General features: G+C 28.7%; 79 protein-coding genes, 1 riboswitch and 1 other annotated feature (1 of these 81 only partly in view). Of the genes, 15 read left to right on the plus strand and 64 right to left on the minus strand.

Annotation, left to right across the window (positions count from 1 at the left end; all coding sequences use genetic code 11):
* Together KGF41_RS02055 and KGF41_RS02060 are read right to left on the minus strand one after the other, a co-directional pair.
* A protein-coding gene (locus KGF41_RS02055; RefSeq protein WP_255611291.1) for an amino acid permease crosses the window boundary here: on the minus strand, positions 1-478 show its start. 977 nt of this gene lie to the left of the window's left edge; only the first 478 of its 1,455 coding nucleotides appear in the window; the start codon lies at positions 476-478; the stop codon falls past the left edge of the window.
* 14 nt (positions 479-492) lie between these two features.
* Positions 493-1,632 (minus strand): M24 family metallopeptidase, encoded by a 1,140-nt coding sequence (locus KGF41_RS02060; protein ID WP_227839458.1) that lies wholly within the window; start codon positions 1,630-1,632, stop codon positions 493-495.
* Between the two features lie 318 nt (positions 1,633-1,950).
* Here KGF41_RS02060 and KGF41_RS02065 point away from each other — a divergent pair, with 318 nt between their 5' ends.
* On the plus strand, positions 1,951-2,601 hold the full coding sequence (locus KGF41_RS02065; RefSeq protein WP_227829161.1) for a TetR/AcrR family transcriptional regulator: 651 nt from the start codon (positions 1,951-1,953) through the stop codon (positions 2,599-2,601).
* A 74-nt stretch (positions 2,602-2,675) separates the two neighbouring features.
* Here the strand turns inward: KGF41_RS02065 and KGF41_RS02070 are convergent, their stop codons facing one another.
* The 33 genes from KGF41_RS02070 to yfmF form a co-directional block, all read right to left on the minus strand.
* Complete coding sequence (locus KGF41_RS02070) at positions 2,676-3,695, minus strand: NAD(P)H-dependent glycerol-3-phosphate dehydrogenase (RefSeq protein WP_227432432.1); 1,020 nt, start codon at positions 3,693-3,695, stop codon at positions 2,676-2,678.
* A gap of 30 nt (positions 3,696-3,725) precedes the next feature.
* The gene (gene plsY / locus KGF41_RS02075) at positions 3,726-4,340 is read right to left on the minus strand and encodes a glycerol-3-phosphate 1-O-acyltransferase PlsY (RefSeq protein WP_227829162.1); all 615 of its coding nucleotides are present in this window, start codon (positions 4,338-4,340) and stop codon (positions 3,726-3,728) included.
* 33 nt (positions 4,341-4,373) lie between these two features.
* Entirely contained in the window at positions 4,374-5,699 is a 1,326-nt protein-coding gene (der, locus tag KGF41_RS02080; protein WP_255287738.1) for a ribosome biogenesis GTPase Der, read from the minus strand.
* 27 nt (positions 5,700-5,726) lie between these two features.
* Positions 5,727-7,055, minus strand: coding sequence for a DUF512 domain-containing protein (locus KGF41_RS02085; protein ID WP_227842059.1), 1,329 nt, complete (start codon positions 7,053-7,055; stop codon positions 5,727-5,729).
* A gap of 236 nt (positions 7,056-7,291) precedes the next feature.
* On the minus strand, positions 7,292-7,492 hold the full coding sequence (locus KGF41_RS02090; protein ID WP_227432429.1) for a capping complex subunit for YIEGIA: 201 nt from the start codon (positions 7,490-7,492) through the stop codon (positions 7,292-7,294).
* Between the two features lies 1 nt (position 7,493).
* The gene (locus KGF41_RS02095; RefSeq protein WP_227842057.1) at positions 7,494-8,426 is read right to left on the minus strand and encodes a YIEGIA family protein; all 933 of its coding nucleotides are present in this window, start codon (positions 8,424-8,426) and stop codon (positions 7,494-7,496) included.
* A 45-nt stretch (positions 8,427-8,471) separates the two neighbouring features.
* Entirely contained in the window at positions 8,472-9,404 is a 933-nt protein-coding gene (locus KGF41_RS02100; RefSeq protein WP_227829165.1) for a YIEGIA family protein, read from the minus strand.
* Between the two features lie 54 nt (positions 9,405-9,458).
* Positions 9,459-10,712: a HAMP domain-containing sensor histidine kinase gene (locus KGF41_RS02105; protein WP_255287755.1), complete on the minus strand. Its 1,254-nt coding sequence runs from the start codon at positions 10,710-10,712 to the stop codon at positions 9,459-9,461.
* Positions 10,713-10,777: 65 nt separating this feature from the next.
* Positions 10,778-11,476, minus strand: a complete 699-nt coding sequence (locus KGF41_RS02110) for a winged helix-turn-helix domain-containing protein (protein ID WP_227829167.1) — start codon at positions 11,474-11,476, stop codon at positions 10,778-10,780.
* Positions 11,477-11,490: 14 nt separating this feature from the next.
* Entirely contained in the window at positions 11,491-12,252 is a 762-nt protein-coding gene (pgeF, locus tag KGF41_RS02115; RefSeq protein ID WP_413840107.1) for a peptidoglycan editing factor PgeF, read from the minus strand.
* Positions 12,249-12,710 (minus strand): transcriptional regulator NrdR, encoded by a 462-nt coding sequence (gene nrdR / locus KGF41_RS02120; RefSeq protein WP_227824212.1) that lies wholly within the window; start codon positions 12,708-12,710, stop codon positions 12,249-12,251. Before nrdR ends, pgeF begins: the two co-directional genes overlap by 4 nt.
* 21 nt (positions 12,711-12,731) lie before the next feature.
* On the minus strand, positions 12,732-12,995 hold the full coding sequence (locus KGF41_RS02125; RefSeq protein ID WP_227432422.1) for a YlmC/YmxH family sporulation protein: 264 nt from the start codon (positions 12,993-12,995) through the stop codon (positions 12,732-12,734).
* Between the two features lie 104 nt (positions 12,996-13,099).
* Positions 13,100-13,873, minus strand: a complete 774-nt coding sequence (sigG, locus tag KGF41_RS02130; protein WP_169468424.1) for an RNA polymerase sporulation sigma factor SigG — start codon at positions 13,871-13,873, stop codon at positions 13,100-13,102.
* Between the two features lie 91 nt (positions 13,874-13,964).
* The gene (gene sigE, locus KGF41_RS02135; RefSeq protein WP_227856299.1) at positions 13,965-14,687 is read right to left on the minus strand and encodes an RNA polymerase sporulation sigma factor SigE; all 723 of its coding nucleotides are present in this window, start codon (positions 14,685-14,687) and stop codon (positions 13,965-13,967) included.
* A gap of 24 nt (positions 14,688-14,711) precedes the next feature.
* A complete protein-coding gene (locus KGF41_RS02140; protein WP_227856300.1) occupies positions 14,712-15,557 on the minus strand; it encodes a sigma-E processing peptidase SpoIIGA in 846 nt (281 codons plus the stop codon).
* Positions 15,558-15,882: 325 nt separating this feature from the next.
* The gene (locus tag KGF41_RS02145) at positions 15,883-17,157 is read right to left on the minus strand and encodes an ABC transporter substrate-binding protein (protein WP_227829171.1); all 1,275 of its coding nucleotides are present in this window, start codon (positions 17,155-17,157) and stop codon (positions 15,883-15,885) included.
* A gap of 261 nt (positions 17,158-17,418) precedes the next feature.
* Complete coding sequence (gene ftsZ, locus KGF41_RS02150) at positions 17,419-18,579, minus strand: cell division protein FtsZ (protein ID WP_227432418.1); 1,161 nt, start codon at positions 18,577-18,579, stop codon at positions 17,419-17,421.
* A gap of 189 nt (positions 18,580-18,768) precedes the next feature.
* On the minus strand, positions 18,769-19,122 hold the full coding sequence (locus KGF41_RS02155; protein ID WP_227829172.1) for a small basic family protein: 354 nt from the start codon (positions 19,120-19,122) through the stop codon (positions 18,769-18,771).
* Positions 19,123-19,220: 98 nt separating this feature from the next.
* Entirely contained in the window at positions 19,221-19,895 is a 675-nt protein-coding gene (locus KGF41_RS02160) for a DUF881 domain-containing protein (RefSeq protein WP_227856301.1), read from the minus strand.
* A gap of 4 nt (positions 19,896-19,899) precedes the next feature.
* Entirely contained in the window at positions 19,900-20,598 is a 699-nt protein-coding gene (locus KGF41_RS02165) for a DUF881 domain-containing protein (protein WP_227856302.1), read from the minus strand.
* A gap of 22 nt (positions 20,599-20,620) precedes the next feature.
* Complete coding sequence (locus tag KGF41_RS02170; protein ID WP_227856303.1) at positions 20,621-21,361, minus strand: FtsQ-type POTRA domain-containing protein; 741 nt, start codon at positions 21,359-21,361, stop codon at positions 20,621-20,623.
* A 269-nt stretch (positions 21,362-21,630) separates the two neighbouring features.
* A complete protein-coding gene (gene murG / locus KGF41_RS02175) occupies positions 21,631-22,848 on the minus strand; it encodes an undecaprenyldiphospho-muramoylpentapeptide beta-N-acetylglucosaminyltransferase (RefSeq protein ID WP_227856304.1) in 1,218 nt (405 codons plus the stop codon).
* Positions 22,849-22,865: 17 nt separating this feature from the next.
* Positions 22,866-23,996, minus strand: coding sequence for a stage V sporulation protein E (gene spoVE, locus KGF41_RS02180; RefSeq protein WP_227432412.1), 1,131 nt, complete (start codon positions 23,994-23,996; stop codon positions 22,866-22,868).
* Between the two features lie 51 nt (positions 23,997-24,047).
* A complete protein-coding gene (murD, locus tag KGF41_RS02185) occupies positions 24,048-25,403 on the minus strand; it encodes a UDP-N-acetylmuramoyl-L-alanine--D-glutamate ligase (protein WP_227856305.1) in 1,356 nt (451 codons plus the stop codon).
* A gap of 18 nt (positions 25,404-25,421) precedes the next feature.
* Positions 25,422-26,390: a phospho-N-acetylmuramoyl-pentapeptide-transferase gene (gene mraY / locus KGF41_RS02190; RefSeq protein WP_227829178.1), complete on the minus strand. Its 969-nt coding sequence runs from the start codon at positions 26,388-26,390 to the stop codon at positions 25,422-25,424.
* Between the two features lie 40 nt (positions 26,391-26,430).
* Positions 26,431-27,804: a UDP-N-acetylmuramoyl-tripeptide--D-alanyl-D-alanine ligase gene (locus KGF41_RS02195; RefSeq protein ID WP_227856306.1), complete on the minus strand. Its 1,374-nt coding sequence runs from the start codon at positions 27,802-27,804 to the stop codon at positions 26,431-26,433.
* Between the two features lie 167 nt (positions 27,805-27,971).
* Positions 27,972-29,951 carry a stage V sporulation protein D gene (locus tag KGF41_RS02200; protein ID WP_227839471.1) on the minus strand — a complete coding sequence of 660 codons (1,980 nt, stop codon included), beginning with the start codon at positions 29,949-29,951 and terminating at the stop codon, positions 27,972-27,974.
* Positions 29,952-29,962: 11 nt separating this feature from the next.
* Positions 29,963-30,310, minus strand: a complete 348-nt coding sequence (locus KGF41_RS02205; RefSeq protein ID WP_227829181.1) for a hypothetical protein — start codon at positions 30,308-30,310, stop codon at positions 29,963-29,965.
* Between the two features lie 197 nt (positions 30,311-30,507).
* The gene (locus tag KGF41_RS02210) at positions 30,508-31,071 is read right to left on the minus strand and encodes a TVP38/TMEM64 family protein (protein WP_413840099.1); all 564 of its coding nucleotides are present in this window, start codon (positions 31,069-31,071) and stop codon (positions 30,508-30,510) included.
* 295 nt (positions 31,072-31,366) lie between these two features.
* Entirely contained in the window at positions 31,367-32,302 is a 936-nt protein-coding gene (rsmH, locus tag KGF41_RS02215; RefSeq protein WP_227839472.1) for a 16S rRNA (cytosine(1402)-N(4))-methyltransferase RsmH, read from the minus strand.
* Between the two features lie 29 nt (positions 32,303-32,331).
* Complete coding sequence (gene lgt / locus KGF41_RS02220; RefSeq protein ID WP_227839473.1) at positions 32,332-33,078, minus strand: prolipoprotein diacylglyceryl transferase; 747 nt, start codon at positions 33,076-33,078, stop codon at positions 32,332-32,334.
* A 368-nt stretch (positions 33,079-33,446) separates the two neighbouring features.
* Positions 33,447-34,733: an EF-P 5-aminopentanol modification-associated protein YfmH gene (yfmH, locus tag KGF41_RS02225; protein ID WP_227829184.1), complete on the minus strand. Its 1,287-nt coding sequence runs from the start codon at positions 34,731-34,733 to the stop codon at positions 33,447-33,449.
* 14 nt (positions 34,734-34,747) lie between these two features.
* The gene (gene yfmF / locus KGF41_RS02230; protein WP_227829185.1) at positions 34,748-36,013 is read right to left on the minus strand and encodes an EF-P 5-aminopentanol modification-associated protein YfmF; all 1,266 of its coding nucleotides are present in this window, start codon (positions 36,011-36,013) and stop codon (positions 34,748-34,750) included.
* A 303-nt stretch (positions 36,014-36,316) separates the two neighbouring features.
* On the opposite strand from yfmF, the gene ychF reads away from it, so the two are divergent.
* Positions 36,317-37,414 carry a redox-regulated ATPase YchF gene (ychF, locus tag KGF41_RS02235; protein WP_227829186.1) on the plus strand — a complete coding sequence of 366 codons (1,098 nt, stop codon included), beginning with the start codon at positions 36,317-36,319 and terminating at the stop codon, positions 37,412-37,414.
* Between the two features lie 276 nt (positions 37,415-37,690).
* Here the strand turns inward: ychF and KGF41_RS02240 are convergent, their stop codons facing one another.
* The 3 genes from KGF41_RS02240 to KGF41_RS02250 all read right to left on the minus strand — a co-directional run bounded on the left by KGF41_RS02240 (position 37,691) and on the right by KGF41_RS02250 (position 43,008).
* Positions 37,691-38,731: a GNAT family N-acetyltransferase gene (locus KGF41_RS02240; RefSeq protein ID WP_227829187.1), complete on the minus strand. Its 1,041-nt coding sequence runs from the start codon at positions 38,729-38,731 to the stop codon at positions 37,691-37,693.
* 258 nt (positions 38,732-38,989) lie between these two features.
* Entirely contained in the window at positions 38,990-41,257 is a 2,268-nt protein-coding gene (locus KGF41_RS02245) for an EAL domain-containing protein (RefSeq protein ID WP_227842052.1), read from the minus strand.
* A 296-nt stretch (positions 41,258-41,553) separates the two neighbouring features.
* On the minus strand, positions 41,554-43,008 hold the full coding sequence (locus tag KGF41_RS02250; protein WP_227856307.1) for a UDP-N-acetylmuramoyl-L-alanyl-D-glutamate--2,6-diaminopimelate ligase: 1,455 nt from the start codon (positions 43,006-43,008) through the stop codon (positions 41,554-41,556).
* A gap of 154 nt (positions 43,009-43,162) precedes the next feature.
* Between KGF41_RS02250 and KGF41_RS02255 the strand changes: the two genes are divergently transcribed.
* Positions 43,163-44,041 (plus strand): AraC family transcriptional regulator, encoded by an 879-nt coding sequence (locus KGF41_RS02255; protein ID WP_227856308.1) that lies wholly within the window; start codon positions 43,163-43,165, stop codon positions 44,039-44,041.
* Positions 44,042-44,241: 200 nt separating this feature from the next.
* Here KGF41_RS02255 and ptsG read toward each other — a convergent pair whose 3' ends face one another.
* The 4 genes from ptsG to KGF41_RS02270 all read right to left on the minus strand — a co-directional run bounded on the left by ptsG (position 44,242) and on the right by KGF41_RS02270 (position 48,892).
* On the minus strand, positions 44,242-46,323 hold the full coding sequence (ptsG, locus tag KGF41_RS02260) for a glucose-specific PTS transporter subunit IIBC (protein ID WP_227829191.1): 2,082 nt from the start codon (positions 46,321-46,323) through the stop codon (positions 44,242-44,244).
* A gap of 289 nt (positions 46,324-46,612) precedes the next feature.
* On the minus strand, positions 46,613-47,455 hold the full coding sequence (gene licT / locus KGF41_RS02265; protein ID WP_227842044.1) for a BglG family transcription antiterminator LicT: 843 nt from the start codon (positions 47,453-47,455) through the stop codon (positions 46,613-46,615).
* Between the two features lie 258 nt (positions 47,456-47,713).
* Positions 47,714-47,836, minus strand: a complete 123-nt coding sequence (locus KGF41_RS20805; protein WP_255287740.1) for a hypothetical protein — start codon at positions 47,834-47,836, stop codon at positions 47,714-47,716.
* A 153-nt stretch (positions 47,837-47,989) separates the two neighbouring features.
* Entirely contained in the window at positions 47,990-48,892 is a 903-nt protein-coding gene (locus KGF41_RS02270) for a LysR family transcriptional regulator (protein WP_227842027.1), read from the minus strand.
* 351 nt (positions 48,893-49,243) lie between these two features.
* Between KGF41_RS02270 and KGF41_RS02275 the strand changes: the two genes are divergently transcribed.
* The 6 genes from KGF41_RS02275 (at position 49,244) to KGF41_RS02300 (ending at position 55,315) form a co-directional block, all read left to right on the plus strand.
* A complete protein-coding gene (locus tag KGF41_RS02275; RefSeq protein WP_227829194.1) occupies positions 49,244-50,422 on the plus strand; it encodes an acetyl-CoA C-acetyltransferase in 1,179 nt (392 codons plus the stop codon).
* A gap of 8 nt (positions 50,423-50,430) precedes the next feature.
* The gene (locus tag KGF41_RS02280; RefSeq protein ID WP_227829195.1) at positions 50,431-51,087 is read left to right on the plus strand and encodes a CoA transferase subunit A; all 657 of its coding nucleotides are present in this window, start codon (positions 50,431-50,433) and stop codon (positions 51,085-51,087) included.
* A complete protein-coding gene (locus tag KGF41_RS02285) occupies positions 51,087-51,752 on the plus strand; it encodes a 3-oxoacid CoA-transferase subunit B (protein ID WP_227829196.1) in 666 nt (221 codons plus the stop codon). Before KGF41_RS02280 ends, KGF41_RS02285 begins: the two co-directional genes overlap by 1 nt.
* Before the next feature lie 97 nt (positions 51,753-51,849).
* On the plus strand, positions 51,850-52,626 hold the full coding sequence (locus KGF41_RS02290; protein WP_227829197.1) for a 3-hydroxybutyrate dehydrogenase: 777 nt from the start codon (positions 51,850-51,852) through the stop codon (positions 52,624-52,626).
* Positions 52,627-52,689: 63 nt separating this feature from the next.
* On the plus strand, positions 52,690-54,024 hold the full coding sequence (locus tag KGF41_RS02295) for a GntP family permease (protein ID WP_227829198.1): 1,335 nt from the start codon (positions 52,690-52,692) through the stop codon (positions 54,022-54,024).
* A gap of 409 nt (positions 54,025-54,433) precedes the next feature.
* Positions 54,434-55,315 carry a CAP domain-containing protein gene (locus KGF41_RS02300; RefSeq protein ID WP_227856309.1) on the plus strand — a complete coding sequence of 294 codons (882 nt, stop codon included), beginning with the start codon at positions 54,434-54,436 and terminating at the stop codon, positions 55,313-55,315.
* Between the two features lie 169 nt (positions 55,316-55,484).
* On the opposite strand, the gene KGF41_RS02305 is transcribed toward KGF41_RS02300, so the two are convergent.
* On the minus strand, positions 55,485-56,081 hold the full coding sequence (locus tag KGF41_RS02305; protein WP_227856310.1) for a TetR/AcrR family transcriptional regulator: 597 nt from the start codon (positions 56,079-56,081) through the stop codon (positions 55,485-55,487).
* A gap of 220 nt (positions 56,082-56,301) precedes the next feature.
* Here KGF41_RS02305 and KGF41_RS02310 point away from each other — a divergent pair, with 220 nt between their 5' ends.
* A complete protein-coding gene (locus tag KGF41_RS02310; protein WP_227829201.1) occupies positions 56,302-56,670 on the plus strand; it encodes a hypothetical protein in 369 nt (122 codons plus the stop codon).
* Between the two features lie 88 nt (positions 56,671-56,758).
* On the opposite strand, the gene nifJ is transcribed toward KGF41_RS02310, so the two are convergent.
* The 5 genes from nifJ to KGF41_RS02335 all read right to left on the minus strand — a co-directional run bounded on the left by nifJ (position 56,759) and on the right by KGF41_RS02335 (position 64,337).
* Complete coding sequence (nifJ, locus tag KGF41_RS02315) at positions 56,759-60,298, minus strand: pyruvate:ferredoxin (flavodoxin) oxidoreductase (RefSeq protein WP_227829202.1); 3,540 nt, start codon at positions 60,296-60,298, stop codon at positions 56,759-56,761.
* A gap of 513 nt (positions 60,299-60,811) precedes the next feature.
* Entirely contained in the window at positions 60,812-61,381 is a 570-nt protein-coding gene (gene pduL, locus KGF41_RS02320; protein WP_227829203.1) for a phosphate propanoyltransferase, read from the minus strand.
* A 72-nt stretch (positions 61,382-61,453) separates the two neighbouring features.
* Positions 61,454-62,062, minus strand: a complete 609-nt coding sequence (locus KGF41_RS02325) for a flavodoxin family protein (protein ID WP_227841459.1) — start codon at positions 62,060-62,062, stop codon at positions 61,454-61,456.
* Positions 62,063-62,069: 7 nt separating this feature from the next.
* The gene (locus tag KGF41_RS02330; protein ID WP_227841460.1) at positions 62,070-63,833 is read right to left on the minus strand and encodes a GAF domain-containing SpoIIE family protein phosphatase; all 1,764 of its coding nucleotides are present in this window, start codon (positions 63,831-63,833) and stop codon (positions 62,070-62,072) included.
* Between the two features lie 42 nt (positions 63,834-63,875).
* Positions 63,876-64,337 (minus strand): hypothetical protein, encoded by a 462-nt coding sequence (locus KGF41_RS02335; protein WP_227829206.1) that lies wholly within the window; start codon positions 64,335-64,337, stop codon positions 63,876-63,878.
* A gap of 191 nt (positions 64,338-64,528) precedes the next feature.
* On the opposite strand from KGF41_RS02335, the gene KGF41_RS02340 reads away from it, so the two are divergent.
* On the plus strand, positions 64,529-64,990 hold the full coding sequence (locus KGF41_RS02340) for a hypothetical protein (protein ID WP_227829207.1): 462 nt from the start codon (positions 64,529-64,531) through the stop codon (positions 64,988-64,990).
* A 97-nt stretch (positions 64,991-65,087) separates the two neighbouring features.
* On the opposite strand, the gene KGF41_RS02345 is transcribed toward KGF41_RS02340, so the two are convergent.
* The 5 genes from KGF41_RS02345 to hpt form a co-directional block, all read right to left on the minus strand.
* Positions 65,088-65,258 carry a hypothetical protein gene (locus KGF41_RS02345; RefSeq protein ID WP_227829208.1) on the minus strand — a complete coding sequence of 57 codons (171 nt, stop codon included), beginning with the start codon at positions 65,256-65,258 and terminating at the stop codon, positions 65,088-65,090.
* Positions 65,259-65,447: 189 nt separating this feature from the next.
* A complete protein-coding gene (locus tag KGF41_RS02350; protein ID WP_227432380.1) occupies positions 65,448-65,669 on the minus strand; it encodes an alpha/beta-type small acid-soluble spore protein in 222 nt (73 codons plus the stop codon).
* Positions 65,670-65,752: 83 nt separating this feature from the next.
* Positions 65,753-66,979 carry an NAD(P)/FAD-dependent oxidoreductase gene (locus tag KGF41_RS02355; RefSeq protein ID WP_227829209.1) on the minus strand — a complete coding sequence of 409 codons (1,227 nt, stop codon included), beginning with the start codon at positions 66,977-66,979 and terminating at the stop codon, positions 65,753-65,755.
* 69 nt (positions 66,980-67,048) lie between these two features.
* Positions 67,049-67,981: a phosphatase PAP2 family protein gene (locus KGF41_RS02360; RefSeq protein ID WP_227829210.1), complete on the minus strand. Its 933-nt coding sequence runs from the start codon at positions 67,979-67,981 to the stop codon at positions 67,049-67,051.
* Between the two features lie 88 nt (positions 67,982-68,069).
* Positions 68,070-68,597, minus strand: a complete 528-nt coding sequence (gene hpt / locus KGF41_RS02365) for a hypoxanthine phosphoribosyltransferase (protein WP_227432377.1) — start codon at positions 68,595-68,597, stop codon at positions 68,070-68,072.
* A gap of 228 nt (positions 68,598-68,825) precedes the next feature.
* Between hpt and KGF41_RS02370 the strand changes: the two genes are divergently transcribed.
* Positions 68,826-69,902, plus strand: a complete 1,077-nt coding sequence (locus tag KGF41_RS02370; RefSeq protein WP_227840533.1) for a pyridoxal phosphate-dependent aminotransferase — start codon at positions 68,826-68,828, stop codon at positions 69,900-69,902.
* Between the two features lie 125 nt (positions 69,903-70,027).
* Here KGF41_RS02370 and KGF41_RS02375 read toward each other — a convergent pair whose 3' ends face one another.
* The 7 genes from KGF41_RS02375 to KGF41_RS02405 form a co-directional block, all read right to left on the minus strand.
* On the minus strand, positions 70,028-71,230 hold the full coding sequence (locus KGF41_RS02375; RefSeq protein ID WP_227829212.1) for a dicarboxylate/amino acid:cation symporter: 1,203 nt from the start codon (positions 71,228-71,230) through the stop codon (positions 70,028-70,030).
* A gap of 161 nt (positions 71,231-71,391) precedes the next feature.
* Complete coding sequence (locus KGF41_RS02380; RefSeq protein ID WP_227829213.1) at positions 71,392-71,781, minus strand: YkvA family protein; 390 nt, start codon at positions 71,779-71,781, stop codon at positions 71,392-71,394.
* 191 nt (positions 71,782-71,972) lie between these two features.
* On the minus strand, positions 71,973-72,974 hold the full coding sequence (gene asnA / locus KGF41_RS02385; RefSeq protein WP_227829214.1) for an aspartate--ammonia ligase: 1,002 nt from the start codon (positions 72,972-72,974) through the stop codon (positions 71,973-71,975).
* A 58-nt stretch (positions 72,975-73,032) separates the two neighbouring features.
* Positions 73,033-73,288: a binding site (T-box leader), on the minus strand.
* A gap of 138 nt (positions 73,289-73,426) precedes the next feature.
* Positions 73,427-74,617, minus strand: coding sequence for a MalY/PatB family protein (locus KGF41_RS02390; protein ID WP_227829215.1), 1,191 nt, complete (start codon positions 74,615-74,617; stop codon positions 73,427-73,429).
* Between the two features lie 284 nt (positions 74,618-74,901).
* Positions 74,902-76,023, minus strand: coding sequence for a M20 peptidase aminoacylase family protein (locus KGF41_RS02395; protein WP_227856311.1), 1,122 nt, complete (start codon positions 76,021-76,023; stop codon positions 74,902-74,904).
* Positions 76,024-76,081: 58 nt separating this feature from the next.
* A complete protein-coding gene (locus KGF41_RS02400; RefSeq protein ID WP_227829217.1) occupies positions 76,082-76,567 on the minus strand; it encodes a YjiG family protein in 486 nt (161 codons plus the stop codon).
* A 1-nt stretch (position 76,568) separates the two neighbouring features.
* Positions 76,569-77,237, minus strand: coding sequence for a nucleoside recognition domain-containing protein (locus tag KGF41_RS02405; RefSeq protein WP_227432369.1), 669 nt, complete (start codon positions 77,235-77,237; stop codon positions 76,569-76,571).
* A gap of 387 nt (positions 77,238-77,624) precedes the next feature.
* Here KGF41_RS02405 and KGF41_RS02410 point away from each other — a divergent pair, with 387 nt between their 5' ends.
* A complete protein-coding gene (locus tag KGF41_RS02410) occupies positions 77,625-79,649 on the plus strand; it encodes a sigma 54-interacting transcriptional regulator (RefSeq protein ID WP_227856312.1) in 2,025 nt (674 codons plus the stop codon).
* Positions 79,650-79,801: 152 nt separating this feature from the next.
* Here KGF41_RS02410 and KGF41_RS02415 read toward each other — a convergent pair whose 3' ends face one another.
* The 3 genes from KGF41_RS02415 to KGF41_RS02425 form a co-directional block, all read right to left on the minus strand.
* Positions 79,802-80,989 (minus strand): DUF3798 domain-containing protein, encoded by a 1,188-nt coding sequence (locus tag KGF41_RS02415; RefSeq protein ID WP_227856313.1) that lies wholly within the window; start codon positions 80,987-80,989, stop codon positions 79,802-79,804.
* A 202-nt stretch (positions 80,990-81,191) separates the two neighbouring features.
* Positions 81,192-82,463: a branched-chain amino acid transport system II carrier protein gene (gene brnQ / locus KGF41_RS02420; RefSeq protein WP_227840535.1), complete on the minus strand. Its 1,272-nt coding sequence runs from the start codon at positions 82,461-82,463 to the stop codon at positions 81,192-81,194.
* A 140-nt stretch (positions 82,464-82,603) separates the two neighbouring features.
* Positions 82,604-83,257: a pentapeptide repeat-containing protein gene (locus KGF41_RS02425; protein ID WP_227856314.1), complete on the minus strand. Its 654-nt coding sequence runs from the start codon at positions 83,255-83,257 to the stop codon at positions 82,604-82,606.
* 332 nt (positions 83,258-83,589) lie between these two features.
* Positions 83,590-83,691, plus strand: a riboswitch (purine riboswitch).
* Between the two features lie 71 nt (positions 83,692-83,762).
* Here KGF41_RS02425 and KGF41_RS02430 point away from each other — a divergent pair.
* Together KGF41_RS02430 and KGF41_RS02435 are read left to right on the plus strand one after the other, a co-directional pair.
* The gene (locus KGF41_RS02430; RefSeq protein ID WP_227829221.1) at positions 83,763-85,106 is read left to right on the plus strand and encodes an NCS2 family permease; all 1,344 of its coding nucleotides are present in this window, start codon (positions 83,763-83,765) and stop codon (positions 85,104-85,106) included.
* 159 nt (positions 85,107-85,265) lie between these two features.
* A complete protein-coding gene (locus KGF41_RS02435; protein ID WP_227854494.1) occupies positions 85,266-86,630 on the plus strand; it encodes an amidohydrolase in 1,365 nt (454 codons plus the stop codon).
* Positions 86,631-86,762: 132 nt separating this feature from the next.
* Here the strand turns inward: KGF41_RS02435 and KGF41_RS02440 are convergent, their stop codons facing one another.
* Positions 86,763-89,189: a diguanylate cyclase domain-containing protein gene (locus KGF41_RS02440; protein ID WP_227850125.1), complete on the minus strand. Its 2,427-nt coding sequence runs from the start codon at positions 89,187-89,189 to the stop codon at positions 86,763-86,765.
* Positions 89,190-89,250: the final 61 nt, after the last annotated feature.

Below are 89,250 nucleotides of genomic sequence, written 5' to 3' on the forward strand. Positions count from 1 at the left end.
TTCCAAATGCCATTCCACGAGTACTTACTAGGGATAACATCCAGAATATTATAAGTGAAAGCACTAAAATAAACATCTTATTGTTTGATAGAGCAGGATTTCCAAGCATATAAGCAATATTTATAGCTAAAAATGTCAAGAAGGAAGAATACCAAAATATCTTTGATGTCCAATTTAACCATGACACCATAAATCCCCACTTCTCTCCATAAGCCTGTTTAACCCATTCTCCAAGTCCACCATCTTTTGGATATGTTGCAGCCAACTCTGCACATATAAGTGATGCTGGAACAAAGAATATAAAAGCAAACAACAACCAAACTGGTATCGAACCAAGACCCAACCCAAAACTAGAGGCAGTAGATTTAGCTATCCATCTAATCCCAAATAGTGCTGATATATTCATAAATACTAAATCCCAAAATCCAATCTTCTTTTTCACTGTAATTCCTCCAATTTTAAATTTACTTAAATTCATACATATGTACTAATTTAAATATCAAGTATAAGCTCTTCAACACTTCTTGGATAATTAGTTATAATTGTAGCACTATTTTTACCTACTATTGCTGTATCTGAGTGTCTAAATCCTCCAACTCCAGGTATATATATTCCTGGTTCCATAGAAAATACCATTCCTTCTTCTAGTATTAATTCATTGTCAAATCTTAAATATGGCTCTTCATGTTCTGATAAACCTAAACCATGACCAATTCTGTGATTTGAATATAACTCTAGACCATGCTTTGCAACAACAGCTCTTGCTGCTTCATCCACCATTCTTGCTGGTATTCCAGCTTTTATTGTATCTAATCCAGCTTGTTGAGCTTCTACTGCAATCTTAAATACTTCCTTTTGTCTTTCTGTTGGCTTACCTATAATAAAAGTTCTTTCATTTTCTGCTCTATAGTTTTCATACCAAACCTGTCTACTATGTATTACTATATCTCCTCTTTGAAGTATTCTAGTATTTGAGTCTAAATGTGGTTGTGCTGTTCTATCGATGCCTGAACAAGTCCAGTTTGCAAATCCTATATATGTATCAGGATAATTTTCAGATACATATTTTAGTAAAGCATTATCCCCTGCAACGTCAAATTCCAATTCACTCATCCCAACTCTAACATTTTCCAAAGAACCTTTTATTCCTATATCAGATAAGTAACCAGCTATCTTTAAAAATTCTATCTCTCTTGCGTCTTTTACATATCTCATTTCAAATATTTTACTTCCAACATCTTTAATAGCAAATGATTTCTCAGTTATATATTCTGAAAAGCTTGCAGATACTATATCTTTTTCTATCCCAACAGTTATCCCTTTAGGATATCTATTTAAAATTATATCTAAGTAATGTTTATGTGATATTCCATGTTCTTTCATTTCTGGTATTTCATAATATACATATACATTATCAACTTTTGCAACTTCTTTAGCATGTAGCTCCTCTAATCCAGGCACTATTAATTCTATTTTATCTTGAGTTACTACTGTTACAATTGGTCTAGAATAAGTTATTGCTTTAAATCCACTAATATAAAATTGGTTGTCTGGTTCAAATATTAGGGAAATTTCAATATTTTTTTCATTCATATACTTTCTTAATCTTTCTAGTCTCATGTTATTTGACATAGTACACCTCTTTCTCAATATTCAAATAATTTATTCAATACAACAAGTATGAATATATCATTTCAAAATTCTTAATATTTTTAGTACTTGTTGTATTCGTATGTAAATTAAATTTATTTGTGATTATTTTATCATAATCATGATTATTTTGTCAATCACGATTTAATTTTTAAATATTTTTTATATTCTGCTGATATTAAATTATCTAAAATATAACAAATATATATTATATTTTGGAATATTATTCTTGATTTATGATAAATTTAATGATAAAATCACGATTATATAAACTATATTGATTATTTGTAGGTGAATAAAATGACAAATAAAGAATTACAAAAGAAAAGGATATTGATGTATTTCATAGAAGCTGCTCAAAACATTATGGAAAATGAAGGAATAGAAAATATTACACTTCGTAAGGTTGCAGATATGGCTGGCTATAACAGTTCAACCCTATACAACTACTTTAAAAATTTAGACCATCTAATATCATTTGCATCTATAAAATATTTTAAAGATTATAACTTAAATATTTCAAGGTGTATAGAGAATGTAAATGATGAATATAAGAAATATATAATTATGTGGAAATTATTTTGTAAACATTCTTTTGACAATGCCCAAGCTTTTTATCAGGTATTTTTTAACTTGTCCAGTGATGAACTTAGTTATATAACAAAACAATATTATGATATGTTTCCAGAAGACTTAGGTATTCATGACAGTGATATATCTCTAATGATTACAGGAAAAAGTATAAAAGAAAGAAATAAAATACTATTGAACAATCTTGTAGATACTGGATATATACCATCTAAAGATTTAGACATAATCAATGATATAATTATTTCTTTTTATCAAAATCTATTATTCTTAAAAAAGAACACAGGAAAAAATTCTAATGATGATGAGTTAACTATGAAAATGATTTCTTCTATTGAATACATAATAAAACATGCTAAGTAATATTAAAATAGCCCTCTTTATAAAAAGAGGGCTAAAACACAGCTATTATTTTTTTATTTTATTGTGCAATAAGTTTATATATCATCACCTAAAACTACTTCTTCCATTTCGTGCTTTTTACTTCTCATCATTAGTTCTATTCCAACTTCTTTAGGATTTGCACCTTTAGTTATTACAGAGTATATAGCATTAGTTATTGGCATATCTATATTCAGCTTTTCAGCAACATCATGTGCTACTTCAGTAGCAGTTATTCCTTCTACAACCATCTTTACTTCTTTTAAGGTATCTTCTAAGCTCATCCCTTGACCTATAAGTATACCCGCTCTTCTATTTCTACTATGCATGCTTGTACAAGTAACTATTAAATCTCCAATGCCTGAAAGGCCTGCAAATGTAGACATATTAGCTCCCATAGCAGTACCAAGTCTACTCATTTCACTAATTCCTCTTGTCATAAGAGCTGCTTTTGCATTGTCACCATACCCTAATCCATCACATATACCAGCACCAAAAGCTATAATATTTTTCAATGCTCCTCCAAGTTCAACTCCAACTATATCTGGATTTGTATAAACTCTAAGTTTAGGACTCATAAATAAATCTTGTATACTCTGTGCTATTTTTAATTCTTTAGATGCTACTACTACTGTAGTAGGTATATTTCTTGCTACTTCTTCAGCATGAGATGGGCCAGATAGTATTACATATGGATTTTGTGGCAATTCTTCTTCACATACCTGAGACAATCTAAGTCCAGTGCCTTTTTCAAGACCTTTTGCTACATTAACAATAATTTGTCCAGCTTTTACAAAGGGTTTTATTTTTTCACAAGTACTTCTTACGGCTTGAGATGGAACTGCTAAAACTATTACTTTGCAATTTTCTATAGTTTTTTCTATATCAGTACTTATCGTTATATTATGTGGAAATAATACTCCTGGTAAATAGTCTGTATTTTCTTTAGTCCTGTTTATTTTTTTAGCTTGTTCTTCTTTTCGGGTCCACATGCTCACATCATTACCTTTATTTGCAAGACCTAAAGCTAATGCACTTCCCCAACTTCCAGTACCTAATACACATACTTTCTCCATATTTAACACCACCTGAGTATAATATATTTACTATTCTTTCTTTTGACCAATTTTTCTTTCTGTCCCATTTAATAATCGCTTTATATTTGCTCTGTGATTATATATTACTGATATGCTTAAAAACAAAGCTACAACTAGCCCAGCTTTATTTTTTGCTATAATCATAAATATTGGTGAACAACCTATCCCAACAACAGAACCTAATGAAACATATTTTGTTATAATTACCACCAATATAAATACGGCCAAACACATTAATGTTATTACTGGATTTACAGCAAGCATTGCACCTAATGAAGTTGCAACACCTTTACCCCCTCTAAATCCTAAAACTGCTGGCCAATTATGACCTGCTACAACACATATAACTGCTAGATATCCAGCTAAAAGAGTATCTATACCAACCAACTTTGCTGCAATTTCCGATATCAAAACAGCAATTACACCTTTAAAAACATCACCTAAAAAAGTCATTGCTCCTGCTTTTTTCCCAAGTGTTCTAAGTACATTTGTCGAGCCTGCATTACCCGAACCTTGAGTCCTTATATCAACCCCAGCAATTCGCTTTGCAACTATATACGAGGTTGATATATTGCCTAATAAATATGCAATTACAGCAATAATTATATAACTAAATATCTCCACTGAACTTACCTCCTTTAGTTATATTTTAGATATTTACTTTTTATTTTTTTGTCTATACTCAAATTTTATGGAAGTTCCTTCAAATCCAAAGTTTTCTCTTATCTTATTTTCAAGGTATCTTTGATATGAGAAGTGAGTTAAGTTCTTGTCATTTATAAATAAAGTAATTTTAGGAGGTCTAATGTCTGTTTGAGTTCCATAGTAAATTTTTAATCTTCTACCTTTATCAGATGGTGGCTGATTTAACATTACAGCTTCTCCAATTACTTCATTTAATGCTGAAGTTGATATTCTCTTAGAATGTTCATTTGATACATATTCAACTGTGTCTAATATTTTATTCATTCTTTGATTAGTCTTTGCAGAAACAAATACTATTGGAGCATACATCATAAATGGGAATTTTTCTTTTATATCTTTTGTGTAATTACTCATTGTCTTATTATCTTTTTCTATTAAGTCCCATTTATTGACTACAAATATACATCCCTTACCTTCATCATGTGCTATACCTGCAACTTTTGTATCCTGCTCTGTCACGCCTTCCAAAGCGTCTATAACTATCAACACTACATCTGCTCTATCTACAGCACTCATAGCTCTTATTACACTGTATTTTTCTATTGTCTCATATATTTTGCTTTTTCTTCTAAGCCCTGCTGTATCTATAAGAAGAAATTTCTGCCCATTTTTTTCAAAATAAGTATCTATTGCATCTCTAGTAGTTCCTGCAATTGGACTTACAATTACTCTTTCTTCTCCTAATATCTTATTAAGTATAGAACTCTTTCCTGCATTTGGCTTACCTGTTATAGCTACTCTTATTATATCTTCTTCATACTCTGTATCTAATCCTGCTGGAAAATTTTGAACTATCTCATCTAATAAATCTCCAAATCCCATACTATTGGCTCCTGACACTCCAAAAGGAGTTCCAAAACCTAATTCATAAAAATCGTATATATTGTCAAACTGACTTTGACTATCAATTTTATTAACCACTAGAATTACTGGTTTTTTTGTTTTTCTAAGTATCTGAGCAATTTCTTTATCAGCAGCTGTTATTCCAGCCTTACCATCAACTATAAAAAGTATTACATGTGACATGTCCATTGCAAGCATAGCTTGACTTCTCATTTGAGATAATATTATATCTTCGCTATCAGGTTCAATACCTCCTGTATCTACTAATGTAAAATATTTATCTAACCATTCTACTTCTGCAAATATTCTATCTCTTGTAACTCCTGGTGTATCTTCAACTATTGATATCCTTTTTCCTGCAAATTTATTAAATATTGTAGACTTACCAACATTTGGTCTCCCAACTACAGCTACAACTGGCCTACTTATACTCATGTTGTTTCTCCTTCCATCTTTTGTTTTCTATTTTAAAATTTTATCCACAAAATCTTTTCCTTCATTTAAGCATGGGATAATTTTTATTTTCATAAGTTCTTCTAACTGATTTAGTTCAATATTATCTAAGAAAATTTCTTCATCTGCTTTTAACATACTTCTTGTTATATAAAGAGCTTCTCCCAATTCCTTATGCTCAAGTTGCTCTTTTAAATCTTTCGCTGTTAAAAGGCCTGATACTGTTATTGTTTCTCCAAAAAACTTATTTTTTATTTCATAAACATCTATTTGAAGATTTTTAAACTTGTCCATCATAGCATCTGCCATACTTTGTATAAATTCATATGCAGAATGTCCAGTAGCTATTGATACCTTTTTGTCTCTTTTAAGACTATTCTCAGATAATGTTTTTAGATACTCTTCAATCTCTGTTTTTAACTTACGTATCATACCTACACCATCTTCAAACTGTAAAAATCCTTCATATTCTTCATATGCAGGCAATTCTCTACTAGATAATATATAAAATTCATCCGATAAAAATGCAAATCGAGTCCCTATTTTCTCAAGATATTTCTGTTGTATTTCATGAATTTGCTCTATAGTTTTACTTGCACCATTATTATTAAATATATTTAATTCTGCTAAATTTTCTCTATGCTTTGTAATTCCAACTGGAACTATAGCAACACTATTTACATATGGATAAAGTTGAGCTAATTCTTTTATTGTTCTATCCAATTCCTTTCCATCATTTATACCTGGACATAAAACAATTTGACAGTTCATTTCTATATGAGCATCTGCCAATCTCTTCATTATACCATATAATTTTCCTGCAAATTTATTGCTTATCATTTTTTGTCTTAATTCTGGATTAGTTGTATGCACAGATATATTTATAGGACTTATTCTGTATTTAATTATATTATTTATATCTTCTTCGCTCATATTTGTAAGTGTAACAAAATTTCCTTGTAAAAAAGACAATCTTGAGTCATCATCTTTAAAATAAAGAGTTTCTCTCATTCCTTCTGGCAACTGGTCTATAAAACAAAACATACATTTATTTCTACAACTTTTAGCTTGGTCAATTATTGGATTTGTAAATTCAACGCCCAAATCTTCATCATAGTCTTTTTCTATCTCATATATGTAGACTTCACCATCTTTTTTTTGTATTTCTACCTCTAAATACTCATCACTTAGTAAGAATCTATACTCTATTATATCATGTATTGGCTGTTCATTTACAGATATAAGTAAATCTCCTACTTCTATACCTATTTCTTCTGCAATACTATCTTTGTAAACTTTACTTATAATATTATTTATTTTTTTTACATTTACTTCCATTTTTTTCACCACTCTTTTATATTCATCAATATTTATTATAATATATTTTCATATACAGTTTATTACTTTATTATATTTTACAATAGCATTTTTAAACATTTCATGTCATAATAACACATTTTAATTCTAATAGTCAATATAAGTAAATAGCTATAAAAAGATTAAAACAAATAATATTCAAATTTAAATATTTTATAAATTTGAACATTATTTGCCCTTAAAAGTACCTTATAGTTTTAATGCTTTACTATTATTAATGTTCCATTAGTCATATCGTGAACCATTCCGCCTACACACTTTGACATGAGCATTGCCTTATTTTGCAAATCTTTTTCATCATTTGCATAAAATATCGGACAACCTCCACCATTTCTCATATTTTTATCTAGTGTAACTATTGCTAGGGTATATTCATTTAGACCTATATCCATTCCCATTTTATGCACTTCCTTTCTTTCCTGTTTTATAGTTTTTCAGTGATAAGTTTTTACCTTTAGAACTTGAAAGTATTGGACATGATTTTACAGCTTCCATTACCTTTTCAACATTCCTATCTATTGGTAAATAAGCAATCATTATACTTTCATCATCTTTATTTCGTCTAGGTAATGGTACAAATGCAGGTTCTCCATAATCTCCATATAAACCTAATCTCGAATATATATTGTATACTATCGCTTGTCTTTGACCCGAATCAAATAATATTCCTGCATTAGCATAATCTCTATCTTTAGGAATTATTTGTATCCCTACACCTCTATTAATATATACTTCTCTATCACTTTTTAGACCTATATTTGTTATCCCTTTTAAATCTCCCACCTTTAGTATAGATTCATTTACGAAGCTAATATCAGCAGGCATTACATCAGCTATATCTCCAATACTTTTTCTAGTAAGAAGTTTCTTAAGTATGAAAGCTAATAATAAACCACAAATTGAACTTATTATCAAACTCATGCCTTCACTTATTTTAGTTTCTTCAATAATTACATAATATAATCCTATTGTTAAAAAAGATGTAACTATGCACATATAATTTCTTACTTCATAAGTTCTAGCTATCTCTTCTATAAATGCAGCTCCTCTTTTTACAAGTTGAACTTCTTCTAAGTTTTGTAATGTATTCCTTCTATTTGCTCTTACTTGTCTAAACTGTTCTGCTGCCAAAGATAAAAATGTTATCGATGTATAAGAACGATTTATAAGAGCTGGAACTAGTAATGCTCCTAATGCCGAAGCAACAAAGGCTAATATAAGCTGAGATAGTAAAACATTTGGTTGTGTAGGGTACTGTTTTTGGTCTAAATTTAACATTATGACTCTTGATGTCATACCAATAATAACTGCAACAAAAAATACTCTATCCATTAAATCACTCCTAAAATATCTAATATAAAATGTTCACATATAAATCTACAAAGTCTTTCTAGAAAAATCACTCTGTTTTCCTTTTGATGTCTCTATGATAGGAGTGCTCTTTACTACATCTATCATTACATCTATATCCTTGATTATTGGTACATATGGTACAACCACAGTGCTTTTTTCTAAGTTAGTTTTAGATATAGCTACAATATCAACCTCATCTACATCCTTATCTATACCCATATGAATAAATAGATTATGTATTATAGCTTGTCTTTGCCCTATATCATTTACTATCCCAAATGCACCCAAATCTCTTGGTATAATCTCTATAGCTAGACATTCATTTTTATATTTTTCTCTTGTATTCTCTAAACCTATATTAGTTATTATTACACCATTTACTTTTAAAATAGGCCCTTCAAAGCTTACTTCAGCAGGAACTATATCTGCTATATCTGCTATACTATTTCGTCTTAGAAATCTTCTAAAAATTAAACCAACTAAAGCTCCTGCTATAACAGCTAGTATTGTACAATAAGCAAAACTAAGGTCATATCGTTTTGAAACAGTAATATAAACTATAGAAGATACTAGTGCAGAAAAAAGACTGATATAACTTCTAGATTCATACGTAGATGCTATTTCTTCTACATAAGCATCTCCTTTTGGTACTAATTCTTCATTGTCGATATTTTTTAATGTTATTCTTTCTTGCTCTGCAAGACCTTGAAATTGTTGTATTGCTACTGCAAAAAATGTTAATGCTGCAAACTCCTTATCTATAAGTGCAGGTAATGCTATAGCACCCAATGAAGCTGAAAGTCCTGATATTATTATTTGTTCTAAATAATCTTGTGGTCTCGATGGGTATTGCTTGTCTGTAACTCTTAAAACTAATCCTCTACACAATATTCCTATAATTACTGCTACTATAAAAGAGTGTCTAAATAAATTTGCACCTAATAAGCTTTCTTCCATTTTCTCAGCTCCTTCTATTATATAGTTTGTGCAAAAAACAAAAAAAATTTCCTTCTATTTAAGGAAATTTTTTTGTAGTATTGTAACAATAAATTCGCTACCAATACCAAGTTCACTTTTTACTTTTATACATCCATTTAATGATTTGACTATATGCTTCGTTATAGCCAATCCTAAGCCCGTTCCTCCTACATCTCTACTTCTTGCTTTATCCACTCTATAGAAGCGTTCAAAGATACGTTCTACATCTTCTTTTGGTATTCCAACGCCATTATCTATAACTTTGATTATTATTTTTTCTTCATCTTTTAAAACTACAACTTGTACAATACCATTATCTTGAGTGTATTTTATAGCATTATCAACTAAATTTAAAAACACTTGTTTGATATAATCTCTATTAGAAAGTATGTTTATTGATTTATCATCACATTTATATAAAACTTCTATATTTTTTTCACTAGCTGAACGTTGAGTTATTTCATATACTTCTCTAAATACATCATATATTACAACATCTTCCATTAGAAGAGTGTCTTTATTTTCTACAAATGATAATAATAATATGTCATCAATCAATCTTTTTAATCTGTCTGATTCACTTTCTATTATTTCCAAAAACCTATTTCTAGTATTTACATCTATATTTTCATTGGATTTTAACGTTTCAACAAATCCACTTATAGATGTAAGTGGTGTTTTAAGTTCATGACTTACATTAGCAACAAAATCACTTCTCATATTTTCAAGCTTCACCTTTTTAGTAATATCTTCTATGTTTACTATTGAGCCAATTATTACATTATTAGTATTTTGAAGATAAACTGGGTCCACTTTTATTTTGTATACTATATCATCTTTAATAGTAATCTTTGCAGTTTCATTTTCTTTAGAACCTATAAATTGAAGTATCTGCTTTAATATTTCTTCTTCTTTTATTACAGCATTGATATTATGACCTTCAACTAGTTTGTTGGGTTCGCTCTTTATCATTTCTTTAGCTTCATCATTTATCAATAATATGTTTCCATTTACATCTATAGCTAAAATTCCATGAGATATACTTTTTAATATAGACCTTAATTGTAAATGTTTATATTGTACTTCTTCTAATGTATCATCCATATTTTTTATCATATGATTAAAATTTCTGGCTAATTCTCCTAGTTCTCCTTTAGCTGATATATTCAGCCTAGCGTGAAACTCTTTGTTACTTACTTTTTTTGAAACGTATATAAACTCTTTTAAATATTTTCTTAGTGTTATTGTGTATCTTACAGACAATATCACAATGGCTATAGACAACATAACAATAAAAAAATATATGTTCTTTAATTCTTCCACAAGATAACACTCCTAAAATATAACTTTTTCTAATCTATTTTGTATCCTACACCTCTTATAGTTTCTATATATTTTTCTGATTTATCTTCATCTTCATCTTCTATTTTTTTTCTTAAATATCTTATATGGACATCTACTGTTCTAGTTTCTCCATAGTATTCATAGCCCCATATTTTATCTAAAAGATAGTTTCTTGAAAGTACCTTACCTTTATTCTGAATTAATAATTTTAACAGTTCAAACTCTTTAAGTGTTAACTCTATCTTTTCAGAACCTTTAGTAACTTCATGTTTTGATAAATCTAGTTTTAAATTACCTGTGGTAAGTATATTATTTTCTTCACCTGTACTAGTTAAGTTATATCTTCTCAAAACAGAGCTAACTCTAGCTAACAATTCTTTTATACTAAATGGCTTGGTTATATAATCATCAGCACCTACTTCAAGCCCTTCAACCTTGTCATTTTCCATATTTTTAGCAGTAAGCATTATAACAGGAATATTTTTCAAGTCTTTATCACTTCTTATTTTTCTAAGTACATCTATTCCACTTATATTTGGTAGCATCCAATCTAAAAGTATTAAATCTGGTTTAACTTCTTTAGCTTTTATAAATCCATCAAATCCATCATATGAATAACTAACTTCGTAGTTTGACACCTCCAAATTGAATTTTAATAGCTCAACTATATGCATTTCATCGTCTATAACAAGCACTTTAGTATTCATTAAAAAGCTCCTCTCTATTTTATCTGTAGTACCGTTCCTATTCGTTCTGATGCCTTATTATGTTTTCTATAAGAGTGGAATTCATCTGCTCTACAACTAGTGCATAGATTTAAATTTATTATATTTTCTTTTTTGACTCCACTACATCTCAGCATATACTCATTAATTTTCCATAAATCTAAATAGTAACTTCCCTCTTTTATTATATAGAACTTTTCATCATTATTTGTAAGAATTGTGTTAAATTTTTCTACCAAATCCTCAGACACTTCATAACAACAAGGTCCAATTGATGGTCCAATTATACATATCAAATCTTCAGGAACTGTTTTATAGGTCTCAGACATCAATTTTATTGTTTTGTGACCTATATTACTAAAAGTACCTTTCCAGCCCGCATGTGCTAGTCCTATGGCTTTATTTTTAGCATCTATAATTGATATAGGTACGCAATCTGCTGTAAACAATAAAAGTGGTACTTTCTCTAAGTTTGTTATAAGTGCATCGCCTTCTATTTTTTGTCCTATATTCTCTCTGTTAACTATGTTAACTATGTCTGAATGTATTTGAGAATTACTAGTTAAATTTTCAAACATTAAATCGCACTCCTTACAAACCCTTAACATGTCTTCTTTACTTTTTGCATCTATATTTTTGCAAGTTATAACTAGATTTATAGAATTTAATTTTTCATCAATTTCTTTACAGTTGCTACTTAAGTTAACATACTCTTTAATATCTTCTACACTTTTTAGATTTATATAATCTTTCATCATTTGTCTCCTTTTTCTATTAGTATACTTTTAAGTTCGTTTACAAAAGTATTTATATCTTTAAATTGTCTATACACAGAAGCAAATCTTACATAGGCGACTTCATCTAAATCTTTCAATTTATCCATTACCATTTCGCCAATTTTTTTGGTTTCGATTTCTTCTATAAAACATTTATTTATTTCATTTTCAATATGTACAACTATATTCTCAATATCTTCAACAGATACAGGTCTTTTTTCACATGCCTTTAATAGTCCGTATTTTATTTTTTCTCTATCAAAATATTCTCTACTATTATCTTTTTTAATAACCATTAAAGGAGTAGTTTCTATTTTTTCATAAGTAGTAAATCTCTTTTTACATAATTCACATTCACGTCTTCTTCTAATAGATTTTAAATCTGTATGTCTAGAATCTATTACCTTTGATTCTTTATAATTACAATAAGGACATTGCATCTGTATTCCTCCTTCGTTTAGCTATATATCAAATTCATCTAAGCTTAATTCTGAACCTATATTTACTATTATTGTATCACAACCTATTTTAAGTATATCATTCCAAAATATAACTTCTTCATCCCCTCCTCTTGAAAAAAAACTTCTACTTCCATCTCCAAAAATGGTAAATGAGACTACCTTTCCCTCATGGATATCCATATCTATGTCGATTATGAAACCCATCCTTTTTCCATTTTTTACATTTATAATTTCTTTTTCCATTATATCAGAAACTCTAATCATATTATACTCACCCTTTCTTTAAAAATAAATATGTATTTGGATAAAAAAAAATGACCTATATAGGTCATTTAAATTTAAAATTATGTTTACATTCCATGGATTACTTATACATACTTTCTCATATTTTTTAAAGCATTTTTTTCAATTCTTGATACTTGTGCTTGAGATATACCGATTTCATCAGCAACTTCTATCTGAGTTCTTCCTTTGTAAAATCTTAAATCTAATACCAACTTTTCTCTACTATTTAATTTTTTAATAGCTTCCTTAAGTGATATTTCTTGCAACCAGTTTTCATCAGTATCTTTTTTGTCTTGAACCTGATCCATTACAAATATCGCATCTCCATTATCTTGATATACTGGGTCAAATAAAGATATTGGGTCTTGTATAGCATCAAGTGCCATTACAACTGACTCTACTTCTAATTCTAATTCTTTTGCTATTTCTGATACTGTTGGTTCTTTTGAATTTGTTCTAATTAATCTTTCTCTGACTTGTAGTGCCTTATATGCTATATCTTTTAATGATCTACTTACTCTGATTGGATTATTATCTCTTAAGTATCTTCTAATTTCTCCTATAATCATAGGAACAGCATAAGTTGAAAATCTGACATTTTGACTTAAATCAAAATTATCTATAGCTTTTATAAGACCAATACAACCTATTTGAAATAAATCGTCTATATTTTCTCCTCTGTTGTTAAATTTTTTTATTACACTCAAGACTAACCTTAAATTTCCTCTTACAAATTGTTGTCTGGCTTCTTCATCACCACTTTTTATTTGTAATAAAAGTTCCTTCATTTGCTTATTTTTAAGAACTGGAAGTTCAGATGTATTAACACCACATATTTCAACCTTATTAACTTGCATACATTTCAGTCCTCTCTCAAAAAGTATTCATCTATTGAAATTATTTACATTTCCAATTTTTTTATACTTTTTAAGAAGAATTAATTTAGAATTATACAAATTTTTTCATTTCTTTTTGTAACCTTGAAATTATTTTCTTTTCAAGTCTAGATATGTAGGATTGAGATATTCCAAGCATTCCAGCAACTTCTTTTTGTGTTTTTTCAATACCTTTATCTATAAGTCCAAACCTTAATTCCATAATTTGCTTTTCTCTGTCACTTAATCTGTCAAGTGCCATAACTAATAAATCTCTATCTATCTCTTCTTCTATTATTTTATATATTTCATCATTTTCTGTACCTAAAACATCTGATAATAAAAGTTCGTTTCCATCTAAGTCTATATTTAAAGGTTCATCAAAAGACACCTCTGTTTTCTTTTTATTATTTTTTCTTAGATACATTAGTATTTCATTTTCTATACATCTTGAAGCATAAGTTGCTAATTTTATGTTTTTATTTAATTTAAAAGTATTGACTGCCTTTATCAAACCTATAGTTCCTATAGAAATTAAATCCTCTACATCTATACCTGTATTTTCAAATTTTCTTGATATGTAGACTACTAATCTCAAATTTCTTTCTATTAAAATTGATTTTACAGTTTCATCAGTTTCTAGTTTTTGCAAAAGTTCTATTTCTTCTTCTGGTTTTAGTGGAGGAGGAAGAATATTGGCCCCTCCCATATAGTATATTCCTTTTGGCTTTATTATTTTTAATTTAATACCTAACATCGTAATAAAGCTTATGATTCTTTCTTTTAATCGTAACATCCTTTGTCCCCCTTAAATTTTTAGCTAGAATCCAGGCAATATATTTGGATTCATTATTGCCCCATATTCTCTATCATTAAAATTTGAAATACCAAGTATTATATTTCCTATTTTTTGCTCATCTACCTCTACATAATCAGCTTTTAGACCAATTATTATGCTTGTCTTATTACTTCCAGCATGTTTATAAGGTATTATTCTAACTCTCCCTGAAGTTCTGTCATCTAAACTACATATGATTTCCTGAGCTTTTTTCATATCTATATCTTCATAGTCAATATTTAATAGATTTTCTGGAATCAATCCTTCTAACACACTTGATTTGACTATTATTACATCACTTTGACTTATTGGGTCTTTTAATAAATTTCCACTATCCACTAAAGCCTTACAGCAAAAGTTTTTTTCTAATAAGTTTATATTTATAGTCTTTGTAAGCTCTTTGATGTATTTAAGCATCTTCAAGTCTTTGTAAATGTACTTTAATAGTTCACAACTTACATAAGTACATGCAATTAAAAAAGATATTTTTAAATGGCTTATTCCTGTAAAGTAAATTACAAAATAAGTACTTCCAGAAATAAAAATATTTACTAAATAAAAAACTAATGCTACATGAGCATAATCTTTTTTACTCTTAGTCCTAAATGAAATTAAAGTTATAATACTCATGATTATTATTTTAAATGGCACTGTAAATAGTATATTCATTGACGGGTATAAATAAGCAACAGAGTAGGCTCCTCCTAAACTAGCCCCCAGCAACTTATTCTTTCTAGGATTATATTTTTTAATAAGAATAGAAGTACAACTTATAATAATATAATTTATTACTAGGTTTTCTATAACATAGTACTCAATATACACCATGTATCCCCCCTTAAAACCTTTAAACATATTATAAGATAGTATGTACAAAATTTTATGTCACTTTTGACAGTCGAATCCAAAACAAATTCTATTTAAAAATAACAATGATATATGTCTTATACTTTATGTCGTCAAAAGATATTTTTTTAGTATCAAACAAATAGGCTTTTTTGTAGAATCCAATATATCTAGGTAGAAGTTATTCAACCTCACTTTTGGAATATTTCCATAAAAAAAGACTATGCGACTTAATAATATAGCAAGTAAATCTTTTACTTGTATAAAATTAAGTTGCATAGTCTATAAATTCAAATATAAACTTAAACTATTGTGCTAATAATTCATTTGCATATTTTGCAGATTCATTTAGTGCTTGTTCTGGAGTTTTATCTCCAGCTATCATCATTTGAAGTTGTTTCCATAAGTGTTCATATATTTCTACTCCATGAGGTCCAACTGTTAATGGTCTGTACATATTTTTATCTTTTGTTACCATTTCTTCAAATCTTGGGTCTCCTTGATATTTTTCACCTTTAGCAACTGGTGCTCTTGGTATCTCTTTATGGAAAGCTTCCATTGAATCTTTACTTAACATATATTCAAGAAGTTTAAAGCCAAGTTCTTTGTTTTTACACGCTGACATTAAAGTTAAATCATCTACTGAAGCAAAACTACCAACTGTTTTATCTTCTAATGAAGTTACATATCCCCAGTTTAAGTCTGGGAATGATTTATCAAAAGTACTTGTAGCAGCAGAAGACAGCATTATAGTAAATGCAGCTTTTCCTGGTCCAAATACACTTTCAACCATTTCATTACTGTCTTTTGATAAAGCATTATCTGGTATATATTTTTTCATATCATTTATAAAGTTAGCAGCTTTTAATCCTTCTTCATTATTAAATTTAACTGATTTTAAATCATCATTATATATATCTCCACCAGCTTGCCATAGATATGGATACCAGTTCCAGTTTAAACTACCAAACACTTTAGAACCCCAACCTTGTGCAAGACCCCATTGGTCGATTTTTCCATCTCCATCAGTATCTTTTGTTGCTTTTTCACATATTCTTTTAAAATCTTCCCATGTTTTAGGAGGTTTTTCTCCCAATTTTTCTAGTATATCTTTATTATAGTATAATACACCTGGATTAGCAGCTTCTATAGGTAAACCGTAAATTCCACCCATCATTTTTGCATTATCTAAGTATAAATAATTGTCTGAAGTTCCTGATTTTTCTAAATAAGGAGTTAAATCTTCAACTGCTCCCATTTCTATAAATTGAGGAAACATTTCTGCATACATATATCCTATATCTGGCCCCTCACCTGCACTGATTGCAGTAGCATATTTTTCTGCATAATTATCCCATGGTACTATTTGAAATTCAATTTCACAGTTATTTTCCTTTTCAAATTTCTCAAGTATCGGTTTCCATGCATCTGCATCATGATCTGTTAATGGTGCAGACCATACAACTAATTTTTCTTTGCCATCTTTTCCTTTAGATTCTTCTTTTTTTGTACATCCAGCAAGAAGTGATGTTGACAAAACAGCAACCATGGCTAAAGAAAGAATTTTTTTTAGCTTAATCATACTTAATCCCCTTTCAGACTTTAATTTCTCTTTTTCCTCAAATTTTTACAATTCAATTCAGATTTAATATTACCAAATAAAAATATCATTGTCTAATTATAAAAAACTATAATCATTTATATAATTATCATTTTTTTCTATACTTGATAAAAAAACTTTACTTTTTTATATTTTTTTGATACTAGAATATATTTTAAGAAATAATAGATTAAAATACAAAAAATAAAAAGAAGTCTATTGACTTCTTTATAAATTTACATATTATCTTCTTCTTCTTAAGAATGTAGGTATTTCCATGCTCTCATCATCGTCTTCTTCTATTATACTCGCCTTTTTAGGAGCTTCTATCTTTTCTTCAACGACAATTTCTTCTTCTTCTATTTCTTTTACAACTTGTTTTACGGTTGTATTCAAAGAAGATCTTATACTTGATTTAGGCTTAGTATCCAAATCTAAAATCCCACCTTGTAAGCCTTCAAATCCTGTTGCGATTACTGTAATCATTATTTCATCACCTAAATCTTCTTTTATAGAAGCACCAAATATAACATTTGCTTCTGGGTCACAGGATTCCATAACTAAAGTAGATGCTTCATTAACTTCAAATAATCCTAAGTTAGGACCACCTGTAACATTAAGAAGTACTCCTTTTGCTCCTTGTATTGATGTTTCTAAAAGTGGAGATTGGATAGCTTGTCTAGCAGCATCTATAGCTCTAGTTTCTCCACTAGCACTACCTATACCCATATGAGCAAGACCTTTATCTTTCATTATAGTAGTAACATCTGCAAAGTCTAAGTTTATTAATCCTTCAACTGCTATAAGGTCAGAAATTGATTGTATACCTTGTTTTAACACATCATCTGCAACTGCAAAAGCATCCAACATAGAAGTATTCTTTTGTACTATTTGTAAAAGTCTATCATTTGGTATTGTTATAAGAGTATCTACCTTTGACTTAAGCTCAGCTATTCCACCTTCAGCATTTTTCATTCTTATTTTACCTTCAAATGCAAAAGGTTTTGTAACTACACCTACTGTAAGGATACCCATTTCTTTAGCTAAGCCTGCAACTACTGGGGCAGCTCCTGTACCAGTACCACCACCCATTCCAGCTGTAACAAATACCATATCAGCTCCTTGAAGTAGTTTTACTATTTCATCTTTACTTTCTTCAGCAGCTCTTTTTCCTACTTCTGGATTAGCTCCTGCACCAAGTCCTCTAGTTAATTTTTCTCCTATTTGAACTTTATATTCAGCCTTTGATGTATATAAAGCTTGTTTATCTGTATTTACTGATATAAATTCAACACCTTTAAGTTGAGCTTCTACCATTCTATTGACAGCATTGTTTCCACCGCCACCTACACCTATTACTTTAATTTGTGCACATTCTTCTAATTCTACGTCAAAGTTTAGCATCATAAACCCCCTTATCTCATGATTCAAAGTTATCGTATGTATTAATTATATCATTTTCTTCTTTTATTTTGTTAACCTTTAACTAACATATTCCACAAAAACGTAAATTTTCCTTTTTAATTTTCTTACTTATATTGTCAAATATTACTCTTTAAGTATAAAATATTTTATGTATATATCAAAAGCTCTTTAATTTTTATGTTTTTTATTCATAATATTGGCAATGATATAACGTCTAATTATGGATAAATTATTAAATAGTCTCATACCAAAAACTAATACTGCTACATAATAAAGTGAAATTCCTAACTTTTCTCCTATATAAGTCAATAATATAGCCAAGATAGCATTCCCTATGAAACCAGTAACAAAAATTACATTATCATAGTTATCTTCAAAACTGGATTTTATCGCTCCAAATATAGAATCCATTATTGCAAGAATAGCTACTGACATATATATCGAATAATCCATAGAATATGTAAATGGAATGTAGTAACCTACTACCACACCAAATGCCAATCCTCCTAACACCCATATCATAAATCCTCACCTCTTTATTTTACTTTGAAACACAACTATATTACAATCCTTTTTATTAATTTTTTTTATTTTTTCTTTATTTTTTTGTATTTTTCGTTTTATTTTGCAAATAAATCCACTTTATTTCCATTATTTTCCTGTATTTTTATATTAATTCCATATATATCCTTTAGAGATTTAGCATATGATTCTGGAGAATTTATAGCTGCACTCAATAAATCTATATCTCCTATAGCTTTTATTATAAATGGTTGTCCATATGTAGTATCGTTCACTGTAATAGTTGCTCCTGAACATTTTATCTTACTTGTTGACAATACTCTTTCTCCATTTATAGATATTGCTTTTGCACCTGCTTTTTTCAAATCATTTAAAACTCTTAGAATGTCAATATCATGTATAATCAGGTCGTTTGGATTTTGTCCATCTTTTAATTCTCTTTCACTATCCTTCATAGTAATAGTTATTCCTGGACCTGTGACAGTTGAGTAGCCACTTAACTCTTTAACTTCTTCAAGTTCTTTTTTCATTAATGTTTGAATCGATTCATTTCCATTATTTTCTGCTTGCTTATATTCATCTAAAGTATTTTTATTACTTTTAAGAGCTTCTTTTAGATTTTTTATTTCCTTATTTGTATTTTCTATTTCACTTTCAATATTTTTAGTCTGACTCAATGTTATATACACTTTATTTGGGTTCAGTGATTTTATATAAGTTGATATGAAAATGCCTAATATGAATGCTCCTAATATAATCATTTTCCTTTTCATACTATTATTTCCTCTCTACTTTTTCTGTATCACCGTGTCCATTTATTTTTACATTATCTTCTTTAGTCACTTTTACCTTTGCATTATAATACGTTTCTATTTCCCAGACAATACCGTACTTTATATTGAGCGCAGAAGCTAATGTATCAGAATCACCAATTGCCTTTATTGTAATTGGCTCCTTTATAACAGTGTCATTCATATAAAGTTTATCTTCTTTCAAATACATATATGTATTTGAAACTAACCTTTGATTATTTATAGATATGGCACTTGCTTGTGCTGAATTTAATTTATTTATCATTGACAGTAATAAATCATAATTATATAGTATACTGTCATTTTTATCAAAGCTTCCTAAGGTTTTTGTAGAATTTATTTCAACTTCAATACCTTTTCCTTCTACATCTGTATATCCAGCTAAGGTTTCATATTTTTCTATTTCTGATTTAAGTATATCTTGCTCTCCTTTTTCACTTTTACCTCTATAAGTATCTATATCTTTTTTTACACTATTAATTTCTGATTGAAGATTTTCTTTTTCTTTTTTTAGAGATTTAAGTTCTTCTGTAAGTTGCTCTCCTCTCTTAAAAGTCGTCATTCCTCTATTTTCTATATTAATAATTTTTAATTGTAAACTAACGAGAACTCCCAATACAATACTTCCTATGATTATACTCTTATTTATAAATCTTTTTTTCAAAATATCACTTCCTTACAATTGTCTATCCTTCTGGAGTATATACAGCTAGCTTTCCATAATTTAGATTTATAGTCCCACCATTGGTATTTTTATTTTGCAGGTCAATCAAAATTTTATTTACCCTAGATATATTATAATCTAAGTTATCATCATTAGAAAGTAAGATTTTTATATTGCTTCTCGTAAGCATATCTACATTCCCTTCTTTTTTAAAGTTTACATAATTTATTTTTCTATAAATACCTTCTTCTTTTAAATAATTTAAAGTCTTAAATACATTCTCTTTAGTTTTATAATTTTTAAATTTTATTGATTTCGTATCATCAATATTATAATCTACTTCCACTATCAAATCATTTTTGCTTTCATTAGTGCCTTTTAGTTCCTCTAATAAGTTCCCTTTTTTATCTATATAACAATAGTTATCTTCATCCTTTAATGCTGCAAAAATTTCTTTTTCCTTTAAGCTTATAATTATCTTATTTGGAAGTTTCCTTTTTATTTCTACATCTTCTATATATGGATTTTTCATAAGCTTACTTTTCATGTCTTTAAAATTGTATTCAAATATATTTTCATGTGAACTTACATTTAACTCTTTCATTATATTTGACTTGGTGACTCTTTTATTTCCAATCACATCTATCCTCTTTACATCAAATAAATCACTCCCTACAATAATACATATCCCAAAAGATAGCATAAGTATAAAAACCAAAACTATCATAACATTATTCGTATTTAGCTTCTTTCTCCTCTTCAAATACAATCAACCCCTTTGGTTAATAAATACACCTTTCGAGTTTATATTTCCTACAAAAAAAATATAATATTTAAAGTCAAATTTTCTCATTTTTTTACAAAACAATCTAATAAAACATTAAAAAAGAGGATTAAATTGATATTTCATCAAAATAAATATAAAATACTATATATTTTTTATAACTTAAAACTTGTATACACACAAATAAACCCCTAATTTAGAATAATTTAGAAAATCTAATATATTATAAATTAGGGGTAAATATCTATTTATCTTTTCTTTATTCCTATTACTTTAGCCTGACCTTCTATACTTGGAGCTGCTTCTTTTTTTACTTCCTCAACAACTTTTTCTTTTTTTGGTTTTTTAGCTATTGATTTTTGTGTTGAGTTGTATACCTTTATTATCTCATCATATATAAGGTCTATCGCCTCAGGTCTACCTATAGTTTTACTTGCATTTGCCATGTCAACTAGAAGCTCTCTATCGCCTAAAAGTTTAAATACGGCTGTATTTAGGCTTTCTGGAGTTAAGTTTTTTTCTAGAATTGCAACCCCTGCACCTTGCTTCTCTATACTCTTAGCATTGTACTCTTGATGATTTTCAGCAGTATATGCTTTAGGTATTATTATAGAAGGTTTGCCAAGAGCTGTTATTTCAGCTAGTGAAATTGCTCCTGCACTACCTATAACTAAATCACTTGCTGCAAGTGCATTTGCCATATCTTCTAAATAAGGTACTACTTTTTGGTATGGTTTAAGATTTATATTACTGATACTTTCCATAAATTCTTTATAATAGCTTTTTCCTGTTGCAAATATAAAAGCTATATCTTCATTGACCATATTCTTTATGACAAGTCTCATTGCATCATTTATTTTTCTTGAACCTCCACTACCACCATAGCAAAGTACCATTTTTTTCTCTTCACTTATCCCTAAATTTTTTCTTGCGATATTTTTTCTTGATAACAAAATTTCTTTTCTAACTGGATTTCCTGTAAAAACTAATTTTTCTTCAGCTGCCTCAGGAAATCTTTTATGTGAATCTTCAAAACTTGTAAGTACCTTTGTAACTGTTTTGGATAAAATCTTATTAGTTACTCCAGGAAAAGAATTTTGCTCATGTATTATAGCTGGTATTTTTCCCATAGACGCATTAAATAAAACAGGTCCACTGACATATCCACCAGTTCCTATGACTACATCTGGCTTAAATTTTTTAACAATTTTTCTTGATTGTTCCAATCCTTTAAAAAGCTTAAAAACTCTTTTTACATTATCTAAGTCTATTTTTCTCTTAAATCCTTGTACTGTTACAGTTTTCAATTCAAAACCATACTTAGGAACTATTTCTGATTCTATTCCCTTTTCCGTCCCAACAAACATTATCTCGGCGTCTGGATGTTCATCTCTTATTTTGTTAGCAATAGCTATAGCTGGATATACGTGTCCTCCAGTTCCACCGCCCGATAATAAAACTTTCATCAAATCATCATCTCCTGTTAATTAATTTTGACATGCTTTGAGATGTTCAACACTATACCTACAGCCCCCATAAAGATGGTGAGTGAGGTACCCCCATAACTTATAAATGGTAGTGCTACACCTGTAGCTGGCATTGATGATGTTGCAACTGCTATATTTAAAGCTGCTTGTATTCCAATTTGTGCCCCTATACCTATGACAACCATACAAGCAAATACATTAGAAGTCTTCAGCGCTATTCTTACACATCTGTAGACTAAGGCTACAAATAGCATTATAACTATTATACAACCAATTAATCCTAACTCTTCTCCTATTATAGCAAATATAAAGTCATTTTGTGGCTCTGGTATATAAAAATACTTTTGCTTACTCTTTCCTAAGCCTAAACCAAACAGTCCTCCTGAGCCTAATGCATATAAACCTTGTATTACCTGATACCCCTTACCAAGTGGGTCTTGAAATGGGTCTAAAAAAGATGTAACACGACTAAGTCTATACGGTTCAGCAATTACTAATGCAGCAAATAAAGCAGCCCCACTTCCTATCATAGCAAATACAATTTTCATATCCATCCCAGCAACAAATATCATTACAAATGTAACTAGAATTACAGTACCTGCTGTTGACAAATTTGGTTGAAGTATTATCAACGCAAAAAATATTCCTGGAACTACGAGAAGTGGTACAACACCTTTTGTCAAAGATTTTATTTTATCATAATTTTTCTCAATCAATTTTGCAGTTAATATTATTGTAGCAAACTTTGCAATTTCTGCAGGCTGAAATGTTAAAGCACCTATCCCTAACCATCTTTTTGCTCCGTTTGCTTCTATTCCCAAAGGAGTTAAAACCAACAATAATAGTACTACTGCTATAGCTCCAATTGCTGTAGCATTTTTCTTCCAAAAATTATAGTCTATTCTAGATGTAATAATCATAACTATAAATCCCAGTATAGCATATATTACATTTTTCTTTAGAAAATAGTATGCATCATTATGTTTAAATGAAGATTGTATAAAACTTGCACTAAACACCATAACTATTCCTACAAATACTAAAAGCATAGTAGTATAAAATACTACTCCATCAAATTCAGTCTTCATCCTTATGTCAATTTGTTTTTTCAAATTTTCTTTAGGCATCCAACTAATCTACCTCCATTCTTCCATCTAAGTAAGTTTAGAGGTAAGAGATTATTTTAAATTGTTTACATTATCTTTGAAGTCTTTTCCTCTTACTTCAAAACTTTCATACATATCCCAACTTGCACAAGCTGGTGAAAGAAGCACTATATCTCCATTTTTTGAAATCTCATGAGAAGTCTTAACTGCTTCCTCCATATCTTTTACTATATGTATGTCATTAAATCCTTTATTTTTAGCACAACTTTCTATCTTTGGTGCAGTTTCTCCTAATAAAATTAATGATTTAACATATGACTTTGCAATTTCAAGAAGTTCATCAAAGTTGCTTCCCTTATCCATTCCTCCTGCTATAAGCACTATAGGTCTATTATAAGACTGTACAGCTTTTATAGTAGAATCTGGATTAGTTCCCTTTGAATCATTTACATACATTACATTATCTAAGTTTCTTACAAACTCTTGTCTGTGTTCAACCCCTTTAAATGTCATCAATACATCTTTTATTACTTCTAAATCTACTTTACAAACATATGCGATTGCTATTGCTGCCATACAATTTTCTAAGTTATGGCCTCCAGGCAAACTTACATCATCTTTATTTAGAAACTTAATCTTATCCTCTATATCTATTATTATGTCATTATTTTCTAAATATACTCCTCCATTTACTCTATGAGCTCTTGAAAAATAAATTATTTTGGCATTACATTTATCAGCTAGACCTCTCACTATTTCATCATCATAATTTAATACACAAAAATCTTCAGCATTTTGATTCATAAATATTTTTGATTTAGCTTCTATGTACTTTTCCATAGTATGATGTCTATTTAAATGATCTTCTGTAATGTTTAATATTGCACTTACTTTAGGTCTAAATTCATCCACACTTTCAAGTTGGAAACTACTCAGTTCAGTTACAAGTATAGATTCTTCATTTGAAGTTTCTATAGTATCTATTACAGGATTCCCTATATTACCAACTACATATGTATCTTTTTTGGCACTTGAAAAAATTTCTCCTACTAAGCTAGTTGTAGTTGTCTTACCATTTGTACCTGTAATCCCTATAAAAGTTGGATTATTTGACAATTTAAAAGCTAATTCTACCTCACCAATTATATACTTGCCTGAATTTTTTAGCTTCAAAATAAATGGCAGGTCTAATGGTACCCCTGGAGATACTACAACCATATCTACATCGTCTACATCCTCTGGATGGCATCCTAATATGTATTCTATGTCATTTATAGATTTTAATTCATCAAGTATTTTTTTTAATTTATTTTCATCTTTAATATCATTTACAATTATACTTGCTCCTAATTTATCTAAATGTTTAATTGTAGATATACCAGTTTTTGCAAGCCCTACTAATAAAACTTTTTTTCCACTTAAGTCCATTTTTTATTCCCCCTAGGCCTAAAATACTGCTATTATACTTATCCAAGCTAAAACAACTGTAATAATCCAAAAAACAAATACAACTCTTGTTTCTGGCCAGCCACATTGTTCAAAATGATGGTGTATTGGAGCCATCTTAAAGAATCTCTTTCTAGTTGCTTTAAAATATCCAACTTGAATTAAAACTGATAGAGCTTCTGCAAAATAAATACCTCCAATTATAGGTATTATAAGCACAGAATTAGTTAAAACTGAAAATGCTACAACCGCACCTCCTAATGCCATTGAACCTGTATCTCCCATAAACACTCTAGCTGGATATGAATTAAATCCTAAAAAGCCTAGACATGCTCCAACAGTTGCTGCTGCCAAAACTGCAACTTCTGTATTGCCTGCAACTGAACTTGCAAACAACATAAAAAATACAGAAACAACTAAAGTCACTCCTGATGCTAGACCATCTAGACCATCAGTTAAATTTACAGCATTTACTATTGCTACTATTATAAACATCATTATTGGTATATATAGTATTCCAACATTTATTACAAAATCTGTAAATGGTATCATAAGTTGCGAAGCACTTGATGATGACGTATACTGATAAAAAGCAACATAAAAAGATAATGCAACTTGAAGGATTATTTTTTGATATGCTTTTAGTCCAAGTGACCTTTTTAGCTTTATTTTTATAAAGTCATCTAAAAAACCAATAAAACCAAAACCAGCAATACATATAAGACCTACTGCCATGTCATGACTAACTTTTACTCTTGTAAGTCCAGTTATTAGAATTGCAACAATCATTATAATTCCACCCATAGTAGGTGTTCCATTCTTAGCTAGATGTGTTTGAGGTCCATCATCTCTAACTGTCTGACCAAATTTAAATTTCCTAAGCATTGGTATAAATATTGGTCCTATTATAATTACTATCAAAAACGCAATCAATGCGGTGTACGTAAGCTCTGTTATTCCTAACATCATAAAACTCCTCTCCCTTGTCAATCAACTCATTAGTTTAAGCTTATTTATTTAGATATTCAACTATTTTTTCTAATTTCATGCCTCTTGAGCCTTTCACTAAAATAGTGTCTTCTGTTTTTATTAATTCATCTAATTGATTAAATACATCATCTCTATGTTTAAAGTGATATATATTGGATGAATCGAATCCTAATCGTTTTGCTTCGTCTCCAATAAACACTGAATTTTCGCCTATAGTTATTATAATATCAGTATTATTCATAGATGATTTTCCAACTAATCTATGACCATACTCTGAAATTTCACCCATCTCAAGCATATCTCCAAGTATTGCTACTTTTCTACCTTTATATCTTCCAAGTATTTTTAAGGCTGCTTCCATAGAATCTGGACTGGCATTATATGAGTCATTAATTATTGTTAATCTTTCATTTTTTATTATGTCTAATCTCATTTTTGTCCCTTTGAAGTTTTTTAAACCTGTTTTTATATAATCCAAAGAAATATTTAAACTCATGCCAACTAATATAGCCGACATAGCATTATATATATTATGCTCTCCTATTGTTGGTATAAATATTTCCTCTTTTTTTCCATTTATGACACATGTAAATGTCAAACTATCTTCTTCCATAGTATAATCTTCACAATAAATGTCATTATCTTTATTAAATCCAAATGTTTTTAACTTATATATGTGCTCTTTTTCTTTTAATGTAGATAAAAATTTATCATCACCATTCACAATCAAAGTATTTGTATCATCAAAGTTTGAAGCAATCTCCAGCTTTGCTTTTAAAATTCCTTCTTGTGAACCTAGGTTTTCTATGTGCGATAATCCTATATTTGATATGACTGCAATTTTAGGGTTTACTATGTCCACCAAATACTTTATTTCATTAAATCCAGACATTCCCATTTCTATTACAGCACACTCATGTTCTTTATTTAAATTAAACAAAGTCAAAGGAACCCCAAAATGATTATTTAGGTTCTTTTCATTTTTCAAGATGTTTAATTTTGCAGAAATAGCTGCATATATCATATCTCTAGTAGTTGTTTTCCCTACACTACCTGTAACACCTATAAATGGAATGTCAAATTTTTCTTTATAATATCTGGAAATATTTCCTAGAGCCAAAGTTGTATCTTTTACCTCTATTAAATTTATATCCGAACTTTCTAATTTTATTCCATTACTTTCATTTTTTATAAAAGTTTTACATCCACTATCATAGGCAGACTTTATAAATGTATGCCCATCTAAATTTTCTCCAACTATGGCTACAAATGCATTTTGTGCCTTTGCTTCCCTGCTATCTATAACTATATCACTTACACAGTCATTATAATCTCCATATATTAACTTTCCATTAGTTGCAAGTACTAACTCCTTTATTGTTAAGCACTCCATTCTCAAACTCCTCCTTATAAAACATTAGCTATATTATCTTAGCAACAAAAGGCAATGTATACCGTTACATATACATTGCCTACGATAACTCTTAACTTTATAATTATATACTATATTTCTGTTTTTTTGAAGATGTTTATGGATATATGTTAATTATCTGTTACTTTTTAGTTTTCAAAATATAGTGTTATACTTGAATCTTCATTAACTTTTATTCCAGGTTTTGGAAAAACATCCTTTACTTTTGTATCCTTGGGAATTTCTATATCTGTATCTAAATTTGGTTTTAACTTCGCATCTTCTAGTGCTTTCACTGCATCTCCAATTTTTAAATTTCTTACATCTGGTACTTTGACTTGTTTCTTTTCATATTCAGCTTTTTCTTCTTCTTTATATACTGGTTTAACCCCTAAATATTTTAGAGAATCATTCATTATTTCTTTTACTATAGGTCCTGCTGTAGTACTACCAAATGCACTTACTCCTGTTGGCTCATCAACAATAGCAAGAACTACAATTTGTGGGTCATCACAAGGTGCTATTCCCACGAATGAACATATATATTTTCCTTGAGCATATTTACCATCTATAACCTTTTGAGCTGTACCTGTTTTCCCACCTAGTCTATATCCTGGTATATATGCAATTTTTCCTCCACCATCAGTTACAACTGACTCTGCAATTTCTAACATTTTTTTGGATGTTTCTTTAGATATAACATTTCTTACTTTTTTTGGTTTTACTGTCTCAGTTATATTACCTTTATTGTCAGTATAAGATTTTACTACTCTTGGTTGCATTAAATCTCCACCATTTGCTATTGATGATATAGCTGTTATAAGTTGTATTGGAGTTACTGATATGGATTGACCAAATGATATTGTAGCTAACTCGACTGGACCTACATTTTTTTCATTATATAATATCCCCTTAGCTTCTCCTGGTAAATCTATACCTGTCTTATTCATAAGACCAAAAGATTCTATATAATCATACATTTTACCAACACCTAATCTACTTCCTAATTCAACAAACACAGGGTTACAAGAATTTTGTACTGCTTGTTTAAACTCTTGTGTTCCATGAGGTCTATAGTGTCTCCAACATTTAATCTTTCTTCCTCCTACAGTTACACTACCTGTACATGTGAATTTCTCACCATCTTTTATTACTCCTTCTTCAAGAGCACTAGAAGATGTAATAAGTTTAAATGTAGAACCTGGTTCATATGTATCACTTACTGCTGGATTTCTCCACATTTGATAATAGCCCTTTATTTTGTCTTTATCGCTATATTTTTCAAGTTCTTCTTGATAATATGGATATATTGGTGTTCTTGAGTCGTTAGGGTCATAATCTGGTTTTGATGCTAAAGCAAGTATATCACCAGTTTTAGGATTCATTGCTATTGCAGTGACTTTCTTTGCATTGTTTATTTCATAAGCCTTTTGTACTGCTTTTTCAGTATAATGTTGGATTACTTCATCTATAGACAATACAAGACCATTCCCTTGAACAGGTTCATAATATTTTTCCATACCTTGTGGAATTTCTCTACCTGAAGCATCAGTACTTACTATTAGTTTTCCAGCTTTCCCTTTTAATTTTTTATCATATTGCATCTCTATACCAGATATCCCTGTTGCATCTGAAGAAGTATGACCTATTACATATGGTGCAAAATTTCCATAAGGATAATATCTTTGATTGTCTTCTGCTACCCATATTCCACCTAATTTAGCATCCCTTATTTGACTTGCCTTATCATCATCTATCCATCTTTTGACCTTTACAAGAGCCATATTTTTTTTACTTATTAGAGAATAAATATCTTTATAGTCTTCGTCCAAAATTTCAGCAACTTTTTCAGCCGCTTCTTTTTTATCTTCAACTTCTACAGGTTTGCACCAAACTGTATATTTAGTTACACTTACTGCCAATTCTTTCATATTTCTATCATATATAGTTCCTCTTTTAGGCTCTATAGGTATATCTCTTGTTTGTTGTTCTAATGCTTTTGTACTCAACCAATTACCTTTCATAAGTTGTAAGTATCCAGTCCTAATAACAAGGCAAAAAAACAGTGCACATGCTAAAACAAGAACAAGTACCAGTCTTTTTTTGCTTATCCTTTTTACTTTTCTCAAACCTATTCCCCCTAGTTATCCACATTTATATACTTTATTTGTCCATCTTTTGGATAGTCCATATTGAGCAATTCCTTTGCTTTTAACTCAATTTCTTTTATTGATGTTTTTTCAGTTTCTTTTGCCTTTAGTTCCTCTAATACTATCTCTTTTTTTCTTAAATCTTTTTGTAAATAATAAATATCATATTTCATTTCTGAAATTTTTGAATAACCACATAGATTCAATATTATTACTACGAAAGTTGTAATCAATAAAATACATTTAGCCCCTATTTTTTTATTAATTCTCTTTTTATAATTATTCTTTTTTTTATTTTTATATTCATTTAGATTATGTATTTTATAATTTTTTTTCAAATTATCACCCCGATAATATAGATTTTTAGATTTTCCTCTATACTATATTTGTTATTAATCATATCTCTTCCTTTAAAATTTCATCGCTAAATTAATACACTATTACACAATCTATTTGTAATTTTTTCTATACACAACAAAAAATCTATAGATTCACTAATTCTTGAATATCGAACCTATAGATTATACACTAATTTTTATTTATTTTTATCACTATATATTTTCTTTAACATATAAATCAATACACTTAAAGCAAATAATATTAAGAGTCCTGTCATCATGACTTTAGCTCCACCAGTCAACATCCCACCAACATAAGAATATACAATGGTTGCTGGTAATTGTCCTACCCCAGTAGCTATAAAGAAAGATATAAAACTCATAGATGTTAGACCTGCTGCATAACTCACAAGGTCAAAAGATATAAAAGGAAGCAATCTTGCAATTAAAATTGTATGTTTTCCATATTTATCAAAAAAACCATCTATACTTTCTAGTGCAAATTTACTTGTAAGTTTTGCAACTACATCTCTACCTAAAAATCTCCCAATTACAAAACAGATTGCAGCACCTGCCATTGCACTAACCCATGACAGTATAGCACCATTTACCCATCCAAATAAGGCTGCATTTGCAAAAGTAATTAAAAATGCAGGAAGAGGTGCAGCTATTGATTGTAATATCATAAGTGCAAATGATATTATTGGTGCCCAAACTCCAAATGATAGTATGTACTCCTTAATTGCATCTAAATTTAACATACTCAGATAAAATATCATCTGATTTACCATTTTTTTAACAGGAGGTATAAAAAAGTAAATAGCAAGTACCCCCAATATAATACAAATTTTTATTAATAATTTTTTATGCTTATTCTCTATTTTTCTTCACTCCTAATATCTATTTTAGTTATATTATAACAGAAAATATTTTTCTATATTGTCGATTATATCATAGTTGTTTTCTATTCTAATAAAAACTATAATAGGTTTTAACTATCATTAAGAAGTTTATTATTTTATTACATAGCTAGCCCTTACTCTCAAACTATATAAATTATATTTTTTCAGCTACTCTCAATTTAGCACTTCTTGAACGTGGATTTACTTCTATTTCTTCAGCACTAGGTAATATTGGTTTTCTAGTTATTATTTTTACTTCAGATTCTTTGTCACATTGACATATTGGTAAATGTTGTGGACATATACAATCTGATGCAAGATATTTAAATGCATTTTTCACTATTCTATCTTCTAACGAATGAAATGTTATTATACAAATTCTACCCCCTTCATTCATTATAGAAGAAGCATCATTTATCATCTTTGTAATTACTCCAAGTTCATTATTTACTTCTATTCGTATAGCCTGAAAAGTCCTTTTAGCTGGATGAGGCCCATCTATTCTAGCTTTTTTAGGAATAGCTTTTTTAATTGTATCAACCAATTCACCTGTGGTTTCTATTGGTTTATTCACTCTTTCCTCAACTATAAATTTAGCTATACGTTTAGCCCAGTTATCTTCACCATAATCTTTAATTATCTTAGCTAGTTCATCTTCTGAATAAGTGTTTACAACATCATATGCTGAAAATTCACACCTAACATCCATCCTCATATCAAGTGGTGCATCTTGCATATAAGAAAATCCTCTCTCAGCTTCATCAAGTTGATGAGAGGAAACTCCTAAATCTGCTAATACACCATCTATCTTATAAACTCCTATTTTTTCCAATTCTTCTTTTATATTTTCAAAATTGCTATGAACAAATTTTACTCTGTTTTCATATTCACTTAGTCTTTCTCTCGCTGTATTTATAGCATTTTTATCTTGGTCAAACCCTATAAACAATCCTTTATCTGATAAATTTTTTACTATCTCTTTGGAATGTCCTGCACCCCCCATAGTACAGTCAACATATACTCCATCTGGTTTTATCTTTAAATTTTCTATACATTCATTTAAAAGAACTGATACATGATGAAATTCCATAACTACCTCCTTTAAACTCACTATTTAAATTATTTTTCAATACTGTTGTTTTTATTTCTCTTTGATAAATAAATATGTGCTATTATACCACCAACAACTCCAACTAAACTTATCACTTGAGCCATTCTAAGTGGCCCTAACATTAAACTATCTGTTCTTAATCCTTCTATAAAAAATCTTCCTATTGAATACAGGGTTATATAAGTTACTATAACCTGCCCTTCGTATTTTTTATTCTTTCTAAACAATAATAAAACTATAAATATTCCAAAATCCCATATAGACTCATATAGAAAAGTTGGATGAACCTTTACTCCATCAACCATTATTCCCCATGGTAAATTAGTTGTACCTCCATGAGCTTCTCCATTAATAAAGTTTCCCCATCTTCCTATAGCTTGTGCTAAAGGCATTCCAAGTATGACAGTATCAGCCATTTTTAAGAAATTAATATTTTTAACCTTAGTGTATATGTAACCAGCTAAGATTCCACCTATTAATCCTCCATGTATAGCAAGTCCACCACCTCTAAAATTAAGGATTTGAGATAGATTTTGAGCGTAATAACTCCAATTAAATATAACATAATATATTCTTGCACATATTAATCCAACAGGAATTGCTATGATAGCTATATTTAATACATCATCTTCTTTAAGTCCTACTCTTTTTGACTCTTTTATTGCTATTAAAGTTCCCAAAATCATACCACTAGCCATAAGTATTCCATACCACATTATGTCTATCCCAAACAGTGTAAATGCAACTCTATCCATAACTCCACCTCTTTATCTTAATTAAAATATTTCCAAAGCAATACACCATGTTTATAATTAATTGTAATTATACTAAATTATGATAACATATTAATGTTAATTCTACAAAACATATTGATGTTGATTCTACAAATACTAAAAATATATTATACACATCATCACAATAAAATCATTCATAAATTATTTGTAATCAAAGAAATTGGTGTATAATATACACCAATCTCTCTATAAGTTTTTATTAATAATATTTAATTTTTACTAACTTAATTTATATAAGTATATTCAACAAGCTCACTTGCTATCTAAATAAAATAAGTATCAAAATTAACTATTTGGCATTTAGCTACTCATTGTAATGTTCAAATTTTCTACTTAGGTTCTACAATAGAAATAACACAATACTCTTCTTTAAAGTGTTCTTTTAATCTTTCTTCAATTTCCTCAAAAGTAACATCTTTAATAATATCTAAATAATCCAAAATATTTATCTCTTTAAATGTATAAGATATAAAACTATTTCCTATAAAGTTTATAGAATCAAAACACTTAATAAATGAACCAATTTTTTTCTTTTTAGTTCTTTCAAATTCCTCTTTAGATAATCCTTCTTTTTTAGCTTTTTCTATATATTCAAGAATTATCTCTTTTACTTTTTTAGGTTCCTTAGAATCTCCAGCAATTACACTAAAAGCATAGTCTACTTGAGATGAAAATCCAGCTCCAAAATTTTCATTTATCAGACCTTGCATATACAAATCTTCATAAAGTTTGCTACCCTTTTTAAATAACATACCTACAAGTATGTCAGTTACAATTTCTTTACGTAAAAGTTCTTTTCCTTTTATACCTACATTATTATCTTTAAAACCTATGTTAAACATAGGTATAGATATAGGAAACTTTTCTATAACTTCTTTTTCCTTTACATTTGCTGGTTCTTCAGGATAAAATCTTTCTATATTCTTAGAAAGCTTATCTACATCATAATTATTTGCTTTTTTAGTTACATCTATGACTTTTTCTACATCTAAATCACCAACAACAAACAAAGCCATATTTCCTGGATTGTAGAAAGTATTATAGCATTTATACAGTTCTTCCTTAGTTATCTTATATATACTATCTACTGTACCAGCTATATCAATTCTAGCAGGATAATTTACATACATAGCCTTTAGACAATTAAAATATACATTCCAGTCTGGGTCATCATTGTACATTTTTATCTCTTGTGCTATTATACCTTTTTCCTTTTCAACATTTTCATCTGTAAAATAAGGTGTTTGAACATAATCAATTAAGTGTTCTAAACTCTCATAAAAATTTTCAGTAGCTGAAAATAAGTATGCTGTCATTGTAAAATTAGTAAATGCATTTGCACTTACACCCAATTTAGAAAACTTTTCAAATGCATCTCCTCCATCAGGTTGTTCAAACATCTTATGCTCTAGAAAATGTGCAATTCCTTCATTTACTCTAATCTTTTTATCTTCTCCTATTGGAACAAATTCTAAGTCATTTGAACCATAATTAGTAGCTAAAATAGCATATTTTTTTGTGAAGCCTCTCTTTGGCATAAAGTATACATCTAAGCCATTTTGTAATTTTTCATAATAAACTTCTTCTCTTAATATATCATTAACTATTTTTTCCATAGACATCTCCTCCATTAATTTCTTAAAAAGTATACAGTATCAAGTTCTATATCTTTTACAGCTTCGACTATATCTTTTTTAGTAACTTTTTCTATACTATATATTATGTCTTCTACTTCAGAATTTGTCTTTGCCATAGACTGAGAAAAAGCAAAATCAGACATTCCACCTATATTATCTGTTATAGACTTCATAGAGTTAACTAAAGCAAGCTTACTATTTTCTAACTCTTCATCAGATATATCTCCTGCTTTTAGACTTTCTAATTGTTCTTTTATTAATTTTACAGCTTTATCATAATCTTTAGTTTCTATTCCAGATGATATAAGCATAATGCTTTTATACTTCTCTATTGAAGAGAAAATATAATAGCATAAGCTTTCCTTTTCTCTTACATTCACAAATAGTTTAGAGTGTGGCCCACCACCTAATACATTACTTCCGACCACAAGAGCATAGTATTTATCATTATCTACATAATCTACATTTGCTCTATACCCCATAACTAACTTACCTTGAGTTATTTCCATTTTTTCGTCTACTACTTTTACTTCATCTACATGTTTTATGAAATCTTCTTTTGGTATATCTATAATATCTTCTCTTTCGAATTTTAAATTCTTGCTTATTATGTCTACAACCTTATCTTCATCAAAATCACCTTCTACAACTATGTCTATTGGAGATGTTTTAAGTATATTTCTATAATGTTCATATAGGTCTTTTGATGTTATATTATCTATTTCATCTTCATAACCAAACTCACTTATACTGTATTTTTCATTTTCACACATAGCTTCTATACATTTATCTTGTGCATATTCTTTTTTATCATTTATTATTGATTGTATCTTATCTCTTAAATTTTCTTTTTCAATATTTAAATATTCTTCTTTAAATCCACCATCCACAACAAGTGTATTATTTATTACTTCATTAAAAAATTCTACTACTTCTTCAAATATGTTTTCATCTAAATACTTTTCACTTATATTAATTATTTTAAAACTTAGTACTTGACGCTCTCCACGCTTTACAGCATCAGCTCCCATAGATGAACCATATAAATCATCTAGTTTATTGGATATTGCTCTAGCACTAGGATATTTTTCACTTCCGCTTGCTATTATTGATGGTATCAAAGCATTTTTTGTAGTTTCTTTTTTATCCAACAATCTCTGAACATACAAACTTATAAGATTTGATTTAAACTTTTCTGTTTTTATCAAAGTTAGATTAATATTATTACCCAAATTTATTATTTTCTTAGTATTAACCATATGTACCTCCTATTTTTTATTTAAACATCAATTTTAAAATTGAAATTTATTCATTTTTGATTGTATATACTTATATATAAAAACCTTCTATTTAATTATATCCTTTTTATTATTTTCTAAAAGTAATATTTTTATTTAAAAATTATTTAGACCATTCTGCTTTAAAGTCTAGTTTACAAGCTTCATATATATGATGTATAATCAATATGTATGTCTATAATTAAAACAATTTTACAATCCTATAGATTGATTGTTTAAAGTTATATAAAGAATATAAAAAGAATAAGAGAGAGGACGATTAATATGAAATTAGGTATAGTTGGTTTACCAAATGTAGGTAAAAGCACACTATTTAACGCAATAACTCAAGCAGGTGCAGAATCTGCAAATTACCCTTTTTGTACAATAGACCCAAATGTTGGAGTTGTATCTGTTCCAGATGAAAGATTAGATAAACTAAAAGAATTGTACAACTCTGAAAAAATAGTTCCTACTGCCATAGAATTTTGTGACATAGCTGGTTTAGTTAGAGGGGCTTCTAAAGGAGAAGGCTTAGGAAATAAATTTTTATCACATATAAGAGAAGTTGATGCAATCGTACATGTTGTCAGATGTTTTGAAGATGAAAATGTTATACATGTAGATGGTTCTGTTGAACCACTTCGCGATATAGAAACTATAAATTTAGAATTAATTTTCTCTGACATAGAGATTCTTGAAAGAAGAATTCATAAAACTCAAAAAGCCGCTAAAGCTGATAAAACTTTAGGTTCTGAACTTGATTTATTAAATTCAATCATGGCTACTCTAGAAAATAGTAAGTGTGTAAGAACTATGCAATTTACAGAAGATGAACAAATCTTTGTAAATTCATTAGATTTACTTACATCTAAACCTGTAATATACGCTGCAAATGTATCAGAAGATGATTTAGCAGATGACGGAGAGAGTAATAAGTATGTTCAACAAGTTAAGGTATTTGCAGAAACAGAAGATGCTGAAGTTGTTGTTGTATGTGCACAAATAGAAGCAGAAATTTCTGAACTTGATTCTGCTGAAGAAAAGAAGGAATTTTTAGAAACACTAGGGCTTGAACAATCAGGGCTTGATAAACTTATAAAATCATCTTATGCCTTACTTGGTCTAATTTCATTCTTAACAGCTGGTCCAAAAGAGGTTAGAGCATGGACTATAAAGCTTGGAAGTAAAGCACCTCAAGCAGGAGGAAAAATACATTCTGACATAGAAAGAGGATTTATCAGAGCTGAAACAATTGCTTTTAATGATTTAGTTGAACATGGTACTATGGCAGCTGCTAAAGAAAAAGGATTAGTTAAATTAGAAGGTAAAGAATACATAGTTAAAGATGGAGATGTAATATTATTTAGATTTAATGTTTAAAATGTTTATTTATCTACAATCTTAACTATTGTATTGTAATAAAGAAATTAGAATAATAGAAATTTCTATTATATTATAATAGCTATTTAGATTTTATAAAAAAGAGAGTTTTTCTAATTGATTTTTGAAAATCATAATAGAAACTCTCTTTTTTATAAAAATAAAATATTCTATATTTTAAATAAAAAAATATAGAATATTAAAAAATAAAACTTATAAAACTTCATTTTACTATTTCAAACTTTAAATTCATGTTTAACCAAAGGCTTGTTCCTTTTAAAAATTATATAGTATTCCTACAGAAATTATAATTGTCAACAATGAAAGTACTTTACTGTAATCCCAAATACGCTTTCCACCAAAACATCCAAATGGATAAAAAGGTATACTATGAAAAAGTAAAAAACTTATCCCAAAGGAAATAATATATTCATAAAATTCTGATTGTTTGTCAAATACTGCTACTACTAAAATAAAAAGTAGTACTCCTAACCACTCAAACAATCCTTCAATCCCCATACTACGTCTAAATGTAGTACTCCTCTTATACTCTGTTGGATAAAATCGACCTACCACTGGCCATATACCACCCAAAATTGTAATTAATAATGATATCAACAAACCACCTCTTGTAGCAATAAACTTCCATTTTTCAGATGAAATCAGGGTTGCAATTAATCCACTAAGTAAAGATACAATCAGTAATGAAAAAAACGCACCTACTCTGACAGCAAAATCATTAAAATTATTGCTAAAAAATAAAATAGGAAATGATATTAGTAAGTTTAAGACAATATAGATTCCTAATTGTTGAATTGATGAGCTATTTTTTCGTGATAATGTGCTCCATAAATGAAATCCAGAAGCAATAGCAAGTGTACTATTAAACCACAATCGTATTGTACTAATTAGCCCATAGTTTTGTAACATTTGTGTAAAGCTTATAATATGATATCCATTATTTTCAAACAACTTCCATGATGCAACATTATCGTCCTTCACAGTAGCAGTCGTAGTTTCACAACCTTGTTCTTTTAAAAATATGGTTACTTTTTTGTAAAGCTCACCTCCTATTCCCTTACCTTCATGTCCCATCTTTACATATGCTGTTTCTACATATCCAATTTTTTTGCCATTTTTTGCTGGAAAAATTTTATAGGAAGCCATACCAACAATATGACCATCTATTATAGCAAGAAAAGCATTTTGAGGCTTTTTAAATGCCATCCCTTCAACCAATCCAAAACTAGATTTACCAATTTTCCAAACAAGTGTTCTTTCATCATTTACCATTTCCCGAATTGTTATATTACTCAAAATTTTTCCTCCCTTAAGTACTTGAATAATTGCTGATATCCTTAGATTCACAAACTGTTATACTCAAATTAAAAACTTCTACCCATAGAAAAATTATATCTCTTTTAGAAAATATCATATGCTCCATATAATGTAAAGTAATACTCTAAACCTAGTTCATATTTTTATACTAAGGTGTTCTTACATAAATAAAGTGAACTTTGACTACACAAAGTTCACTTTCCTTACAAATCTTTATTTTATTTTGTACTAAGCTTTTTAATCTGTACTTATACCTTCAATATCATTCCTATTTAATATCAACTTTTCGTATTCTTCTATTGGCATTGGCTTTGCAAATAAAAATCCTTGAGCCATATCACATCCTATAAATCTTAAAAACTCTGCTTGCTCTAAGGTTTCAACTCCCTCTGAAACAACTTTTATGTCAAGTTGCTTTGCCATCTGAACAATACTTGAAACCACAATTTGACTCTTTTTTGTTTCTTCTACTGTTATAAAAAATTGTCTGTCTAATTTCAAGACATCAATTGGCATATCTTTAAGCATATTTAAAGAAGAATAACCTGAACCAAAATCATCCATAGATATTTTAAATCCTACAGACTTTAGATTTTGCATTATTTTAAACAACATTTTTGTATTATCAAATATTGCACTCTCTGTTAGTTCAATTTCAATTAAATTTGGTTCAATATCATATTCTTTTGCAATGTTTTCAAACTTCTCTATAAAGTCAGGATTTTCAAGATGTACTCTTGATAAATTTACTGATATAGGAAATCTAGGCAAACCTTCATTTTCCCAACGTTTAAAGTTTTTACAAACTTGAATAAATACAAACATATCTAATTCTGTTATAAAACCATTCTTTTCAAAAATAGGAATAAACACACCTGGACTTATTAATCCCTTTTTTGGATGTTGCCAACGTACAAGAGCTTCAGAACCTACTATTTTACCTGTTGATAATTCAATTTTAGGTTGAAAGTATACCTTAAATTGTTCATTTTTTAAAGCATCGTGCATCTCTTGCTCAATATCACGTTCTTCTATAAGAGTTTCCTTTAAATTCTCAGCATAAATTTCATACACTTTTAAGTATTTTCTTTTTACTGTAGTCTTTGCAATCATAGCTTTATCAAGACAAGTAGATATATTTGTTTCTCCATCTTCAATAAAATATACTCCTATAGATGGTATCAGATTAAGTTCCACCTCTAAGCTAGTTTTTATCATAGATAATTTTTTACGCATAATTTCACATATCTCTATAACTGATTCTTTATCCTTCTTTTTTTCAAATATTATAGCAAAATTATCATTTGAAATTCTTGAAAATACAGACTGTTCTTTAAACATATTTTCAATCATCTCTGCAATTTTTCTTAATACTCTATCTCCCTCTTCATATCCAAATCTATCATTTACTAACTTAAATTTATCTATATCAAAATAAATTAAAACTAGATTCTTTTTCTCATGAGTGGATAAAAATTTACCACCTTCCAGATTAAATTTATTTGAATTTCCAATTCCTGTAATGCTATCTTTAAATGCAAATTCTTCTAATCTTTCCTTGCCCTTTTTTTGCATAATCAAGATATAAATTATTAATGATGTAAATATCACAATTAAAACTATACATGCTGATAGTGTAAGTTTTATAATAGCATATGATTTTTCAGATACAGCAGTTCTAGGAACTTCAGAAAAAAGATACCAATCATTAATTCCTATTGGAGCATAACTTAAATAATATCCTTTTCCAGACATATTATAACTTAATGAACCTGATTTAGAATTTTTTATATTTAACTTCATATCATTAAGAGTAGATTTTGATAAGGCATTACTTTTATTTATATATGAAAATAAATTTTCCATATTAGAATTTGCGTTTTTACTACTTGGATTTAAAACAATATCACCACTACTATTAGCTATATAAGAATATCCTTTTCCATTAAACGTTGGTACAGAGAGTATCTTTTCATATAACTTTGTACTATGTGTAGCAAATATAACACCAATAATCTTGTTCCCCTTATAAATTGGTACAGAGTACACATTAATGTCTTTATAGTCTTTTATTACATCTTTTAACTTACCTGTTATGACTACTTCTCCTTGCATTGACTTGGAAAAATAATCTCTCTTAGAAAAATCTTCTACATAACCATCTGTAGTATATGCCATACCATCTGGTAGAATAACGCCCATTCTTTTAAAGGAGCTATTGACAGATTCTCTTTTAAGTATTGAAAGAATATTGTCCAATTCAAAAGATTCTTCTCCTTCAATACATATTGAAATTGATTGTAACAATTTTATATCGCCATTAATTTGTTTTTTTAACACATTGACACTTTGATTTGCTATTTCTGAAAGATATTGATTCGTTTCCTCACCCAGTGTCTTATTCAACTTCGAACCATAAATCAAACAGGAAATTGTAACTACTAAGATACTTATGATAGCAATTATGGATAAACCCTGCCTATTATTTTTTGCATCACCCAACATCATGCTTCCTGCCTTTCCGGAATCTATATGTATATAATTATTATTTTATATTAATTATTCTAACAAATTTACGACAATACTTATTTTTCCATATTTACTGTAATTATACAAAATTATCAACTTTATTACAATAAAAAATTAATTAATATAAGTAATACAATTTTAATAAATTATATTATTTATATTAAGGGTTACTAACATAATTTGTATTAATGTCCACTAACATAAAAAGAATATAATATCAAAATAATTTTGATATTATATTCTTAAAATATATATTTTATTAAATTTTAACCTTACATTTTACTTAAACATTCATTGGCAACCTCTTTATCATCAAAATGATGCTTAACTTTACCTATTATTTGGTAATTTTCATGCCCTTTACCTGTTATAATTACAACATCATCTTTTTTTGCCATACTTATAGCTTCTTCTATAGCTTGCTTTCTATCAGCAACAACATGATAATTTTCTTTTTCCTTATCTATTCCTTCAAGTATATCCTTTATTATTGCTTCTGGTTCTTCAGTTCTTGGATTATCAGAAGTTACAATACATATGTCAGAATATTTTTGTCCAATAGCACCCATTAAAGGTCTCTTTTCAGTATCTCTATCTCCACCACATCCAAATACAGAAATTATTTTTCCTTCTGCAAATTGTTGAGTTGTTTTTAATACATTTTCAAGTGCATCAGGAGTATGAGCATAATCAACAATTACACTTATACCTTTATCGTTTGGTACTGTTTCAAACCTTCCTGATACTCCACTAGAAAGTCTAAGACCTTCTTTATATACTGGTTTAGGTATGCCAAGTATATAACAAGCAGCTATAACAGCTAAGGTATTATATACTGTAAACATTCCTGGAACTGGTATAAATATAACTTCTTCATAAGAAGGAGTTATTAATCTATAAGATACACCATCTGAATCTGATTTTATATCTCTAGCCATAAAATCAGCATTATTTTCAACTCCATATGTGTAACAAGGAACATCTATACCTTTTATATTTTCGTATATCTTTTTACCACCCTCATCATCTATATTTATTATGTTTGCCATAGTAGTCTTAAAAAATAATTTTTCTTTAGCTTTTCTATAATCTTCTAAATCTTTATGAAAGTCTAAATGGTCTGGTGTTAAGTTTGTGAATATTCCCAGTTTAAAGTCGGTTTCATCAACTCTATTTAATGCTAATGAGTGTGATGAAACTTCCATAGCACAGTAATCACATCCATTATTTAACATATTACTAAAATGATATTGTAAATCTATACTTTCTGGAGTTGTTGAATTAGAAATAATGTCTTTTTCACCATCAAATATTTTTATAGTACCGATAAGACCAACTTTATTTTTATTCAAAGTTAATATTTCGTTTAGTATAGTAGTTATACTAGTTTTTCCGTTAGTACCTGTAACTCCTATAACATTAAATTTTTGTGATGGATGATTATAAAAATTGTCAGCTATCTTTGCCATATCTTCTCTTGTATTTTTTACTTTTATAAACGTATATCCTTTTATGTCTACTTCTTCTTCAACAATAAAAGCTTTTGCTCCTTTGTTTATAGCATCTTTTATATACTTATGACCATCTGACACAAATCCTTTTATACATACAAATAATGTACCTTCTGTAACCTTTCTTGAATCATATTGTACATTATTAATATCTATATTTAATTCACCTTTGACACTGATTATATCCAACCCCTGTATAATATCATTTAATTTCATAAATGCTTTCCTCCCTTTAAACTCTTTTTGCTAAAATTACACTTCATGTAATATTATATTAAGAATTTTTTACTATGTGAATGGTTAAAAATGCTTGAAATATTGCAAAAAATGCTCTATAATTCTCTATAATATAATCTAAGAGAGGTCTTTTATGAAAACTACAGACAATAAAATTGGATACTTAAATGATAATTTTAAAATATTTAGTATCAGAGATAAAAAAGACATAGAATTTGAATACCATAATCACGATTTTAATAAGATAATTATATTTATAGATGGAAATGTCACTTATTTTGTTGAAGGAATTCCATATAAACTAAAACCTTGGGACATACTTTTTATTAGCAATAATGAAATTCACAAACCAGTTATTGATTCAAATGTATTTTATGAAAGAATCGCAATATGGATTAGCCCAGAATTTATGAAAAAAAACAGTGATAATACTAGTGATTTAGAAAAATGTTTTAAGATAGCCACAGAAAATAAATGTAATCTACTACGTTTAAATATGCATGACATTGAATCACTCAAACTTTTTATTGAGCAAATAAATATTTCTGAATCTAGTAATGAATTTGGAAATGGAATACTAAGAAATACCTTATTCATACAGCTTATGATATTTTTAAATAGAATTTTCTTAAAAAAAGAGAACATAGAATCTATAGAAGATGTATTTTACGATGAAACTATAAAAAAAATATTAAACTATATAAACTTAAATATAGAGAATAAACTTTCTATAGACAGCATTGCATCTGAATTTTTTATAAGCAAATATTATCTTATGAGAAGATTTAAATCTCATACTGGAACATCTATACACAATTATATAATTCAAAAAAGATTGATTTTAGCTAAGTCATTAATAATCAATGGTCATCTTATGAGTGAAGTTTGTAATAAATGTGGATTTAATGATTATTCTAGCTTCGTAAGGGCATTTAAAAAGTATTATGGCGTATCTCCTAAAAACTATACAAACAATAAAAGCCCTTTAGATAGTACTTTGTTAGATGAATAAATAATTATTATAAATTTTATTTCAAAAAAATTAGAGGTATTAGTATATCTATTTTACTAATACCTCTAATTTATTGAAATATAAATCATATATTTTTATTAATTAAACTAAAATATATAACTTTAAATCATGCTTATATAATTACTCAACTTCATAATGTTTTAATTATACACATTAATATATCTATTCAGTCAATATGTCTACCCAATTTTTTCAATACTACCTTTTAATATACTTACACGATTACTTTCTTTTGCTGTAACTTTTCCCTTTTTAATATTTAACTTCTGATTTTGTTCTAAATTCGTAAACACTACTGGACTCATTGTTGATAAACCATTTTTTTCAATATATTCTAAATCCATCTTAACCAGTTTATCCCCTGACTTCACTTCATCTCCTACATTTACAAATACTTCAAACCCATTTCCCTCTAAGTTTACAGTCTCTATACCTAAATGTATAAGTATTTCTACTCCAGTTTTTTTAGATTTGATTATTATTGCATGTTTAGTTGGAAATACAACTCCAATAGTTCCATCTACTGGTGAATAAATTAATCCATCGTCAGATTTAATTGCAAATCCATCTCCCATTAATTTACTTGAAAATACAGAGTCTGGAACTTCTTCTATATCTAAGATTTCTCCATTTGTCAATGAATAAATTTCTTCTTCCACCAAAGTATCGCCTATATTAGTGTTTTCTATGTTATTATTTTTTTCCGTTTTCTTTTTATCTATATTTTTAATATCAGTCTTTTCAACCTTTACTTTTCCCTCTATTATATCTTTTATATTAGATTTTATTGCATCTGATTTTGGACCAAATATAGCTTGAACATTGTTTCCAATAACCATTACGCCTGCTGCTCCAAGTGATTTCAACTTTTCTTTATCCACTTTATCTATATCATTTACAACTAATCTAAGTCTTGTTATACAAGCATCTAAACTTTTTAAATTTTCTTTGTTTCCTAAAGCTATTAGTATTTCTGATGCCAACTCATCTTTTGACATTTCACTAGTCTCCACACTAGACTCTGACTCATCTTCTCTTCCTGGTGTCTTTAGGTTAAACTTTCTTATCATAAATCTAAATACACTATAATATAATACTGCAAATCCAATACCTACTAAAATAGCTAGATACCATGGAGTTCTATTAGGAAGTACACCAAATAGTAAGAAGTCTATTAATCCGCCTGAAAATGTGAATCCGATTTTAACTCCTAATAGTTGCATTACTGCATATGATAAACCTGAAAATAAACAATGTACTACAAATAATGCTGGTGCAACAAATAAAAATGCAAACTCTATTGGTTCAGTTATTCCTGTTAAAAAAGATGTAAGTGCAGCTGATGCCATTATTCCTGCTACAAACTTTCTCTTTTCTGGCTTTGCTTCATGTACCATAGCAAGTGCTGCTGCCGGAAGACCAAACATCATAAATGGAAATGCACCTGTCATAAAAGTACCTGCTGTGAAATTTACCCCATCTTTAAGTTGAGCAAAAAATATCTTTTGGTCACCCATTACAAGTTCACCCGCTTTGTTTACATATTCTCCAAATTGATACCAGAATGGATTATGGAAAACATGATGTAAACCAAAAGGTATTAATAATCTTTCTAGAGACCCTTCCATAAATGCTGCTAATGTTTGATTTGCTTCTATAACATTTTTTGAAAAACTAAGTAACCCTTCTTGTATTGGTGGCCAAATAAATGATAATATGATTCCTATTACTATTGCGACTAATGATGTAACAATAGGCACAAATCTTTTACCTGCAAAAAAGCCTAAGTATTGAGGTAGTTCAATTTTATAAAACTTTTTATAAAGATAAGCAGCTACTATACCTATTATGATACCTCCAAATACACCTGTTTGAATTGTTGGTATTCCAACAATACTTGCATACATAGAATTATCTATCATATCTTCTGTGACACCTGCCATAACACCCATAGACGTATTAAGGATTAAAAAACCTACTATAGCTGCCAATGCTGCTACACCTTCGCCTTCAGTTAGACCCACAGCTACACCAACTGCAAATATAAGAGGCAAGTTATTGAATATAATTTGCCCTGAACTTTCCATTATACTTATTATAAGTTGAAATGTAGGATTTGCTAGTGCTGGAAAATGAGCAAGTAACGCATCTCCTGCTAAAGCATTACTTACACCAAGCAATATACCTGCTGCTGGAAGTAATGCAACTGGTAACATTAAAGATTTTCCTACTTTTTGTAAAACACCAAATATTTTTTTCATTTACTTCTCTCTCCTTATTATTTTATATTTTTTAAATAAAAAAGACTTAAGCTTATAAAAAATTACACTAGTAGTTTTAACCCTAAAAATAAATCTCATGTTAATATAAATAAACCTATATCAACCTAATTTTAGAATTAAAAATAAACTGTTATAATTTTTTTATAAACCTAAGTCTTGCCTGCATTATCAGTAACAACCTTAATGTTTTAAAATTATTATATTTCTATTAAATTTTACATAGTATCTTAAATACCAATATTTAATTTATATTTATTTAATAATATTATTATGAATTCAACACAGATATAACTCTTTTAATATGTAGTGTTAAATATAATAGTTCATCTTGACTTACATAGTAATCATAATTTTTCTCTACATGTGTCTTTATTTTATATGCACAATTATAATCTTTTTCATACTTTATCTTGATTATATCTACAATATCATTATTAGTATCATTGAGTTCCTCTCTTTTTACTAATCTATTTGCAAAAAACTTTAAGTGTGTAAGAAGTCTATCATAATTTATATCATCTTCTTTAAACTCAACTCTATAATAATATCTTATAATATTGAGTATGTCTTTTACAATTTTAGTAATTAACAGGGATTCCTTTGAACTGCCTTTATAGTTTGAATTTACTATGTGCATAGCTATAAAGCCTGCCTCATCTAAAGGAAACTCTACATTAAATTCTTTATTTATATAATCTACAGCCCATTTTCCAATTTCGTATTCTTTTTTGTGAATTCTTTTTATTTCATGTAGTAAATCATTTTTTATAGTTATATTTTCATGATATCTTTTAATTGCAAATGCAATATGGTCAGTAAGTGCTACATATATGTACTCATAAAGCTCAGTATTTAAAATGCCTTCTGCATGAGCAATTACCTCTGTGCTCACCTCAAAAAACTTCTCATCAACCTGGCTTGCTAATTTTCCAATTTTATCTATAAAACTTTCATCTTGTGTTACAAAGGTTCTTTCAATTTTACTTTTATCTACTTCTTGACCCTTCTTTTTTTGAAATCCTATTCCACATCCTGTTAGTATTAATTCTTTTTTTTGATTTTCATCTAAAACTAATACAACATTATTATTGTAAATTTGTTGAATAATCATAATCAATATCTCTCCCAAAATACAATTTCCCTTATTCATAAAAAAACACCTAAATTAAGATACAATTCACCTGTATATCTTAACTTAGGTATTGCCTGCTTCCCAGTAACAATCCAGTTTGTTAACGCTCATAAATATTGTATTCAATTTATAGCTTTATTCTATTATAAATGGATATATATGTCAAGCAATTTATTGAAAACTATTTCCTATTTTTTTAGTACCAATAAAATTTAAACATTATACAGTTTATAATTTTCATTCTATCATCATCATTTCATCATAAAGAATATTTTCCAATAATTCTTTAGCTACTTCTCTTGATATTTGTTTACTTTCAACTAATTGTTGAATACTATCTCTTTCAATTTGTATTGCCATTAATCTATAATATCCTACTTTTGCTTCAAATTTATCATCATTATGAATTTTTCTAGTTAACCAATTTAAATAACGATTATAAAATCTAATTACTATTAATGATTCATGCCTATTATCTTCATTAATATTTTTATTTGTTATTTAAATAACAATTTATAGATTCTTTTTACTAAAGAAATCTATAATAAATTTAAATACATGCTCATCTACATGACTGTAACGTTCTTTTTTAGGTCTACATAATACAACCTTCCATGTAATAGGGTCATTAAATGGTTTTTCTATAATTTGACTATTTTCAAAAAAATCATGTACTGGTGATGGTAAAATAGTTATAAAATCAGAATTTGTAGTTGATAACAACAAGAAATCCCAAGAACCAGACATAATATACCTCTTAAGTTTAACTTTTTCATCAGTAAATTTTTGCATTAATTTATGATGTATCATAAATGTAGGATTAAATATTGCAAGCAATTCTTCATTTAAATCCTTCCAATCTATTTTATTTTTCTTTGCAAGATGATGACTTGTATTTAAAAATGCAGTAAGTTCATCTTCTTGAAGTACATGTTCTGTTACTACACTCCTATCAATTTTATGTGGATGTAAAAGAACTGCATAATCTAATTCCTGTAAAATAAGCATTCTACTTAAATCATATGCCCCCTTCTCTACTATATCGAATTCTATATCTGGATTGTTTGCAACTAATTGTGCAACTACATCAGAAAAAGCTATTCCAAGTATAAGTGGTGGTATCCCTATTCTAACCTTCCCTTTAAACTGAACAGAGTCTTCTCTTAAATCCTCCATCATATTTTTATATTCATTTATAATATTCTCTGCATTTACATAAAATCTTTCTCCTGCTGGAGTTAATCCATTTAACCTGCCTTTATATCTCTCAAATAAATATACATTTTCATTTTCTTCAAAAGTTTTTATAATTTGACTTAAGGCTGGTTGAGATATGTGAAGAGTTTTTGATGCAATTGATAAATTAAAACCAGATTTCACTATTTCAACAAAATATTTTAACTGTTTTATATCCATTTCAAACCACCTTTCTTACAAGTATAGTTGATATTAATATTTTTTCTTATAAGAACATTTTATAAGAAAATCAAAATAATTTCATTAATATTTTAACAAAATATTCCTCTATATCTATTCTAAATTTTTATCCTATAAATTTTCCTTATATGTTGTATAAAAAATTAGACTTAGACAAAACTCATTTTTCGCCGTAATCTATAGTTAGAAAGAGGAAAACCTAAAGCATTAGGAATAAAAATAATTAAAATACTTAAAAACAAGCTTGTATTATAAGTAATTTATTATAGTGTTCTTCAATTTTTTTATTCAGAAAATTTTAAATAATCATTCAAGGAGGAACTATTAAACATGAAAGATGTAGTAATTGTATCAGCAGTAAGAACACCTATCAGAAACTTTGGTGGTGTATTTAAAAATACTTCTGCTGTTCAACTTGGAGTTGTGGCTGTTAAGGAGGCTATATCACGTATAAAACTTGATTTATCTGAAATAGATGAAGTGATAATTGGAAATGTTCTACAAGCAGGGCTTGGACAAAATGTTGCTAGACAAATTGCCATAAACTCAGATATACCAAGTTCTGTACCAAGTTACACAGTAAATAAATTATGTGGTTCAGGACTTAAAAGTATTCAACTAGCAGCTCAATCAATCATAGCTGGTGAAAATGATGTAGTAATTGCAGGTGGTACTGAAAATATGAGTCAATCACCTTACATTATTCCTACTGCTCGCTTTGGTAGTAAAATGGGCAATGTTACTATGGTAGATAGTATGCTAACAGATGGTCTTATAGATGCTTTCAATCAATACCATATGGGAATCACTGCCGAAAATGTTGCTGACAAATTTGGAATTACAAGAGAGATGCAAGATAAAATAGCACTAGAAAGCCAAAATAAAGCTGAAGAAGCTATAAAAAACAATCGTTTCAAAGATGAAATTGTTCCAGTAGAAGTTACAATAAATCGTAAAGAAATTAAAACTATTGATACAGATGAATATCCTAAATTAGGCATGACATCTGAAATACTAGCCAAACTTAAACCTGCATTTAAAAAAGAAGGTACTGTAACAGCTGGAAATGCATCAGGAATCAATGATGGTGCAGCAATGTTGATACTAATGAGTCAACAAAAAGCAGATGAGCTTGGGCTTAAGCCACTTGCTACAATAAAATCATATGCATCATCTGGCGTAGAACCTGAAATCATGGGAACTGGTCCGATTCCTGCAACAAAAAAAGCACTAGAAAAAGCAGGTCTTAATATTAATGATATAGACTTAGTAGAAGCAAATGAGGCATTTGCAGCACAAGCACTTGCAGTTAAAAATGAACTTCAAATAGATTCGTCTAAGTTAAATGTAAATGGTGGTGCAATAGCACTAGGACATCCAATAGGAGCAAGTGGCGCTAGAGTACTTGTAACCCTAATTTATGAAATGCAAAAACGTAAAGTAGAAACTGGCCTTGCAACACTTTGTATTGGTGGTGGTCAAGGAATAGCAATGATAGTTTCACGATAGGAGGAAATATGAATAAAATAGTTAGCATTGATGAGGCTCTATCTCATATCAAAGATGGAGACACAGTAATGGTTGGTGGATTCATGGCCAATGGTTCTCCAGAAAATTTAATTGATTATTTATGTGATAAAGGTATAAAAGATTTAACATTAGTTTGTAATGATACTGGTTTTATTGACAAAGGTGTTGGAAAGATGGTTGTTAATAAACAGTTTAAAAAGATAATTGCATCTCACATAGGATTAAACAAGGAAACAGGAAGACAGATGAATGATAATGAAACATGTGTCGAATTAGTTCCTCAAGGAACTCTTGCTGAACAAATTCGTGCAGCTGGTTATGGCTTAGGTGGAATACTAACACCAACTGGTATTGGTACTCTTATTGAAGAAGGAAAGCAAAAGATTGTTGTCGATGGTAAAGAATATCTTCTTGAAAAACCAATTCATGCTGATGTCGCTCTTTTATTTGCTTCAAAGGTAGATAAAGCAGGTAACTTAGTTTACAAAGGTTCTATGAATAACTTTAATAATTTAATGGCTTCAGCTGCTAATATTACAATAGTTGAAGCAGGTGAAATTGTTGAAATAGGTAATATCGACCCCAATGAAATTACTACGCCAGGTATTTTTGTGAATTACATCGTTGAAGGAGGTAATTTATAATGGATAAATTAGAAATGCAAGAATACATTGCAAACAGGGTCTCTAAAGAATTAAAGGATGGAGCTGTTGTAAATCTTGGTATAGGCTTACCAACCAAAGTAGCAAATTATATTCCAGATGAGGTAAACGTTATTTTGCAATCTGAAAATGGATTTCTAGGTCTAGGCCCAGCTGAAAATGGAAATTTAAGTGATGAAACTATTGTAAATGCTGGTGGCCAGCCAGTTACTATTCTTCCTGGAGGTTGTTTTTTCGATAGTGCCACTTCTTTTGGAATCATCAGAGGAGGTCATGTAGATGTAACTGTTCTTGGAGCACTCCAAGTTGACAAATATGGTAACATAGCAAATTATATGATTCCAGGTAAAATGGTTCCAGGTATGGGTGGAGCTATGGATTTAGTGACTGGAGCAAAAAAAGTCATTGTAGCAATGGAACACACTTCAAAAGGTTCAGCAAAAATATTAAATAACTGTACTCTCCCACTTACTGCAACTAATGCTGTAGATTTAATTGTGACTGAGATGGGAGTTATAGAAGTAACAACAGATGGGCTTCTACTTATAGAAATAAATCCTATCTTCACATTAGACGAAGTTCTTTCTGCTACTGAAGCACCTTTAATATTATCAGATTCATTAAATAAAGAGACATCAATTATTTAAAATAAATCAAAATTACATCAGAAAATAAATTTAAAAGACGCAAAATATTAATACAAAAAATTAATATAAAAATAAAATTAAATTGGAGGAAATAAAAATGGTTAAAGACAAAGTTGTATTCGTAACAGGAGCTGCAAGTGGAATAGGCAAACAAATAGCTGAATCATTCTTGAAGAATGGTTCTAAGGTAGTCTTCTCTGATATAAATCAAGAAGCACTAGATAATGTTACATCAGAATTACAAAAAGAAGGTTATGATTGTGCAAATGTAAAGTGTGATGTAACTAAAGAAGAAGAAATTAACCATGCGATAGATAATACTCTAGAAAAATACGGAAGATTAGACATACTAATAAATAATGCTGGTCTTCAACACGTTGCTATGATAGAAGATTTCCCAACTGATAAATTTGAATTTATGATAAAAATAATGTTAACAGCACCTTTTATAGCTACTAAAAAAGTATTCCCTATAATGAAAAAACAAGGATTTGGTCGTATAATAAACATGGCTTCAATCAATGGTGTAATTGGATTTGCTGGTAAAGCTGCTTACAATTCAGCTAAGCATGGACTTATAGGACTAACAAAAGTTGCTGCACTTGAAGCTGCTGACTCAGGTATAACAGTTAATGCTATATGCCCAGGATATGTAGATACTCCACTTGTTAGAGGTCAATTTAATGACCTATCAAAAACTCGTAATGTACCACTAGAAAGTGTATTAGAAGAAGTTCTATATCCACTTGTACCTCAAAAACGTCTACTAGATGTTCAAGAAATTGCTGATTATGCAATGTTTTTAGCTAGTGATAAGGCCAAAGGAATTACAGGACAAGCTTGCCTACTAGATGGAGGATATACTGCACAGTAGTTATTACATATTTAGGACTTGAGGAATTTATTCTTCAGGTCCTTCTACTAAGGAGGGATATTTATGAGTATTATCGCACCAATTGGTATAATTATTGGTATTATAGCTATTATATATTTTTCAGTTAAAGAAATTCATATAACTATAGCTGCTCCAATAGCAACTTTAATAGTTGTTATCTTAAATAAAATGGATGTTGTGACATCAATGTTAGGTGCTGACAAAAATAATTATATGGGAGCACTTGGAAACTATATAATGAGCTATTTTGCAATATTCTTACTAGGTTCTATACTTGCCAAGTTTATGGAAGAAAGTGGAGCTACTGTATCTATAGCTGATTTTATTTTAAATAAATTTGGCTCTAACCACCCTTACAGAGTTTTAGTTGCTATATTTATAGTGAGTTTTATACTAACATATGGTGGAATAAGTTTATTTGTAGTTATGTTTGCAGTTATTCCACTTGCAAGAACTCTATTTAAAAAACTTGATATTTCTTGGAATCTTATTCAGATACCTCTTTGGCTTGGAATTGCAACAATTACTATGACTATGATTCCTGGTACACCAGCTATTCAAAATGTTATTCCTATTCAGTACCTAAACACATCTCTTACAGCAGCAGCTATACCAAGTATTGCAGGAAGTATAGGTTGTGCTGTATTTGGTCTGGTATACATGAAATATACTTTAAACAAAAGTCTTAGAAAAGGAGAAACTTATGCAACTTACACTTCAGATATAGAAGAAGAGTCTTTAGATAGAGAATTACCAGGATTTTTTTCAAGTATCTTTCCTCTATTATCACTTGTAGTCATAGCAATATCTGGAAGTACTTTTGGTTCAGAATTTATGAAAAAAAATGTAATTTACATAGCCTTAATAGTTGCAATTATTTTATCTGCTTTTCTATTCCGTAAATTTTTATCGTCAAAAATACAAACATTGAGTATTGGTGCTAGTGGTTCTATAGGACCTATTTTTGCAACATCTTCTGCTGTTGCATTTGGAGCTGTAATAATGGCTGCACCAGGCTTTGATATATTCAGTAAACTTATCATGTCAATACCAGGAAGTCCACTTATAAGCCTTACTGTTTTAACTTCAACGATGTCAGCAATAACAGGCTCCTCTTCGGGTGCTTTGGGAATAGTAATGCCAAACTTTGCAGATTATTATCTAAGTACTGGCATGAATCCAGAATTAATCCATCGTGTTGCTACAATTGCTTCAAACATATTAACAATCGTACCTCAAAGTGGTGTTTTTCTTACATTCTTGAGTTTATCTAAATTAACACATAAAAATGGTTTTAAAGAGACTTTTATTGTGGTTGCAGTTGGTTCATTAATAGCAGAAATCATTGTAATTACATTAGGATTACTAATGTATTAAACTAAATCAAATTACTATTTATTATATAAAAAGTCATCTATTTATGATAGATGGCTTTTTTATTTTCAAGAACTTAATTAAAGATACTTTTTTTACTTATTTTCAAAGTATATATTAAATAAATATCACTAACTATAAAAAAAATTTACCGCAAGCAGAATTTTACATCATAGAATTATTATAAAAACACTATTTCTTCTAAAGCAGCTATGCCATACTATGCAGATTAATGATGAAAATTATCAAACATCATAAAATATACCTATTTATTCCAGGTATATTTTATTTACATATCTTTACAGTAAAAAAACACTTGATTCTATGTTAGTATAAATGCACGGGTACCCCCTACACTAAAGGTTACAATTTAGTAACATTTTTAGAATTTTTAGATTGAGAGGTGTTTATAATGAGAAAAAATATACCAACAAAATTAAAAACTATACTAGCTTTAGGAGTGTTAACCTTAGCAACAGCTTCCAGTGCTGTTACTGCAAGTGCTTCGTCACTTGAAAACAATATGAATATAAGTAATAAAAATTTAGTATATACTAATGCTAAATTTAAGTTTTCAGCAAAACCAAATTGTTCTGTAAAGCCAGAACTTAAACCTGACAAGGATAATTCTTGTAAAGATAAGAATCATAATGACAAGAATTGTAATATTACTAACAGACCTAGCGACAACAATAATTCAGACTCTACTAATAAACCTGAGGATAATAATAACTCAGACTCTAGTAAGCCTGAAGATAACGACAATTCAGGTTCTACTAATAAGCCTGAAGATAATAAACCTGAGGACAACAACAATTCAGGCTCTACTAATAAGCCTGAAGACAATAACAACTCAGACTCTACTAATAAACCTGAAGATAATAACAATTCAGGCTCTACAACTGGAAATTTTTCAGCTTACCAAAAAGAAGTCGTTGATTTAGTAAACGTAGAGAGATCTAAAGCTGGATTAAATCCACTTACTCTTGATGCTGATGTATCAAATGTCGCTACAAAGAAATCTCAAGATATGATTGACAACAACTACTTTGCACATAATTCTCCAACTTATGGTTCTCCATTTGATATGTTGAAAAAGTTTGGGATAAGCTATAAAACAGCTGGTGAAAATATAGCAATGGGACAGAAAACACCAAAAGAAGTTGTAAATGCTTGGATGAATTCTGAAGGTCATAGAAAAAATATATTAAATCCAAATTACAGTAAAATAGGTGTTGGAGTAGCACAAAAAAGTGGTGGTTCAATTTACTGGACACAAATCTTTGTAGGATAAAATACTCTTTTTCCATATATACAAAAAGAGTATCTCAAGATGATTTTTAAAAATCATAAATGGGATACTCTTTTGTATCTATACTATATCATAGTATTTTATCTTTAATATATTTTTCATACTGAATATAAATTCCTATATTATAAATATTATTTAATAATTAAATAATTTAAAAATCCCTTATAAAAAAATCAAAACTTCCTTTCGGCGCCATTAGACTTCTTTCTAAAATCAAACTTAATGCTTCTAATTTGCGTTTTTTCTCCTCTTTATTCCAAGAAAAAATACCCGGGTCAAGTAAAAAAGTGAAAACAGATAAAATTATCTCTGATACTTCTAAAGTATATTCACATTTAAATATCCCTTCTTCCACTCCTTGTTGAAATATTTCTGCAATAATGGGAGAAAGTGAAGTAAGTATTTCTGCAAGAGATTTTTGATGGATTGAAGCATTAAATTGTTGGTGAAGATATTCATCAATTGAAGATTCAACTGTTGATGTTATATAACTTTGAAATAATAGCATCAGTTTTGAAATTGAATCCAATTGACTTTTCTCTACAATAACTTTACATTTGTCTATAATCTGGCTATAAGTTCGTTCAACTACTGCATCAAATATTTCATCCTTAGATTTAAAATAATAATATATACTTCCTTTTCCAATACCTGCTCTTCTTGCAATATCACTAACTGAACAAGTTGCTCCTTTTTCTTCTCTTAATAATTCTTGCATGGCATTTAAAATCAACTCTTTTTTGTCCATATACTCACCATCCTTATTTTGTATTATAACACAGTATCAAAAAGTTGACCACTGGTCGAAAATATGATACAATACAAAAAACTCGACCAGTGGTCGAAAAATATTTTTAAATAATTTTTATTTATCGCAATATCTTTTTTATAATTACATAGCTGAAATCTACTTAGTTGTCTAAGATACATTTACATTAAAAATTATTTAAATTTGGGAGGATAATTTTATGAACGAAACAGCACTTTCGCACTATGGTAATTGGATTGGTGTAATTATCTGGATATTAATTTATGGAATTTTTCTATTTTTTCTACCTTTTTATAAAAAAAGTCAAAGAAAGCCCACTACAGCCTATCTAGAATTTATAATAGCTTACGCCCTTGAAATGTTTGGTATACCAATGAGTATGTACTTTGTAGCATGTTTTTTTGGCAAACAACTACCAGATGGTGTATTGTGGGGACATACACTAAATCAATACATTGGTCATTTTGGAATGTATATATGTATAATTTTAAACATTATTGGTGCTTTACTAGTAGTTTTAGGTTGGAGAACAATATACAGAAACAAAATCTTAATTCTTACAGTTTGATATAAATAAAAAAGGGATACTATTTTTTAATAGTATCCCTAATTATTATCAAATTATATCTTAAATAAGCATTATAATATTCTAATTATTATTCAGCTAATTTTTTGTATCCTTCATATCTTTCTTTAGCATCAGCTTCAGCTTTTGCAAATAATCCATCAGCTTCTTCTGGGAATTGTTTAGCTATAGCAGAGTATCTTACTTGTGCAAGTATGAAATCTCTGAAGCTTGTAGTTGGTTCCTTAGAATCTAAAGTGAATGGGTTTTTACCTTCAGCTTTTACTTCTGGATTGAATCTGTATAAATGCCAGTATCCGCAAGCAACAGCTTGTGCTTCGTTAGCTACAGTTCTTCCCATACCTTCTTTTAATCCATGGTTTATACATGGAGCATAAGCTATTATTAAAGATGGTCCATCATGTTTTTCAGCTTCTAGAACAGCTTTGATAAATTGGTTTTTATCAGCACCCATAGCAACTTGAGCTACATATACGTTTCCGTAAGTCATAGCCATCATACCTAGGTCTTTCTTTCTAGATTGTTTACCTGCTGCAGCAAATTTAGCCATGGCAGCAGCTGGAGTAGCTTTAGAAGCTTGACCTCCTGTATTTGAATATACTTCTGTATCAAATACAAGTACATTTACATTTTCACCAGATGCAAGAACATGGTCTAATCCACCATAACCGATGTCATATGCCCAACCGTCTCCACCTAGTATCCATTGAGATCTCTTAACTAGATAATCTTTTCTATCTCTTATAGCTTTTACTAATTCTTTAGCTTTTTCATCTGTGCAATCACAAGCTGGTTTTTCTAATAATTCAACAACTTTAGCACTTGCTACTTTAGAAGCTTCTCCATCATTTCTAGAATCTAACCATTCTGTAAATACTGCTTTAGCATCTTCACAGATATCCATAGAAACTAATTCTGTCATAGCATCTACTATTTTTCCTCTTATTTGTTTAACAGCTGTGTACATACCAAATCCGTATTCAGCATTGTCTTCAAATAGAGAGTTTGCCCAAGATGGACCTTTGCCTTCATGGTTACAAGTATAAGGAGTTGAAGGTGCAGAAGCTCCCCATATAGAAGAACATCCAGTAGCATTAGCTATCATCATTCTATCTCCATATAATTGTGTAACTAACTTAATGTATGCAGTTTCTCCACATCCAGCACATGCTCCTGAGAATTCCATTAATGGTTGTCTAAATTGACTTCCTTTAACAGTGTTTGCAGGCATAACATCAACTTTTGGAGCTACATCTTCAGGATTTACTGCAAATGCCCAGTTATCTAACTCTGTATCAAGTTGAGTATCTATTGGTTTCATAACTAAAGCTTTTTCTTTAGCTGGACATATATCAGCACAGTTTCCACATCCTGTACAATCTAGTGGACTAACTTGAATTCTATATTTTAATCCTTCTAATCCTTTACCTAATGCTTTTTTAGCTTCAAATCCTTTTGGAGCATTAGCTAATTCTTCTTCTGTAACTAAAACTGGTCTTATACATGCATGAGGACATATAAAAGAACATTGGTTACATTGGATACAGTTATCCAATACCCATTCAGGAACATCAACAGCTATACCACGTTTTTCATAAGCTGAAGTACCACAAGGGAATGTTCCATCTTCTATACCATTGAATGTACTTACTGGTAAGTTATTACCTTCTTGTGCAGTCATTGGTCTTAATATATTTCTTATAAATTCTGGTTCTTTAACTTCTTCTTTATCTGCATCAACAGCATTTGCCCAAGAAGCTGGAACTTCAACTTTAACTAAAGCATTTATTCCTGCATCAACAGCAGCATAGTTCATGTTAACTATCTTTTCACCTTTTTTACCATAAGCTTTAACTATAGAATCTTTTAAGTATTTAACAGCATCTTCTTCTGGTATTATTTCAGCTAATTTAAAGAATGCAGATTGCATTATCATGTTTATTCTATTTCCAAGACCTATTTCTTGTCCTAGTTTAACAGCATTAACTGTATAGAATTTTATATCATTTTTAGCTATATATTGTTTCATGTGAGCTGGTAAGTTTTCTTCAATTCCTGCTTGATCCCATATAGTGTTAAGTACAAATGTACCACCTTTTTTAAGACCTTTTAATAAATCATATTGATAAACATATGATTGTTTATGACAGGCAATATAGTCAGCTTCATCTATTAAATAAGTAGCTCTTATTGGAGTATCACCAAATCTTAAGTGAGACATAGTTATACCACCAGATTTTTTAGAGTCATAATCAAAGTAAGCTTGAGCATATTTTTCAGTATGGTCACCGATTATTTTTATAGCTTGTTTGTTAGCTCCAACAGTACCGTCAGAACCTAATCCCCAGAACTTACATCTTATAGTTCCTTTAGAAGCTATTTTAATTGATTCAGATGGAGTTAAAGAAGTATTAGTTACATCATCAACTATACCTACTGTAAATCCATTTTTAGGTTGTTCTGAAACTAAGTTATCAAAAACAGTTTTTATATCTGAAGGAGTAGTATCTTTTGAACCTAATCCGTATCTTCCACCTATTATCATAGGAGCATTTTCTTTTCCATAGAATACATCACGTACATCTAAGTATAATGGTTCACCAGTTGAACCTGGTTCTTTAGTTCTATCAAGTACACATATTCTTTCAACAGTAGATGGCACAGCATCTAAGAAATGTTTCATTGAGAATGGTCTGTATAAATGAACTTTAACTAAACCATATTTTTCTCCCTTAGCATTTAAGTAATCTATAGTTTCTTCTATTGTTTCTGTTACAGAACCCATAGCAATTAATATAGATTTAGCATCTTCTGCTCCATAGTAATCAAATAAACTATGTTTTCTACCTGTTAAATCACTCATTTTTTCCATGTATTTTTCAACTATACCTACTATATTTTGATAGTATTTGTTAGAAGCTTCTCTAGTTTGGAAATATATATCTGGGTTTTGAGCAGTACCACGAGTAACTGGATGATTTGGAGATAAAGCATTATCTCTAAATGCTTGAACTGCTTCAAAGTTTAATAAACTTGCATAATCTTCATTTTCTAATAATTCCACTTTTTGGATTTCATGTGAAGTTCTGAATCCATCAAAGAAATGTATAAATGGTAATTTACCTTCTATTGCAGCTAAATGTGCAACAGGTGCTATATCAGCTACTTCTTGAACTGAACCAGAAGCTAATAATACACATCCAGTTTGTCTAGCAGCCATAACGTCTTGATGATCCCCAAATATTGATAAAGCTTGAGATGCTAAAGCACGAGCACTTACATGGAATACTCCTGGTAATAACTCCCCTGCAACTTTATACATGTTAGGTATCATTAATAATAAACCTTGAGATGCTGTAAAAGTAGAAGTTAAAGCTCCACCTTGTAAAGAACCATGGAATGCTCCTGCTGCTCCTGCTTCTGATTGCATTTCAACAACATTAACTTTTTGTCCAAATACATTTTTTCTTCCTTGTGATGCCCACTCATCAACTACTTCAGCCATAGTTGAAGATGGTGTGATTGGGTATATAGCTGCTACATCTGTAAATGCATAGGCAACGTGAGCTGCAGCTGTATTCCCATCAAGTGTTTTCATAAACTTAGCCATAATATGTATCCTCCTTGATAGCTACAATTGTACTTGTTTATAACAAGTCTATTTTTTTATATTTACATATAATTTACACAACAAAAATATAAACACACATAGTCGCGCAAATACTCTATCTTCTAATATAATACTACAGATTGGATAAAATTCCTTTGAAAATTGTAAATTAATTACATATTTAAGTAGATTTTTTTTTAAATTAAATATGTTAAGTTTTTTTCATAATTTTGTATACAATATATAATAAATTAAGTTAGACTTTTCAAACTTTTTTATCTATTTGTATATATTGATATTAGGAGTAAGAGAACCTTCTTCATCATATATAAATTTTATATATTAATTTTACCATATTACATCATATTTTTGTAAGTTTTTATTATAATTTTCATAATACCCCTTTATATTATAAATTAATCTAATAGATTAAATTTATAATATAGAAATTTATTACAGTAAAAAATATGCTAGTAAACAAAATATTCACTAGCATTAATTTCATATATAAAATTAATCAACTATTAATTCTACTAAATCTCCATTTTTAACGCCTGCTGCATTTCCTTCTTCCATGTCAACATGCATTTCTAAATTAAAGCTATCACTAGCTCTTACTAATACATTTTCAAATACTAACGCTCTTGGTCCAGATGTTTTAACTTTTACTATTTGTTTGTCAGTTACACCAAATTTAGCAGCGTCTTCATTGCTCATATGTATATGTCTAGAGGCAACTATAACTCCTTCTTTCATTTCAACTTCTCCAGCTGGTCCTACTAATTTAACCCCAGGAGTTCCAGCTATATCACCAGATTCTTTTATTGGAGCTTTTACTCCTAATGGGAATCCATCTGCTAAAGAAATCTCAACTTGAGTTTGAGCTCTAGCTGGCCCTAAAACTCTAACTCCTTTTAGAGTTCCCTTTGGACCGACTAAATCTACTTTTTCTTCACAGGCAAATTGTCCTGGTTGAGATAATGGTTTAAATTTAGTTAATTCATGACCTGCTCCAAATAATACGTCTATATCAGCTTGACTCAAATGAACATGTTTATTAGATAATGCTATTGGTAATTTCATTGAAATTCCCTCCTTTAATTATTTTTAAATTATTGCAATACAATTATACATAATATTACTTACAAAATCAAATTATATTGAATCAATATACGCTTTTAGAGTCTTAGATATAGTGTCTTTAAATTCTTGATTATCTGTGTAAGGTATATTATCTGTATTGTTTAAATATATATTGTGTAAAAGTTTAGTATTTATACTCTTAAAGAAAAAGTCCATAACTATTTGCCCACCTTTAAATTGTGAATCATAAGGTTTACTACCTCCTACTGCAATATACATTCCTATACGCTTTTTATTCCTATCAATTGAAGGCTTATTTAATATATACTTGCTTGCATAGATAGCTTGAGTTCTATCAACAACAGTTTTTACTTTAGCTGATATTGAATCAAAATGTACAGGACTTATTACTATAGTCCCTTTTGATTCATCAAACATTTTATATAGAGGTTTCATATCATCATTAAATTTACAACATCCTGTCTTATTACAAAATCCACATGCTGTACAATATTCAATATCCATATCATATATATTGAATATTTTACTACTAAGTCCACTATCTTCTAATTTAAGTTTTATTTCATTTGCTATAAAACTACAATTTTTATTATTTCTTGGACTTCCATTTATTATTATAATTTCTGGACTTTCAAGTTCTATTTTATTATTTAAACCCATAGTCAATCTACCTATCCTTTAACATAACGATTAAAATATCATCATCATAATTATCTTTTGATGAAAAGTTTCTTAAATCTAATTTTAAATTTTCTACTATCAGCTGATGATTTAATCTAAAATTTTCTTTTAAAAAGTTTTCTAATCTCTCTATACCATATTCTTCTTTTGATGTATTTTTTATTTCTAAAATTCCATCAGTATACATACATACCATTGCATAATCTTCCATTGAAAGAATATTATTTTCATATGTTGCATCTTCCATTACCCCAATAGGTATTCCCTTTTTACAATTTAAGTTAGTTTCTATTGTTCCATCTTTTTTTACAACTACAGGGCTATAGTGTCCTGCATTAGATACTGTAATCATATTTTCTTTAGTATCTATAAGACCAATCAAACAAGTTGTAAATACTCCCATTTTGTCAAACTCATCATATAACATCCTATTTAAATTTGTCATTATTTCTTGTGGTGTCTTATACTGATTACATAACACTTTAAAGGCACCCTTTATCATTGCAACAACATAATTCGAAACCATTCCATGCCCCATTACATCAGCAACAATATAAACTATGTGTTCAGCATCTACCTTTGTAGCATAATAAAAATCTCCACCTACTACTCTTGCTGGTTTATGATAAAAATAAAGTTCTTTTTCATCATTACAATCCATTTTACCTTTGTCCATAATAAGTTGTTGCTGTTTATTTAATATATTTAACTCATTCTCAAGAATCCTGTGCTTTACTTCTTTTTCATTGTGCTCATATAACTGCATACCAACTAAAACCTGTTTAGATAATATACTAAGGATATTTAAATCATCACTCGTGTAGTTTTTGCTGTTTGCACAAACAATGCATCCTATAGTCTCATTTTTATCTTGGAGTTTGTAATATATATAACTTTCCAAGTTTATCCCTTTTTGTGAGCATGGTTTTAAATTATTTAAATATCCTCCTAAGGATTCTTTATTTACAAACTTGTCCAACATAGGATATAAATTTGTTTTCTTTTTATGTTCAGTATTATAACAGCTAAATATTTTATCTTTATTACCATGACCTATTATAATTATCAAAGCTTCTTTACTATTGGTAATGTTACACGCCTGTTTACTCAAGTTTTCTAAAAATCCATCTATACTTTTATTGAGATATAATTTTTTAGTAGCTTCATTTATAGCACTTATTGAACCTCTTAATTTATCAACCAAAATTTGTACATTATTATTTTTATTAGTTATTTCTATTGATAAACTTAAGAGAGATGCAACAGAAGATATAAAGTCTATATCTTGTTCTGTTAGAAAATCTTCTTCTGTCAAAAAGCAAGTCATAAATCCAACTACTTCATTATTTATGATAAAAGGAAAAACTATTCTACCAATGTAACCTTCAGATTTTGCTAAATCTCGTTCTCCTTCTGCTCTAGAATCTTCAAATACATTTTTCACATATATTATCTTTTTCTCATTTACAGCTTCATGGATATATTCTGGATATGTGTCAAAATCAATTTTTGCACCTTTAAGACTATTGATTGGAAAAATTTGAGGTACATACTCTAAGGTTTGTGAACATACTAAATAGGCATATTTAGAATCATTTTTATAAAATAGATTTACACATGCCTTTGTAGGGTGAACAACCTCTAACATTTTTTCTATTATTTTATCTTTTATATTAAAAAAATCTGTAGATTCAGTCACCATAGCAGATATTTCCACTAAATTCTTCATTTTATAATTGCCATTAGTCATACTCAATTTCTCCCCCTATATATTAAACTATTTATTAGTATTTTAACATACATTCTTTATAGTAAAAACAAAAACAACGACAAAACTAAGAACTAATATCCAGTTAAATCCTGTCAATATTCCTATAAGAAGTAATGTAATCAATGAATTTAGACCTGTTCTTCCCTTTTCATCCATAAAAGTTATCTTAGAGATGTCGATATTATTTTTTACATTGTTTATATGTTCCTTCACTTGTTCTTCCATATTTCTCTTATAAAGAATATACACCACTCCAACTAGAAATACTCCTATACCTAATATCCAATTTAGATTGAATGCTACAATAAGCAGTATTGAACCAAAAACTAACTTTAAAAGTTTAAAAAACACACTATCTATCTTTAAAGTTATATTTCTAATTTCTTTACATTCATCCCTTAATGAATATCCACTTGAATCTAAGTTATTAATCTTTGTTTTTACAATTTCAGAATAAAAAAGCTTTATTATCCCATTTAACATTTTCATCACTCCTAAATATTTTACATATATTTGTAAGTTTTACAATTATAATATTTTTTATACTTGGTAATAATAAAAAATAACAAATATTTTATAATTTAGTATTTATTGTAAATAAATTATTAAAACTTTATAGACTAAGTATAAATTTTTCAAAATAAATATTCTTACAATTAAAAGGAAGTGTTTTTGTGCAAATAGAACAGCTAGATTTAGAAACAAGAAATAAAATATACTGCTATACAAAAAAAATTCTTAGAAAATACCAAAAAGGTATTACATCTGGAAAATTAACAGCAGATAAATTTGCAGATAATATATTATCTCAAGATTTTATAAATAGTATACTTGATGAAAAAATAATAAATGAATATGAATTTAAGTTATCTTATATAGACTATATTGAAACTTTAATAAAGATACAAAATGAAAATTTGTCTAACTCAAGAAAAAAATCTACTAAATCTATAAAATGTTTTAATATCTCTCAGATAATTCAATTGAAAAATTTATTACATGATACTGGTTATAATCTATCAATTCCATATAAGTACCTGACTCCTAAGGATATAGAAGGTATTATTACACTTATCAATACTGGGTCTATTGAACTTGGAAACGAGAGAATATATAATTATATATCAAAAGCATAATAAAATAAATTTATTATAAAAAGGCAATTTATTTAATATAAAAACTATTTTTTTATATTAAACAAATTGCCTTTTTAATTTTTATTTCTATATGACATTACCCAAGAGCTTTTTCTAATTTAGATAAGTGTTGTATTGGATAATATTTCAATAGTTCTTTAAACTGTTCTACTGATAATCCTTCTGTTGTTGTATAGATTTTTATTTTTTCATCTAAATCACTATTAATAAATTTATTTTTTAAATCTTCAAAGTTTACACTACTCATTTTACATCACTCCTTATGTAATATATTCATTTGTACTATTTTATCCAGATTTCTAAAATTTATTACATAAAAATATCGACATATAAAACTTAATAAAAAAAAGCTATCTCAATTTAGAAATTACTTTCTATATTTGAGATAGCTCTAGCTATAACAATAGCCTAATAGTTATAAATAATTATTTATTAACTATCTGTTGTTTTTTCCAGCCATTTGTTGTTCAGCCATTTCAACTAATTTTTTAGTCATGTATCCACCTACATAACCATTTTCTCTTGCAGTAAGGTTTCCTTTATCAACTTGTTGATAATTACTCATACCAAGTTCATTAGCTATTTCTAATTTCATTTGGTTTAAAGCTTCTTTTGCTCCTGGTACTACTGTTTTGTTGTTGTTATTGTTACTTGCCATGTTGATTACCTTCCTTCTGTTTAATTTATTTTGTGTTGCTGATAATATTATGTGATTTTAAACATTTTTAATTCAGGTAATTTTTAGCAATTAAAACCTGCCAAATATCCAGTTGAAAAAGCTATTTGCAAATTGAATCCTCCTGTGTATGCATCTATGTCTATTACTTCACCAGCAAAAAATAAACCTTCTACCAATTTTGATTCCATTGTACTTGAGTTTATCTCATTCACTTTTACTCCACCAGAAGTTATTATTGCTTCATCAATAGGTCTATATCTTTTTACTGTAAATTTTAAATTTTTTAGTAAATGAACTAAATTTTTTCTTTGTTCTCTAGAAACTTGATGAACAACTGTATCTGGAGAAATCTCGCTTAAATTTATTATTATAGGTATAAGTTTTTTAGGAAGCAAATCATCCAATGCTTTTTCAAATTTTTTATTTGTATACTTTTGAAAATCTTTTTGAACTCTTTTATCTAATTTTTCTTCGTCTAATGCAGGTTTTAAATCCAACAGTATAGTATAATTTTCTTTAGTTGTATCTTTCATCCTACAACTTGCAGACTTTATTATAGGTCCATCTAAACCAAATTTAGTAAATTCAAGTTCTCCAAAATCATTATACACTTTCTTTTTTTTACTATTAAACACGTTTATCTCGACATTTCTTAATGATAATTTTTCTAAATCTTTTACAAAACCTTCTTGAACTTCTATACCAATCAAAGATGGTTTTGTATCTACAATAGTATGCCCCTGCGAAACAGCAAATTTATATCCATCACCAGTAGAACCAGTAAGTGGATAACTTAATCCACCAGTTGCTATTATGACTGAATCGCACTTGATTTCTTTTTTATTGTTTAGAATTACTTTTTCGATTTTATTATTTTTAGATATTATTTTTTCTACCCTAGAGTTTAATAATATATTTACTTTTTTGTTTTTTACTTGTTTTTCAAGAGCTTTTACAACATCAAAAGCTTTATCACTTTCTGGAAAAACTCTTTTTCCTCTTTCTGTTTTAGTTTTTACTCCAAGATTATTAAACATACTTATTACATCATCGTTTGTAAAAGTGTAAAAAGCACTATATAAGAATTTACCATTTGTAGGAACATTTTCTATTAATTCCTCTATATCACAATCATTAGTTATATTACATCTACCTTTTCCTGTTATTGCAAGCTTCTTACCTAACTTATGATTTTTTTCAATTAAAGTTACATCAAACCCTCTTTCAGATGCAGTTGATGCTGCTATCATCCCTGCTGGTCCACCGCCTATTACTACTATTTTCTTCAAATAATCACTCTTTTCTATCCTTAAATTTTCTTAAAATTAAATTAGTATCTATCAATAGTGCAAATTAAATTAATTTAATTTCAAAATTTTAAACAATGCAGGAGCTCCTGCTACTCCATAAAAAACAACCACTGTATACTTAATAAAATTCATAAAAATTATACTCATACTAGAGTCACTTATATTTAAAGTCGTTATTAATATTGAAATCAACACTTTAATAGCAACATATAAAATCCCTATTGTGACTATTCCAATCAAAAACCTACAAATTCTCGAAAATATCATGTTTTTACTCTTTTTATTTTTATTACTAAAATTAATTTTTTTATTATTATTTTCTGTAGTAAATTTAACAAATTTATCTTCAACTATATACCCAAATACAAACCCTACTAGAATACCAAATTTTTCAAAATATTCAGGGCTTTTTAGAAATATTGCTATTAATATAAATGGGATAAGTAATGCTACAAGAAAAATATATTTTTTATTATCATCGATATAGTCAAATATTTTTACAAATACAACTGTAAAAAATATGCCAAGTATCCAACCAGCAATTACATCTATAGGCCAATGAACAGCTAAATATAGTCGAGATAATCCTACTCCTAAAACCATCACTGCACCCAATAAACGTATATAGTTTCTTTTAAATATAGTCATAATACTAACCCAAAATGTAGTTGCAGTTTGAGTATGTGCACTTGGAAAAGAGTATCCTCCAGCGGTAGAAACTCTCAGTGATTCAAGACCTTTTATACCTATTGGTCTAGGAGCCTTTACAAATTCTTTGATACCTAGATTCACAACAAAATTTCCAACTATCGCGAACAACATTTTTTGTCCACATTTTTTATTTATACACCAATATATAACTGCTGTAATTAATATCAATAATGGTGCTTCTGTACTTACTGTAAATACAAGAAATATAAAGTTTAAAATTGGATTTCTTAAACTCTGGAAAAATAATAATATACTCAATTGAATATCCATACCGATGTCTCCTTTACTAAAATTTTATATACTTAATTAAAAAGCACTAACTCCTACAGAGATTAGTGCTTTTAATTCACATTTAAGTCTATTCTACATCCTCAACTATACCTATATAAGGTAAATTTCTATATTTTTCAGCATAATCTATTCCATAACCAACAATGAATTTATCTTCTATAACAAATCCAACATAGTCTACAGGTATATTAGCTTTTCTTCTTTGAGGTTTATCAAGTAGAGTACATAATTTTAGAGATTTTGGGTTTCTAGTTTTTAAAGCTGCAACTAGATTGCTTAATGTTAAACCAGAATCTATTATATCCTCTACAATTAACACATTCTTTCCTTCAATATCTACATCTAAATCTTTTAATATTTTAACTGTACCAGAAGATTCTGTTGAATTTCCATAACTTGTAACACTCATAAAATCTATATTTACATCTAAATCTATACATCTTATTAAATCTGAAACAAATACACTAGCTCCTTTAAGGATACCTACTACTAGTAAATCCTCACCTTTAAAATCTTCTTCTATTTTTTTACCTAATTCATAAACTTTTGCTTTTATCTGTTCTTCTGTCAACATTTTTCCTGTAACTTTGTACATCTTGAATCCTCCCGCTTTCCATCTATTAACCTATATATTATAGCATACTAAAATATCAATTAAAATATTTTTCATCATTTTTAAACCTAAATTAACAGCTTATCCATACTTTTTTGCTTTTTCTCTTAAAAATTTGGAATAAATATTCCTTTGTATTATAATCTATATGTAAATATATTAATCAGTTATTTTTATTAATTATATAATTTTATTATTGGAGGTACTTTTATGAGCACAAACCATGGAGCTAATTTATATAGTTTATCTAGTAAGTATGGCTTTTCAAAAGAAGAATTTATGGATTTTAGTTCTAATATAAATCCTTTTGGTACATCAGATTTAGCCAAACAATACATTGTAAACAATATAGATATAGTATCTATGTATCCTGACCCTGATTACATAGACTTAAAAACTTCTATATCTAACTACTGTAAGTGTTCTATAGATAATATAGTACTTGGTAGTGGAGCTACAGAATTAATTTCATCTTTTATACATACAATTAACCCTAAACAAGCTCTTTTACTTTCTCCTGCTTATTCAGAGTATGAAAAAGAACTATCTAAAATTAATTGTTCTATAGATAAATATTTTGCTAAAGAAGAATATGATTTTCATATAGAATTAGAAAATCTTATAAAGACTATTAATTCTAAAGACTATGATTTAGTTGTAATCTGCAATCCTAGTAATCCAACTGGATTTGCATTTACTAAAATAGAAATAAGAGAACTATTAAAAAACACAGATAAGTTTTTAATGATTGATGAAACTTATGTAGAGTTTACTGATACAAACATATACTCTTCTACTCAATTAGTCGATGATTATTCTAATTTATTTGTTATAAGAGGAACATCAAAGTTTTTTTCAACACCAGGCATAAGACTTGGATATGGTCTTATATCTGATAATGATGTTAAGAATAAAATAAATAACAACTTAGATTTATGGAATATCAATATAGTGGCCTCTAAGATGGGAGAAATCATGTTTAGAGATTCAAACTTTATCTCTAATACTATTTCTTTAATGAATACTGAGAGAAATTACTTACTTAAGGAGCTTAAAAGCATAGACAATCTAGATGTATATGATACTCAAGGTAATTTTATATTATGTAAAATCAAAACTCATGAATTGACAGCTAAATCCCTTCGTGAAAAACTAATTCCACAAAAAATAATAATAAGAGATTGCTGCTCATTTGAAGGTTTAGATGAATATTTTTTTAGAGTATGTATACTAAAGCCTGATGAAAATAAATTACTAATATCATCTCTTAAAACAATTTTCAAATAGAAAAAGACTAGATACAGATTAGCACAAATAGTTCAAATAATACAATAATTAAGGGTTTATAATTATAAATTATAAAAAAATGAGCTATCTCTTTTTGAGATAACTCATTTTTATTTATTAAGAAATTAAGCACTTTGTTTTCCTTTTTTGCTCATTCCATCATTTATTTGGTCTACAACAACTGCTATTGCATTGTCTCCTGATACATTACATGCTGTACCAAAACTATCTTGAGTTAAGTATAAAGCTATCATTAAGCTCGCAAGACCACCATCTGATGGGATTCCAACCATTGGTAAGAAAGGAAGTGCACTCATTATAGCACCTCCTGGAGCTCCTGGTGCTGCAACCATTGCTATACCCAACATTGCAATATAAGGGAATAATACATCGATTCCATGTGGCATACCATTCATCATTAAAACTGCTGTTGTAAATCCTGTTATAGATATCATACTACCTGATAAATGTATTGTTGCACAAAGAGGTACAACGAATTCTCTTATTTGCTTACTTACTCCATTGTTTTCTGCACAACCAACATTAACTGGTATAGTTGCTGCTGAAGATTGAGTACCTATAGCTGTTAAATATCCAGGTATTTGATTTTTTAACATTTTGATTGGATTCTTTCCTGAGAATGCTCCTGCTGCTGTGAATTGACATGCCATATATACAAAGTGTAATGGTATTACTACTAAATAAACTTTCCAGAATACTCCTAATATTGTCCATACTTGTCCTGCTATAGTTATATTCGCAAAAGTTCCTGCTATGTATAATGGTAGTAAAGGTATAATTACTGTTGACAACGTTTTCGTTACGATTTCTTGGAATTCTTGGAAGAAATTAAATAGAACTTCTCCTTTTCCATGATTTCTCAAAGCTGATATTCCAAGCCCCATTACAAATGCAAACACTATTGCTGCTGTTACATCTACCATAGGCTCTAGTGGAATTGTAAATATTGGTGCTAACATTCCTGCTTCTGGGTCTCCAATTTGACTTGCTACACTTGCATCAATAAAATTTGGAAATATTAACATAGATACTGCAAATGACAATACTCCTGCAATTAAAGTAGAACCATATGCTATTCCTGTAGTTATTCCTAATAACTTTCCTGCTCCTGTTGCTAAGTCAGCTATTCCTGCTGTTACAAATCCTATAATTATAAATGGTATAACAAACTTTAAGAATGCTGAGAATAAAGTACTAACTGTTACTAATATTTGAACTATTATTTCTGGTGCATAACTTCCGATTAAAATACCGACTATGATACCGATGATTAGTTTAGGCACTAAACCTATCTTTTTCTTACTCATAACTTTTACCCTCCATAAATTTTTTTAGATTAAGTATTCTTGTACATTGAATACTTTGTCAATCATTGAATCCCCACTTCTTATGATAATAGAGTTTTATCTCTCCGTCAACATTTTAACCATTTTTTGTTAATAAAAAAAAGAATAACAGTTATAAAATGTTATTCTTCTTCATCTTTTATAGAAAATTCTACATTTTCAATTATATTTGAATGTTTCTCCTTTTCTGCAATGATTCTGTATTTATTAATTTCTTCATCCACAATACCTATACTCCAAATTAATACTATAGCATCATCTATAAATCCAAATACTCCCGCGAGCATTTCAGGTATTATATCAATCCCAGATACAAAATAGGATACAGTAAAAACTAATACAGAAACTACTTTGACCTTATTAATTATATTTATTCTTTTGTCCGTCATAAAGTCTGGTAGTTTAAATAAATCAAATATAAAAAGTAATCCAAACTTAGCATTTTTAAATCTTACTAAAATTTTTTTTAAAGTATCTAAAATTATATCAATAGCTCTTTTTAAAAGTTCCATATTCATCACCTCTTATAATCATAGGTTACTCTACATTATAACCGATATAATTAATTTGATGAATATTTTAGATATAAATTTTATTAATTATTTTATATTTAAATTGTATTGCTTACATATAGAATGTTATATCATGACTTAAGTAGTTTAAATCATTTATAATCTTTACAATAATATTAATTTATTTTTTATTATAACAACTCAATTCCTGCGTTTCTAAAATTTTCAATCATATCTTGTGGCCATACTCCAACTTGCACTTCCCCTATATGTGCCTTTTGCAAGAAATACATACATATTCTTGATTGACCAATTCCTCCACCAATTGTATATGGAAGCTCACCATTTAAAAGCATTTTATGATAATCAAATTCTTTTCTATCTTCACATCCAGCAAGCTTTAACTGTCTATCTAGTGATTCTTCATCAACTCTAATTCCCATTGATGATAATTCTAATGCAGAATCTAGAACAGGGTTATAAAATAGTATATCTCCATTTAATTCCCAATCATCATAATCAGGGCTTCTTCCATCATGTTTTTCTCCTGATATTAATGTCTTTCCTATTTGTGTTATAAATACAGCTTTTTTATCTTTTACAATTTTATCTTCTCTCTCTTTTGGTGATAGCTCTGGATACATATCTTCTAATTCTTGTGATGTTATAAATGTTATTTCTTCTGGTAAAATTTCTTTTATACCTTCATACATACTACACACAAATATTTCAGTATCTTTAAATACTCCATATAATCTTTTTACAACATCTTCTAAAGTTTTTTCATTTCTGCTACTTTTTTCTATAACTAATTCCCAGTCCCATTGGTCTACATATAAAGAATGTATATTATCCAATTCTTCATTTTTTCTTATTGCATTCATATCTGTATATAAACCACTTCCAACTGCAAAACCATATTTTTTAAGAGCTAATCTCTTCCATTTTGCAAGTGATTGAACAATTTCTGCATTTTTATCCATAAATGGTATATCAAAACTTACTGCTTTTTCTCCATTTAAATTATCATTTGCCCCTGTCTCAGGCAATACAAATAATGGTGAAGAAACTCTTATTAGATTCAACTCATTACTCAATCTCATTTCAAAAAAATCTTTTAATTTTTTTATAGCTACTTGTGTATCAATTACATTTAGACTACTTTTATAATCTTTTGGTATTATTGTACTCATACTATTCACTCCCTATATTTTATATATTTTTCCATTAAAAAAACCTCTCATCCCTATAAAAAGGGACGAAAGGTTGCTTTTCCGCGGTACCACCCTGATTAGTTTGAAATAAATTCAAACCCAGCTCATAATGTACAGATATTACTCGATACATCCCAATATGATAACGGTTTGGTTCCGACTAAGCCTACTCTTTTAAAATTTCAGTTAGCAACTCCAGGATGTTCTTCACTATAGACTTCATATTGGTCTCACACCATCACCAACTCGCTTTAATTACATTCTATACCTACTCTTCCTTTCAACGTCTTTAAAGTTTTATCTTTACTTTAATAAAAGTTAACTTTTATGTTTTCTATTTATTCATAATAGTATGATAAGTGATTAGTTAAATTTTGTCAAGTTTATTATTTTTTATTTTTTTGTATACTTTATAAATTTTTACCTATGCTTTATAAGTTTTCAAATATAGTTTTTAATCTATTCATACATTCTTTTAATAGAGACTGTGGGCATGCTACATTTATTCTTTCAAACCCAATACCTTCTTTTCCAAATATATAACCCTCATCAAATAATACATTGGCTTTTTTAAACATTAAATCTTCAAGTTCTACTTCATTTAATCCATAAGCAGTAAAGTCTAACCAAGCTAGATATGTTCCTTCTGGATAAACAAGTTTAACTTTTGGTAAGTTTTCTTTTAAATACTCATCAATAAATTTTATATTATTATCTAGATATTCATTTAATTCATCAAGCCAATCTTCACTTTCATTATATGCTGCTATAGTAGCTACAATAGCAAAAGGATTTGGTGAAGTACCAACTCCAACAGCTGTAACTTCATCTTGATACTTCTTCTTTAACTCTTTATTATTCACTATTATATTGGATAATTGCATTCCAGCTAAATTAAATGTCTTACTTGGAGCTATACATGTAACTATTTTCTCTTTATATTCTGGGCATAATGATTGTAAAGGAGTATGTTTAAATCCTTTTCGAATTAAGTCAGAGTGTATTTCATCTGCTATTATCCATAAGTCATATTTTTTGCATATTTCTACAACTTTTTTTAATTCTTCTTCTCTCCATACTCTACCAACAGGATTGTGAGGGCTACAAAGAATAAGTACTTTATTATTGTCACACTTAGCTTTTTCTTCTAAATCAGCGTAATCCATTCTATAACTTCCATTTTCATATATTAGAGAATTGTTTACAACTTCCCTATTATTACTTTTTATCTTTGCTTCAAATGGATAATATACTGGTTTTTGAACTATTACTCCTTCTCCAAAGTCTGTTAATATTCTTACTAAAATAGCAACAGCAGGTACAACTCCAGGACTAAAAACAATATCGTCTCTATTTACTTCCCAGTTAAATCTTCTTTTATACCATCCACAAACTGCATCGAAGTATTTATCACTATTATTAGAACTATATCCAAATATTTTGTGGTCAATTTTTTTATGTAATGCTTCTATTATTGGTTCTGCACATTCAAAATCCATATCTGCAATCCAAAAAGGTAAACCATCTTTTTGCGATTTTGGTGAACAATTAGTTCTAAAATCCCACTTTACACAGTCTGTTCCGACTCTGTCTATAAGTCTATCAAAATTATATTTACTCATTTGAACCTCCTAAAAATATAAATTCTATAAATATTAAATTTGTCACTACTTGTAATCTAATGACATTTTACCACTCTACACACTATAATAATAACACTTTTTGCTTTAATAGATTTAAAATATACATATTTTTCCTGTAATAGATTTTTTCGATATTGTAAAAATAACTTCATTGCAACAAAATAAAAAGAGAATTTTTATGTCAATAATATTGCAAATAACATAAAAATTCTCTTTTCATAATTTTAAAAAACTTTTAAATACAAAGCAATTAATCTAAAACCTTATCCTAATCTCTTTTCAACTAGTCTGCACCAGATATCAACTCCATATTCTAAAGCTTTAGTATCAAATGTCACATTAGGATTATGAAATCCTGGTGTAGCATCAGCGCCCAGTCCAATATATGTAGTCTTACATTTTAGTTTTTGAGTATAATAGTGAAAATCTTCTCCACCAGAGTTTTTAAATATACCTATAGATGCATCTTCACCAAGTACATCTTTAATAGTCTCTTCAGCTAAACTTACAAGACCTTCATCAAACTCTGCTGCTGGAACTCCATCTTTTGAAAGTAGTATAGCCTCTGCGTTTATAGAACTTGCAGCGGTTTTTATAGCATGAATAGCTTTTTCTTTTAATTCTTCTATTATCTCATTACTCTCTGCTCTTATATCTAAAGCCATAAAAGCTTCATCTGGTATATTATTATATGTTTCCCCTTTAACTGATATATTTGTAACTTTAATAGAATTTGGAACAGCTGGATTTACTCTTATTGCATTTATTGCATTTACTGCTAAACAGACAGCATCTACTGCATTTACACCCAAGTGTGGCTTAGAACCATGACAAGTAATACCTTTAATACTAAATTCCATTATGCAACTGGCACAATGATACATTGCAGGTATGGCCTTTCCTAATCTACAATCTTGCCCAGGTCTTAAATGCATACCTACCATCTCTTCAACATCATCTAATAAACCAGAATCTATTACTCTTAATGCTCCATAAAGTTTTTCTTCACCTGGTTGAAAAATTATTTTTAGTTTTCCTTTTTTTACCAACTCCCTTTCTTTTATTAATCTTGCAGCTGTTAGAAGCATTGAAGTGTGACCATCATGACCACAAGCATGTATCATTTTCTTTTCTCCATCAATTATAAATTCTAATGCATCTATATCTGCTCTTATAGCAAATACTGGTCCTTCTTTTTTAGAGTCTATTGTTACTATAATACCAGTTCCTGCAACACCTTCATCTATATTTTCAAATCCCATTTTTTTAAGTTCTTCTAAAAGAAATGTAGATGTCTTGTATTCTTCAAATCCTTTTTCTGGAATTGTATGCAAATAATCATACACCTTATGTACATAGTCAATATAACTTTTATTATTTTCCATAATATAATACCTCCATAAATTTTAATTTTTATCCTATATTATTTTTTTCATATGTTATCTATACTATAAAATAATTCATTATAAGCATTGCAATACATCCATTTAAAGTTGCTATTATGAACATATGTGGATAGTATTTAGTTTTTAATTCAGCTGTTCCTAACAGTCTACCCATAAATTGTATCTGAGCTCCTGAAAGTAATAACATTGGTAAAAGTATTGCAACATGTGCTTGATTTATTTGACCTGCTGTAAACAAGCCAGCTATTACCCCAGAAGCTCCTCCCATTGATATAAATATCGTCATTATTGCAGTTGCTGCAACGCCTGGAAGCCCAAATATGCTCATTACAGGTGTGAAAATTGTTCCTATTATATCCAAAAGACCAGTTAAATTGAATATAGAAATTATAGCAAAACCAAATATAACATTTGGAGCCATTGAATTTGTACTTATTTGAAACCCATTTCTAGCTCCACCAATAAATGCATCTATAACATTTCCTTTTTTAACTTTTACCTCTTTTTTTGCTATATCACTCATATTAAGCTTCCTCCTTTTCGAATTTATTTAAGTATAATCTAAGTAAGTTTGCTCCAACAAATTTCATAATTAATATTAAGGCAAGTGGTATAAATATTGGAACATCGCCTATAAATGGGAACAATGCTGCTCCTGAAGCAAAGAAATTCGTGATTGCAGATGCGCCAGAAAATTGAAATGCACAGAAAACAGCTTTTTGCTTTTCATCTATATATCCATCATCTTTAAGTTCCTTAGTCATAGATGCAGCAGCATCTGTAGATTGTAAACTAGCTATTAAAGTTAATCCTGCAAATCCAGGTAATCCTAGTAATGGTTTTAATAGTGGACTAAGAAGTTTTTGTGCTGCTTTCATACCATCTAAGTGGTCTATAACTCTAACTATTCCAAGCGCAAACATAACTGATGGTATTAAAGTTAATGCATATAGCCATCCATCACGAGGACCAGTCCCTCCATCTCCTCTAAAGTTTGCAGCTAATGTACCTACACCATCATTAACTGTTCCCAATGAACCAAAGTTTCCTAATACATTATTAAAATCTAGTACCTTTAATGCTCCAGGTGCATCTTTAAATATTCCTGAAAAGAATAATGCTCCTAATATTAATGCTACATACCCATACCATTTAACTTCTATTTTTTCTGTTGTTGATTCTAGTTTGCTCATATAAATTCTCCCTCCTGCTTAAATAAATTTTATTAGTACACCTTTTTATTAAGCAAAACCCATGCCAATACTTTAATAATAATATTTTTTCATTTGTTTTTTTATTGTTAATTTTTTACATAACATGAACAGCTTGCAATTGCTAACTTTTTAAACTTCTATTTATGTACCTTTTATTGACATACAGTAGAAAAATCTTTATATTATAAATATTTTTCTATATAATTTTTAAAACTAATTTTATAAACAGGCTTTTATAGGATAAAAACCTACAAAAACCTATTATTTAGCTAAATGTATAAATTTATCATGTTATTTGTTGTATAATATAACTTGTTCTGCTCTTAAAAAAGCAAACTAAATATTACCTTAGTTAGGAGAAATAAAATGGACAGAAAAAAATTAATCCTTATAACATATGATAAATTAAATGCTGACCACTACAAAGAAGAGTTAATAAGCTTTTTTGGAGATGAAATAAGCATAGAAACACAAAATATACTTGATGGTATAAGAGAGAATTTAGAGGGTGATGTAGTTCTTTCTCTATCACCTTTAACTAGTAATTTTTTAATAAAGCATTTCAAGGAAGATATTGAAATTATCCATGGAACAAAAGCACTTTCAAAGCTTGGATATGAGAAAATGATGAAACTACCTCCAGGCACAAAATCATTACTTATGACTACCAATAAAACTTCAGCGTTTGAAATGGCTACTTATTTATATAAAATAGGAATAAATCATATTGATTTTGTACCAACATACCCAAACTGTGAAGAAATATATGATTTAGATACAGCTATAACACCAGGTCAGACCAGATTTATACCAAAATATATAAAAAACATCGTTGACTTAGGTTGGAGAAAAATTTCATTAGATACATATATGTCGTTACTAGTAGTATTAAAGCTAAAAAACGAGAAGTTTATAGAAAAACTATACAAGCTATCTAAGGAAACACTTAGTCATGATTTTTTAAATACATCATTAGATAATATATCTAAATTAAAAACTATACTCTATATGACTATTGATGAAATTGGAGATGGATTAATATTTTTCAATACATTTAACAAGGTCACATTTGTAAATAAATCTTTACTAAGCATGTTAGACTTAGATGAAAGACTCATAAAATCACCTTCTTTAATGGAATCTTTACCAAAGAGTTTTTTAGATAAAATCACGAAAAATCTAAACATAGATAATATGATTATATACATAGATGAAATAGACAAGAAATTTATACTATCAAAAAAACCATTTTATCTTTATAAAAATATAGAAGGTTGCTTAATTACATTAAAAGATGTAAGCAAGATAGAAATACTAGAGCAAAAAATAAGAAGTGACTCTGTTAAAAGAGGTTATATAGCCAAGTATAAGTTCAATAATATAATTGGAAATAGTGCTGTTATAAAAGACTGTATAAAAAAAGCAAAAAAAATGGCTCTTACAGATAACCCCATACTAATAACTGGCGAAACAGGTACTGGTAAAGAAGCTTTTACTCAATCAATACACAACCATTCTCATAGAAAAAATAAACCTTTTGTAGCAATAAATTGTGCTTCACTTCCAAGTGAATTACTTGAAAGTGAACTGTTTGGATATGAAGATGGTTCTTTTACTGGAGCAAAAAAAGGTGGAAAGAAGGGATTATTTGAATTAGCTCATACTGGAACCATATTTTTAGATGAGATAGGAGATATGCCACATGATTTACAAGTAAAGCTCTTAAGAGTTTTACAAGAAAAAGAAATCAGAAAGATTGGTGGTACAAATATTATTCCAATTGATGTAAGAATACTGGCTGCTACAAATAAAAACCTAGAAAAATTAATTTTAGAAAATAAATTTAGAATGGATTTGTTTTACAGGATAAGTATGTTCACATTAGAGTTGCCTCCTCTTAGAAACAGATTAGAAGATATACCACTTCTTTTGGAATCATTTTTAAAAGAACTTCCCTATAAAAATATTAAACTTGATAAAAGTCTCTTAAGGGCTTTAAATTCTTATACTTGGATGGGAAATATCAGAGAATTGAGAAATTGTATTGAATATATGGCTTATATGGGTTCTAATCAACTTACGATAAATGACCTGCCACAAAATATATCTTCAAAATTAAATAATCATCATATGTTAGGAAATACATCTATATTTCATGATTTAAATCAATATGACAAAAATATATGTATTGCTATCCTAAAGTCACTATATATAAAACCTATGGGAAGAGCAAAACTCATGAAATTTATGGAGCATAATGTCACAGAATATGAAGTAAGAAATATGCTAGAATATTTGACATTTAATGAATATTTAACTCCTGGTAAAGGAAGAAAAGGTAGTGCTATCACCGAAAAAGGTATAAAAATTATAGAAAATAATATATTTTAGTTTTATAGTAATTCAAATTTACTACTTCAAAATTTATATTTATAATCATAAATTTTATTTTTACTATAACTGATTATAAAATAATAAAATATACTTTCAGCAAAAAAGCTATGAAATAATAATTTTTATTATTAATTTCATAGCTTTTAATATTAATATATTAATTGATTTAATATTACTGATTGATAATTATAAAGTGCCTCTGTTAAAGGTGTAAATTCTGAACCAATACCAAATTTTAATTCTGCAAACGCCTCTAGATAGTCTGGGTCACATACATCTTCTTGTGTAAAATCTTGAAGTACCATTTCAGTTGCAAGATAAGTTGCTAATGATGGTATAAAAGCATCCATTGGCATAGGATATCCACCAAGTCTATTTGACATGCCAGCAGCTTTAGCCTTTTCACTTATCACATCATTTATCTTATCATAATTTTGAGCATCTTTTTTAGATATTTTAAATCCCATAACGCTAGGGTATGTCTCCACTGGTGATGGATTACTTTGCTCTGCAACTATATATTTTAACTCTAAAGCTTTAGTTAATATAACTTCATCCATGTACTCATTTACACCAAATACATTTATATCTTTTCCATACTTCTTAACTTGTTTATCAATATCTTCATTTAAAAACTGTTTCATTTTACCTTTATCTTCTTCTGTATTTATATTTGGTGTATTAACTTGTACAAATTGCATTCCTAAATTTCTACAAGTCTCTTTAATTTTTTCCAGTCTTTTGGCGATATCAGCATCTTTCAAATCATCCTTAGATGCATAATGAATAAAAGCTTTTGCTCCCATTTCCTTTGAACGTTCAACTAATAACTTTCCTCTTTCCTCTGTGTCAATCCCTAGATTTACATCTACATATTGACTCAATTGGTTTTTGTCCTCTCCCATAGGAGCTGAGATAGTTATTATTTCTGGACGCTTTTCTTTTACCTTCTGTAATGCTGGTAAAAGACCTGCTTGGTCTGTTGATACTACAATTGCCTGAATTTCTTCATCATCAGTCAATTTTACTATTTCATTTATAGACTTATCTATATTAGAAGTAAAGTTTTCTGGCAACACAACATGTTTTATAGTTCGCTCAACTCTAGCTTCACCATCTTTTTCTTTATCAGTTTCATTAGCTTCCTTATACTCTTTGGCTAAATCTTCTACTATATTGTATTGTACTTTATTTTCAGATAATGGCTGAGTTACTACTGCAACTTTAAAATCATCAATGATTTTCTCTTTATCATTTTTGCCAGTAACTAAGCTACAGCCTGTAAGTCCAATGATTAAACATATAGATAGCATAAATGCTGTTATTTTTTTAAGCATTAGTTAAAACCTCCTAAATTTGTACTTTCTTATCACTATTACTAATTTTATCATACTTCAAAGAAAAATTATATTATAAAAAATTATATCCCAACTATTATAATCCAATCTAAAAAGTACTATGAGTAGATTAGATTTTAATTAAATCTACCCATAGTACTAAAAAAAATATATATTATAAAATTAAATTAATTATAAATTACTATGCTATTTGTTTGTTGCTTTTTATGAAGTTACCAACTATTCCACCCAATATAGCTGGTATTACCCAGTTAAAGCCCAAACCTGCAAGTGGTAAACTTTGTATAAATGGAACAGCTCCTGTCATTCCATTTACAGCTGATAATACACTAACTAGTAATGTAACATATGCTGCACCTTTAAATGCATTATCATTTTTTATATGTTTACCAGCCAATTCCATGATAACTATTGCCAATAAAACAGGATATATTGTTTGTAGAATTGGAACTGATATAGCTATTATAGCATCAACACCTAAATTAGATATAAGCATACTAGCCACACATATACCTATAACTAGTTGTTTATAAGTTGCTTTACTTATTCCTTCAAAATAAGTTGAAATTGATGCTGTTAAACCTGTAGAAGTAGTTAAACAGGCAAGTGCTACAATTACACCTAAAATTACCTTTCCTACTTGACCATATAATAGTATACTAGTTATCTCAACTAATAAAGATGCTTGAGGTATGCTAGTATCATATAAAGTTGAAGCTGTTGCTCCTAGATAAGTAAGACCACCGTATACTAATGCCAAGAATACACAGGCTACAAAACCAGCTTTAATAGTCATGCCTATTTGGTCTTTATCTGATGTATATCCTTTAGCCACTATAGACATTAACATTATAGTAGCCATAGATGCTGCACCTAGAGCATCCATTGTTTGATAACCTTGTGATATCCCTTCACCAAATAGATTTTTATCTATCATATGTTCTGGACTCATAGGTCCTGCTGGAGAGATTATCCCTTTTACAATTAGAACAAATAATACTAATAATAACGCTGGAGTTAAATATTTACCTATTATGTCTATAACTTTAGAAGACCTAATCGTAAATGCTAAAGTTAAACCAAAGAATATTACTGAAAATACTGCTTTAGCTACTGCTCCATGGTCTCCAAATATAGGTATAATACCCATTTCATATGTTGTTGCACAAGTTCTTGGTATAACAAGAAGTGCTAAACATGCTAGAGCAGCTACACTCATTACTCTTGCTAATCCTTTACCTGCTCTTCTAAGTACATCATCCATGCTTCCTTTACATCTTGCTGTTGCTATGATAACAAGCATTGCTATACCAGCATCTGCAACAACAAAGCCAACAAGAGGAATTAACCAGTCTTTACCGGATTCCATTCCTAAGAATGGAGGGAACATAAGATTTCCTGCGCCAAAGAACATAGAAAACAAAGCAAAACCAACTATAAAAATATCTCTCATCTGCTTACTCACACCAAACTACCCCCTTTGAAAATATTTTGAATATTAAGATAATCTTACTTTATTTTCATAAAAATGTCAATCTGGTAAAAATTCTCACATTGTTAACGTTTTCCCAATTTAATATTTGAATATAATTTTCATTTTATGATAATTCCCATCAGTTTTGTTAAATCGATTGCTTGTGACACATCAAAACACGCTCCTCTAATATCATCTATTCCTACTTCAATACCTTCAATATTATTAGTAGTAAAATCTACTCCAGAAAGTTTAGTTCCATTAAAATTCGCTTTTTTTAAATTTGTATACTCAAATACTAAATTTTCATTTTTTACTTCCTGAAACACAGAACTTTCAAAATTTGAATCTAAAATAGAAACTATCTTAAACTTAGAAAACGAGAAGTTAGAATATCTACCTAAAACATCCTTAAACAATATGTTTTTAAGTATACAATCATCCAATCTAACTCCTATTAATTTACTGTCTTTAAATTCAACTCTGTATATACTTCCTCCATCGAAAGATGTATTGGATAAATTACAGTTTTCAAATACTACATCAAGTAAGTCAATCTTTTTTAAATTACAATTTTCAAAGGATACATTTCTAAATATACAAGATTCAAAACTTGCTCTTGTAATATCCAAATCACTTATAACCTCATTTTCTATAGTTTTATTAAATATTTTTTCATCATTGAATATATCATCTAATACAGCTTCAATATTTTCAACATTTTCTAATTCCCCTGTAAATTTAGGATTTTGTACTTTAATAATTTTAGTCATTTTCTCCTCCACTATAAATTATATTATTTTTAAATTCATTTTTATTATTATATTAAACTATTATATGTACTTTCAATATATTAAAAAGTTTTTACGAAATATTCTTGTATTCAGTACATTTATAATTATATCACAAACTTATTTATAATGAATTTCCATTAATAGCATAAATGTTATAAAAGTATAACATTTATTATACTTCTGTAATATTTATCTTTAGAAATAATTATTTTTTATAAAAAATGACCTCAATTTTTTATAAAATCGACAAAAAAACGAATAATTTCTTTAAATTTATTGTAAATAATACAATATTACGATATAATACAACAGAAAAACAAATAGAAAATGTTCATATAATATTAGTAATATGGTCTAATAGTCTCTACAAACTCACCTTAAATGAGTTTTCTATGAATAGAATGTTAATTTTAATATATATTCTATTCTATCTATATGAATATATATTTTTTTGTTTATATTTTAAAGTTTTTTGGAGGTAAAAATGGTACCAAACACTAATAATGTACAACCAGGTGGAAATAATTCATCATTAAGCTTTTTAGACAAAATGTTTAAATTCAGCGAACGTGGCTCTAACCTTAAGACAGAAATAATAGGTGGAGTTACTACATTCTTAACAATGGCATACATAGTTTTCGTAAATCCAGCAATATTATCTGAGGCTGGTATGGATAAAGCAGCACTTATAACAGTTACTATATTAGCTACAGCCATTGGTACACTGATATTTGCAATTTTAGGAAATGCACCATTTGCACTAGCACCTGGTATGGGTCTAAATGCATTCTTCACATATTCATTGGTTATAGGAGCAGGAATTCCATGGCAAACAGGTCTTGGAGTTGTGTTCTTATCTGGATGTGTATTCTTCACACTCGCAGTAACAGGTCTACGAAAGACAATTGCTGATGCAATTCCTCGAGAATTAGCAGTAGCATCTTCAGCAGGTATAGGTCTTTTCCTTGCTTTTGTCGGTTTAAAAAACATGGGGGTTATAATTGCAAACCCAGATACAATAGTTTCACTTGCAGATTTTACACCAACAGTTTTAATAGCTCTTTTTGCACTTATCTTAATGGCGATATTAGAGTACAAAAAAATTAAAGGTGGAATATTAATAAGTATAGTCGTCGCAACAGTAATATCTATTATATGTGGATTTGTAGAATTACCAACAGCAATAATCTCAACACCACCAAGTATAGCACCAATTGCTTTTAAATTAGATATTGTAGGAGCACTAAAATTCTCATTAATTGGACCTATATTCTCTTTCATGTTTATAGACATGTTTGATTCATTAGCATTCCTTATCACTTGTTGCAAGCAGATGGGTCTTGAAGATGAAAATGGAGAAATAAAAGACCTTGGAAAAATGTTATATGCAGATGTTTCTTCTACTTTAATAGGTTCGTTTTTAGGAACTAGCACAGTTACAACATTTGGAGAATCAGCTTCTGGTATAGCAGCAGGTGCAAGAACTGGACTTGCTTCTGTAGTAACAGCAGCATTATTCTTAGCTACACTTATATTTACACCATTACTTGGTATAGTTCCTACTTATGCTGCAGCGCCTGCACTTGTTATGGTTGGGGTATTCATGTTTGAAAGTATAAAACAAATCGATTTTGCTGATAGTAAAATAGCAGTCCCTGCCTTTGTTACAGTTTTATTGATGCCTCTAACTTATAGTATAAGTATTGGTTTGTGTTTTGGATTTATTTCATATATAATAATGCATGTTGTAGCTAAAGAAACTGATAAAATTAGTATCACACTTTGGGTTATAGGAATACTTGCAGTTGTAAACTTAGTACTAAGTTAGTATTTTAATTTTGATATATTAAAAGCTTATTTATTTTTAATTTGCAAATAGCAAAATCAATTTTATATCTAAATTGATTTTGCTATTAACTTTATATATAAAATTTATTATCATAATATATAGATAGATAAAAAAATACATAGAAAAGGGATGATATTTATGTCACAATTACTTATAAAAAATGCATATCTAATCACTATGAATACAGATAGAGAAGTATATGAGAATGGAAGTATACTTATTGAAGACAATATTATAAAAAAAGTTGGTAAATTTGATAATAATATTGTAGATACAGATGCTGAAATATACGATGCTAATGGAAAAATATTAATGCCAGGGTTAGTCAATACACATGTTCACTTATCTCAACAATTAGGTCGTGGTCTTTCTGATGATGTTGTGCTTTTAACATGGCTTAGAGAAAGAATCTGGCCATATGAAAGTAGCTTTAATTACGAAGATTCTTTAATCTCATCTACTGCATGTTGTGTAGAACTAATAAAATCTGGTGTTACTACATTTTTAGAGTCTGGTGGTCAATATGTCGATGCTATGGTTGAAGCTGTTGATAAAACTGGAGTTAGAGCATGTCTAGCTAAGTCAGTTATGGATACAGGAGATGGTCTTCCTGAAGCATGGCAAAAAACTACTGATGAAGAAATCAACACTCAATTAGATTTATTCCATAAGTTTAATAATACATCTAATGAAAGAATTAAAATATGGTTTGCTTTAAGAACTATTTTTAATACAACTGAGGATTTACTTGTTAGAACTAAACAATTAGCTGACAAATACAACACAGGTATACACATGCATATAGCTGAAATAGCTGATGAAATTTCATTTGTAAAACAAAATACTGGAGTTGGAACAGTTGAATATCTTGATAAGTTAGGCGTTTTGGGGCCAAATCTTTTAGCTGCTCATACAGTTTGGCTTACTCATAAAGAAATTGATTTATTCAGATTGCATGATGTAAAAGTTTCCCATAACCCTGGTGCAGCTATGAAAGTAGTACTAGGTTTTGCATCAATTCCTGAAATGCTAGAAAAAGGAATTCCAGTCTCAATTGGTACGGATGGGGCCCCTTCAAATAATAGAATGGATTTAATGAGAGATATGTATTTAACTTCATTAATACATAAAGGAAGAACTTTAAATCCAACAGTTATTCCAGCTGAACAAATATTAGAAATGGCTACTATAAATGGAGCAAAATGTGCTTTACTTGAAAAAGAAATTGGTAGTCTTGAAGTTGGCAAAAAAGCAGATATGATTATTCTTAATCCAGATACAATTCATTGCTTACCAATGCATAATCCAATTGGAAACATAGTGTATTCTATGACTAGCGAAAATGTAGATTCTACAATTTGTGATGGAAAGTGGCTTATGAAAGAAAGAACGGTATTAGTTGTAAATGAATCTGAGTTATTGGAAAAAGTTAAAAAACAAGCTTCTAAAATAAAAGAAAAATCAGAAGTTAAAATTCCTTCTAAATTTAAAATTATAAAATAGCATAAAACCAATTGTTTTGTAGAGATACTGGTTCAAGTAAACTTGTATAGTCTACTTACAAAACAATTGGTTTTTTTATGCTATATTTTATTAAAATAAAAATAGTAGTAGTATTATACTATAAATATATCACTAACAATTAGGTTCAGGTTTAGATTCATTTTCTTTATATTTAGTTATATCATTACAGCACATTAGGCACGCACTTTTTTCTTCATTCCATTCAATATATGAAGCATTAGCACTAGTCCAAACATTAAGATTATCATTATACAATTCTATTGTACAAAAACTTTTTTCCTCGCTAAGTTCATTCATTGGACAAACTTCACATGGTTTATCTATATTCCAAAATGCTTTATAACATAATTGATTTATCTCTGTGTTTGGAGCTATACTTAATGTCTTTTGGTTTATAAATAAAAGCTCATATGTATTCTTGTTTATCACATAAGTCCATGAATTCAAATTATCCATAACTGCTTTTATAGTTTTATAAGATTTTATTAATTTATCTTCTTTACGCTTTTTAATTAAGAATATACTTAATATTTCTGATATAAATGTCAAGGATTCTATTTCCTCTTTTGTCCAAAATCTATTTCCATTACATTCGTCAAATCCTACATATCCACTAAATTCGCCCTCATCTAAGATTGCACATTGTAACATAGATACTATCCCTTGTACTTTCAAAATTTTATATAACTCATCATCAAGTGAAGATATATCCTTGCAGTAAAAAATTCCTCTATCATTAAAATTTTGTTTATAATCATCAAATAAACTATATGATACTTTTTTAAGATTACTTATCTCTGGGTTAATACCATCATTGCACCATTCGAATGTATTGTTACAGCAAAGATTATTATCTGAATTTTCAAATATATATGCACGACTTACATCATAAGTTTTACCAACTAATTCTAATATAAAATTTACTGCTGTATCAACATCTTTGGACTCATATAAAATTCTAAATATATATTCATAAAAATTCTGTCTAAATGTTGACTTAGTTTTGTATGCTTCATCAATATTTTCTTCTCCACCTAAGACAGAATTAAAGGTTTTGGTTTTTATTAATCCATTATCCATAATTTTGCTATTATTTTCATATATACAATAGCAATCTTTGCCTTTTCCCTTTGCAAAATAAAGTGCATTGTCTGCACATCTAAAAATCTCCTTGAAATTTTTACCATTATCAGGATAAATAGATATCCCTATACTTCCAAAAATCTTATAATCTTTATTTTTTCCTGTAAATGAACGTCTAAATAGATTTATTAATTCATCTGCCTTTTTCTTTAATACTTTTTCTGAATGTAAATCCTTTAAAAAAATTAAAAATTCATCTCCACCTATACGCCCAATAATATCATTTTCTCTAAATATATTTATAAATTTAGATGATATATCATTTAAAACTGCATCTCCAAATAAGTGGCCTAAATTATCATTAATTCCTTTAAAGTCATCAATATCGATTATAAATAATGCACTTTTAAGGTTTTTTCCTTCATTTTCTATGTATTTTCTAACTAAATCCTCTGCTGTGATTTTATTATACAGTCCTGTAAGCAAATCCCTTTGGGCTCTATTTTCAAGTTCTTCATTTTTTCGTTTTTCTTTATCTATATCTACAACGACACCAATAATACGTGTACATTGACTATACTTATCAATAATACTAGATAATCTAACTTTACACCAAATATATTTATCTTTTCCTTTTCTAAATCTAAGTTCTTTTTCATGATATGGGTTATCACCTTTTATAGCATTTGTAAAAAGGTCTAAATACTTCTGTATATCATCTTTATAGATGATTTCATTTTTCAATATACCTTCAATTAAATTACTTCTAACTAGTTTATATCCAAATTTCTTTTCCCAATTGTCAGAAATATTTACTGTATCTGTATTTAAGTTCCATTCAAAAACAATATTATTTTCTTGCTCCATAACAATTCTATAGCACTCTTCACTTATATCCAACTGCTCTTGAGCTGACTTACTTGATGTAATATCAATTACAACACAATAAACCCAAGGCTTCCCATATTTATCCTTTACTATTTGGCCTTTATCTAATAACCAAAGTATTTCTCCATCAGAGCGAACAACTCTATATTCAACTTCAAGTATATTGCTATTTTTTAATTGTTTTTCTAGTGCATTTTTAACCAGTTTACGATCACCTTCATATATAACATTTAACAATTTATTATCGAAAAATGATTCAAACTCTTCTTTTGTATATCCTAACAATTTTTGATATCCTTCATTTATAAAGCTAAATATGTAATTTCCATCACAACTATACTTATATACTCCTCCAGGAATATTTGCAGTCAACACTTCTAAGTCATCATTTATTCTTTTAAGTTCTTCAGAGTTACTTACCATTGTATCAATTAAATTATTAAAAGCGGTAGCAATTTCAGTATATTCATTATTTTTATCATTATTGAATCTTATACTTGTATCTCCATCTCTTATTTTCTCTATACTTTCAATTAATTTACCCATAGGATGTGAACTACCATCCACTTAACTACCTACGGTAATGTTTGAAGTGGTGGCTTCTTGGTCAAGATAACTATTGTTATCA

The sequence above is a fragment of the Clostridioides sp. ZZV14-6150 genome (assembly GCF_020657875.1).
Classification (GTDB): domain Bacteria; phylum Bacillota; class Clostridia; order Peptostreptococcales; family Peptostreptococcaceae; genus Clostridioides.

Coding starts and splice junctions, on each gene's coding strand:
- KGF41_RS02060 (WP_227839458.1), bottom strand. CDS start 1,632: ATGTCAAATAACATGAGACTAGAAAGATTAAGAAAGTATATGAATGAA.
- KGF41_RS02065 (WP_227829161.1), top strand. CDS start 1,951: ATGACAAATAAAGAATTACAAAAGAAAAGGATATTGATGTATTTCATA.
- KGF41_RS02070 (WP_227432432.1), bottom strand. CDS start 3,695: ATGGAGAAAGTATGTGTATTAGGTACTGGAAGTTGGGGAAGTGCATTA.
- der (WP_255287738.1), bottom strand. CDS start 5,699: ATGAGTATAAGTAGGCCAGTTGTAGCTGTAGTTGGGAGACCAAATGTT.
- KGF41_RS02085 (WP_227842059.1), bottom strand. CDS start 7,055: ATGGAAGTAAATGTAAAAAAAATAAATAATATTATAAGTAAAGTTTAC.
- KGF41_RS02090 (WP_227432429.1), bottom strand. CDS start 7,492: ATGGGAATGGATATAGGTCTAAATGAATATACCCTAGCAATAGTTACA.
- KGF41_RS02095 (WP_227842057.1), bottom strand. CDS start 8,426: ATGGATAGAGTATTTTTTGTTGCAGTTATTATTGGTATGACATCAAGA.
- KGF41_RS02100 (WP_227829165.1), bottom strand. CDS start 9,404: ATGGAAGAAAGCTTATTAGGTGCAAATTTATTTAGACACTCTTTTATA.
- KGF41_RS02105 (WP_255287755.1), bottom strand. CDS start 10,712: ATGTTGTCTATAGCCATTGTGATATTGTCTGTAAGATACACAATAACA.
- KGF41_RS02110 (WP_227829167.1), bottom strand. CDS start 11,476: ATGAATACTAAAGTGCTTGTTATAGACGATGAAATGCATATAGTTGAG.
- pgeF (WP_413840107.1), bottom strand. CDS start 12,252: ATGATGAAAGATTATATAAATCTAAAAAGTGTAGAAGATATTAAAGAG.
- nrdR (WP_227824212.1), bottom strand. CDS start 12,710: ATGCAATGTCCTTATTGTAATTATAAAGAATCAAAGGTAATAGATTCT.
- KGF41_RS02125 (WP_227432422.1), bottom strand. CDS start 12,995: ATGATTAGAGTTTCTGATATAATGGAAAAAGAAATTATAAATGTAAAA.
- sigG (WP_169468424.1), bottom strand. CDS start 13,873: ATGCAAGTTAATAAGGTTGAAATATGTGGTGTTAATACATCTGAACTT.
- sigE (WP_227856299.1), bottom strand. CDS start 14,687: ATGTTACGATTAAAAGAAAGAATCATAAGCTTTATTACGATGTTAGGT.
- KGF41_RS02140 (WP_227856300.1), bottom strand. CDS start 15,557: ATGGTGTATATTGAGTACTATGTTATAGAAAACCTAGTAATAAATTAT.
- KGF41_RS02145 (WP_227829171.1), bottom strand. CDS start 17,157: ATGATTAAGCTAAAAAAAATTCTTTCTTTAGCCATGGTTGCTGTTTTG.
- ftsZ (WP_227432418.1), bottom strand. CDS start 18,579: ATGCTAAACTTTGACGTAGAATTAGAAGAATGTGCACAAATTAAAGTA.
- KGF41_RS02155 (WP_227829172.1), bottom strand. CDS start 19,122: ATGATATGGGTGTTAGGAGGATTGGCATTTGGTGTGGTAGTAGGTTAC.
- KGF41_RS02160 (WP_227856301.1), bottom strand. CDS start 19,895: ATGAAAAGGAAAATGATTATATTAGGAGCATTCATATTAGGCATTTTC.
- murG (WP_227856304.1), bottom strand. CDS start 22,848: ATGAAAGTTTTATTATCGGGCGGTGGAACTGGAGGACACGTATATCCA.
- spoVE (WP_227432412.1), bottom strand. CDS start 23,996: ATGCCTAAAGAAAATTTGAAAAAACAAATTGACATAAGGATGAAGACT.
- murD (WP_227856305.1), bottom strand. CDS start 25,403: ATGGACTTAAGTGGAAAAAAAGTTTTATTAGTAGGGCTTGCAAAAACT.
- mraY (WP_227829178.1), bottom strand. CDS start 26,390: ATGATGTTAGGAATAACAGAGCTTACGTACACCGCATTGATTGCGTTT.
- KGF41_RS02195 (WP_227856306.1), bottom strand. CDS start 27,804: ATGGAGTGCTTAACAATAAAGGAGTTAGTACTTGCAACTAATGGAAAG.
- KGF41_RS02210 (WP_413840099.1), bottom strand. CDS start 31,071: ATGTTAAATTTAGATGCAATTAAGGAGTACATACTATCATTTGGAGTT.
- rsmH (WP_227839472.1), bottom strand. CDS start 32,302: ATGGAATTTCATCATGTATCAGTTCTTTTAAATGAATGTATAGAAAAT.
- lgt (WP_227839473.1), bottom strand. CDS start 33,078: ATGGATAGAGTTGCATTTACACTGTTTGGGATAGACATAATGTGGTAT.
- yfmH (WP_227829184.1), bottom strand. CDS start 34,733: ATGGAAAAAATAGTTAATGATATATTAAGAGAAGAAGTTTATTATGAA.
- yfmF (WP_227829185.1), bottom strand. CDS start 36,013: ATGGTTAATACTAAGAAAATAATAAATTTGGGTAATAATATTAATCTA.
- ychF (WP_227829186.1), top strand. CDS start 36,317: ATGAAATTAGGTATAGTTGGTTTACCAAATGTAGGTAAAAGCACACTA.
- KGF41_RS02245 (WP_227842052.1), bottom strand. CDS start 41,257: ATGTTGGGTGATGCAAAAAATAATAGGCAGGGTTTATCCATAATTGCT.
- KGF41_RS02250 (WP_227856307.1), bottom strand. CDS start 43,008: ATGAAATTAAATGATATTATACAGGGGTTGGATATAATCAGTGTCAAA.
- KGF41_RS02255 (WP_227856308.1), top strand. CDS start 43,163: ATGAAAACTACAGACAATAAAATTGGATACTTAAATGATAATTTTAAA.
- ptsG (WP_227829191.1), bottom strand. CDS start 46,323: ATGAAAAAAATATTTGGTGTTTTACAAAAAGTAGGAAAATCTTTAATG.
- licT (WP_227842044.1), bottom strand. CDS start 47,455: ATGATTATTCAACAAATTTACAATAATAATGTTGTATTAGTTTTAGAT.
- KGF41_RS20805 (WP_255287740.1), bottom strand. CDS start 47,836: ATGGCAATACAAATTGAAAGAGATAGTATTCAACAATTAGTTGAAAGT.
- KGF41_RS02270 (WP_227842027.1), bottom strand. CDS start 48,892: ATGGATATAAAACAGTTAAAATATTTTGTTGAAATAGTGAAATCTGGT.
- KGF41_RS02275 (WP_227829194.1), top strand. CDS start 49,244: ATGAAAGATGTAGTAATTGTATCAGCAGTAAGAACACCTATCAGAAAC.
- KGF41_RS02280 (WP_227829195.1), top strand. CDS start 50,431: ATGAATAAAATAGTTAGCATTGATGAGGCTCTATCTCATATCAAAGAT.
- KGF41_RS02285 (WP_227829196.1), top strand. CDS start 51,087: ATGGATAAATTAGAAATGCAAGAATACATTGCAAACAGGGTCTCTAAA.
- KGF41_RS02290 (WP_227829197.1), top strand. CDS start 51,850: ATGGTTAAAGACAAAGTTGTATTCGTAACAGGAGCTGCAAGTGGAATA.
- KGF41_RS02295 (WP_227829198.1), top strand. CDS start 52,690: ATGAGTATTATCGCACCAATTGGTATAATTATTGGTATTATAGCTATT.
- KGF41_RS02300 (WP_227856309.1), top strand. CDS start 54,434: ATGAGAAAAAATATACCAACAAAATTAAAAACTATACTAGCTTTAGGA.
- KGF41_RS02305 (WP_227856310.1), bottom strand. CDS start 56,081: ATGGACAAAAAAGAGTTGATTTTAAATGCCATGCAAGAATTATTAAGA.
- KGF41_RS02310 (WP_227829201.1), top strand. CDS start 56,302: ATGAACGAAACAGCACTTTCGCACTATGGTAATTGGATTGGTGTAATT.
- nifJ (WP_227829202.1), bottom strand. CDS start 60,298: ATGGCTAAGTTTATGAAAACACTTGATGGGAATACAGCTGCAGCTCAC.
- pduL (WP_227829203.1), bottom strand. CDS start 61,381: ATGAAATTACCAATAGCATTATCTAATAAACATGTTCATTTGAGTCAA.
- KGF41_RS02325 (WP_227841459.1), bottom strand. CDS start 62,062: ATGGGTTTAAATAATAAAATAGAACTTGAAAGTCCAGAAATTATAATA.
- KGF41_RS02330 (WP_227841460.1), bottom strand. CDS start 63,833: ATGACTAATGGCAATTATAAAATGAAGAATTTAGTGGAAATATCTGCT.
- KGF41_RS02335 (WP_227829206.1), bottom strand. CDS start 64,337: ATGTTAAATGGGATAATAAAGCTTTTTTATTCTGAAATTGTAAAAACA.
- KGF41_RS02345 (WP_227829208.1), bottom strand. CDS start 65,258: ATGAGTAGTGTAAACTTTGAAGATTTAAAAAATAAATTTATTAATAGT.
- KGF41_RS02350 (WP_227432380.1), bottom strand. CDS start 65,669: ATGGCAAGTAACAATAACAACAACAAAACAGTAGTACCAGGAGCAAAA.
- KGF41_RS02360 (WP_227829210.1), bottom strand. CDS start 67,981: ATGGATATTCAATTGAGTATATTATTATTTTTCCAGAGTTTAAGAAAT.
- hpt (WP_227432377.1), bottom strand. CDS start 68,597: ATGTACAAAGTTACAGGAAAAATGTTGACAGAAGAACAGATAAAAGCA.
- KGF41_RS02370 (WP_227840533.1), top strand. CDS start 68,826: ATGAGCACAAACCATGGAGCTAATTTATATAGTTTATCTAGTAAGTAT.
- KGF41_RS02375 (WP_227829212.1), bottom strand. CDS start 71,230: ATGAGTAAGAAAAAGATAGGTTTAGTGCCTAAACTAATCATCGGTATC.
- KGF41_RS02380 (WP_227829213.1), bottom strand. CDS start 71,781: ATGGAACTTTTAAAAAGAGCTATTGATATAATTTTAGATACTTTAAAA.
- asnA (WP_227829214.1), bottom strand. CDS start 72,974: ATGAGTACAATAATACCAAAAGATTATAAAAGTAGTCTAAATGTAATT.
- KGF41_RS02390 (WP_227829215.1), bottom strand. CDS start 74,617: ATGAGTAAATATAATTTTGATAGACTTATAGACAGAGTCGGAACAGAC.
- KGF41_RS02395 (WP_227856311.1), bottom strand. CDS start 76,023: ATGGAAAATAATAAAAGTTATATTGACTATGTACATAAGGTGTATGAT.
- KGF41_RS02400 (WP_227829217.1), bottom strand. CDS start 76,567: ATGAGTGATATAGCAAAAAAAGAGGTAAAAGTTAAAAAAGGAAATGTT.
- KGF41_RS02405 (WP_227432369.1), bottom strand. CDS start 77,237: ATGAGCAAACTAGAATCAACAACAGAAAAAATAGAAGTTAAATGGTAT.
- KGF41_RS02410 (WP_227856312.1), top strand. CDS start 77,625: ATGGACAGAAAAAAATTAATCCTTATAACATATGATAAATTAAATGCT.
- KGF41_RS02415 (WP_227856313.1), bottom strand. CDS start 80,989: ATGCTTAAAAAAATAACAGCATTTATGCTATCTATATGTTTAATCATT.
- brnQ (WP_227840535.1), bottom strand. CDS start 82,463: ATGAGAGATATTTTTATAGTTGGTTTTGCTTTGTTTTCTATGTTCTTT.
- KGF41_RS02425 (WP_227856314.1), bottom strand. CDS start 83,257: ATGACTAAAATTATTAAAGTACAAAATCCTAAATTTACAGGGGAATTA.
- KGF41_RS02430 (WP_227829221.1), top strand. CDS start 83,763: ATGGTACCAAACACTAATAATGTACAACCAGGTGGAAATAATTCATCA.
- KGF41_RS02435 (WP_227854494.1), top strand. CDS start 85,266: ATGTCACAATTACTTATAAAAAATGCATATCTAATCACTATGAATACA.